Below are 115,343 nucleotides of genomic sequence, written 5' to 3' on the forward strand. Positions count from 1 at the left end.
GATGCTGGTTTTCCACCTGCGCAGCCCCTTCGCCTATCTCGGGGGGCTGGCGGCGCTGACCACGGCGGGAATCGGCATCTATCACTCGCTCGTCGAGCGTCATATCATCGCGGGCCCCACAAGCTGCACCTCCGGCGGGCCGGGGCTTGGCTCTGTCGATGACCTGCTGGACCAGATCAACCGCGCACCGCTGATCCAATGCGACCAGATCTCCTGGGAGATGTTCGGCGTCACAATGGCCAATTTGAACGTTGTTTTCTCCTTGGTGCTTTGGGTGCTCTGGATGCTGGCGGCAAGGTCCGGCGCGCGCAGCTGAACCGCGCCCAATCGCGCCCCTATCGAAAATGCATCGCCCCGAGCGCGGCCTTTCCCCGACAAGACGGGGAATGGAAGTTGCATACTAACCGTCGGGCGGGCTATAAGAAGCCCCAACAAGATCTAGAAGAATAGAGGCGCGCGTGAACGATACTCCCGATACGCCGGACACGGAAGATAAAGGGCCGGGACGCCCCTCTTCCGAGCAGTTTCCCATTGTCTCCATCGCGTCCGAGATGAAGACGGCCTATCTCGATTACGCGATGAGCGTGATCGTCTCGCGCGCGATCCCCGATCTGCGTGACGGCCTCAAGCCCGTGCACCGCCGCATTCTTTATGCGATGCATGAGACGGGCAATACGCATGACAAACCCTATCGCAAATCGGCACGTCCGGTGGGCGATGTTATGGGGAAATACCACCCTCATGGCGATGCCGCGATCTATGACGCTTTGGTTCGTATGGCCCAGCCGTTTTCCATGTCGCTGCCTCTCTTGGATGGTCAGGGCAACTTCGGGTCGATGGATGGCGATAGCGCGGCTGCCATGCGCTACACCGAGGTCCGGATGCAGAAGGCCGCCGCCTTCCTGCTCGCCGATATCGAAAAAGACACTGTCGATTTTCAGGACAACTACGATGGTAAGGACCGCGAGCCGGTCGTTCTGCCCGCGCGGTTCCCGAATATGCTGGTCAATGGTGCAGGCGGTATTGCCGTCGGTATGGCCACCAATATCCCGCCGCACAACTTGGGCGAAGTGGTCGATGCCACCCTTGCGCTGATCGACAACCCCGATATGTCGACCGAGGCGATCATGCAGATCATCCCCGGCCCCGATTTCCCGACGGGCGGTCTGATCCTTGGTCGTGGCGGTGCGCGCAAAGCCTATCTGGAGGGCCGCGGCTCTGTCGTGATCCGCGCCAAGACCCGTATCGAGGAGGTCCGCAAGGACCGTCATGCGATTGTGGTCGACGAGATCCCCTATCAGGTCAACAAGGCCGCGATGATCGAGAAGATTGCCGAGCTGGTGCGCGACAAGCGTCTGGAAGGCATCTCCAACATTGCCGATGAATCCGACCGTGTCGGCGTGCGCGTGGTGATCGAGCTCAAGCGCGATGCGACGCCGGATGTGGTGCTCAACCAGCTTTACCGCCTGACGCCTTTGCAGACCTCCTTCGGCTGCAACATGCTGGCGCTGAATGGCGGCCGCCCCGAGCAGCTGACCCTACGCGATTTCCTCACGCATTTCATCACCTTCCGCGAGGAAGTGGTGGCACGGCGCACCGCGTTCGAGCTGCGCAAGGCGCGTGAACGCAGCCATATCCTCTGTGGTCTGGCTGTGGCGGTGTCGAATGTGGATGAGGTCGTCGCCACGATCCGGTCCTCGGCAGATGCCGCCGAGGCCCGCGAGCGCCTGATGACCCGTCGCTGGCCCGCGCATGACATCGTCGAATATCTCAAGCTGATCGACGACCCGCTGCATCCGGTCAATGACGATGGCACCTATAACCTGTCGGAAGTGCAGGCCCGCGCGATCCTTGATCTGCGCCTGCAGCGCCTGACCCAGATCGGGGTGAAGGAAGTCACCGACGAGCTGGCGGAACTGGCCGAGAAGATCAAGGACTACCTTGCCATCCTTGCCTCGCGCGACCGGATCATGGCGATCATCTCGGACGAGCTGCGCGAGGTGCGCGAACTCTTCGCCGTGCCGCGCCGCACCGAGATTGCCGATTTTGTCGGCGATATCGACGACGAGGACCTGATCGAGCGCGAAGACATGGTCGTGACGGTCACCCAGTCGGGCTGGATCAAGCGCACGCCGCTGGCCGATTTCCGCGCGCAGAAACGCGGTGGCAAGGGGCTTTCGGGCGGCGGTCTGAAAGATGATGATGCGGTGACCACGATGTTCGTGGCCAATACCCACACGCAGCTTCTGTTCTTCACGACCGAAGGCATGGTCTACAAGATGAAGACGTGGCAGTTGCCTGCCGGTTCGCGTGCCTCCAAGGGCAAGGCGATCGTCAATATCCTGCCGATCCCCACGGGCGTTTCCATCGCCGCCATCACGCCGGTGGACCGCGACGAGGCCGAATGGGCCGATCTGCAGATGGTCTTTGCCACCTCGGCAGGCACCGTGCGCCGCAACCGCCTGTCGGATTTCACCAATGTCATGCGCAATGGCAAGATCGCGATGAAATTCGACGAAGAGAATGCGGGCATGCGTCTGATCAATGCGCGCATCTGTTCCGAGGAGGACGATGTGATGCTGGTCACCGCCAAGGGCCGCGCCATCCGCTTCCCCGTGCCGGAAGTGCGGGTGTTCAACTCGCGCAATTCGGTCGGTGTGCGCGGCGTGAAGCTTCTGGGCGATGACGAGGTCGTGTCGATGTCGGTCATCCGTCACTTCGATGCAACGTCGGAAGAGCGCACGGCTTACCTCAAGCAGCGCCGTCTGATGGCCGGTATCACCGAAGAGGACGAGGCCGACGAGGATGAGGACGCGGTAGAAGGCGGCCAGCTCTCGCCCGAGCGTTACGCCGAGATGTCTGCCGCCGAGGATCTGATCCTGACGATCACCGCCAAGGGCCTTGGCAAGACCTCGTCCAGCCATGACTACCCCGTGCGCGGGCGTGGCGGCCAAGGTGTGACCGCGTTTGACAAGAAGATGCGCGGCGGCGACCTTGTGGCCTCCTTCCCTGTCGAGATGGGCGACCAGATCATGCTGGCCACCTCGACCGGCCAGTCGATCCGCTGTCCGGTGGACGGGATCTCCTTCCGCTCGCGCGGTGCAGGCGGTGTGAGGGTCTTCAATACGGCCGAGGGCGAGACGGTGGTCTCTGTCGCGCGCATCGCGGATCAGGGCGACGAGGACGGCGAAGATCAGCCGATCACGCAAACGTCACAGACGGATGATACGCCACCCGCTGACGGCGCATCGGAACAAGAGTAAAATCACGGGCAGGCACATGTAGATGTGACCTGCCCTAAAAATTCTGTGGCGCAAGATCACAGACCAACGAGCAGAGTAGAGACAATGAAAAAGACAGCTATCCTCGCCCTTCTGGCCGGATTTGCGCCCTTGGCTGGCCATGCTGCCGATGTCGTCGGTGCCAATGTCGGCCTTTCGCATTACAACTTCCTTGATGCGGATTCGCGGGACAATTCGCGCACCAGCATCGGTGGCCAGATGGAAATCGGCTTTGCGCCGCAATTCTCGGTGCAGGGTGACATGGCACTGAACCGTTATTGGGACGATAGCTGGGACGGCGCATCCACCGCCCTGCATGCGATCTATAACATGAACGACACCATGAAATTCGGTGCACGTGCGGGGTATGAGCGCCTCGACAGCGATGACATCACCACGCTGGGCGTGGAATATGGTGCGGATTACGGGCTGTTCTCGGTTGAGGCGGCGTATAACCACATGAAGAACCACGATGCCGACCTGCAGGGCAATCTGTACAATGTGTCCGCCTCGATGCCGCTGAATTCGCAGGTCTCGGTAGGGGGCCGTGTGGATTATTACGACACCGATAATGTGACCGGCCGTCGTATCGCCGCAACCGGCGAATACAAGATGGGCAACGGCTATGCCATGACGGGCGAGCTGGGCTTCAATGATCCCAACCACGACGACGCGGAAAGCTATGTGGGGATCGGCCTGCGTGCCGATCTGGGCCAGGGTGGCGTCAGCTTCAGCGACCACAGCCTGTCGGATCTGATCGTCGGGCACTGATCTTTATCGACATGCGATGATGCGGCCATCCGGTAATCGGGTGGCCGTTTGCCTATCGACCGGTGCAAAAGGGTTTTAATCGAATATCAAATCCTTTGTGCTGAAATCCCGACCACGCGCCTGAGGGACAGCCCGCAAGAACGGGGTGGTAGATGGGCCGGGAGGTTGGATATGAATTTGTATCACTGTATGATTGAGCTGACATCGGGCACCAAAGCGCTGGCCTTCGCGGCAGCGGCTGAGATCTGGTATGGCGGGTTGCAAAAGCGCGGGCTGATCAGTTCGTGGCGGCTGATGCGGCGCAAGCTGGGCTTGGGCGCCGAGGGTCAGGCGGATTTTCTGTTAGAAATCGAGGTGGCCGACATGGCCATGCTGGAAAATGCGTTTCGGGCTGTAGGCCAGAGTGACGATGAACTGGCCCGCCATTACGACCAGATGCATGCGATGATCGCGACCTCCAGCGTCGGGCTTTACCGTGAATTTCCAGATCCCGAACGGCGCGAGCGTATCGCCCTGATCTGACGGCCCCGATTATGCCGCATCCTGCCGGCCAAGGGCCGCGCATCCTTATGCGCAGGGCCGCAGCCCTGCGGGGCATCGAGCCCCTTGGGCTGCGCGGGATCGGGCCTTACGGCCCGCCCCGTAGAGCAAGCGACCGAGCCGGTTTCTTGCACAAACCGCCGATTGTCCCTTGAGAATGGCTCTTTTCAAAACCACGGCTTTGGCCTAGACGAACGCCATGACAGATACACTCCATATCCTTGGCGGCGGCATGGCCGGTTCCGAAGCTGCGTGGCAGGCCGCGAATGCAGGCGTGCGCGTTGTGCTGCATGAGATGCGCCCGACTGTTGAGACCTTTGCCCATCGCACCGGCGATTTCGCCGAGATGGTGTGCTCGAATTCCTTCCGCTCGGATGATGACGAGCAGAATGCCGTGGGGCTTTTGCATTGGGAGATGCGGGCTGCAGACGGGCTAATCATGGCGATGGCCGATAAGCACAGCCTGCCTGCCGGTGGCGCTTTGGCGGTGGATCGCGATGCGTTTTCAGCCGGTGTGACCCGTGCGCTCAAGGATCATCCGCTGATCGAGACGCGCTATGGCGAGATCACCGAACTGCCGAAAGACGGGCATTGGATTGTGGCGACGGGGCCGCTGACCTCTGGCGCTTTGGCCGAGAGCATTCGCAGCGAGACGGGCGCCGATGCTTTGGCCTTCTTTGATGCCATTGCGCCCATCGTCTATTTCGAGTCGATCGACATGGATGTAGCCTGGCTGCAATCGCGCTATGACAAGGGCGAAACCGAAGAAGAGCGTAACGCCTATATCAACTGCCCGATGACCAAGCCCGAATATGAGGCCTTCATCGATGCGCTTCTGGCCGCCGATAAGACCGAGTTCCACGAGGGCGAGACGGCGAAATATTTCGATGGCTGTCTGCCGATCGAGGTGATGGCCGAACGCGGGCGCGAGACTCTGCGCCATGGTCCGATGAAGCCCATCGGCCTGACCAACCGCCATAAGCCCGAAGAGAAAGCCTATGCCGTGGTGCAGCTGCGCCGCGATAACGCTTTGGGGACGCTCTATAATATCGTGGGTTTCCAGACCAAGATGAAATATGGCGCGCAAACGGAAGTGCTGCGGATGATCCCGGGCCTTCAGAACGCGAGTTTCGCGCGTCTGGGCGGCATCCACCGCAATACGTTTATCAACTCGCCCACGCTTCTGGACAATCAGATGCGGTTGAAATCGCGCCCCAATATCCGTTTTGCGGGGCAGATCACCGGTGTCGAGGGCTACGTGGAATCCTCGGCGATGGGACTTCTAGCGGGCCGGATGGCTGCCGCCGAGATCCTTGGCCGTGATTTGCCTCCGCCCTCCTATGAGACCGCGATGGGCAGCCTTGTGAACCATATCACTGGCGGTGCCGAGGCGAAGACCTTCCAGCCGATGAACGTCAACTTCGGGCTATTCCCGCCGGTCGAGGCCCGTGGCGGGCGGCGCGGCCGCAAGGACCGTTACAAGCTGTATACCGACCGCGCGAAAGAGCAGTTCACCGCGTGGCTTGGCGCTCAGCCGAAATAAAGGCGGATGCGGACGCGCTTTGCTCCTTCGCCCACCGGCCCGCTGCATCTGGGCCATGCCTATTCCGCCTGTCTTGCGTGGGATATGGCGGCGGGCGGGGAGTTTCTGCTGCGGATCGAGGATAATGACAGCCAGCGGTGCCGCCCCGAATATGAGGCGGGCTGCTATGAGGACCTGCGCTGGCTGGGGCTGTCATGGCCCGAGCCGGTGATGCGCCTGTCGGACCGGCGTGAGGTCTATCTGGCGGTGATCCATGATCTTATCGACCGTGGCCTGGCCTACCCCTGTTCCTGCACGCGGCGCGATATTCAGGCGGCCATGTCAGCGCCGCAAGAGGGGGTCAGCGCGCCGCATCTTTATCCGGGCACCTGTCGTCACCGGAAGGGGCACTATCCGCAGGCGGGTGATGCGGTGCGGCTGGATATGGCGGCGGCTTTGGCCGGCCTGCCGGAGCAGGCTCTGACATGGGAAGAAACGGGGCTTGATGCGGGGCTGCACCATCTGGACCCTGCCCGCCTGTTGCAGGATCATGGCGACATTGTGCTGATGCGCAAGGATATCGGCACGGCGGCCTATCACCTGTCGGTCGTGGTCGATGATGCCGAACAGGGCATCACCGATGTCATTCGCGGGGCCGATCTGGCAGAGGCCACCATGCTGCACCGCCTTTTGCAGGCCGTGCTGGACCTGCCCACGCCGCGTTATCATCACCACCGGCTGATCCGTGACGAGAACGGCAAGCGGCTGGCCAAACGCAATGATGCGCGGGCGATCTCGCTTTACCGCAGCGAAGGTGCCTCGCCCGCCGATATCCGCGCGATGGTTGGCCTTAAGCCATAGGCTCTGCGGTGATCAGCTCTTTGCCATCCTCGACCAGCGTATAGAAACAGCTGCGGCGGTTGGTATGACAGGCCGGCCCCTTCTGCGTCACCTTCAGCAGCAGGCAGTCACGGTCGCAATCGATGCGCAATTCGACCAGATGCTGCATATGGCCCGAGGTCGCCCCCTTGGCCCAGAGGCTTTGACGCGAGCGTGACCAATAGGTGACATGGCCCGTCTCCAGCGTCTTTGCGAGGCTTTCGGCATTCATCCATGCCATCATCAGAACCTCGCCATTCTCGGCATCTTGGGCGATGGCGGGGATCAAACCGTTGGCATCATATTTCAGGCTGGAAAGATCGAAAGACATAGGGGTTTCCTCTGCAAGGTGAAGGCCCTATCTATCGCAAACCGAGATAGGGGAAAAGACCATGAGCGACGGCGATCTGTTCCGGCTTTATTCGCAACGCATTCTGGCGCTGGCGGCGGATATTCCGCATAGCGACCCCTTGCCCGCACCCGATGCCACCGCCAAGAAACGCGCGCCGCTTTGCGGCTCGACCGTCGAGGTGGCGCTGACTGTCGAAAACGGGCGCATCACCGGCTATAGCCAGACCGTGCGTGCCTGCGCGCTGGGGCAGGCCTCGGCTGCGATTTTCGGGCATAATATCATCGGTCGGTCGCGCGAGGAGGTGCAGGCGCTGCGCGATGCCCTGGCGCGGATGCTGGCGGGCCAAGGCCCCGTCCCCACGGCCCCTTTTGCGGAATATGAGATCCTGCAGGCCGCACAGGACTATCCCAATCGCCACGGATCTATCCTGCTGGCACCGGATGCGACCCTGCTGGCTTTCGACCAGATTTAACGGGATGTAAAACCTTCCATGCGAGCCTCCCAAAGTCTGAGGTGGAGGCTGCATGAACGATCTTTCTTTTCATCCCGGGGCCGGGACTAATGGAACCGGACTGGACCAGATCGCCAAACAGGCGATCACATTAGGTCGCGAAATCGTCGAAATTGCAGCCGCTCTGGATCTTCTGGCCCAGAACGCGACGGAACAGATGGGCCATCTGACCCATGCCGATCGTGCCGCAACCATTATCCAGAGTGCGAATGAACGGGTCATCACCGGCATCGAGGCCGTAGCCGGCGCCGCGCAGCGCACGCAGGATCATGTGGCCGAAACCACCACCCAGATGCGCGAAACGGCCCAGCACGCGCAGAAGATCGCCAGCTGGGTCACATCGGTCGCGCAGCGCATGTCGGATGTCGGCAAGACCCTGGCGCAGGTGCAATCGGAAAACAGCGAGATCCGGCAGATCGCCTCGCAGGTCAATATTCTTGCCATCAACGCCAAGATCGAGGCGGTACGGGCGGGAGATGCGGGGCGCGGCTTTGCGGTGGTCGCCGAGGCCATTAACGAGCTGTCGCGCAAAACGGCAAATGCGGCGGGCGGGATCAGTCAGGCCATTGAAGGTCTGGATAGCGGCATCCAGACCTTGCGCAAAGAGGCCGAGAACATCACGGATAACGCATCCCGCGTGCTCAGTGGCACCGTTGAAACGGATCAGGCCATGTCGCGCATGACGGCCTCTGTTGACGAGACCCGTCAAGCCGTGGGCGAGATTGCGCAGCGGGCGAATGAAGTGCGCGAAGCCAATAGCCGTTTCGCACCGGCTTTCGGAGCGATGACGCAGGCGATGAAGCAGACCGGAACACAGGTCACGCAGGCGCAAAAACGCACAACCGCCCTGATCACCGTCGGCGAGACCATCGTGCAAAACTCTGTCCAGCTTGGCGGCGCGCTGGAGGATGCGGCCCTTATCGACTTCGTGCAGCAGGAAGCCGCCAAGATCAGCGAGATTTTCACGCAGGCAGTTGCTTCGGGGCAGATCGAAACTGCGGCTCTTTTTGACCGGCGCTACGAACCGATCGAGGGCACGAACCCGCAACAGGTCATGGCGCGATTTACACTATTTACCGATAAGGTTCTGCCCTCCATTCAGGAAGCGGCATTGGAGCTGGACGGCAAAATCGTGTTCTGCGCAGCGGTGGATGAAAACGGATATCTGCCCACACATAACAGAAAGTTCTCGAAACCGCAGGGGGCCGACCCTGCATGGAATACCGCAAACTGCCGCAATCGGCGGATTTTCGACGATCGGGTCGGGTTGCGTGCAGGCCGCTCGACCGCGCCTTTTGTCCTGCAGATCTATCGTCGCGACATGGGAGACGGGCATTTCGTTCTGATGAAAGACCTCTCGGCCCCGATCACCGTGAACGGACGGCACTGGGGCGGGTTGCGCATTGCCTATGCCTTCTGATCGAAAAGCCTATATGGCCCTGCCTTTCCGGCGGGAACGGATCGTTCCAATGCATGCCAAGCCGATGATGAGGGCCTGAAACGGCGCTCCACAGCATCCTAGTAACGGGCCTTGAATGAAAAAACCGCCATCCCGAGGATGGCGGCGAGTAAGGCACTTTCTACGCGCCCGGTGTGATCAAGAGGCTCGTCCGGGCAGGACGATGAGCGCGCGCCGCGGGGACAGTGCGGCGCAGTGCGAGGCAGACCGGGCTTTAAAAAAGCCCCGGCAAACACAGAAGCCCCAAGCAGGTTACACAGATCGACGCGGCGCCAAGCACGTCGGACAAAAGGCTATCGCCTTCGATAACCGTTCCAATTTTTCGCAACATCAATGTAACCTCCTTGCTTCTGTTGCCCTTTTGTTCTCATTAAAAAGAGAACAAGTAAAGAACATTTTTACCAAGCTTAGGGTTACCCAACGGAAATCAGTTTGATTGCGCGATCCTGCTCCATCAACCAAAGCAGCGTTCTGGCTGCGCGTCCCCTCTCGCTTTCAAGCCCGGGGTCCCCTTCCAGAAGCGCGCGCGCATCGGTTTGCGCGGTCGCCATCAATCCCGCCTGACGTTCCAGATCGGCCACGCGAAACCGTGGAAGCCCCGATTGCGCGGTGCCGATCATATCGCCCGCACCACGCAACGCGAGATCTTCCTCGGCAATCCGGAAGCCATCCTCGCTATCGCGCAACACCTTCAGTCGCCGCTCGCCGGTCTCTGTCAGGGGGGCGCGATACATCAGAAGACAGGTTGAGGCCGCAGCCCCGCGCCCGACCCGTCCGCGCAACTGGTGCAACTGCGCAAGCCCGAAACTCTCGGCGCGCTCGATCACCATGATCGAGGCATTGGGCACATTGACCCCCACCTCAATCACAGTGGTCGCCACCAGAACACGTTTCGTCCCCGATAGAAATTCTGCCATCGCCGCGTCCTTTTCGGACGGAGACATCTGCCCGTGCACCAAGGTGACCACCTCATCCCCCAAGGCCGCCCGCAGATGTTTGAACCGTTCTTCAGCCGATTGCAGATCCGATTTCTCGCTTTCTTCGACCAACGGGCATACCCAATAGGCCTGACGCCCCTCGTCTACCGCACGCGTCAGATGCGCGACGACCTCTGCCAGACGCTCATCCGCGATCAACGCGGTCTTGACCGGCGTCCGACCGGGGGGCTTTTCGTCCAGAACCGAAACATCCATATCGCCATATTGGGTCAGTGCCAGAGAGCGCGGGATCGGCGTCGCCGTCATGACCAAAATATCGACCGCCTGCCCCTTAGCCCCCAATTCCATCCGCTGCGCCACGCCAAAGCGATGCTGCTCGTCTATGACCACAAAGCGAAGGTCATGAAAATGCACATCTTTCTGGAAAACGGCATGGGTGCCGAGTAAGATATCAATGCGCCCTGCGGCAAGATCTTCCAGCTTGGCCGCACGATCCGCACCCTTATCGCGCCCCGTCAAAAGCTCGACCCGCACCCCCGCATCGCGGGCAAGAGGCGCAATCCCCTCCATATGCTGGCGCGCCAGAATCTCGGTCGGGGCCATCATAACGGATTGGCCTCCCGCCTCGACCGCTGTGACCAAGGCCAGCAATGCCACCAGCGTTTTCCCCGCCCCGACATCCCCCTGAAGCAGACGGTTCATGCGGCGATCAGAGGCCATATCGCCCCGAATTTCGGCAACCGCACGGGTCTGCGCGCCAGTTGGCGCATAGGGCAGATTTTGCAAAATGCGCGCGGAGAAACGGCCATCACCGCGCGTCACCCGCCCCGGTTTGCGTTTGGCGTTACGTCGCGCCAAAGCCAAGGTCAGCTGATGCGCGAACAACTCGTCATACGCCAGCCGCATACGCGCCGGCGACTGCGGCATACAGTGCGCAAGATCTTCCGGATGATGCGCCGCCTGCATGGCCACGTGCCAATCCGGCCAGTCTTCACGCTTTTTCAGGTTGGGATCGATCCATTCGGGAAGCTCGGGCAACAAGGCCAGCGCTCCTTCGGCGGCCTTGCCCATGACCTTCTGCGTGATCCCCGCAGAGAGAGCGTAAATCGGCTCGAAGCGCGGAATCTCTTCAAGTTGCTCAGGCAGAAGGATAAAATCCGGATGTACGATTTGCGCGCGGCCCTCGTAGATTTCGACCTTCCCCGAAACGATCCGCCGCTCGCCCAAAGGAAGCTGCTTCTGGAACCATTGGTCATTGCCCCGAAAAAAGACCAGCGTGATCTCGGCCTGCGCATCTTCAACGATCACCCGCGAAGGTGCCCCCGCCCGCGCGGCCTTCACATGGCGCAGAACCGTTACCTCGGTCGTCACGACCTGCCCGTGCGGCACCCCCGCCACCGTGGGCACCGGACGGCGATCGACCAGACTGTAAGGCAGAGTGAGCAGCAGATCACGCGGCTTTTCGAGGCCAGCCTGTGTCAATGTCTGTGCCAGCTTCGGGCCGATACCGGGCAAGCTTTCAAGCTTACCGAATAGCGGGAAAAGACTCTCGGGCCGACCTGCCATCAGCCTTGCCCGGCCATAACCAGCCACGCATCCTCGTCAATCACCCGCACACCAAGATCTGCCGCTTTGGTTGCTTTGGATCCGGCCCCCGGACCGGCCACAAGGATATCGGTCTTCTTCGACACGGACCCCGCCACTTTTGCCCCCAGCGCCTCGGCCCGCGCCTTGGCTTCCGAACGTGTCATCTTTTCAAGCGTTCCGGTAAATACGATCGTCAACCCTGCGATTTCGCTATCATTTTTCGGCTTTTCGGCCTCTTGCACCCGAAGCTGCGCGATCAGACGGTCAATCGACCCGCGCTCGGCTTCCTGATGGAAGGTGCTCACCAGACTTTCGGCAAGAACCTTGCCAACACCGTCAATGCCAAGCAGATCCTCCCAGGCTGCATTGCCTCTCGGATCGGCCTGCGTCATTGCGGCTTCGAAAGACGGCCATGTGCCATAATGGCGCGCCAGCAACGTCGCGGTCTGTTCTCCCACATGACGGATCCCCAAAGCAAAGATCACACGCGCAAGCGCGATATCACGCCGCTGGTCAATCGCGTCAAACAGTTTGAGCGCGGATTTCTCCCCCCAACCATCGCGATTTTTCAATTGCCGCACCTGACCCGGCCCATATCTGTCCCGCAGAGTGAAAATGTCGACAGGCTCCCTGACCCAGCCATCTTCATAAAACGCCTCAACCTGTTTGGCGCCAAGCCCGTCAATATCGAACGCAGCGCGCGAGACAAAATGCTTGAGCTTTTCAACTTGCTGCGCCGGACAGATCAATCCGCCGGTACACCGACGCACCGCATCCCCTTCCTCGCGAATGGCGTCCGAACCACATTCAGGGCATTTCGAAGGAAATTCATAGGGTTGCAGACCTTCCGCGCGACGCGCAAGATCCACATCCGCAATTTTCGGGATCACATCGCCTGCGCGATAAACCTGCACCCAATCCCCCTCGCGGATGTCGCGCCCGCCACGGATCTCTTCGCCTTTCGAATCGCGCCCTGCAATATAGTCTTCGTTATGCAAGGTCGCGTTGGAGACAACCACACCTCCAACCGTGACCGGTGTCAGACGCGCCACGGGACTGAGCGCACCAGTCCGCCCCACCTGAATCTCGATCTTCTCAAGTTGGGTCCATGCCAGTTCGGCAGGGAATTTATGTGCGATCGCCCAACGCGGCGTTGTCGAACGAAAGCCCAGCCGAGCCTGCAACGCAAGGTCGTTGACCTTATAGACGACACCGTCGATATCATAGCCGAGCATCGCCCGATCTGCTTCGATCGCATGATACTGGGCAATCATCTGCGCCGATCCGGAACAGGTCTTGGTCAGCGGATTTGTCGAAAAACCAAGTTCGGCCAAACGCTTGATCGCTCCGCTTTGGGTATCTGCAAGAGGTGCCGACAGCACCCCCCAAGCATAGGCAAAAAACTTCAATGGTCTGCGCGCAGTGACCCGCGGATCCAGCTGGCGCAACGACCCTGCGGCGGCATTCCGCGGATTGGCAAAACGTTTCTCGCCCCGTTCATCTTGCGAGATATTGAGCGCCGCAAAATCGTCATGCGCCATATACACCTCGCCGCGCACCTCAAGCAGATCCGGCGCATCTTTCAAATGCTGCGGAATATCGGGGATCGTCCGCGCATTTTCTGTAACGTTTTCACCCGTTTCCCCATCGCCACGCGTTGCAGCGTAAACAAGCACACCTTTTTCATAACGCAACGAAAGCGATAGCCCGTCAATTTTTGGCTCTGCGGTAAAAGACAAGGGCGTATCCGCTGCCAATCCGAGATATTTCCGGATGCCGCGGACAAAATCCTCGACATCTTCATCCTCGAAGGCATTGCCCAAGCTCATCATCCGTTGTTCATGCCGGACCTTCGCAAACCCTTCCGCCGGAGCCGCACCCACTTTCTGGGACGGGCTGTCGCCACGTTGCAGATCCGGGAATTGCGCCTCCAATGCAAGAAGGCGGCGTTTAAACGCATCATATTCGGCGTCAGAAATCTCCGGCGCATCCTGCGTGTGATACGCCGTATTCGCCCGTTCAAGCCGCGCTGATAGGTCCGCAATCTCGCGCGCCGCCGTATCTTTTGTCATATCACCGGGGGGAATGGCGGAAGAATTCATGGCGGGCTCTCTATCTTGCTACATCGCGCGCGTCACAAATATGGCCTTCTCCGCCTCACGTCCAGCCACCGCACCCAAACAGCCGTGAAATACACAGATACGAACTTCATGTTACAGATTAAAAAATGCCGCTAAAAAAATGAAAAAGCCGCATTTTCATGCGGCTTCTCAGATCAAACAAGGAATACGCGACACTGAGTCGATTTTAGACGGCGACGCGGCGCTCCATCTCGCCCGGATCGGGATCGCGCAACACATAGCCACGGCCCCAGACGGTCTCGATGTAATTCTCCCCGCCAGTTGCATCCGCCAACTTCTTACGAAGCTTACAGATGAAAACGTCGATAATCTTCAATTCGGGCTCGTCCATGCCACCGTAGAGATGGTTCAGAAACATCTCTTTGGTCAGCGTCGTCCCCTTACGAAGGCTCAGAAGTTCGAGCATCTGATACTCTTTGCCAGTCAGATGGACCGGCTTATTCTCGACCTCCACGGTTTTGGCGTCGAGATTGACAGAGACCTTACCCGTGCGGATCACCGATTGCGAATGCCCTTTCGAGCGACGGATGATCGCATGGATGCGGGCGACCAACTCTTCGCGATGGAAGGGTTTGGTCATGTAGTCATCCGCACCGAACCCGAACCCCTTGATCTTGTTCTCGGTATCATCAGCACCGGTCAGGATCAGGATCGGGGTATCGACCTTCGACATGCGCAACTGCCGCAGAACCTCATGCCCGTTCATATCGGGCAGATTCAGGTCAAGCAGGATCAGGTCGTAGTCATACAGCTTGGCGAGATCGATCCCTTCTTCACCAAGATCAGTGCAATAGACGTTGAGATTGGCATGAGTCAGCATCAACTCAATGCTTCGCGACGTCGTGGGATCGTCCTCCACCAACAAAATCCGCATATTCGGTTCTCCGCATTAATTCCTTAGTTATTGGAACCCTCGCACCAAATGGTTAACACACTATTACCCTAGAACGTTAATTTATTCAATTCCTCCTAGGGTTGTCTGAATTTCTGGATAGCAGTCACCTTCAACCCCGCCAGACCGTGTTTTTGCACGGCATGGGTCCAGATATCGAGTTCCTCATCGGACAGATCATAGCGCTCCAACACTTCACTGCGCGTGATCAGACCATGAGAGACCGCATTAACAATAATAGCCTTACGCGACGCCACCCAACGGCGCGTTTCGGCAGGTGGCAGGTCCGCACGGGTCAAAATCGTACCATCAGGCAGTGTGATAGACCGCGGACCATCGACTTTTTTCAGATACATGGGCACACCCCTTCACTTCGATGCTCTAGAATGTGACGGATGGGTCTTAACGACGGGTGAAACTAACCCTTGAGAATAGGTAGGATTTTCCTATATTTCTGCGGACCTGGTTAAGGGACGTTTTCCATGAGCAAGGATATGCCACTCAATTCGCTTGGTTTTGCCAAGCGCCCCGAAGACACGCGAGTCGTTGTCGCCATGTCTGGCGGCGTCGATAGCTCTGTCGTGGCCGCGGAATTGGCACAACAGGGCTATGATGTCGTGGGGGTGACGTTGCAGCTATACGATCACGGGGCCGCGCTTGCCAAAAAGGGCGCCTGCTGTGCCGGACGTGATATCCATGACGCGCGGCGCGTGGCGGAAACGATGGGGTTCCCGCATTATGTGCTTGATTATGAAAACATCTTCCAAGAAGCGGTGATCGACGAATTTGCCGATGCCTATCTTGGCGGAGCAACCCCTGTCCCCTGTATCCGTTGTAACGAACGCGTCAAATTCAAGGATCTTCTGGAAACCGCGAAGGATCTGGATGCCGATTGTATGGCGACGGGGCATTATATCCAGCGCAAAGTGGGGCCGAATGGTCCCGAGCTGCATTCGGCAGCCGATTCGAATCGTGACCAGAGTTACTTCCTGTTCTCGACCACACCCGAACAGCTTTCTTTCCTGCGATTCCCGCTTGGACATTTGCATTCCAAGGCCGAAACCCGTGCTTTGGCTGCAAAACACGGCCTGCCGGTTGCCGACAAGCCCGACAGTCAGGACATTTGCTTCGTTCCGAACGGCAATTATGCAAGTGTAATCGAAAAACTGCGTCCGGGTGCCGCCGATCCGGGCGAGATTGTCGATATGGACGGCAATATTCTGGGCGAACATCGCGGCGTGATCCATTACACGATCGGCCAGCGACGCGGTCTTGGAATTGGTGGCATGGCCGACCCGCTCTACGTGGTCAAACTCGACCCCGATCATCGCCGTGTGATCGTGGGACCGAAAGAGGCCTTGGCCACCCGCACGATTCCGGTGCGCGAGATCAACTGGCTCGGCGACGAGCCCTTCACGTCGCGCAAGGAATGGCATGTTTCGGTCAAGGTCCGTTCGACCCGTCCACCGCGTGCTGCCATCATTCGCCCGATTTCAGCGACCGAAGCGGAGGTCGAGCTGATCGTACCGGAAGAAGGCGTCTCGCCCGGTCAGGCCTGCGTCTTCTACTCCAATGATGACAGCCGGATCTTCGGCGGCGGTTGGATCTGGAAGGGCCGGTAACGGGGCCCGAAATCGTCAAAGCACACCCTCCTGTGCGGCCCTGTCATGGACAGGAGGGGTTCGGGCGCTAGGATCGCGATGTTGACGAAAGCCCGATCATGCAAAAACTCCGCGAAAACATTCTCCCCCTGACCATCGCCTTCGCTCTTCTAATGGAGCTGATCGACGCGACAGTGCTCTCGACCGCCCTTCCGGTGATGGCGCGGGACCTCGATGTTGCGGTGCTATCGCTGAAAATGGCGATGACCACCTATCTCATTGCCTTTGCAGCATTGGTGCCGATTTCGGGCTGGATCGCCGATAAGTTCGGAGCGCGCCGCACCTTCATCCTTGCCATGCTTCTGTTTATCGGCGCCTCCGCACTCTGCGCAGATCAATCCACCTTACTTGGCCTGGTTCTGGCGCGCGCCTTGCAGGGCGCAGGGGCCGCGATGATGACCCCTGTCGGTCGCCTGATCGTACTGCGCAATACCGACAGGCAGGAACTGGTCAAAGCGATGGTCTATCTGACCGTCCCCGCGCTGATCGGTCCAGCCCTCGGACCGCTGGTTGGCGCGGTAGTAACCCAAACACTTGGCTGGCGCTGGATTTTCCTGATCAACATCCCGCTCGGGTCTTTCGCGCTGGCTCTGGCATTCCGCCACCTGCCGCATGACACCCCCGCCCCCCCGAAGCGGTTCGACATACTGGGTTTTTTCATCTCGGCCATCGGCTTGGGCTCCCTTATGGCAGGGCTAAGCGCCTTGGGCGAGCATATCATGCCCATGCCCGTCGCCCTTGGGCTGAGCCTGACCGGTTTGGGTTTAATGATGGCCTATGCCCTGCGCGCCCGTCACCGCAACGACGCTCTTCTCGACCCGAACCTCTTCCGGCACCGGACGTTCAGCATTGGCATCTGGGGCGGCACGGCCTTCCGCCTGAGCAACGGCGCCATTGCGCTTTTGCTGCCTCTGCTATTCCAGCTTGGCCTAGGAATGTCCATTCTCGCCTCGGGGGCGCTTGCCGGTTTGACCGCCGTCGGCGCACTCTCCATCAGGGGATTTTCCGGCAAGGTTGTCGACCGGTTCGGATTTCGCAGTATGCTGATCCTTGGCACCTGCGTCCGTGCCGCGAGCCTGTTGGGGTTTGGAACCGTCACCAGCCCCTATGACTGGTATCTTGTGCCATTGCTTTTAATCGGAGGCGTCGCGCAAGCACTGACCTTCACCGCGATCAATGCCATTACTTTTGCCGATCTGGATCCGCAAGAAATGAGCCGCGGCTCCTCGCTTGCAGCGGTCGCCCAACAGGTCTCGCTGACTTTGGGAATCGCGCTGGCCGGTGGTGCTTTGGAACTTTCTGCCTTCGCAACCGGTGCCGAAATTAGCAATAGTGCCATACCATTGCACGCCTTTACTCTAGGCTTCGCGATTGTGGCCACCACCGGGCCTTTGGCCATCCTGATTTTCAGCCGATTGAAAACAACCGACGGAGCATCTTTACGTCACCTCAAACGCACTGCATGACCATACGGGCGTCGCGCCTATGCGGCCCGATTGGCAACCAGATTAAGCGGCGCTTCCACTTCTTTCAGATAGACCGAGACATGGGTCCCGGCGGCAGAGCTGCGCAAACTCAACCCCCCGCCAGATTGACGCGCGAATCCCAACACCATCGGCAAGCCAAGCCCCGAACCTTTGCCCACGGGCTTTGTCGTGAAAAACGGCTCCAGCACATGATCCAGCACGGTTTCAGGAATGCCGGTCCCGGTGTCGGCAACGGTTAGCTCCACATAATTTCCCGCAGGCAGAACATAACCGTCTGCCATCAATTCGGGGCTCTCGAAACATCTATGATCGGCAGAAATCCGGATCCGACCACCTTTCGGCATAGCATCGCGGGCATTCACGATCAGGTTGATCAACGCCGTCATCAATAGGGTCTCATCGACCTTTACCCAGTTACGCCGAGGAGAATTGATCACCTCCAACGAGATGGACGCCGGTATAAGCCGCGCGCCCAGAACCCGCACACGCTCCAGCATGACTTCGATATCTCGCGGCTCCGATTGCAGGTTGGACTTGCGCGAATAAGCCAGCAGTTGCTGCACCAAGGTTGCAGCGCGTTGTGCCGCTTCTCGCGCATTGTGCACCATATCATCCCGCTCGGGGCGATCTTCGGTCAGCTCGTACAGATCGAGGTTCCCGATGATCGCAGTGAGGATATTGTTAAAATCATGTGCGACCCCCCCAGCCAACTGGCCGACAGCTTCCATCTTCTGAGCCTGTAAAGTCCGCTCGGATGCTCGCTCTGCGTCAAGGCGCATTTTCCGGCCTTCCAACAAAGCATTCGCAAAATAGACAATCAACGCAGCACAACAGACCAGCATGGCTGATTTGGCACTCAGCGACGGAACCTGCGGCAACACCAGAAACGCAACAGCCCCAAGAATCAGGGTGATCATAACGATTTCGCCATAGATCATCAGTTTCAGACGGTCGCTCCGCCGGATAAGAAACACCATCAGGCATCCCAGCCCTGCCGCCGCACTGATCCGCAAGGCCGTATCCTGCTCAAGCAGCATCAGCGCAGGAAGCCAGCTGAACCAGCCGAGCAAGACCAGAAACAAGATAGAAGCAATCGTTGTGTCTCTGGCCGTGCATACCGGCGCACGACTACGTAAGAAAACGTAATAAAGCGCCTGCAATGCGAAATAGACCGGCATCCATAGTAGGGCAGAGGTCCACTGCAAATAGAAGTGCAGTGTCAAACCACCATTAAACACAGCAAGATATCGCAAAACGAGTTCACTACGCGAGCCGAACTCCAAACGCATCAGACGATCAATTTCACGCCTGTAATCTATGGAATGTCCGGCTTCACGTGAACTCATAATGGGGCCATTTCGCTCAAAACAGTTCAACATCATTGCTCGGCGGCGGCGGCGGCGGCGTTTCGATCACCTGCGCCTCGCCCAGAAGGCGCTGGCGCGCGCGCCCACCATTCGGCCAGAATTCGACCCGGCGAGCCTGCGTGCCACCAAGACTTTGCCCAAGGCATTGAATCCCTTCCCGCCGCAGGAAGTCCAAAACGAAGCTACCATTTTTCGCGCCAACATCAGAAAGCCCCGCGATCATCCGCGCACCGCCAAAAACCTTCGCTTTCAAGGTGGTCCGTTGTCCGCCGTTCTTGATGATCTCGTTGATCAGCAATTCCATCGCATTCACGCCGAAACTGGCGGTAGAGCCAGTCCCTTCCGGCAAAAGAAAATGGTTCATGCCTCCAACACCGCTATGTTCATCATAGAGGCAGGTCGCAACGCAGGAGCCGAGAATTGTCGTGATAGACATGCCCTCGACCCGCCCAACAGCGAACTCGCCCTGAGAGATGTGCTTCGGGCGACCGATCCCCATCATCGTCATGCGAAACGCCCCCCTCTTTCGACGGCGGCCGTTTGTCGCCCGCATTGTGCTAGAACTGTCGACGCAATCCGCCCCAAGGGAACAGCCTTTTCTGCCGCACCATTTTCAACCGCAGCGCGCGGCATGCCATAGACCACGCTTGTTGCGGAATCCTGCGCAAAGCACCGTGCACCAGCCTGCCGCAGGCGCAGCATCGCGTCCGCACCATCGCGCCCCATGCCGGTCAGCATGACAGAAACGACCTTTGAGGCCATAGGCACAGCTGAATCGAACAGAACCTCGACCGAAGGACGATGACCATTCCGTTTCTCGCTTGCCTCAAGCCGGCAACGGGCCGGTTCACCGGGTTTTACCGCAAGATGATACTCCCCTCCTGGCGCAAGATAGACATTGCCCTGTGTCAAAGGCAGGCCATCTCGGGCCAAGCCCATATTCGGCGCGATACATCCCTGCAGACGACGGGCAAAACTTGCCAGAAAACTTTCCGGCATATGCTGCGTAATCAGGGTCGGTGGACAATTCGCAGGGAAACCCGACAGAACCGTTTCCAAAGCATCGACGCCGCCCGTCGACGAACCGATCAAGATGACCTTACCGTTCCAAGTAAATCCACTTGCAGGTTCGACTTTTTTGCGCGGGCCAGAACGCAGGCGCGCGTCTGCGGCCGCGACCAGCAGGTCCGGCAGGATGCCGAAAGCCTCGATAGGGTTGCCGTATTTCGGCTTGCCGATGCAATCGACAGCGCCCAAAGACAGAGCCTCCATCGCCTTTGTCGATCCACGTTGCGTCAGCGTTGATACCATAATGACAGGCATCGGACGCAGACGCATGATCTTCTCAAGAAACTCCAAACCGTTCATACGGGGCATTTCGACATCCAGTGTCAGCACGTCAGGCGCTAGAGCTTTGATCTTTTCTCTAGCATCATAGGGATCAGAGGCCTCACCCACCACCACCAGACGTGAATCTCCCTGCAGCTGAGCTCGAATCAGCTGTCGAATTGTGGGAGAATCATCGACAATCAAAACACGTTTGGCACTCATTTCTTGCCTTTCTTGCCGTCAAAAAGTGACGTTCTAAGTCTTTTTGAATAGGGTTTGGGCGATCCCCAAACCTGTTTTAAAAGTCTTCCCAATCATCGCTGCTCGGTGCCGGCGGCACCTGACGGGCGAGATTTCCTTCAACCACTGGCACCGAAGCTTTAGGCATAGCGGGTTTAGACGCAGGCTTAGCAGCCGTCCCAGGCGCTCCTGTCGCTTTGGACGCGACAGCCTTGGGTGCAGGCTTGGCTGAAGCCGCCGCCGGTTTTGCGTGATTGTCGATGGAGAAGCGTCGCGTTGTCTCGTTGAGAGCATTCGCACTTTGACTCAGGGATTGGCTTGCCGCCGTCGTTTCCTCAAACATTGCTGCGTTATGTTGAGTCACCTGATCGAGCTGGTTGACCGAAGTATTGATCTCGGACAAGCCGGAGGCCTGCTCTTTTGCCGATGTCGCGATACGTCCCACCCGCTCGGCGATATCCGTTACGGAATGAAGGATTGTCTCCAAAGCATTTCCGGCCTGCCCGACCAGCCCGACGCCGCGGCTGACCTGATCGGAAGATGCCGTGATCAGACCGTCGATCTCGCGCGCCGCTTCCGAAGATCGTTGCGCAAGCGCCCGCACTTCCGATGCCACCACAGCAAAACCGCGCCCCGCTTCTCCTGCCCGTGCCGCTTCGACACCCGCATTCAAGGCAAGGAGGTTGGTCTGGAAGGCGATATCGTCGATCACACTGATAATCTTGGAAATCTTTTGCGAGCTTTCCGAGATTTCACCCATTGCTTCAACAGCTTGCTGCACAACTTGGCCGGAGCTTTCCGCATCTTTGCGAGCCTGCATAACGATGCGATCGGCTTCATTGATCCCGTCGGACGCGCTGGCCACAGAAGAAGTCAACTCATCAAGCGCTGCTGCGGTCTCTTCAAGCGTAGCCGCCTGCTGCTCGGTGCGACGGCTCAGATCTTCTGCCGCATTCGAGATTTCGCGCGCTTCGTTATCAATGGCAACCGCATTGTCGATCACGACCCGCATTGCCTCTGCCAGACGGTCGACAGCCGTGTTGAAATCCGCCCGAAGCTCCTCGTATTCATCGCCCAGATGCTCGGCAATCTTGGCCGTGAGATTACCATCGGAGAGCGCACTTAGCCCCACGCGCAAGGTCTCGACAACCTTGGCCTGCCGGCGGGATGTCTCTTGCGTTTGTTCTGCTGCACGCGCGATTTCCTTACGGGACGTCGTTACGTCGCTGCCGATAAAGACAACCTTGACCACATCCCCCATCTCGTCGTGAACCGGTGCGATAATCCCCTCCGAGATCGCTTCGCGCCCGTCGCCCGCAGAAATTTTCCACGTACCGGTCACGGATACACCTTCGCTCATCACCCGTTGCGCAACATCCTCAATCGTGAATTCGCTGTCCACGGTGCTGGTGACATCCACAACGGGACGACCGATAAACTCTTCGGCGGAGATGCCGACAGCCTTACAATAATTCTCGTTCACGCTGCTGATACGACCGTTCAGATCGGCCTCGCCCAGCATCTGTGCGGAATCAAGCGCTTTCAGCATGGCACGCGACATACCGATTTCCGTAATATCGCGCCATTCCACCACATAACCGATGCGCCCCTCGCCCGGCATGACAACCTCGGAGATGCCAAGCGCAAACTGGGCCTGACCGATTTTGAGATTGGCCGAGTAAGGCAGGTTGGCGCTATCGGCAAGGAAATCACGGATACGCTGCGGATTTTTGTGGAACGTATCGATCGAGCGGCCAACCATGGTATCTGCTTCGATGGTCTGATCGAGCACCTGGAAATCTTCCAGACGATTTTCGATCAGATGCGTCATCGCGGGATTGACATAGCTGATATTGAAATTCGTATCGGCCATCATCATCGAGGACGATCCGGCATTGAAGGCCGCCCCTTTCAGCGCCACATCCTTCGACGCCGCCTCTGCCGTCGCCAGCGCAATCTGGAAGTCTTCGAGTGCCACAGCCATCCGCCCGACCTCGTCCTTGCGGCGGGTAAAGGGCACGACAAGATCGTAATCCTTAGCCGCCAGCCGATCCATCGTGTCTTTCAGCCGTACCAGCGGCTTAGAAATACTGCGCGCCATAAGGGTGGCCAGCAGGACCAAAGCGACCAGAACGATTGCTCCATGCAGGCTCATCGATTTCGCCAGCGCAATAATCGGCGAGAACAGTTCCTTGTCGGATTGTTCGACGATCAGCGCCGCCGGATGGTTCATGAAACTGATCGGCAGGAACGCAGCAGTCGCATCACTGCCATCCAGTACACCAGCGGCATCCACCGTGCCACTTTCTCCCGCCAGAGCACGCGTGATCGCCGGATTTTCGGGCGCAGCCTGCATGACCGTCGGCACTTGCGACAGGCGCAGATTATTCTGATATTTCATATTCTGGTCAACAAGATAGCTTTGACCGGTCTCCTGCAATCCGCGCCCGTCTGCCAGAATGGCATTCAACCCCGAAAGCGGAATTTCAAATGCAAGCGCACCTTTTGGGTTGCCGGCATGATCAAGGATCGGAGCGGCCATAAAATAGGACAGAACACCCGCATGATCCGTTTCATGGATCGTCGCTTCGGAGATCTGCGGATTTTCGGTGCTGGCCTTCAGCGCCTTTTGCACCAGTTGACCGAGTTTGCTATCGGCAAAGGGGCCCGTCACGAAATTCGTGCCGAAGTCATCCGCTTTCTCGATCGAATACAGGACATCCCCCTCCGCACTAATCAGATAGATGTCGGAAAAGCCCGCACGCTTCGCCTGCTGCAAAATCATCGGATGGTATTTTTCATGGCGCTTCGAATACAAGGACCCGTCCGCCGCCGCAGTCAGCTTCCAGCGATCCTCCGCCCGATAGGCATTGCCCTCGACATAGGCGCTCCGCACCTGATCTGCGGCGCCCTCCCCAAGACGCGTCCACGAATTCTGGAAATCCCGCAGCGTATCGCGCATGAAATCGGATGCGATGCTGTCTTTTACCTCGGTCCGGAAATCGGCTTCCCATTCATTCACACGGTCAGCCTGCACCTGTGCAACATGCATAAGACGTTCCGTCGCGGCCTGTTCCAGCAAATGCCGGGAATCCCGATAGGCGGTCAGGGCCATGACGGAAAGTGCAACCAAAGCAATCGTAAAAAGAATCAGGGGCAACTTCACCCCGATCTTCACATTATCCAGAACTCTCATACAGCAGCCTCCACTCGGACACGACGCGGTGTCCCAACCCAAAGCGGGATTCTGCCCCCGCGTTAGGTCATAAACATGCTGTGAAGTGCTGAAGATTCATTTAAGCCAAAAGCAGCTTACGCCGCGAGCGCATGCCTCAGAAAAGAAAATTGGCGTTTGAGGCCGTTTTTCCTAGGAATATCTTGGCTAACACAGGCAGGATTGCGCGATATTTCTGTCAAAATCGCACGACTTTCCCATCCCGGAAGTAACGCCCGCCGCGCCTGCCGCGACAGATTTCCATGCGCAAGCCGCGCCAGACCGGCCTGCGCCAGACCGGCGATAGCGGCGCTGCGGCCATCTGGCAAAGGGTGACGTCCGCGCCGCTCGATCTCGGGAACCGCACAAAGATAGGCCGCCAGACCGACCCCTTGTGCCTGCCCACGCAGCACGGACCATTCGCGCGCATCAACCCCCAGAAGCTGCGCCGCCGCCAGATAGAGCGCCCCGGCGGTGCCATCCAGATACCGCCAGAGCGCCTCGTGATCCTCGAAGCCATCGGGCCAGCAATCCTGTCGCCGTGTTTCGGCCAGTTCCAGCAAAAGCCCCGCCACAGGCCGCAGCCCCGCCAATGCCGGACCGATCTCGGATGGTGGCGCCGTGCCCTCTGCCCGCAAGGCCTCCAGCGCATCGACCCACCATTGCACGCGCATCTCGGCGATCATCGGCTCTTTCGAGGCCCAAGGCGCCCGCGCCAGTTCGAGGTTCACCGCATAAAGCGGCCAGAGTTTGCGGCGATCCGCCTCGGATGTCGCCATCAAGGCACGGAACCGCTCGGGATCGCTCTGCTCGACCATCTGCGCACAATGGGCCTCGGCCTCGGTCAGGGCACTCATAGCGGGCGCACCCCGTCACGCAGGAACTTCCACTGGATCGCCTCAAGCAGCGCCTCGAAGGAGGCATCGACAAGGTTGGCATTCACCCCGACCGTCGACCAGCGGTTGCCATTGCCATCCTCGGAATCAATGACAACCCGCGTCACCGCCGCCGTGCCGCCGCCGGTAATCCGCACGCGGAAATCGACCAGCTTCATATCCTCGATATGGCATTGATACGGCCCCAGATCCTTCGCCAGAGCCTGCCACAAAGCGTTCACCGGCCCCTGATCATAACCTTCGCTATCCCAGCTTTCCGACACCGACAGCATCCGCTCGCCGCCCACATCCAGAACCACGACCGCCTCGGAGGAATTGGCCATCTCGCGCCCGTTATGGCGACGCTCGATCACCACGCGATAGCGTTCTACCTTGAAATAACGCGGCAACTCGCCCAGCACCCGCCGCGCGACCAGCTCGAAACTCGCCTGCGCCCCGTCATAGGCATAGCCGTGATCCTCGCGGCGCTTGATCTCGTCAAGGATCCCGGACAGCCGCTCGTCGCCCTTGGCGATCTCGAGCCCCATATCCGCCAGACGCGCACGCAGGTTCGACTGCCCCGCCTGATTGGACATCGGGATCTGGCGCGTATTGCCCACCGTCTCGGGCGGGATATGCTCATAGGTCGCAGGGTCCTTCAGGATCGCGCTGGCATGCAGCCCCGCCTTATGGGTAAAGGCCGAGGCGCCCACGTAGGGCGCGCTGCGCAAGGGCACGCGGTTCAGAATATCGTCCAGCTTGCGCGATAGCCGCGTGATGCCTGCAAGCGCGCTCTCCGGCACGCCAGTGTCATAGTGGCTGCGATAGGGCTCTTTCAGCAAAAGCGTCGGGATCAGAGCCGTCAGATTGGCATTGCCACAGCGCTCGCCCAGCCCGTTCAGAGTGCCCTGAATCTGGCGCACCCCCGCATCCACCGCCGCCAGCGAACAGGCCACAGCCATGCCGGTATCATCATGGCAATGGATGCCCAGATGATCCCCCGGAATGCCCGCCGCAATCACATCGGCCACAATGGCGGAAATCTCGGCAGGCAGGGTGCCGCCATTGGTGTCACATAGCACCACCCAACGCGCCCCCGCCTCATAGGCCGCCCGCACACAAGACAGCGCATAATCGGGATTGGCCTTATAGCCGTCAAAGAAATGCTCGGCGTCAAACAAAGCCTCGCGCCCCTCGGAGACCATATGCGCGACACTCGCCCCGATATTCTCGAGGTTCTCCTCAAGCGAGATCCCCAGCGCCGCCGTCACATGGTAATCATGCGTCTTGCCCACCAGACAAACGGCAGGCGTTGCGGCATTCATCACCCCCGCCAGAACCTCGTCATTGGCCGCCGACCGCCCTGCCCGCTTGGTCATGCCAAAGGCGGTGAATGTCGCGCGCGTCTGGGGCCGCGCCTCAAAGAAATCGCTATCGGTCGGATTGGCGCCGGGCCAACCGCCCTCAATGTAATCCACCCCGATCCGGTCCAAAGCCTGCGCAATCTGCACCTTCTCGGAGACAGAAAACTGCACACCCTGCGTCTGCTGGCCATCCCGCAACGTCGTGTCGTATAGATAAAGACGTTCTTTCATCGCTTGCTCTCCCTCCTGCGCTGCGCCTTACAGCGCAGGCAGCTTCTCCGGTGCGAAACCCGCCGCAGGCAATAGCTCCACCCCCGCCTTCGACATCCGCACCTCAACACCCGCCGCCACCAGCGCCTGCTTCATCGCATCCACTGGGGCGAAATCCTTGGTCTCCATCGCCGTAGCACGCAAACCGGCAAGATGCTCTGCATAGGCCGAAAGATCCGCCGCAGGCGCCTCGGCCCACTCCCCCATATCCTCCAGCAACAGCCCCAGCATCTGCGCCGAAGCCTTCAACTCCGCCGGATCGCCCAACGCATGCAATGCCGCAATAGCGCCCGCCGTGTTCAAGTCATCCGCCAGCGCAGCGATTACCGAGGGCGCTGCGGCCGGCGCGGGTTCGATGCCCGCGACGGCCGCCCGCCACTTGCGCAACGTGGCCTCCGCCTGGCGCGCCTTCTCGGCAGTCCAATCCATCGGCTTCGAATAATGCGTCTGCAAAAACACAAAGCGGATCACCTCGCCCGGAATGCCCTCATCAAGCAAATCCCGAACGGTGAAGAAATTACCCAAGGATTTGGACATCTTCTTGCCCTCGACCTGCAGCATCTCGTTATGCAGCCAGAAGCGGGCAAACTCGCCATGCGGATGGGCGCAGCAGCTTTGCGCGACCTCATTCTCATGATGCGGGAATTGCAGATCGATACCGCCGCCATGGATATCGAAACTCTCGCCGAAAAGCTCGTAGCTCATGGCCGAGCATTCGATATGCCAGCCCGGACGCCCGCGGCCCCAAGGGCTATCCCAGCCGGGCAAACCGTCATCCGAGGGCTTCCACAGCACGAAATCCATCGGGTCTTCCTTATAGGGCGCCACCTCGACCCGCGCCCCCGCGATCATATCATCAACCGAGCGCCCAGAAAGGCGGCCATAGTCCTTATACGACCGCACCCGAAACAGCGCGTGCCCTTCGGCGGCATAGGCATGCCCGCCCTCGATCAGCCGCTCGATCATCGCGATCATCGCATTGATGTAATCGGTCGCGCGCGGCTCGTGGTCGGGGCGCGCCGCTCCCAGAGCATCCATATCCGCATGATACCACGCGATGGTTTCCTCGGTACGGGCGCGGATCAGATCCTCAAGCGTCCCTTCCGCTCCCTCTTCACGGCGCTTCACGGCGGTGGCGTTGATCTTATCATCCACATCCGTGAAGTTGCGCACATAGGTCACATGGCTCTCGCCATAGACATGGCGCAGCAGCCGTTGCAGCACATCAAACACCACCACAGGGCGGGCATTGCCCAGATGCGCACGGTCATAAACCGTCGGCCCACAGAGATAGATCCGCACATTCTTCGGATCAATCGGCGCGAAATCCTGCACCTGACGGGACATCGTGTTGCGCAAGCGAATCTGGGTCATCTGAAGTCTCTCCCCCACGGCATGGAACGGCCACCGCTCGGGCGGGTTCGGGATTTCAGCTTTGGGAAAGCAAGACCGGACCGCCCGACGAATGTCAGCCGATAATGCAGCAGATCGTGATGGTTGCGGTCTGGGTCATGGAGGTTCTCATATCCTGTCCGACAGAGCTTGTGAAGCACAAACTGCCCGCCGCACGAGACCGCCCGCCCCCATATCGCAGGGCGAAAAAACATGCCTTACCTTCCCGCCGTCTTGCGTTATCCTGAGGCCAACAGACAGGACCTGCCTATGAACGACGTCACGCCCATCCATCGCTCTTTCACCGATATCACCGCCGAAGCGGAACAGCAGGGCGGGTTCTGCCATGAGCTGGCCCATCACGCGCTGGCCTATCTGCCGCAATCAGGCGTCGAAGGTCAGCATCTGGTGGTCAGTTTTGGTAATCTCTCGACCAACCGAATTGAAGGCGAACAGCACCCCTGGGGCCATCACCTGCTGCGCAAACAGGGATGGTCGATCCTTGGCCTGATCAACAAACGCAACGACTGGTATCGCGATCCCGACCTGATCGCCGCGCTGGAAACGCTGCGCGCCGAGGGGCTTTTCCGCCGCTTCGAGCGCGTCACATTCTACGGGGCGTCGATGGGGGGCTTCGGGGCGTTTACCTTTTCGCGGCTCTCGCCCGGCGCGCATGTGGTGGCCTTTGCGCCGCAATCGACATTGGACACAAGCATTGCCCCTTTCGAGACCCGCTACCGTTACGCGCGCAAGATCACCGACTGGACCCTGCCCTATGGCGATGCGGCAGAAGCGGTCGGAGACCTGGCCTCCGCGCATCTTTTCTTCGATCCGTTCGAGCCGCAGGACAAAGCCCATGCCGCGCGCCTGTCCGGCCCCACTGTCCAGCTGCACCGCCTGCGCCATTTCGGCCATAAGGTGCCGCCGGTCCTGCTGAAATTGCGGCTTTTGACCGAGGTCTCCCTGCGCGCGCTGCGTGGCGATATCAGCGACCAATGGCTGGCACAGGCGCTACGGGTACGCCATAAATCCGTACTTTATAACGAGTTGATGCTGAAAAATGCGAAAGAGCGCGGACACTACCAGATGGGGTTATGGGCCGCCGATCTGGCCTTGCAGCACGAACAGCATTGGAAGCTGAAGCAGATGCGCAAAGCCCTGCGCATCGGGCGGCGTGACGCAAGACAGGCCACGCTTCCATAAAAAGCGCCCCTTAAAGGGGGGCACTTCGCGATGCAAGAGCGGGGTCTTACTCCATCGCCTCGACGACCAGCAACTCGCGCTCTGCAGCCCCTTTGGCATGCGCAAGCGCCGCCTGATAGGCAGGCCCGTTATAGCACGCGACGGCGGCCTCCAGACTCGGGAACCACGCCAGAACATTGCGCGGGCGTTCCCTGCCCTCAAGCTGCACGAACCGCGCCCCACGGGCCAGAAACTTGCCGCCCGCTGCGGCGATGGCAGGGCCTGCCAACTCGGCATATTTGCCATAGGCCTCGGCATCCGTCACCGTCACATGGGCAATCCAATACGCACCCGGCATCCGCTCTCTCCTGTTGAAAGGGGCCGCATTTTGACTGCGGCCCCGTTTTGCTTATTTGCTTTCGATCAATGCCTTGACGGCGGCAATCGCCTCATCCGATTTCGACGGATCGGCCCCACCGGCCTGCGCCATATCCGGACGGCCACCGCCGCCCTTGCCACCAAGAGCGCCAGCAGCCGCGCGGACCATATCCACCGCCGACAGACGCGCGGTCAGGTCTTCGGTGACGCCAGCGGCCACAGCGGCCTTACCACCGGCATCGGCCACCAGAAGCACGGCCCCCGAGCCAAGCTTGGCCTTATACTCATCGACGAGCGGCGGCAGATCCTTGCCGGTGACGCCGGTCAGGAACTGGGCCACAACCTTGATCCCGTTGATCTCTTCGGCTTCATTGCCGCCGGTCGCGCCGCCCGACATCGCCAATTCGCGGCGCAGCTGCGCCACCTCATTGGCCAGTGCCTTACGCTCGTCCGACAACGCCTTCACGCGATCTGCCAGATCGGCAGGTGCTGCCTTGAGAACATGGGCGGCCTCGACCAGATGCGCTTCCTGCGCCTTGAGGTAATCGATCGCGGCCTGACCGGTCAGCGCCTCGAAACGGCGCACACCTGCCGAGGACGCGCTATCACCCAAAGCCACAAAAGCGCCGATATCGCCGGTGCGGGTCACATGGGTGCCGCCGCAAAGTTCCAGCGAATAGACATCGCCCGCCGTGCCCTTGCCCGAGCCCGCCAGCTTGCCCATCGACACAACGCGCACCTCATCGCCGTATTTCTCGCCAAACAGCGCCTGAGCGCCAAGCGCGCGGGCATCATCGGGGGTCATGATACGGGTATCAACGGCGGCGTTCTGACGGATGAACTCATTCACCTCGGCCTCTACTTGGCGCATTTCCTCAGGCGAAAGCGCCTTGGCATGGCTGAAGTCAAACCGCAGACGGTCCTCAGCATTCAGCGAGCCCTTCTGCGCCACGTGATCGCCAAGCGCACGGCGCAGCGCCTCATGCAGCAGGTGCGTGGCCGAGTGGTTCGCACGGATCGCCGAACGACGGGCATGATCCACCACCAGACGCGCGCCCTGCCCACGGGCAATCTTGCCCTCGGTCACCTCAGCCATATGGATGAAGACGCCCGCCACCTTTTTGGTGTCGGTGATGCGCGCTTTGCCCGTTTCGGTCTCGATCACGCCGGTATCGCCGACCTGACCACCGGATTCACCGTAGAACGGCGTCTGGTTGACCACGATCATGCAGGTCGCATCGCTTTCGGCCACTTCCGCACCATCAGACACCAGCGCGGTGATCTGGCCTTCCGCCACTTCGGAGTCGTAGCCAAGGAATTCGGTCACGCCCAGCTTGTCGGCCAGTTCGAACCAGATCTTGCCATCGGCGGCCTCGCCCGAGCCTGCCCAAGCCGCACGCGCCTTGGCCTTCTGCTCGGCCATCGCGGCGTCAAAGCCGTCCACATCCACGGTCAGGTTCTTCTCGCGCAGCGCATCCTGCGTCAGATCCAGCGGGAAGCCATAGGTATCGTAAAGCTTGAAGGCCGCCTCGCCCGGAAGGGCCGCCCCCTCGGGCAGGCCCGAAAGCTCGTCATCCAGCAGCTTCAGACCACGGTCCAGCGTGACCTTGAAGCGGGTCTCTTCCAGCTTCAGCGTCTCTTCGATCAGCGCCTGCGCCTGACCAAGCTCGGGGTAAGCCGCGCCCATCTCGCGCACCAGCGCCGGCACCAGCTTGAACATCACCGGATCCTTCGCACCCAGCATATGTGCATGGCGGGCGGCACGGCGCAGGATGCGGCGCAGCACATAGCCGCGACCGTCATTCGAGGGCATCACCCCATCGGCAATCAGGAAGGAGGTCGAGCGCAGGTGGTCGGCAATCACGCGGTGATGCACATTGCCCGCCCCATCGGGGTCGGTCGAGGTGGCATGGGCCGAGGCCTCGATCAGATGGCGCATCAGATCGGTGTCGTAATTGTCATGCTTGCCTTGCAGAAGCGCGCCGATCCGTTCCAGCCCCATGCCGGTGTCGATCGACTGCATGTCGAGTTCGCGCATCGAGCCGTCCTCGAACTGCTCGTTCTGCATGAAGACGTTGTTCCAGATCTCGATGAAACGGTCGCCATCCTCATCAGGGCTGCCCGGAGGGCCACCGGCAATATGCTCGCCATGGTCAAAGAAGATCTCGGTGCAGGGACCACAGGGGCCGGTCGGGCCCATCTGCCAGAAGTTATCCTTCGTGGGGATGCGGATGATGCGGTCATCGGTAAAGCCCGTGACCTTTTTCCAGATATCGGCCGCCTCGTCATCGGTGTGATAGACAGTGACCAAGAGCTTGTCCTTCGGGATATCGAAATCCTTGGTCAGCAGCTCCCATGCGAAATTGATCGCGCCTTCCTTGAAGTAATCGCCGAAGGAGAAATTCCCCATCATTTCAAAGAAAGTATGGTGGCGCGCGGTATAGCCCACATTATCGAGGTCATTATGCTTGCCGCCTGCGCGCACACATTTCTGCGCGGTGGTCGCGCGGGTGTAATCACGCTTCTCGACACCGGTGAAGCAGTTCTTGAACTGCACCATGCCGGAGTTCGTGAACATCAGCGTGGGGTCGTTACGCGGCACCAGCGGCGAGCTGGGCACGATCCGGTGCCCGTTCCGCTCGAAGAAGTTGAGGTAGGTGGACCGGATTTCGTTCAGAGAGACCATATCTTGCGCCCTTCTTGGGGATTTGCTTCCGTTTAGCGCCGTGCGGGCTGGCTGTCCAGCAAAGCACGGGTGTTGTGACCAATCGAGGCTTATAATTCCTTGCCAAAGAAATGATCGGCATAGGGATTGTCGTTATACCGCGCGATTTCGCCCCAGCCCGTCTTGAGGTAAAAAGCCCGCGCCTCCGGCAATCTGGCCGAGGTATCCAGCACCAGCTCGCGGTGCCCCAGATCATAGGCGCGGGTTTCGGCCTCGCGCATCAGACGATGGGCCAGGCGCATGCCGCGCGCCGAAGGATCGACCCAAAGGCGTTTGATTTCAGCACGTTCCCCCATATCTTTCACCGCGACGCAACCCATCGCCACCCCTTCCGACAGCGCCAGAAGGAAGGTGCCGCGCGGCGGACGCATCGCATCGGCCTCGGGCTCCCCCGAGCGCGCGCGGTCGAAATCCTCGCCAAAACGGCGAGAGAGTTCGGCCACATAGGCATTCACGCAGGCAATCGCGCGCGCGTCATCGGGATCAACCTCGACAATCTCGATCCGCTCGCGCCCGATGACAGAGGCCACAAGATCCACGGCTTTGAGAAATTCCTCTTTGTCCTTCACGCGGTTTAACACGGTTTGGGCGGCCTGATCGGACAGCGCCTCATAGGCGTCAAATTCCCGTTCCCCTTTGCGGGTCCGCAGAATGCGCTTACGACGGCCATCCTTCGGATCGGGCGAGAGAACGATGAGTTCTTCGGCCTCAAGCTTGCGCAACAGGCGGCTCATCAGCCCGGAATCGAGGTTCAGCCGCTCACGCAGATCCCCCACATCCGAAACACCGGACCCGACCGCATGCAGCACGCGCGCCTCAAGCAGAGGACGCCCCCGCCCCAGAAAACTCTGATCAAGCGCTCCCAATTCGAGCGTCACAACCCGATTGAACCGCCTCAAACGCTTGACCGCCGGCTCTGCCTCACGTGCCATATACTGACTCCGATCCGATGTTTTCACTGACTTTAGTCAGACAAAAGCTCCAAGACAAGAAAAACCGGGCCACAACGGGCCCGGCCAGATTTCAGTGCATTCTGCACCTTATTGGCGCGTTCTGCGCCGCGCGCTTACTCGTCTTCGGTCAGCGCGTTATCCTCATCGTTCGAATCAAGGTTCAACCCATGACTCGACCGGATCTTCTCTTCGATCGCATTCGCGATATCGGGATGGTCACGCATGAATTGCTTCGCGTTTTCACGCCCTTGGCCAATGCGTTCATCCCCGTAGGAATACCAAGCCCCCGATTTCTCGACGACACCCGCCTTGACACCAAGATCGATCAATTCACCGACCTTCGAGATACCCTCGCCATACATGATGTCAAACTCGACCTGTTTGAAGGGCGGAGCCACCTTGTTTTTGACGACCTTCACACGGGTCGCGTTGCCCACCACCTCATCACGATCCTTGACCGCACCGGTGCGGCGGATATCCAGACGGACAGAGGCGTAGAATTTCAGCGCGTTGCCGCCCGACGTGGTTTCCGGATTGCCGAACATCACGCCGATTTTCATGCGGATCTGGTTAATGAAGATCACCATGCAATTCGACCGCCCGATTGACGCGGTCAGCTTGCGCATCGCCTGAGACATAAGCCGCGCCTGCGCCCCGACCGTCGCATCGCCCATATCGCCTTCGATCTCGGCCTTGGGGGTCAACGCAGCCACGGAGTCGACCACGACAAGGCTAACCGCCCCCGAACGCACCAGCGTATCGACAATCTCCAGAGCCTGCTCACCCGTGTCGGGTTGGGAAATCAGCAGTTCATCAAGATTAACGCCCAGCTTGCGTGCATAGGCCGGATCAAGGGCGTGCTCTGCATCGACAAAGGCACAGACGCCACCTTTTTTCTGCTCTTCAGCAACCGTATGCAGCGTCAGCGTGGTCTTCCCGGAGCTTTCCGGACCATAGATCTCGACAATCCGCCCTTTCGGCAGCCCACCGATACCCAAGGCAATATCAAGCCCCAAGGAACCGGTTGAGGTTGCTTCGATATCAATCTTGGCCCCTTCGCCAAGCTTCATGATCGAGCCTTTGCCAAATTGCCGCTCAATTTGCGAAAGCGCCGATTCCAACGCCTTCTGCTTATCTGCTTTCATCTTGTCCGCCATATCGAAAAGGCCCGCCGTTACCATTAGGATCATCTCCTTATTTCACAGTGCACGCCGGATCACAATTACCCGGACATGGTGAATGTTCTAGTAATGTTCGTTAAGCCGAAATTGAGACCAAAACAAGAACAATTCAACATATCGGCCTAACAAAGCTTGCGCCCGTATAGTTAATCAATAGTTTACAACAAAATCGGGCTCTGCGGCCTGACACCAAAATAATAGAATTCTGGGCGAATTATGCTGATTTTCTGGGATCAAAAACTGGTCTTTCTTGCAACACCGAAGGCGGGTTCGACCGCGATCGAAACGGCCCTCGAACCACTGGCCTCGGTCTCGATGCAACGACCGGATGTGCTCAAGCACATGACTGCAATGGATTTTCAGAAACACCTGAAGCCCTATCTTTGCGCCAATTCATCAAGCCCCTTCACCACGGTCGCTCTTATCCGGCATCCGGTAGAATGGCTGCGCTCGTGGTACCGATTCTTGTTGCGGGACGGGTTTGATCTGCCCGACCATCCGCTCCACAATCGCAGTTTCGAAGAATTTGCTTTGGACTATATGCAGGTGCCTTGTCCCCCGCATGCGAAGTTGCAGAAACAATCGGACTTCCTGACAGATACAGCCGGAAATCTACTGGTGGATCGACTGTACCGTTACGAGGATATCGGAAATTTTCTACAATTTCTGGAAGACCGGTTAAGATTCGAAATCTCTCTACCGCGCATAAATGTTCCCCCAACCGTGGACACAAAATTAAGCGCGCCCGTCGAGGCGCGCTTGGTCGCCTTTATGAAAGACGATTTCCGGCTTTATGATCAGGCTCTCTCTTCTCAGCCCAACTGATTTTGCACCGTAGCGGTCAGTTCGCTTAACGAGAAAGGTTTCGGCAAGAAAGCCGACCCTTTGATCGGCGGCTTGCCGTCAAGGAAGACATCTTCGGCATAGCCCGACATGAAGACCACCGCCGTCCCCGGTCGTTTCTTCAACGCTTCGACAACCCATGTCGGTCCATCCATGCCGGGCATGATCACATCTGTCACGAAAATATCGACAGCAAGCCCTTCATCTTCCAGTATTTCAAGGGCTTCCTCGGCATTCTCCGCCTCGAAAACAGTATAGCCACGCAGTTTCAACGCGCGGGAGGCAAAGGCACGCACCGGTGCCTCATCCTCGACCAGCAACACGGTTGCGGTCCGCTCGCTCTGGGCCAGTTCCTGAGTGACAATGGGCTTGGCCATCTCGTCGTCATCGCCCTGCGCCTTATCATGAGCCGGAAGGTAAATAGTGAAACAGGTGCCCGACCCCAAAACGGAATCACAGAAAATATAGCCGCCCGTCTGCTTGATGATCCCATAGGCCGTCGACAACCCCAGACCGGTGCCTTCCCCAGTGCGTTTGGTGGTGTAGAAAGGCTCGAAAATCTTCGTCAATTTGTCCGGCGCGATCCCTGTCCCCTCGTCAATCACCTTGACCGAGACATAATCGCCCTTCGGAACGGACACCCGATCACGCTTGAAGTCCTCTTTGAGATACAGATTTTCCGTCTCAATCCGGATCTCGCCCCCCTCCGGCATCGCATCGCGGGAATTCACGACCAGATTCATCAAGACCTGTTCAAGCTGGCGTTTGTCAGCACGGATCTGGCGCAGATCAAGCGGATGCTGGAGTGTCAGCAGGACCTTCTCACCGACCAGACGATTGAGCAGATGTGTCAGATCAGACAGCGTATCGCGCAGGTCCAGCACCTGCGGCTTGAGCGTTTGCTTGCGCGAAAAGGCCAGAAGCTGACCCACCAGCGAAGCGGCGCGATTGGCGTTTTGTGAGATCTGGTCAAGATCGGCAAAGTCGGGATCCCCCTTGTCGTGGCGCAGCATCAGCAAATCGCAATGCCCCGAGATCGCCGTCAACAAGTTGTTGAAATCATGCGCAACGCCGCCCGCCAACTGACCGATTGCCTGCATCTTCTGGCTTTGCACGAATTGCGCCTCAAGCGTTTTGAGTTGCGTGGCATCGGACAGCACCGCCACCAGTCCGGGGCGACCCTCCTCGACCACACGGCTCAGCGTGATTTGCAGATAGGTTTCCTTTTCGCCATGCCGTGTACGCAAAACCTCGGGACGATGCTCCGCACGCCCGGCCAATGCATCCACGACCCAGTCATTGACCGGACGTCCCAGACCTTCGAACATATCGACCATAGTGGGATGGGGCGGCAGCATGCCCAGCAAGGCACGGCTGGCGCGGTTGGACGCAATGATGCGCCCATGACCGTCAACCCGCAGCAAAGCCACAGGCAGCGCCTCGAACGAGGCCGGATCATGCTGCAGCGGACGCGTCTCGGCCACCGGCAACAGATAGATCTCCCGGCGACCGGCACGCGCCTCGATTTCGGACACCAGACAGCGGATCGGCCCGTTGGGCGTGCCGATCTCGTGTTCTTCGCCCGAACGCAGCGGCAGGTCATTGAAGATACGATCCAACGTGCGATAGCGCTCGCCGGTCAGGCGGCGCAATGCCTCGTTCATAAACAGGATCGTGCCGTTTTTCGACGCCGTCAGCATGGGCAGGCTGATCGTTTCGGCCCCACGACCGCCAGACGGGCGTTCGGCCATATCTTCGAGACGCCAGAGAAAATCGCCATCCCCGATCTGATGGACCGATAGGCGCACATGCCCGCGCCGCGTCACAAGATCCTCGCGCGCGGCCCCCAGAGCGGTTGCTTTGGCTTGCAGACGGTTCAGGACCGACCCGGGATTGGCAAAAAGCTCCCCGAGGGCGTGGGTCAAGCTTTGCTGGCCCCGCGCCCCGAACCGTTCCAGCGCCGCACGGTTCTGGTAGCCGATCTCACCCTCGGCATCCGTCGTAAAGGAGGGAGACGCATCCTGTGCAACGAAATTGGCAATCTGCAGATGCATCTGGCGCCGCTGGTGACGCGCCCAAAGCTGCGACAGTTTCATCCCTGCGGAGATCGCCACAAATGTCGCCGCCACGGCAAAGAGCACGATCATCATAAGCCGGTCCTGCACCACCAGCCCCGCGACAATCGCGCCAAGAGCCGCAAGCAGCAGATACATCGCGCCAGGGGTCATCACACCAACATTGCGGCCGATGCTGTGCACGGGCTGATCGGGATGGACCACCTTCTGGACCTCATTCTTGTCTTCGTTCTCAGGCATGAAGCATCAAATCAGTTAAGGGCGAATTAACAGGCATCAAAGCACAACCTCGAATTGAGACCATTACAGATAGTGTGGCAACCGGTATTCTGGCATCATTCCGCATTCATCCTTTTGAAAACAGAATAGAAAAACCCGTCCGATCCGTCTTGCGTCGTCAGTTGGCGATGTTCGACCCATTGCCATTCTGGGTTAACAGCAAATTGCTCCGCCTGCGCGATATTCTCGCAATGCAATAGCGAACAGGTCATATAGACCAGATAGCCCTCCGGCGCGACATACCGAGAGGCCGCCTGCAGAATCTCCGATTGCAGCGCCACAAGCGCGTCCAGCCGCTCCGGAAGCAGCTGCCATTTGGCATCCGGCGTCCGCCGCCACGTGCCCGAACCGGAACAGGGCGCATCTACAAGAACCATATTCCACTGCCCCGTCACGGCCCCCGGGGGGAGCAGGTCGATCCACGCGCCTGCCCGCTCGGCCCGCAGGGGCAAATCCTTCATACGTCCGGCATCTATGTCATGTGCACTGAGACGCAGCTTCGGGGCCCGTGCGGCCAAAGCCAGCGCCTTGCCTCCGCCACCCGCGCAGAAATCAAGCGCCGATGCCACCCCGTCAAGCGGCAAGGCCTCGATGGCAATCTGCGAGGCCAGGTCCTGCAACTCGACCGACCCGTCCAGATAGGCCTGCGCCAGACGCAGCTTGCGCGCGCCCTGCACGACCTTCAGCGCCGTTGAGGCGGCAGGATGCGGCTCGGCATCGATATCGTCGCGCCGGAGCATCGCCATCGCTTTCTCGCGCGTGGTCTTTGCCAGATTGACCCGCAGGAAAAGCGGCGCCCGCTCCCGCTGGGCCAGGCTCACCGCCACGAAATCCTCTCCCAGATCGGCCTTGAGCTGCGGCAAGAGCCAGTCCGGCCAGTCCAGAAGCTCCAGCCCCTCGGGCACAGGCGCCAGAAGCGCGGCCTCTTCCGTCGCGGTCAATGGCGCAGGCGCATGCCCCACCCCCGAGAACACCTCGCCAAGGGTGACATTCTGGCTCCGGCACGCACCGATCATCAGACCGCGCCCGCTTTTCGCCCCGCCCAGACGGGCAAAACTCTCGCGGCACCGCAAGGCATCATAGACATGATCGCGGATCGCCGCACGGTCCTTGGACCCTGCAAAGCGGTTATTGCGCGCCCATGTCGTCAGACACCGCTCTGCCGGTTCGCCCGACAGTACCAAATCCAAAATCTCGATCGCTGCCGCGACCCGCGCTGCCGGGGTCATAAGAACCTCTTCGTTTTTCCTAGTGCTACGCAAAGACCGCCACACTTGCCAGAGGTGTTGCCGCTTTCACCCGTTGGCGGGTGCAAACGGAGCACAGGCGTTGCGCCAGACCCACAACCCCGTGCCAGAGGCTCTCAGGACAGTTTTCCCACCAGACGCACATCGACTATGCACGAATCAACATGCTCTTGGGGTTGCCTTTCCCGAAAAGTAGTGAAATGAGGAAGCGTCAAACGAACCCTGCCACGGAGACCCGGTCATGCAGATTCGCGAGGCACTTACCTTCGACGATGTCCTATTAGTTCCAGCAGCATCCACGGTGCTGCCATCGACGGCCGATGTTTCGACCTTCGTCACGAAATCGATCCGTCTGAACATCCCCCTTCTTTCTTCGGCCATGGATACCGTGACCGAAAGCCGTATGGCGATTGCTATGGCGCAGGCTGGCGGGATGGGCGTGATCCACCGCAACCTCACCGTTGCCGAGCAAGCCGAGGAAGTCAGCCGTGTGAAGCGGTTCGAATCCGGCATCGTCTATAACCCGATCACCCTGCGCCCCGACCAGACATTGGCCGATGCACAGGATCTGGTGACGCGCTACAACGTCTCGGGCTTCCCCGTTGTGGATGCCGATAACCGTCTGGTCGGCATCGTGACCAACCGCGACATGCGGTTTGCCTCCGATGCGAAAACGCCGGTCTCGGCGATGATGACCAAAGACAATCTGGCCATTCTGCAAGAGCCTGCCGACCGCGACGAAGCACGCAAGCTGATGAAAGAGCGCCGGATCGAGAAACTGCTGGTGACCGATGCCAATGGCCATCTGACGGGTCTGCTGACCTTGAAAGACAGCGACAAGGCCGTGCTGAATCCGCTCGCGTGCAAAGACGACAAGGGGCGGTTGCGCGTGGCGGCGGCCTCCACCGTAGGTGACGCGGGCTATGAACGCTCGACCGCGCTTGTCGATGCAGGCTGCGATCTGATCGTGATCGACACCGCCCACGGCCATAGCGCCGGCGTGGCCAAAGCGGTCGAGGCCATCAAGGCCTATCGCTCCGACGTTCAGGTCGTGGCGGGGAACGTTGCGACAGCGGCAGCCACCCAAGCCCTGATCGCGGCGGGCGCGGATGCCATCAAGGTCGGGATCGGCCCGGGCTCGATCTGCACCACCCGTATCGTAGCAGGCGTCGGTGTTCCGCAGCTTTCGGCGATCATGGACTGCGTCTCGGGCGCGGGCGACACCCCGATCATCGCCGATGGCGGGATCAAGATGTCGGGCGATTTCGCAAAGGCGATTGCGGCGGGCGCAAGCTGCGCAATGGTCGGTTCGGCCATTGCTGGCACCGATGAATCGCCGGGCGAAGTGATCCTTTACCAAGGTCGCTCCTATAAGTCCTATCGCGGGATGGGGTCTCTGGGGGCAATGGCCCGCGGCTCGGCAGACCGTTACTTCCAGAAAGATGCCGCGTCCGACAAGCTGGTCCCCGAAGGGATCGAAGGTCAGGTGCCCTATAAAGGTGCCGCCGGTGCCGTGATCCACCAGATGGTTGGGGGCCTGCGCGCAGCTATGGGCTATACCGGCTCGGCCACGATCGCCGACATGCGCGGCGGTTGCGAATTTGTCCGCATCACCGGCGCGGGCCTCAAAGAAAGCCATGTCCACGACGTGCAGATCACGCGGGAGTCGCCGAACTATCGGATCGGCTGACCCCATATTTTACTAGGCTTTATGGGGCTGGGGCGAGAAATCGCCCCGGCCTTTTTTCATGACCACAAGGCGAACCGGACAGAGTATCAACCAGATGGCGGATACAGGAATGTTTGAACCATTCCGAAAAAGGGATGAACGCCAGCGGCGGGTCTGGGAGAAATCAACGACCCTGCAAAGGATGGCTGCTGGCCCGCTTCACATCACTGTCACGCTTGTTCGGCTCGCTCGCGCCCTTCGGCATCATGCGCAAGTCCCGAACGTCGATATCGGCATGCGCAGAACCAAGGGGGAACGCGCACCGCCTTTCTTGCCCCTCCCACTTGTCTGGACGAGGCGAGTGCGCCCCATGACCTCTCCGTCGCGCGGATCATCATGGCTCCAGCCCCTCTGTCCAAAGAAGAAACACCGCAAAGGCTGGCAGACATTCTCTAGATCGGCAGCACCCAGACTGTCGCGCCAAGCGATTGCAGCTGTGCCCCCGTTCCCATCTTGAAGCGCATGAGCCCCGCCCCCTCTTCCGAGTTCACATCCCCCAGATCGATCCATCGGATTCCCTGAGCGCGCAGCGCGATCGAGACCTGCCAGAGCAGGAAATTATGCGCCCCCGCCTTGCGACCTTCCTCACCGGACCAGCCAAGATGATAGGTCGCAACCCGCCCGTGACACATCAGCACCATCCCGGCCAAACGCGCGCCGCTCTCGGACTGCACCCCGAGAGAGATCACCGACCCGGGCATCGCCATCTCCCACGCCGTGATAAAATCACGTGGCAGTGCCTTGTAACCACGCTGTTTTCTTTGGGCATGCTCGGCCTCCAGAAGCCATGCCGGGTCTTCCTCCAGCGTGATCCGCATCCCCTTGCGCTCGGCAGAGGCCAGGCGATTGCGCCATTTCGGGTCCAGCGAGCTGCGCAGATTGGCAATCTCGGGGCCCAAGGCCCAAACCGCTTCATGTCGTGCCGTTACAATCGGAATAAGGCCACGCCCTGACAGCGGCGTTTCGGGCGTTACAAGCAGAAGACCCGGCGCAAATCTGCGCGCCAGTTTACGCAAGACCCGCGCCTGATCCGCATCAGACACGCCCTTGGCAAAGACAGGCCCCCGCCCCAGCCACCAAAGACCACGCCGGCCGATCACCTGCGCCAGCGCGATCCGTTCCCCTGCATGTGACAGCACAAGCCGCGCCACACGCCGCCCGCCAGCCCGCGCAATTTCGCCATAGGCCCCGAATTGCTGGAACGCCGGAGGGTAAGCCGCATTGAAGGCCAGCAGGGCAGCATCCCATCCCGCAGCGTCCAAGCGCGATTCTGTAACCGTTATTTTGTTCATGGTCTCTGTTAAGCACAAATTCACCTAACGCGTGCTTAATGGGGATCGAATTCACGGCTAAAGGATAATCCATGTCCGATCATTCATCTCTGCCCAGAATTGCCGCGCCGCGCTATACGCTCTGGGCCGCAGGATGCCTTGCATCCGGCCTGTCGATCCTCTGGCTTGGCCTGTTTGTCTGCGTCCGTCTGATCACCTGACAGCGACGGACTATCCGTAGCCTGCCTCCACTCATTGCGAAAACGGATCCTCTATGTGCGTTTCCTGCAAAGCCGTTATGGCCTGTGCCGTCACCCTCTGTCTCTGCGGTCCCGTCCATGCGGGCGGAATCGACCGTACCCCTTTCAGCACGGGGTTACTGTTTGAACCCGGTCGCATCGTCCAGTTCGAGCTGGGCGGCTTCCAGCCGGAGGTCTCGGGGAAATTGCGCTCCGGCACCGTCTTCCCGCCCGGACTGAAATCCGGCGATATGTCGACGGGCTTCGGCACTTGGACCTTGGGTGTCAAACTGCCGCTATCCGAGAAAACGGATCTTGTGCTGAGTGTCGACCATCCCTTCGGGGCAAATGTTGCCTATCCTTCCTCGACAGATGGCTATCCGCTTGCCGGATCGGTCGCCAAACTGGAAAGTCAGGCGCTGACCGGCCTGTTGCGGTACAGGCTCACTCCCTCGATCTCGGCGCTGGCGGGGATACGTATCGAGCAGATGACGGGCGATGCCGCATTGCAGCTGCATATGGGGCCGGCGGTGCTGACCTATGATCTGGCAGCCAGCCGGGAAGCCGATCCGGGCTATATCATCGGCGTGGCATGGGAGAAGCCAGAAATCGCGGCACGTGTAACACTCAGTTATCTTTCCTCGATTACCCATGACTTCAGCGGCAGGGAAACCACAATGGGCCTGCAGGCGCGCAGCCACTGGACCACCAAGACACCGCAATCCATTCTGCTGGAAGCCCAGACGGGGATCGCCCCCGACACGCTTCTCTTCGGCTCTATCCGCTGGACGGACTGGAGCAGTTTCTCCATCGGACCGGATCTCTACCGCCAGACGCCTTTCAGCGTAGAGGGCAGCGATCTTGTTGATCCGGTGGCCGATACGATGACCTACACGCTCGGTGTCGGGCATCGCTTCAACGCGATGTGGTCGGGAGCGGTGATTGCAACCTACGAGCCCTCCAGCGGCGATATCGTCGGCAATCTCGGTCCGACCGATGGCTACCGGAGCCTCGCGCTGGCCGCCACATGGACCGATGGCGCGCTTTCGGCCACATTAGGGCTGCGTTATATCGAGATCGGTGGCGCAAAAACACGGATTGCCGAATTTGACGACAATTCCGGCTGGGGCGTCGGGCTGCGGCTCGGCTATCGGTTTTAAAAACCGGTCCGGTTCTTCCCCACGGATCATATCGCTCAGATCGCCGCCATGCGATGAAACCCCGTGACCTTGGCCGCCCGACCCGCTAAAGCTGCGGCTGAAGACAGAGGGTTGAGGCGCGCCGATGAGCTACGGAACACCGATTTACAAGACACGGGCAGACTGGCTGGCGGCCAAAAACAGACATGTCCTACTTTTTGCAATGTCGGGTTTGGGCAAAACCTACCTTTCCTCCATGCTGCGCGCTGGGGGGAGATGGTTCCACTATTCCATCGATTACCGCATCGGCACCCGATACATGGGCGAATATATTGCCGATAACTTCAAAAGCGAGGCAATGAAGGTGCCCTTCCTGCGCGAGCTTTTGCTGCAAGATGCGGTCTATATCGCGTCCAACATCACCTTCGACAATCTCGCGCCGCTGTCCACCTATCTCGGCAAGCCCGGCTCCAGCCAGAAAGGCGGCCTGCCCTTCGAGGAATATATGCTGCGTCAGGACCAGCATCGTCGCGCCGAGACCGCAGCCCTTCTGGATACGACCCATTTCATCCGCCGCGCCCGCGCCATCTATGACATCCCGCATTTCATCTGTGACACCGGCGGGTCCATCTGCGAGGTCGTGGACCCCGAAGACCCGAAAGATCCGATCCTGTCGGAACTGGCCGCCCATAACCTGATGATCTGGATCGAGGGGTCGGATGCCCATACGGACGAGCTTGTCCGCCGCTTCGACCGTGCTCCCAAACCCATGTATTACCAGCCGCAATTCCTTGAACGGAAATGGGTGGAATATCGGGTGGCGCGGGGCCTCAAGGAGGAGGAGGTCGATCCCGATGATTTCGTGCGCTGGACCTACCGCCAAGCACTTGAACACCGTCAGCCGCGCTATGCGGCAATGGCACGGAACTGGGGCATCACGCTGAAGGCGGAGCAGCTTGTGACGGTGCGCGATGAACAGGACTTCATCCAGCTGGTGGCCTCTGCCCTTCCCAAATAAGCCTTTCCTCCCTATCTACTATCTTCCGCATAGACATTACCTTCAGGAACAGACCCATGCCCATCACCCTGCCCGAAACGCTCCCCGCCTTTGACATCCTGTCGAAGGAAGGCGTGATGGTGATGAGCCCCGGTCGCGCGGCGACACAGGATATCCGGCCTTTGCGGATCGGGCTGCTGAATCTGATGCCCAAGAAAATCCAGACCGAAAACCAGTTTGCCCGTCTGATCGGGGCAACACCCCTGCAGATCGACTTCCAGCTGATCCGCATGACCGAACATCAGACCAAGAACACCGCCGCCGAACATATGGAGGCTTTCTACCGCCCCTTTGCCGAGGTCGAGGCCGCGGGCGAGCGTTTCGACGGGCTGCTGATCACCGGCGCCCCGATCGAGCATCTGCCCTTCGAGGAGGTCACCTATTGGGACGAGCTCCGCCGCGTCTTCGACTGGACGCGGACCCATGTGTTTTCTACCTTTGGCGTGTGCTGGGGCGGGATGGCAATGGCCTATCACACCCACGGCATCCCCAAGCACCTGCTTCCCGAAAAACAGTTCGGCCTTTACCGGCACGAGAACTGCGACCCGACCTCGCATTATCTGCGCGGGTTTTCGGATGACTGCCTCGTGCCCGTCTCCCGCTGGACAGAGATGCGCCGTGCCGAGATGGAAGCGGCAGGGTTGAAGATGCTGCTTGACAGCGCCGAAACGGGCCCCTGCCTCGTCGAGGACAAAGCCGCGCGGGCGCTCTATGTCTTCAACCATTTCGAATATGACAGCGCGACGTTGAAAGACGAATATGATCGTGATGTGGCAGCGGGGAAACCCGTCACCCTTCCGGTGAATTACTATCCTGAGAATGACCCAACCCGGATGCCGAAGAACCGGTGGCGCAGCCATGCGCATCTTCTTTACGGCAACTGGATCAATCAGATCTATCAGGATACGCCCTATGACCTTCGCGATATCGGCGCTTGACTATACGGTTCTGGCTGCGGCCATCGCATCGGGGGGCACGCTCTGGCAGGCTGCGCGGCGCGAAGCCCGCGCCGAAACGCGATACCCCTCGACCGGCGAGATCGTGACGCTTGCGGCGGGCGAATTTGCCGGAGCCCGCGTCCATATCGACATACGCGGCCCCGAAGCGGCCCCGCAGATCGTGTTGATCCACGGGGCCTCGGGAAGCCTGCGTGACATGACCTTCCGGCTCGCCCCCGCTCTGGAGCGTAATTACCGCCTCTTTATCGTTGACCGCCCCGGCTTTGGCTGGTCGGACCCGCTCAAACACGACAGCATCTTCCGTCAGGCGCGTCTGCTACAGGCGGCCACCTCCCAGCTTGGGGCGCGACAGCCCTTGATTGTCGGGCACTCCTATGGTGGGGCCGTGGCGCTGGCATGGGCGAGCGAGGCTCCTGACAGCCTGTCGGGACTGGTGCTTCTGGCGGCCGCATCGCAGGAATGGCATACGCCTCTGCCGTGGCTCTACCGCCTGACCGCCCCTGCGCTGGGGCAGGCCCTGGCCGTGCCGGTGATTTCGGCTTGGGCACCCGACGGGGCTGTCAGCTCTGCCGTCGAAGAGGTGTTCGCGCCCGAGGCCATGCCCGAGGGCTATATCGCGCATTTCGGGCCGCAGATGACCCTGCGCCGCAAGACCATGCGCGCCAATGCCCGCCAGCGTGCCAATCTGGAGGCGGAAATCCGGCAGATGGTGCCGCGTTACCATCAGATCCACGTGCCGGTCGAATTGCTGCATGGCGATCGGGATACAATCGTCGATCTTGGCATCCATTCGCGCCCGACACAGGCCCTGCTGCCACAGGCGCAGCTAACGGTGCTACAGGGAGCGGGCCATATGATCAATCATACGCGGCTGGACGCGGTTCTTGCCGCCATCCGGCGGATTGCGCCCTAACGCTGGGACACCACCAGACGCACCCCCAAAACGATCAGGATCGACCCGAACATCCGGTCGAAGATCTTTCCGAGGCGGGGTGCGCGGCGCAAACCTGCACAAAGCCTGTCTGCGATAAAAACAAGCGGCAGCTCGAAAAGCGCCGCCACCACAATGATCAGCCCGCCATGCAGCGCCAGTTGCGCCCAGACGGGCCCTGCCCCGTCCACCACGAATTGCGGCAGAAACGCGAGGAAAAACAGGGCCACCTTGGGATTGAGGACAGACACCATAAGCCCCTGCCGGAGCGTTCTGCCAAACGACGCTGGCCGGACGGGGGTAATCTGCAACACGCCCGCTTTCGTGCGAAACGCCATGAGGCCCAGATAGAACAGATAGGCCGCGCCGATCCATTTCACGACGGAAAAGGCCACAGCCGACCCTGCCAGAAGCGCCGAAAGCCCGGTCGCTGCGGCACAGATATGCACAAGCGCCCCGCACCAGACCCCCGCCAGCGCCGCAAGCCCTGCCCGCTTTCCACGGCTGAGCGTCTGGCCGAGGATAAAGGCCATATCCGGACCGGGCGAGACATTCAGCACAACCGCCGCCGACAGGAATGTCAGCCAATGCAGCAAAGAATATTCAAACATCAACGGCTTCCTTGAAAAATTTCCGTAATCTTCGGGCATCGCACGGCATTCTACAAGCAGGATATCGCGCGGCATATGGCAGGGGCGACCCTTGCCCTGACGGTCGCAGTTTTGCATAGTAGAACGATCCAAAGGAGGGCCCATGAGCGAGACACCTCAACCCAGCACGCAGGCCGTACCCTTCATCGGGCAGATCACTGATTTTCTCGAACATACCGCGCCCGAAGACATCCGCGAGGCCATTCGCACCAAAGGCCCCAAAGAGATGCTCAGCCCCTCTTATCCCTATACGACAGCGATGAAGGGGAAGGACTATGACAAGCGGATGGAAGAGCTCCAGATCGAGCTTGTCAAAATGCATTACGGCCTGAAGGCGTCGGGCAAGCGGATGATGGTGCTGTTTGAGGGCCGCGATGCCGCCGGCAAGGGCAGCACGATCAAGCGGGTGCAGGAAAACCTCAATCCGCGTTCGGCCTATGTGGTTGCCTTGCCCAAGCCCAATGACCGCGAAGCCTCGCAATGGTATTTCCAGCGCTATGTCGAACGGATCCCCGCCGCCGGAGAGATCGCGCTGTTTGACCGGAGCTGGTATAATCGCGGCGTGGTCGAGAAAGTATTCGACTTCTGCACCCAGCGACAGCGCGAGCATTTCTTCTACCAGCTGCCGGAATTCGAGAAAATGCTGGTGGATGACAGTGTCATTCTGGTGAAGCTCTGGCTCAATGTCGACCGCGCCGAGCAGCTGCGGCGCTTTCTTGACCGCGAGAGGGACCCGCTCAAGCAATGGAAGCTGAGCTGGATCGATGTCGAGGGGCTGCGCAAATGGGACGCCTATAGTCAGGCGATCGTCGAAACACTGACACGCTCGGACAATCTGCATGCCCCTTGGACGGTCATCCGTTCGGATGACAAGAAACGCGCGCGGATCGCGGCCATCCAGACAATTCTCAATGCGATCAGCTATCCGGGCAAGGATCGGGATGTGATCGGCGAAATCGATGGCAGCATCTGTGGCGGGCTCGACATCCTGAATGTCTAAGCAAGGCTATCATCACGGGGATCTGCGCCGTGCGCTGGTCGAGGCGGCGCTGCATCTGATCGAAGAGAAAGGCCCCACGGGGTTTACCCTGTCGGAGGCGGCCAAAACCGCAGGTGTCACCCCCGCTGCCGTCTACCGCCATTTCGCCGGACGCGAAGACCTGATTGCCGAATGCGCACGTCAGGGCTTTGTGATTTTCGGTGACGTGCTGGAACATGCGTGGAACAAGGGCCAGCCTTCGGCCCTCTCGGCCTTCAGTGCGGTGGGACGGGCCTATCTGGCCTTCGCCAAACGCTATCCGGGCCATTATATGGCAATGTTCGAAAGCGGCCTTTCGCCCCAGAATTCGCCCGCCTTGGGACAGGTTGCGCTCAAGGCGCGCAATGTCATGGATCAGGCGACCGAGGCCCTGCTGGCCCATATCCCGCCCGACCGCCGCCCGCCTCTTGCGATGGTCTCCGCCCATATCGCCGCATTATCGCATGGCGTGATCGAACTTCATGCCCGCCCGCCCGCTGGCACCCGCAGCCCCTATAGTCCGGAAGACCTGCTGGAAAGCGGTGTCGGGATCTATCTGCGCGGCTTGGGTATTTTGCCGCCAGATCAGTAAAGCGTCACGCATTCGCCCGTATAGCTACGGGTCGTAGAACAGCAAAAAAGCGCGCCCGAGGGCGCGCTTTTCCGTAGAGGTTCCGACAAATCAGAATTTGTAGGAAGCTTTCAGAGCAACCGTGGTGTTGTTGAAGTCACGGTCGGTGCTGTCGAAATCATTGGTATCCGCATAGGAGACTTCGCCGCCCAGAACCCAGTTGTCGTTATACATGTAATCGACGCCTGCGCTGACGGACGGTGCCCAATCGGAGTTGTCTTTACCGTCGATATACGCGCCACCGAGCGAGCCGTAATACAGCCATTGGCCGTTTTTCACACCGGCGAGGGCTTTGATATGGCCCATGCCATCATAGTAGTCGGAATCGATTGCCGAGTAATCGACTTCACCACCAACGACGTATTTGCCGAGGTCGTATTTATAACCGGCTTGAACACCAAGCGAGCCACCACGGTCATCGCCGTAATCGCCTTCCATGTTGTTATAGCCGAGATTGGCACCAGCGTAGAAGCCTGTCCAGTTTGCAGCGGGGGTCACGACCGGAGCGGGAGCGATCGGGGCCGGAGCCACAACGGGTTGCGAATAGCCGCCAGCCATAGCAGCGCTTGCGCCAGCGATCAGAGCGGTAGAAACCAGAACCAGAGTTTTCATCTTAACTCTCCTTTTTTCGTTATCTTGAGGGCTGTCCCTCTCAAGCTCGTATTGCTCACATATACCTCTTATCGGAAATTGGGAGAGGCCAGATGATCACAAGAAACGGCGCAGCATGTGAGGCCCGCAAGTTCCCGCCGATGCCCCAAGGTAACACAAAAACCGGTGCCTTTTTCGCACATTAGCGACCGCTTCGCTTGACTTCCTCCCGCGCGCGGGCACGCTGCGACATTCACAAGACGCAATTTCGGGGCCATTTCGGGGCGTAGCGAAAAAAATCATGCAAAGCCGAAAAAAGCTGTTGCGCTCCCCTCGGGACTTGGGTACATCGCCGCTACCCGATCGAAAGATGATCCAGTGCGGAGAGGTGCCGGAGCGGTCGAACGGGGCGGTCTCGAAAACCGTTGTGGGTGAAAGCCTACCCAGGGTTCGAATCCCTGTCTCTCCGCCATTTTCTTTTTCATGAAAAACGCCTAAGCCACTGTTAACGCAGTGGATTTTGGCATTTTTAGAACTGAGCGCGCCATCAGTCCGCTTGATTTGCTGCACAATGCGCTGCACAATCTGCCGCACAACAGCGGGGAGTGCGACAGCATGGCAAAGGGTCTTGGAGTTACCAGGCGCGGCGATACATTCCATCTTCGCAAACGTGTCCCCGCCCGCTACCGCGACATTGAGGGACGCGATACAGTCTGGATCAGCCTGCACACCGACTCCGAGTCCGTCGCCAAGAGCAAGGCAGATCGGGCATGGAGTCAGATGATCGAGGCTTGGGAAGCTAAGCTGGCAGGTGATACCGAAGATGCAGAAGCACGGTTCGCCGCCGCTCAGGAATTGGCGCGCGTCCGGGGCTTCCGGTATCTGGACGTGGGCAAGGTTGCTAAGCTTCCCTTTGAAGCGCTGATAGAGCGTGTAGAAGCCGTCACAGCGCCCGCAGGACAGCCAGACAAGGCCGAAGTCGCCGCACTCATGGGCACCGTGCCCGAACCTCAGTTGACTGTCAGCAAGGCGCTGGAAACCTACTGGACCCTTGCCCGCGAAAAGACGTTCGGCAAGAGCGAAGATCAGCTTCGCCGCTGGAAGAACCCGCGCATCAAGGCGGTCACTAATTTCATCGCAGTCGTGGGCGACAAGGGAGTCGACAATATTACACGCGATGACATGTTGGACTTTCGCCAGTATTGGCTGGACCGGATCGAAGGTGGCGAAGTCACGGCCAATTCGGCGAACAAGGATTTGATCCATCTTGGCGACGTGTTGAAGACCGTAAACAAGATGAAGCGACTTGGGCTGGACCTGCCCATTTCTGACCTGTCCTTCAAGGAAGGCGAAAAGCGAACGCGCCCGCCGTTTTCGACAGACTGGATACGCGCCAAGTTGCTTGCACCGGGTGCGCTGGACGACTTGAACGCCGATGCGCGCGGGGTTTTTCTTGGGATGGTGAACACTGGCTATCGCCCCTCTGAGGGATGCGCGTTGACCGCTGACACGATCCGGCTGGATTGCGACGTACCGCATATTTCGATTGAGCCGGAAGGGCGGCAACTCAAGAGCCAGTATGCCCGTCGCTTGATCCCGTTGACCGGGGTTTCGCTTGAAGCGTTCAAACAGTTCCGAGAAGGCTTCCCCAGATACCGCGACAGCGCCACGCTGAGCGCAACCGTAAACAAGTTTCTGAGAGGGAAAGGACTCTTGGAGACGCCCGCGCATAGCATGTATTCCTTGCGGCATAGTTTCGAGGATCGAATGCTTGCTGCCGGTATTGATGATCGTATCAGACGGGACGTGTTCGGGCATCGGCTGGACCGGGAACGCTACGGCGCTGGCGCTTCGCTGGCCCATGTGCGTGATTTGCTGGCAGGCTTGGCCTTCTGAGCAAGCAGTGCCCGCGCCCGTCGCTGCACATCGGTTTCACCGCTCTCACACGCCCGCGCTTCGGCCAGTTCGGCTTCAAGGCGTTCAAAGATCGGGGCAACGCCCGCGTCGACTTCCAGCATCGCCGCCACCTTAAACAAGGCGCGTTCGATCCTGTCAGCCGACATGGGCGCTGCCACGGTCATTCCATTCGCCTCAGAAGCCGCTCAGACGGACGCGCACGGTGCCCGTCGATGCAGCTGCTGCCGCCACGGCAACACCCAGCTTGGCATTGTCGGTTGCCGTGACCGTGGCGAGGTCCGAACCTGCCGCCCAATAGATCGCGTCTCCAAGTGCCACGTCATCAGAGGCAACCTTGGAAAGTTCCCAGACGCCGCCGCAAGCCAGGTCAACGGCTGCGCCGGAAGCGGCGTCACCTTGCGCGATACCAACGATCTCGCCTGCGATGACAACGCCGCCCGAAACCACAGCCGCAGGCGCGGCAACGGTGATCACGTCACCCGATTGAATGAAATTCTTTGCCATGTTCAAATACCTTTCGAGGTTGCGAAGTGAACAGTTGCCGGGCGCGTGACGCCCGACTTTTTACGGATTTCCAGATCAAGGCTGGCGAGTGCTGCCGCGAGTTCGGTATGACTCCGGTAAGTGATTTCCTCACCATTGGAGTCTCTGACCGTCCGAATGCCGCTGAATTTGGCTTCTGCCAGCCGGTCACGCCATTCTTGGAGTTGATCGAAGGTTACGGCCATCACGATTCCTCGGAACGGAATGCGCCGCGCCAATCCAGCCAGCCGCACCCAAAATCGAGGAAGGCCCGGTATTTCAGCCCAAGCGTATCCCAGTTTTCTTGCCGCTGAATCTGGACGCCTTGCGCCGCGCTCATATAGGCATACTGGATCGAGGGCACGGAAGCCGGGTCTGCCAGCAGATACCAAGCATCGCCGGTCAGGCGGGGTTCCACGACAAGGCTCAACCGGATCGGCTGCACATCATCCGTGGTCGCGGCGTAGATCGTCGCCAGCAGCTTTTCCGCTTCCGTTTCCAGATCGGGTGAAACCACCAGGTACTTGGGCGCGGCGTTGATGATCGTCTTGCCGTCCAGCCCCTTCACCGCACCATCACGCAACTGCGACAGGTAGCCTTGCAGGGACGCCCGGACATTCCACCTGCCCCGGCCATCCTTCACAAGAATTCCGTCGCGGGTCTTGGTCCGCACCTGACTCGTGACAATGCCCAGGAACGCGGCGATTTCAGCCTCGGTCATGATTGCCGGTATCGCGTCAACGGTCTGCTCATTGATCGGCGGGACGGCTGCCGGATCGGGCAAGAAAAGGTCACTAAGGTCAGTCTTTGAATAGGTCATCATAGATTACCTTTCGGCTCCCACATTGAAAAAATTCTGTACAGCCCATTTTCTCGGGGTCTGCGTTCCCCGCGTGGGGTGCCCAGTGGGAAGGACCCGTGGAAATCGACTGGAAGCGATGATCGTTTTCAGCCCATGTGAAAGAGTCCCATGAGCAATTTGAAGAGTCCCATGAGAACGCCCCGCAACCCATTGAAAACATGCAAGAGTCCCATGAGTCCCATGAGAAGTGCCGTTTTCAATTCGGTGCTTACGCTTACCAGCCCGTGCCCGTCTGCGCTGCACCACGCCACCGCCCAGCGGCATACCGTCCCGAGCAACACGAAAACTCATGGGACTCATGGGACTCATGGGACTCCCCTTGAAATCATTAGGCTTTTTCGGGCGAAGTTCAAAATCTCTTGGGACTCCACATGGGACACATGGGACTCTTTTCGCGGCAAATGGGCTGCAATCAATCTTCGAAGATGGAACAGGGCGCATCATTGATCCCATTCCATTTCTCCGCCGATGAAGGCAGCAAATGCGGCGCGGCACTCTGCCAACGGCGGCACGGTATATTGCCACTGCCGCCCACCTGCGACATGTGCCCGGTAACGCTGCATCCCGCCGCACATATCCCGCATGTCCTTTCCGAATTGCCGTGCCGATACCGCGTTGCCGTGCCAGCGTTGCCCGGAAAGCCATTCCTCATAAACTCGCCGCAGAAGATCGCTGGAAACGGTGACTGCTTCACTTTCCCAAGAGGGACGATCTTCGCTGAATTCATCGGTCGACAAGCTGCCTTCGCTCAGCCGGTCATGCCACCAGGCGGCAACATTGCGCAGCCCCTCTAGTTTCTGCCGCGTCAGCGCTGCCGTCTCCGGCGGGTTGCGCACATCGAAGCCGCTCAGATCGAAGGATTGCAGGAAGTGCAGAAGCGCGCCCGCGCCGCCGTTCGCCTGTTCTTTCCAGATCGCGCTGAAATAGGCAGTGTCCTTCGCATGGGCTGGCGACACGTCCAGCACGAAAAACCGCCGTTCGCCCGGTGTAGCTGGTACGACCCAATCGGCATTGGACGTAATCAGCAACCGCCCGAAATGGTCGATCTTGTAAGGGTCAACGCCCTTCCGTTCGATTTCGAGGGATTGGCAGGTGATGAGGTTTTTCAGGACGCCTTCTGCCGCGTGGTTCCCGGCCCAATACCCTTCCTCAAGGTGAATGAGGATCGCCGTTTCCATGTGGGCGTTGAAGCGCCCGGTGAGGTGTTCAGGCTGCGACAGGGTGACGTGGTGGCGGGGGAACAGCGTCCCAAGGTAATGCCCCACGGTATCCTTGCCAGCGCCCTTCGCGCCGCGCAGCACAACCGCCGTGCCAGGCTTCTGTTCCGGGTGCTGCACAAGGTGCGCCATCCATCCCAAGAGCCACTTGAAATCCCGTTCGCTGCCATCGCAGATCACGTCTCGCACATGGGCAAGGAACAGGTCGCAGCTTGCGTCCGGGTTCGGCTGCACTGCCCATCCGCGCCAGATGTTATAGGCCCCGGCTGGTGTCTCTTTCGGGTTGAAGACAAGCCCGCCCGCAAAGGTGCGCCGCGACGGGTGACGCATCCAAGCTGAGGTGACAGGTTCGGTGCGCTTTTCGCCCGGTACTTTCACGCGGTTATTGGCATTCAGCTTGTGCAATTCCTCGGGCGCAAATACGTCATAGTCGCTGCCCTTTTCGCGGATAATCCGAAACTTGCCCCCGATCATCACGGCGGCATGGTCCCGGTTCAAAGCGGTCACGGGACTCCGCGCGCCCGTCTCGGTAAGTTCTGGCAGATCATCGAAATCGTCCGTTACGGTCGACAGGTCTTCGCCTGCGTTTCGATCCCACGCCCGTTGAACCTGCCGCGCATCCTTGGCCCATTTGGCAAGGTGCGGGTCTTTCGCCAGTTCCGCTTTGAATGCGTCCAGGTCCAGCCCCGCACGGCGGCACTCCCCTGCGATGCGGAAGGCCCGGCCCGAACGGGAGTCATCCTTGGGCGCGGTTGCCAGTTCTTCACCCTTGAAGCGCGGCCCTGCATCGGTGATGAGCCATTCCAGCGCAGATCGGTCGACCGTCTCAATAGTCGCGGGCGCGGAGTCGAGCCGCTGCCCAGTGACGGTGAAATACTTGTTGCCAAGGAACATGCCGATTTCGGTATGCTCGCCGCGCGAAAAATTGCAGCCCCATTTCGTGCCCATGATCGCCCGCATCAGTTCGAGGTCTTCGGCACGGTATCGGAAGAACACCTTCACGCCCGAACCGCTTGGGCTGACTTCGGCATAGGACGGGAAGCGCGTCAGCACTTCCTCAGCCCACGGAGTCAGATCGCCAAGCAATCCAAGGCAGCTATCGAGGTCGATACCGCCGAACCGCAGTTCACCTTCGCCGCCAAGGAAAAGCCCCACGCCGCCCTTGCGCCCGCCCGAAAGCAGATCGGCGGCAACCACCTCAGCCCGCGTCCGGGTCAACCAGGTCGCAGGGTTGTCCGCCGCCGCCTTGCGTTGAGGCGAGGCGTAGGGAACCTTCGTCAGTTTCTCTTTGGGCATTTCTTCGCGCCATGCGCACCACTGCGGCGCGGCATCCAGCGCAGCCCACGCTTGATTTTCACAGGTCTTTTTGCTATCTTTTGAATAGGCGATTTCTTGTGCCGCCGAATTATCAGCGCCGTTGCGGGGACCATCCGCAGCGGCGTTTTCTTTTTCGGGTGGTGCCCAATCCAGCAAATCGGACAGGTCCGTATTGAAGAAGTTCATAGCAGTGCCTTTGTATGTTGGTGAGGGTTGAGACAGAGGATTCGAACCTTACGTTTCGAAATGCAGTCAAAAATTTGCTGCACATTTTGCTGCACAAATCGCAGCGCGCGAATTTTTAAATTCGAGCAAATACAGTATTTTAGTCGGCATCTTTCAAGGCAAAGACGGACTGTCTCTCCGCCACTTATCCCTATAAAGGGTTTATTTTATTTGGAAATTTTTCCAGGTTAATCGCCTTTACATGTCGAATTGCATGTTTGGGGAAAGGCTAGATCAGGCCGATTTGCAGCCCGATGACAGCAGACGGCCTCACGCATTCGTGAACCACCTTCAGAGCGGAACAAGCGTCGTGATACGCGCTGCGGGCCAGTTATATGTTGCCTGACTGTAAGCATTGCGCGTCCTATTAGGATCAATGCGAAGTTCGTCGATGCTGTAAGGACCGACCAATGATAGTTCCCTAAACCTCTTCGACCACCGGGAGTAACCACCGGCAGATTGCTCCTCGCCCCATTCAGAATACCACGTCGTCGACGGAACGTGAATTTGATGACCCGCTAGCCGCCCTAACCAAAAGCGTTTATCTACCGGATCATACATCCACATGCCGCCCGAACCATTGAAACCGTGAACCCATTTTTCGAAGGGCCGCGGCGAATATTTTTCGACGAACCATTCTCCTGAACTTCTTTGACAACCATCTTTCCAGACCGACGACCGAAGGAAAGGCACCCAAATTTGGCTGATACCTGCACTGGCATACGAAAACGCTCGACGTTCAATTTCATCAGGCCCAATGGAAGTATGTTGCAGTTCAAAAGCGATTGGCTGTCCTTGGGGCGACCACACCATAACGTCGGCGCGACGGTCACCGGGCAGAGTGCTCACAACGAACTCAACTTCCGTCCGCAATCCCCGAGACTTCGCGGCGTGCGACACCAAGGTCTTCGCTTCCATGTGCTCACGGGTTTCGCCTCTCGCCCATGAACAAGTCGTCGGCGGCCTGTGGGCAAAGTGATGGACGACCTTTCGGCCTTTTTTCAGCATGACCTCCCGGCGGCATTGCGGGCAAATGTAGTCCAGCCCTTTCTCCGCGTTAAATGCGTCAATACGGCTTCCTTTGACTTCGGCGATAAGCATTTTCAAACACCACATCTAATTATCCTTCGAGGATACACCGCAAGCACGATGGAAAAAACCCCGACGCGTTGAAGCGCCGGGGCTGTCCCGTTCGCGAAGCCTCTAACGAACGGTATCGGGCAGGCAGACCAACGCCGCCCGAATTTCGAAGGTCAATCGACTGCGTTAACGATGGGGCCGGTTGCGAACGGGGCGTCGATTTGGACGCGCGTTCCCATTTGGTCGGCGACGCCTTGCGAGTAGAACGCGGGCCTCAGCCCCTCAATGCCGTGTTCCATCCGGTCGGCTTCGGCGCTGACACGATCCGCGACAAGCAAGCGTTCAGCGGCCTCGGGGGCGAAAGCCTGCATCGCAGAAACCGACAGGTCGCGTTGCCGTTCTTCGCTGATACCCGACAGGAAGCCCGGTGCCGACGAAATCGCTACCTGCCTCGACCCCTGCCTTGTGTATGCGACAATAGCGACCGCCGGCAAAGCCCTGCACAGCCAAGGACACGACCGCCAAAAGGAAACGCGCCAGCGGGGTATCGCTGGCGCGCTAGTTCGCTTTCCGGAGCGGCTAGATTAGCTTGCGAGATCCAGCACCATGCGGCCTTCGATCTGCCCCTTGCGCATACGGTCGAACACATCGTTGATCTGCTCGAGCGGCGCTTTGGAGATGGTCGCCTTGACACGGCCTGCAGCAGCGAAATCAAGCGACTCCTGCAGATCCAGACGGCTGCCCACGATCGAGCCGCGCACCGTCACACCGTTCAGCACCATACCGAAGATGTTGAGCGGGAAATCCCCCGGAGGCAGGCCGTTCAGCGACACGGTGCCACCGCGGCCAACCATACCAACAGCCTGCTCGAAGGCTTTCTCGCTGACCGCAGTCACCAGAACGCCATTGACGCCGCCATCGGTTTCTTTCTTCACGTAGGCTGCCGGATCCTGAATATCGCGGGCGTTCACGGTCAGTTTCGCACCAAGACGGCGCGCCAGATCGAGCTTGGCATCATCGATATCGACGGCCACGACATTCAGCCCCATCGCCACAGCGTATTGAACCGCCATGTGACCCAGACCACCGATACCGGAGATGGCAACAGTATCGCCCGGCTTGGTTTCGGTCATTTTCAGACCTTTGTAGACGGTCACACCGGCACACAGGACGGGCGCGATTTCGGCGAAGTCGCTGCCTGCGGGAAGGTGGCCGATATAGTTGGGATCCGCGATCACATAATCCGCGAAGCCACCATTGACCGAATAGCCGGTATTCTGCTGGCTCTCGCACAGGGTTTCCCAGCCACCAAGGCAGTGACGGCAGCAGCCGCATGCGGTGTAAAGCCACGGAACGCCCACACGGTCGCCTTCCTTGACATGCTTCACGCCCTTGCCGACCGCCGACACATAGCCCACACCTTCATGGCCCGGAATGAACGGCGGCTCGGGTTTGACCGGCCAGTCGCCCTCGGCTGCGTGCAGGTCGGTGTGACACACACCCGATGCCTGGATCGCGACCTGAATCATGCCATCCGAAACCTCCGGCACCGGCACTTCATCAATGGTCAGCGGTGCGCCGAATTTGCGAACGACGGCGGCTTTCATTGTTTTAGCCAAAATATTTCCTCCGATAGTCCCGGTTCCTCCGACCGGGTAAGGAAAGATGTGTCGTAAGTAGGCATAATGTCAGCCCCGTTTGGTGCTTTTACTGCGGCACGCTGTTTCGATATTGAGACAGCTTCACACAGAATATTAACAGCTTTGATGCGTGCCATTTTTCCCGCACCGCCCGCATTCCGCGCGCCCTGTCCCGTCCCGACAGGCAACCGGGAACCTCTTTCGGCGCGGACGCATTGTAGAACCGTGACGATCCATAGGTAAAAAAGGCGGCGAAATGGCTGGAAGCACTCACAATCCTGACGACTTCGCATGGGCCGTCCCCGTGATGCGCGCAGGCTATGCAGGGCGCGGGCTTGTATATCTGGCCGTCGGGGTGACGTCGATCTGGTCGCTTTTGCAAGGGGGCGAGGCCGAAGGCACGCAGGAGGCGTTGCGCCATCTGAAAGGCGCAGGCGGCAGTGTTGTCCTGATCCTGATTGCGCTCGGGATGCTGGCCTATGCCGTATGGCGGGTCACCGATGCGATCTGGGATCTGGAAGCCTATGGCGCTGAGGTCAAAGGTCTGGCGGCGCGGTGTGGACTGGCAATCAGCGGCGTGATCCATCTCGGGCTGGGCGGTGTTGCCGTGACCGCCCTGATGGCACGGCTGCAAAGCGACGGCTCTGCACAGCTGGTAACGCAGGTGATGCAGCTGCCTTTTGGCCGTCTTGCCGTCGGAGCGGTCGGCTTTGCTGTCATCGGCGCGGGGGGCTATTACGTCACGAAAGGCGCAAAAGCCAGCTACCGCCAGCGTCTGCGGGCGAATGCGGTAACCGAAAAAGCCAATGTGATCCTGCAACTCGGCCTGCTGGCACAGGCGGCCATTCTTAGCGTCGCGGGCGGGTTGATTGTCTATGCGGCCTATGCCTATGCGCCGGAGGCCGCAGGCGGGATGGATCGGGCCTTCGAATGGATGAGGGCCCACCCCTATGGCCGCATGATCTGCGGCGCGGTCAGTGCAGGACTTTTGGGCTTTGCCCTCTTCTGTTTCGTAAACGCGCTCTACCGCATCGTGCCCCGCGCGACAGAAACGGATGTCGAGACGCTGGCCCGCAAGCTGAAGGCAAAGGCAGCCGGGGACTGACCCTGCGGCCTTTGCCTTATCGTGACTGCCCAGCATGGGGCAACGCGCGCCCTAGTCCCCAACCATGCCTGACCGGTTTGCTGTCAGGCCCCATCATAAACTTCGGGTATTTTACGATCGGGACATTTCAGGCAATCCTGCTTCGGCTTTTCGGCGAAGGGGAGCCATGCCGATCTATCCGCGTCACGGGCACGGCCTGCACAAGGCGGCTCCGTTCAAGCCCAACCAGACCGGATCATCCAGCGTTCACGGCGACACCACTCACATTCGCAGCAAGCTTGGGTAGAGATCGCACCCTATCGCAGCCCCCTGCCAACATCTCGGACGTCTTGCCACTAGGGTCTGCGTTCCGCCTCTTTTAACGCGTCAAACTTTTCCCAGACACTCATACGGCCTTTTTGCCGTGCCTCGGCAAGCCAAAACTTCTTACGGACACCTTCAACCTCAAGATCACTGTATTTTCCGCCCGAAAACTTTGGCCAGTCGATAGCGAGTCCTTGCTTCACCAACTCCGCAGAAAGATCCCGACCATCGGGCAGAAAGCACGTTGCAACCGCGCGGCCATAGACGTCTTCCTCCGTCATCTCAGCACGTATAACCTGGCCTTTACACAGACGTATCATGGCCCATTTGGCTTTCTTGCCAAAGGGATGATGGAGTTCCGGTGCATCTATTCCAAAGAGGCGGATTTAGGTCTTTCGTATGGTTATCGTGTCACCATCCGTCATATAGGCTGGCCCCTCCAGCACCCGCGGCGGCGCAACCGGACGCGCATGTGCCTCATCAAATGTCCCCCCTGCTCTACCGCATCGGATTGTGACATATGAGGCTGAGCAGAAGACGGGGTCTCTTCAAGAGCCGCCTGACGGACACGCGTTTCCTCGACAGGTTTTCTATATACCCGAGGCTTGGGTCGATGGGTCGACTTAAAAAGAGCTTTTAAAAGAATTTTCCACATAGCAGGATTGTAAGAACGGCCCGCTTTCCGGGCAAGCGTATTACATTGAAAACAAAGGACAAGATCAGTAAATCTCTCGATAAATTATCTTCGATATTCCTGCCGACATTCCAATCACCCTGCAACGGTTAGCGCGTTATTAGGCGACATGCGCAGTGCCGGAACCCAAACACTGGCAGCCCCCCCGCACCGCGCGGACGCCATATGACTGCGTCAAGCGTTATACGCCGATCATTCCTCAAGCTCCGCATCCCAATAGAGAAAATCCATCCAGCTTTTATGCAGATGCCCCGGCGGGAAGCGGCGACCGATGCGCAGCATGTCTTCGGAGCTCGGGCGTTTCGGCATCCGGCGCAGTTTCAGCCCGCAGCGCGAGAGCGGCTTGTTGGCCTTTTTCAGATTGCAGGGCGAACAGGCCGCCACCACATTCTCCCAGCTTGTCACCCCGCCACGCGAACGCGGAATGACGTGATCGAAGGTCAGATGATCCTTGCAGCCGCAATATTGGCATTCGAACTCATCCCTCAGAAAAAGATTAAAGCGCGTGAAGGCCACGCGCTTTCTCGGTTGAACGAACTCTTTCAACACCACAACAGAGGGAAGACGTATCTCGGTCCGCTGACTTCGCACCACCTCTTCATATTCGGCCAGTATCGTCACCCGATCTAGACACACCGCCTTGATGGCTTCCTGCCACGGCCAGAGCGATAACGGATAATAGCTCAGAGGCCGGAAATCCGCGTTGAGCACCAGCGCCGGATGACGCCGCAGCGATGCCGCCTCGCGGGTGAAATGGTGCCTGAAATCCGTCCTGTCTGCGTGGTCCAGCATTGTGCACTCCCTGTTCGCGCGGCGGAACATGCCCCGAAGGCGGGATCATGTCCGGGGCGCGGGGAACGCCCCAGCCGATAAATCAACTATATATGGCGTCAGCCATCTGGCAAGCCTCTTGATCTGGGCGCTTTCCCACGGGGGGCGGGAAAGCGCGGCTTGCGGGATCAGGCTTAGCAATATTGCGCGACATTGCTGTGACAGCGGTCTCTCTGCCCGTTATTTCGGCAAATGCGCCTTGAGAAAGCCCAACGCCGCCGAAAGCCCGTCTGGCGCGATTCCATGCCCTGTGCCTTTTTCGACATGGGCATAGACCTCAAAGCCTGCGTCGATCAACGCCTGCCCCGCCTCGGCCATAGAGGCGAAGGGCACGACCTCGTCGGCATCACCATGACACAGCAGGACCGGCGGTCGCGAGACGACATCGGCGGCCAGAAGTTCGAGCCGCAAGAGCCTGCCCGAGAAGCCGACGACCGCCGCGACAGGCGCGGCGCGGCGCGGGGTCACCTGTAGGGTCATCATCGTGCCCTGACTGAACCCGATCACGGCCATCGCACTGGCCGGCAGACCGGTTTCCTCCAGAATACCGTCGAGAAAGGCGTTCAGGTCTTGGGCCGCAGCCTCCAGACCGGCGCTGGCCTGCGCCTCGGTCGATCCGTCAAAGCGCGGGATCGGAAACCACTGGCGGCCAAAGGGCGAGGCGGCACAGGTTTCGGGGGCATCGGGCGCGATGAAAAGCGTGTCCGGCAGGTGATCGCCCAGCGGATCGGCCAGCCCCAGAAGATCGGCGCCGTCCGCACCATAGCCGTGCAGCAGCACGACCACTGACTTCACCTGCCCCGATTTCGGCCCCTTGCGGCCAGCTTTCAATACACGCGTCATGGCGACACCCCTTCCCGTTTCTTGCTATAGGCATAATAGGCCCAGAGCCCGCGCGCCGCGACAGACCGCCACGGCGCCCAAGCGGCCGCCATCTCGCGGAAAGCGCGCGGCTTCGGGCGCTCGGGCAGATCAAACAGCATTCGGGCGGCCTCCGCCAGTGCCAGATCATCGGCGGCGAAGATATCGGCGCGGCCAAGCGCGAACATCAGATACATCTCCACTGTCCAGCGCCCGATCCCCGGAAGCGGTAGCAACTGATCGAAGATCGCGGCATCGGAACAGGACCGCAGTCGGGTGAAGTCGATATCCGACTGCGCCAGCGCCTGTATATAACGAATTTTCTGCCGCGAGAACCCGCAGGCGCGCAGATCCTCGGGGGCGGCTATGGCCAAGGCGCGGCGTCCCCCGAGCCCCGCCGCCTCCAGACGCAGACGGATCGCATTGGCCGACGCAACCGAGACCTGCTGCCCCAGAATGGCATCACGCAGCGCCCCGAAGCCGTCGGCACGGCGGCGCAAGGGCCAAGGGCCGGTCTGCGCCAGAACATCGCCAAAGCGCGGCTCGAGACGCGCCAGACAGGCGGCCCCTTCGGCAATATCCTCCTCGGTCTCGATGATCCTCATATGCATCGCGGCAGCTTGGCGCAAAGCGGGGCGCTGCGCAAGAATGGCCGCTTGCCAGCCGCGAAAACCCGCCTTACGCATAGGGTTATGAACAGCTCTCTTCTCCTCCCGCGCGACCGGCGCAATACTCTGGTTCTGGTCCTTGCCCAAGCGATCCTCGGGGCGCAGATGCCAATGATCTTCACCATCGGAGGCCTGGCGGGACAGATGCTCTCCCCCAATGCCTGTCTGGCCACCCTGCCCCTGTCGTTCATCATTCTGGGCTCGGTGCTGACGGCACAGCCGCTGTCACGTTTCATGGGGCGGCACGGACGCAGACGGGGCTTCATTCTTGCCAATCTTGCGGGCGCTCTGGGGGCGGCCATCTGCGCAGGCGGGCTTTACTGGGGCAGCTTCCCGCTATTTACCTTTGGCGCGCTATTCACCGGCGTCTATATGTCCTCGCAGGGGTTCTACCGCTTTGCCGCAACCGATACCGCCGCGCCCGAATTCGCCCCCAAAGCCATCAGCTATGTCATGGCAGGCGGGCTGGTGGCCGCCCTTCTGGGACCGCAACTGGTCAAGCTGACATCGGATGCCACCGTCGTGCCCTTCATGGCGACCTATCTGGTGATCATCGTGCTCAACCTTCTGGGACCGTTGCTCTTCAGCTTTCTCGACATTCCGCGTCCCGACCACCACGCGCAGGCCCGCGCGCCCAGAGGCCGCAGCAAAATGGAGCTGCTGCGCGACCCCGTGATCACCGTCTCGATCATCTGCGCGATGGTCTCCTATGCGCTGATGAACCTTGTGATGACCTCCTCGCCGCTGGCGGTGGTGGGCTGCGGCTTCACCCCCAATAATGCCGCCGATATCGTCTCGGCGCATGTGTTGGCGATGTATATCCCGTCCTTCTTCACCGGCCATCTGATCGCACGCTTCGGCGCGCGGGTGATCGTGGGGCTTGGGCTTTTCATCCTGATCTGCGCCGGAGCTGTGGCGCTTAGCGGGGTGGAGCTGATGCATTTCTTCGGTGCCTTGGTGCTGCTGGGGCTCGGCTGGAATTTCGGCTTTATCGGCGGCACGGCCATGCTGGCGCAAAGCTACGCCCCCGAGGAACGCGCCACCGTGCAGGGGGTGAATGATTTCATCGTCTTCAGCGGCGTCTTTCTGGCCTCACTCAGCTCGGGCGGATTGATGAACTGCCTTGAGGGAGGCGATGCGCAGGCCGGATGGCAGGCGGTCAATCTGGCGATGGTGCCCTTTGTCACACTGGCAGGTGGTGCGCTGATCTGGCTGGCGCTGCGCCCGAAAGACGGCCGATGAGGCTGGGATATGTCCAGTCCGCCAAGCGGGGCATGACCGACCGCCTTCTGACCGAACTGGCCCTGAGTCTGCGACCGGATGTGGCCGCGCTTGTCAGCCCTGACCCGCAGGACAATCTGTTGCTGCACCTTTGGCCCGCCGATCTGCGCTGGCCGATCCGGCAGGATCTGGGCCGCGGGGCGGCGGCCTGCACATTGGACAGCACCGCGCTGGAGGGCGCCGTGTTCCGCCTGTCGCAAGACCTTGCCCGCCTGCCCTGCAACGTGCCGGTGATCTTGAACAAATTCGGACGGCAGGAGGCCGAGGGCCACGGCCTGCGACCGCTGATCGCGCAGGCCCTCGAGGTGGGACATCCGATCATCCTCGGCGTCCCGACCCAGACCGAAGCCGCATTTCACGCATTTGCGGGGCCGCTTGCGGAGAAATTGGACCATGATATCCAAGGCCTTATCGATTTTTTGCGTGGCTAAGAGAAGATTCTTGCCCGCAGAATTTGCGCCTGCTCTCTTAGAGCACTAGACTTTCCTGTGCCGTTGTGGCCAATTGCGCCCCGTTAGCGCTATCACAGCTCAAGCGACGGTGTATTACGGAGGACCCCATGGTTTCGCGCATCATCCCGGTGGACGCATTCGATCTGGTAATTTTCGGTGCCACTGGCGACCTTGCCAATCGCAAGATCTTTCCGGGCCTGTTCCGCCGTTTTCTCGCGGGCCAGATGCCCGATGACGCCCGCCTGATCGGCGCGGCGCGCACCGAACAGAGCCGCGAGGAATTTCAGGCCCAGATCCGTGCGGCCATCAAGGAATTCGTGTCGCCCTCCAAACAGGATAGCGCGCAGATTGACGCCTTTATCAGCCGCCTGCACTATGTCCCGATCGATGCGCGTGGCGAGGCGGGCTGGCCCGAACTCAAGGCCCTGATCCGCCCCGAGGTGATCAATGCGTTCTACTTCTCGGTCGCGCCCGCACTTTTCGGGGATCTGGCAGAGCGCCTCAAAGCCTATGGCATTGCCGGTGACGACGCGCGCATTGTGGTGGAAAAGCCCTTTGGCCGCGATCTCGCCTCGGCAAGGGCGCTGAACAAATCGCTCGCCGAGCATTTCGAAGAACATCAGATCTACCGTATCGACCACTATCTGGGCAAAGAGACGGTGCAGAACCTGATGGCCGTGCGCTTTGCCAATATCCTCTTCGAGCCGATCTGGAATTCGCAATATATCGACCATGTGCAGATCACCGTGGCCGAAACCGTGGGCGTGGGGGGCCGCGGCAGCTATTACGACAAATCGGGGGCGATGCGCGATATGGTGCAGAACCACCTGATGCAACTTCTGTGCATGATCGCGATGGAGCCGCCCTATCACTTCGACCCCGATGCCGTGCGCGACGAAAAGCTGAAGGTGATCCGCGCGCTGCAACCGGTGCCGCCGCAGGATATCGTGCGCGGGCAATATCTGGGCTGGCATCGCGAAGATCAGGACACCCCGATGCCCGGCTATCTGGAAGATTGCGAAGACCCGAACTCGAAAACCGAATCCTATATCGCGATGAAGGTGCATATCGCAAACTGGCGCTGGAAGAACACGCCCTTCTACCTGCGCACCGGCAAACGTCTGCGTGCGCGCACTTCCGAGATCGCGATCACCTTCAAGGAACCGCCGCATTCGATCTTCGATGAGGCGGAAGGCTCGTGGCAGCCCAACCAGCTTGTCATACGCCTGCAACCTAACGAGGGCATGAACCTCAAAATGATGATCAAGGAACCCGGTCCGGGCGGCATGCGCCTGAAACAGGTGCCGCTGGATATGTCCTTTGCGCAGGCGCTTGGCGAGGAAGGCGCGGATATGCCCGATGCCTACGAGCGGCTGATCATGGATGTGATCCGTGGCAACCAGACGCTGTTCATGCGCGGCGACGAGGTTGAAGCGGCCTGGGCCTGGACCGATCCGATCATCCAAGGCTGGGAAGAGCGCGGGGATACGCCCCGCCCCTATGATAGCGGAACGACCGGCCCCGATGATGCGCTTATGCTGATGCATCGTGACGGGCGGCGCTGGAGACATATCAAATGATGGATTTCAAAACCTATCCCGACCGCGAATTGCTGATGGTCTCGCTGGCCGACAAGATCGCCAGCCAATTACGGGCCATTCTCGACCGCGAGGGCCGTGCGACGCTTTCGGTGCCCGGCGGCACAACGCCCGGCCCCGTCTTCGACATTCTCAGCGATATCGATCTGGATTGGGAACATGTGGCCGTTGTGCTGAATGACGAACGCTGGGTGCCGCTGTCGAGCCCGCGCTCGAACACTGCCCTGCTCTCGGAGCGGCTATTGAAAAACAAGGCCATCAAGGCCCGCCTCCTGCCGCTTTATGTCAATGCCCCCGTCCCCGAAGAGCGGCTGGATGCGCTGTCGGAAAACCTGCGCCCCAATCTGCCGATCTCGGTGCTGCTGCTGGGAATGGGGGCCGATATGCATACGGCCTCGCTCTTTCCCGGAGCGGACCGCCTGCAAGAGGCGCTCTCGGATGACGCGCCCGAACTGATGGCCCTGCGCGCCGAAGCCGCAGGCGAGCCGCGGATCACCATGACCGCGCGTGTGCTCAAGAATGCGATGCACACCCATGTGCTGATCACCGGCGAGGAAAAGAAGCGCGCGATAGAGGCGGCGCAGAATCTGCCCGTTGAACAAGCACCGATCAAGTGTATTCTGCACAACGCAACCGTGCATTGGGCGGCGTAAGCTCGCGCTCAGATACACCGACACAGGGTCACACATAAGGAATTTCCATGAGCATCTGGCAAACGCTACGCAGCCACGCATCCGACGTGCGTGAGCGCCGCATTCTCGACCTGTTCAACGACAGCCGTGCCGAGAAGTTTAGCGCATCCTTTGGCCCCTTCCTGTTCGACTATTCGAAGACCAATATCGACACTTCTACCCGCCATCTTCTGGTCCAGCTGGCCGAGCAGTCGGGTCTGGCCGAAAAACGCAACGCCATGTTCTCGGGCGAGAAAATCAACGACACCGAAGGCCGCGCCGTGCTGCACACCGCATTGCGACGGCTGGAAAACGATGTCGAGGTCGATGGCGAGAACATCATGGGCGAGGTCCGCGAGACCTATGACCGCATGGTCCGTTTTGCCGATGATGTGCGTTCGGGCAAATTCCACGGTCATGGGGGCCGCATCACCGATGTCGTCAATATCGGCATTGGCGGCTCGGATCTGGGTCCGGCGATGGCCTGTCTGGCGCTGGCCCCCTATCATGACGGGCCGCGCTGCCATTTCGTGTCCAATGTCGATGGCGCGCATATCCACGATACGCTGAAGGATCTCGACCCCGAAACCACGCTGGTGATCGTCGCATCGAAAACCTTCACCACCATCGAGACCATGACCAATGCGGAAACCGCGAAGGCATGGATGGCGAAAGACATCGAAGACCCTGCCGAACAGTTCGTCGCGCTTTCGACCTCGGCGGAAAAGACGGCGGCCTTCGGCATTTCTCCCGAACGCGTCTTCGGCTTTGCCGACTGGGTCGGCGGGCGCTATTCGATGTGGGGGCCGATCGGGCTGTCGCTGATGATCGCCATCGGGCCGAAACATTTCCGCGATTTCCTCGCCGGTGCGGCCGCGATGGACCAGCATTTCTGCGAGGCCGGTTTCGAGGAGAACCTGCCTGTCCTGCTGGCGCTTGTCGGCATGTGGCACAACCAGTTCTGCGATTTCGCAACCCGTGCCGTGCTGCCCTATGACCAGCGCCTCTCGCGCCTGCCCGCCTATCTCCAGCAGCTTGAGATGGAAAGCAACGGCAAGCGTGTATCGATGGATGGCGAGGTGCTGCCCTATCATTCCGGCCCTGTGGTCTGGGGCGAGCCGGGCACCAATGGCCAGCACGCCTTCTACCAGCTGATCCACCAAGGCACGCGGATCGTTCCCTGTGAATTCATGATCGCCGAAAAGGGCCATGAACCCGATCTGGCGCATCAGCATATCCTGCTGGCGGCGAATTGCCTCGCGCAATCCGAGGCGCTGATGCGGGGCCGTTCGATGGATGAGGCCCGCAAGCTGATGGAGGCCAAGGGCTTCGAGGGCGAAGAACTGGAACGTCAGGCCGCACATCGCGTCTTCCCCGGCTCGCGCCCTTCGACCACGCTGATCTACCCGATGCTGACCCCCGAGGTCTTCGGCGGCATCGTGGCACTTTACGAACATCGCGTTTTTGTCGAGGGCGTGATCCTTGGCATCAACAGCTTCGACCAATGGGGGGTCGAGCTGGGCAAGGAACTCGCGCTGGCATTGCAACCTGTTCTGACCGGCGAGGCTGACGGAGCAGGCAAGGACGGTTCGACCCTGCGGCTGGCGCAGATGATCCGCGACGCACAAGACTAGACGCGCGACAGAGTGCCAAGCCCCCATCGGCCCGCCTTTCGCAGACATGACACAGCCGCCGGAGCACCGGCGGCTGTTTTCATAGGTCGGACCGGTCGGGGGCGGATGCTACACGGCGACGTAGCCGCCACCGAGAAGCCTCGACACCGCCGTATCGTCATGTCTCATGACATGCCGCATATTGCAGAAGCATGCGTCGCACATTCCGGCGAAGAGATGCCGCCCCTATAGCGACAGCAAATCCGCCCTATGACCGCGACTTTGCCCGATCGAATGGATCATCGACATGATCCCATTCGATCGGGCAAAACCGAGACGCCCCAAGACCTGATGCCGCGCGTCTTCAACGCGGCTCTCATGGCCCCTGTAGCGCCCCCTCCGGATCGCCAGTTGTCCTTCGCCACAGGGCGCATGGAGATGACGGTCAGGTGCCGTGCACGGCAATCCGCGCACCGCGCCGGAGCCACAGCACCATGCCCAGCCCCGATGCCGCCGCAATCGCCCCAATCAGGAAGATCGGCCCGTAGCCCGCACGGTCTGCCAGCATCCCTGCGACAGGCCCCGTCAGACCATAGGCAAGGTCCTGAAAGGCCGCGAACCCGCCCAAGGCCATGCCGCGCTGCTGTGGCGAGACAAGTGCCACCACCTCGCGCCCCATGGACGGGTAGATCATCGAACATCCCAGCCCCGTCATGAATGCCCCCAGCAAGGCAAGGCCGGACATATCCCCGCCCCAGATCAGCAACTGCCCGATAACCTCGACCCCGAGAGAGACCATCGCCACCGGCAGCCCGCCAATACGGTCGGGCAGATGGCCAAACAGCACCCGCACCAGCACGAAGCCCGCCCCGAAAGCGGTCAGACCAAGCCCAGCGCCCTGCCAGCCCTGCGCAAGGAAATAAAGCGAGAAGAACGCCCCGATCGCGGCAAAGCCGATCCCCTGTGCCAGAATGACAAAGCCATGTTTCCAGATCGTGCCGATCATGCTGAGGAAGGACCGCCGCATCGTAGCAGCATGCGGTGCGACACCGGGCATCTTGATAATCGCCAGAAGGCCGATCAGCGGCAAGAGGGCGCTGAAGGACATGACCGCACTGAACCCGCCGATATGGTAAAGCAGCAGCCCCAGCGGTGCCCCCGCCCCCAGCGCGCCATACATCGCAGCCCCCATGAACGCCATGACCCGACCGGCGCGGTGCTGTCCGGCCAGACCGATGCCCCATGCCACCATACTGACCGACACATAGCTTTCACCGACACCGACAATCGCCCGCCCCAACAACAGAACAGCCAGCGCCAGCCAAGGTTGCGCGCCCAAGACACCGGCGAGAATGCAGATCACCGCGCCCATCAGATAGAACCACAGCCCGCGCGCCATTGCCGGTTTAGGGCCGAGCCTGTCCGATACCCCACCCGCCCAAGCGCGGCTGAAGATGGTCGAGACAAAGGCCATACCGGCGGCAAGGCCGCCCCAGCCATTGCTCAGCCCGAGCCCTTTTACCACATGCACAGAGACCACAGGCAGCGCCATCGCCACACAGATATAAGCGAAAAACAGGATCACGCTCAACGCCAGCAGCAGCCGCAGGCCCTGCGCCTCGCTGACCACGGGCTTGGCCTCGGATGCTCCGTTGTGGGCAGGCGGACCCGGGGGCGGATCGGCAATGGTTTCGGAAAGTCTGTCAGACATGTTCTCACTCCGGTGTCTGGTCACATCGGCGGGAGAGCGGCGCAAGCCATGCACACACCCTCCCCGACCGAGCGGAAAGAAGGTGCGTTGCTTGACGTTAGACGCTTACGACCGAAGACGTCCGACCAAGATTGATCGCTCCGGCGTTTATGAGCTACCTTACGAAATTTGCCCCGTCAACCTGTTTGCGCAAGCGGCGCCGGTCAGGAGGCCGCCTCAAGCGCACGGCCAAGGCGCGATAGGCGGATACGTTTGAGAAGCGCACGCACGGGTTGGGGCTTGCCCGACAGGCGTTCGGCTTCCTGACGGACGGTCTCGACCACCTCGGCCACGGTGTCAGGATGATCCGACCACAAAGCCCAGAGCACATTATCAGGGCTGCGACGATCCAGCCCTTCGGATTGCAGCACCCCACGCGGAAAATCCGCGGCATTCATCGTGACAATCGCATCGGCATTTCCGGCAATGGCCGTGGCCAGAACATGGATGTCGTTCTCATCCGGTAGATGCAGGCGGTTTTCCAACCCCTCGTGACGGGCAATCATTGCCTGCGGGAAGCGGGCCTTCAACATGGCAACCTCGCCCCGGGCGATAACCTCATCGGCCTCTCCACGACGGGCAGCGGCGCGGGCCCATTCCTCCAGCAGGCGCTCGGACCAAAGGGGCTGGTAAAGCCCCTTGGCCGCGACACCGATCAGGATCTCACGCAGGACCGTGGGATAGAGAACGCAGGCATCCAGAACCAGCTTCATCAGTCAAGCCGGAAGAAGAGCGATTTGAGGTAGCCGCTTTCGGCCAGCTGCGGCAGCATCGGGTGATCAGCCCCCGCGAAACCGGTATGCAAAAGCTGGCTCGACCGCCCCGCCTTCCCGATGCCCCGCGTCGAGGCCGCACGGAAGTTCGACAGATCCGCCGCATGGCTGCACGAACAGAGCACCAGATAGCCGCCCTTGGCCACCAGAGGGGCGGCCAGACGTGCCACACGCTCATAGGCGCGCAGACCAGCCTGAAGCGCGGGTTTTGCGGGCGCGAAGGCGGGCGGGTCACAGATGACCACGTCATATTCCGCCCCTTCCGCAGCCAAAGCCTCCAGCGTGACAAAAGCATCGCCCTTACGGGTCGAGAACTTCTCTGCCATGCCCATCGCCTTGGCGCCTTGTTCAGCCAGATCCAGCGCCGAGGCCGAGCCGTCCACCGACAGGGCCGAACGCGCACCACCCGCCAAAGCCGCCAAGGCAAAACCGCCCACATGTGAGAACACATCAAGAACACGCGCCTCTTTCGACAGCGCCGCCGCAAAGGCATGGTTCGGGCGCTGGTCATAGAACAGCCCCGTCTTCTGCCCGCCCATGACATCGGCCATATAGGTCGCGCCATTCATCTGCACCGCAACAGGCGCATCAACGCCCCCCTGAAGGGTGACCATCTCTTCAGACAGCCCCTCCAGCGTCCGCGCACGCCCAGAGCCGTTCTTGATGACCGTCTTCACCCCCGTCACCTCGACCAGAGCGCCCGACAGATCCTCGATCATCGCCTCGGCCCAAGCGGCATTGGGCTGGATCACCGCCACATCACCGAAACGATCGATAATCACCCCCGGAAGCCCGTCTGCCTCGGCATGGATCAAACGGTAGAAAGGCGCGCCAAACAGACGGTCACGCATCTGCGCGGCCCGAGCGATCTTTTCCACCAGCCAGGCACGGTCAATCACCGCCTCGGCGTTGCGGTCCATCACGCGGCAGATGATCTTGGAATTGGGGTTCACCGTCACCAGCGCCAGCGGGCGGCGCGCATCATCTTCCAGCACCGCCATCGTTCCCGGAGCAATCGCCTTGGTGCGACGGTCCAGAACCAGCTCGTCCACATAGACCCAAGGAAAACCGTGACGGATGGCGCGGGCCTCCCCCTTGGGACGCAGACGGACGACGGGCAGATCGGTGGACATGGGGACGACTCCTTGGACGGCATTTGGCCTCTCCTATCCCCAATACCGCAGCGTTGCAAAGCCAAGAACGCCCCGAGCGTCTTGCCAAGCCCTCTCAAGGGGCCAAATATCAAACATTGTTCGATTGGTTGCACCGTTAGCGCTAACCGAGTAAAGTCGCCGCAACCACATATGCCGAGTCCCTACCCGCAAGAGCCGCGGCCCGTGTCAAACGATCAGGAAAGCCCATCATGACTGATACAGCCACCCCCCTCAATTCCACGATTGCCCGTGTGACCGACAGGATTCGCACGCGGTCCAAGGCGATGCGCGACGACTATCTGGCCCGTATCAACGAGGCCGCCTCGAAAGGTGTCGCCCGTGCCCATCTGACCTGTGGCAATCAGGCCCATGCCTATGCCGCGATGGGTGATGCGAAAGACGCGCTTGTGGGAAGGCGTGCACCCAATATCGGGATCGTCACCGCCTATAACGATATGCTCTCGGCGCATCAGCCCTATGAGACCTTCCCGCAGCTGATCAAGAAGGCCGCCGCCGAGGCCGGTGCCACGGCTCAGGTCGCCGGTGGTGTGCCCGCCATGTGTGACGGGGTGACCCAAGGCCAGCCGGGGATGGAGCTGTCGCTGTTTTCCCGCGATGTGATCGCGCTGGCCTCTGCTGTCGCGCTGTCGCATAACACCTTTGACGCCGCGATCTATCTGGGGGTCTGCGACAAGATCGTGCCGGGCCTCATCATGGCCGCTGCAACCTTCGGCCATATTCCGGCGGTCTTCCTGCCTGCGGGTCCTATGACCTCGGGTCTGCCCAATGACGAGAAATCGCGCATCCGTAACCTCTATGCCACCGGCGAAGTGGGGCGCGAGGAACTGATGAAGGCCGAGATGGCCTCTTACCATGGTCCGGGCACCTGTACCTTCTATGGCACCGCCAATACCAACCAGATGCTGATGGAATTCATGGGGCTGCACCTGCCGGGCGCAAGCTTCGTCAACCCCAATACGCCCCTGCGCGAGGCGCTGACGGTTGCAGGCGCCAAACGTGCCGCCGAAATCACCGCTTTGGGCAATGACTACCGCCCCGCAGGCGAGATCCTTGACGAGCGCGCCTTCGTGAACGGGCTTGTCGGCCTGATGGCGACGGGTGGCTCGACCAACCTTGTGTTGCACCTGCCCGCAATGGCGAAGGCTGCGGGTATCGCGCTCGATCTGGAAGATTTTGACGATATCTCGGATGTGGTGCCGCTGATGGCCAAGGTCTATCCCAATGGTCTGGCCGATGTGAACCACTTCCACGCGGCGGGCGGGCTGCAATTCATGATCCGCGAGCTTCTGAAAGAGGGCCTGCTGAACGGCGATGCGAAAACCGTGGCGGGCGACGGCATGGCGCGTTACGCGCAAGAGCCCAAGCTGATCGACGGCCAGCTGACTTGGGAAGATGGCGCGGCAGAGACGCTGAACGACAAGATCCTGCGCCCCGCCTCTTCGGGCTTTGCCAAGACGGGCGGTCTGAAGCAGCTCAACGGCAATCTGGGCCGTGGCGTGATAAAGATCTCGGCCGTGGCCGAGGAACATCGCGTGGTCGAGGCCAAGGCGCGGGTCTTCAAGGATCAGGCCGAGGTGAAAGAAGCCTTCAACAAGGGCGAGTTTACCGAAGACACCATCGTCGTCGTGCGTTTCCAAGGCCCCAAGGCCAATGGCATGCCGGAACTGCACTCGTTGACGCCGGTTCTGTCGGTGTTGCAACAGCGCGGGCTGAAAGTGGCGCTGGTGACCGATGGCCGGATGTCGGGTGCCTCTGGCAAGGTGCCCGCGGCGATCCACGTCTCGCCCGAGGCGGCCAATGGCGGGCCTTTGTCGAAGCTGCGCGATGGCGATATTATCCGGCTGGATGCGCCCAAGGGCGAATTGACCTGCCTCTCGGCCGATCTGGACACGCGTGAGCCGGTCGTCGAAGATCTTTCGGCCAATCACGTCGGTCTGGGCCGCGAACTTTTCGAGGCTTTCCGCAATCAGGTCGGCCCCTCGACCAGCGGCGCCGCCGTTGTCGTCTGATCATCACGAAAGGAGTCTCGCATGACCCCCGCAGAACAATCCGCCGCCTCCCGCAAGATTTGCGAACTGGCCCCCATCGTTCCGGTGATCGTGGTCAAAGAGGTCGCCCATGCGGTGCCTCTGGCCACGGCCCTTGTGAAAGGCGGCCTGCCCGCGCTGGAAGTCACCCTGCGTTCGGATTGCGCGCTTGAGGCGATCCGCGCCATGGCCGATGTCGAAGGCGGCGTTGTGGGCGCTGGCACCCTGCTGACCCCCGCCGATGTCAAAGCCGCCAAGGCAGCGGGCGCGAAATTCGGCGTCAGCCCCGGCATTACCGACAATCTGATCAAGGCCTGCGCCGACGAGGGGCTGCCGCTGCTGCCCGGCACGGCAACGCCTTCGGATGTGATGAAGCTGCTGGAGCTTGGCTATGACATGGTCAAATTCTTCCCCGCAGAAACCAATGGCGGCGCGCCCGCGCTGAAGAACTTCGGTGGCCCCTTGCCGCAGATGAGCTTCTGCCCCACGGGTGGTATTAACATGGGCAATGCCCGCGACTACCTGTCGCTGAAAAACGTGGTCTGCTGTGGCGGGTCGTGGGTCGCGCCTGACAAGCTGGTGCAAACGGGCGACTGGGCCGCTATCGAGACGCTGGCCCGCGAGGCGGCAGCCCTTACCGCCTGACGGCGGCACGACGCATCCCCCGATAGCCTTGCAAGGTCGCGCATAACTTGCGCGGCCTTTTCATGTGCGACCGCAGCCCTTCGCCGCGTCCCCACACAGCCAAGCGCTAAAACGGAACCAAGCGCCGAAATGGCCTGTCCCATTTCGGCACAGTTTCTTCGGGCCCGAAACTACTGGTCCTGATGCAGCCCCGCCCGACCCTGCGGAGTGTTTTGTGCCGCCGGAACCGGATCGGCCAGAACCTTTCCCAGAAGCTGATACATCGGATGCGTGCTCTGGACGTGAAACTCTGCCAGAAGCACGCGGGCCGCTTCGGCGGGGCGGACATCCTGTGGCAGCTTCAACGCCCATTCCAGAATCAGAAATCGACAGGTCTCCGGCTCGATCAGCGCGCTTTCAAATGCCGTGCGGACATAGCCGCGCGGATCGGCACGGTGTAAGGGCAACATGGCGCGCCCCATCAGGGATCCACTATCTGGTTGATCATCGCGGCAGCCTCTTCCGTTAGCTGCGCAATCCTAGCCTGCAAAGTCTTAACATCCGGTTGGTCTGTTTCGCGCAAAAGGAAACTGCGCCCGCCCTCGCCGAGGGTGGCGATGTCCATACCGTTCTCGCTCAGCAGACGGTTGACCGATTGCAACCGCCACAGGAAGCGGTAAATCGAGGCCAGTCGCTCTTCCTGCGCATGGGGGATCAGCCCCGCCCGCCCGCCCGCGCGCAACTGCTGCTCGACCCTGCGCGCCGCCGAGCCTGCCCGCAAGGCAAGGCTTTGGGCCAACAGTTCGATATCCTGCAACCGCCCCGGCCCGACCTTGGCCTCCCAAGGCGTCTCGACAGGTTTCGTCGCAAAGATCCGCGCGCGCATCTCGGCCAGATCCGGCAGCACCCGCGCATCCCCGCCCCGCGCCCGCAGGATCTCGCGGCGCTGGTATTCCAGATCTGCCGCCAGCGACGGGTCACCGGCAATCGGGCGTGCGCGCGTCAGGGCCAGATGCTCCCAGACCCATGCTTCGGTCATCTGATAGGAGCGGAACGCATCCAGAGAGGTCGCCACAGGCCCCGAGCGCCCCGACGGGCGCAGGCGCATATCCACCTCGTAGAGGCGGCCTTGCGGCATCTGCGCGGACACCGCCGTAATCAGCGCCTGCGTCAGACGGGCAAAATACTGGCGCGATGCCAAGGGCTTCGGCCCGTCCGACATCTCCACACCCTGTGCATCGTAAATCACGATGAGATCGAGATCGGAGGCTGCTGTCAGCCGCTCGGAGCCAAAGGACCCCATCGCCATCACGCAGGCTCCCCGCCCCGGTTGCGGCCCGTATTTACCGGCGAATTCCGTGCAGACCACCGGCCAGAGCCGCTCCAGCGCCACCCCCGCGATATCCGCGAAATATTTCGCGGCCTCGGTGGCATCGATCAGCCCGCGCAGGTGATGCACCCCGACATGGAAGCGCCATTCCTTCGCCCAGCGGCGCGTCTGGTCCAGAGCGTTCTCGTAATCGCTGGCTTGGGCAAGGATCTGGTCCAGCTCGGTTTCCAGCGTCGCGATCCCCGGCCAGGATTCGAAGAAACTGCCGCCGATCACGGCATCCAGCACGCCGGGATTTTGCGAGAGATAATTGGCCAGCATCGGCGAGGTGCCGCAGATATCCACCAAGAGATCGATAAGCTGCGGGTTGGCCTCGAAGAGCGAAAATAGCTGCACCCCCGCCGGAAGCCCGTACAGGAACCTGTCAAACTGTTGCAAAGCCTCCTCGAAATCGGCGGCCCTTTGCAATTTGCGCAGGATATCCGGCTCCAGCCGCGCAAAAATCAGACGGGCGCGCGAGGATCGCAGGCAAGGATAGGACGTCCAGCGCGCCACAAGTGCAGCCGCCCGCTCCGACAACGCCGGACGGGGGGCCGCATCCTGCGTCGGAGCGAAGAAATCACTGGTCAGGGCCTCGACCTCTTCCAGCCGGTCTTTCAACTCTGCCATCCAGCGATCAGGGTCACTCTCGCCCATCATCGCGGCAATCCGTGCAATCCCCTCGGGCGCGTTCGGCAGCGTCTGGGTCTGGCTGTCATTGACCATCTGCAACCGGTGTTCGATCTCGCGATGGGCGCGGTAATGCGCGGTCAGCTTGGCCGCGACCTCGCGCGGGATCCAGCCCTTTTGCGCCAGCGCGGCCAGCCCGCCCACTGTGGTCGGATCGCGCAGATCGGGGTCCCGACCGCCCGCAATCAACTGGCGCGTCTGGGTGAAAAACTCGATCTCGCGAATACCGCCCGCCCCCAGCTTGAGATTATGCCCCTCGATCTTCAAGGGCCCGTTCAGCCCTTTGTGATCGCGGATCTTGGTGCGCATGTCATGGGTGTCCTGAATGGTCGCGAAGTCCAGATGCCTGCGCCAGACAAAGGGGCTCAGGCGGTCCAGATAGGCGGCTCCGGCCTCCAGATCCCCCGCCGAAGGACGGGCCTTGATATGCGCGGCCCGTTCCCATGTGCGGCCTTCCGCAGCGTAATACAGCTCTGCCGACGCCATAGAAAGGCAGACCGGCGTCGCGCCCGCATCCGGGCGCAACCGCAGGTCGGTGCGGAACACATAGCCTTCCGAGGTGATATCCGACAGCATCTGCGCCATTTTGCGCGTCACCCGCACAAACCCCGCACGGATTTCCAACAGATCATCGGGATCGAACTGCGTCTGGTCGAAGAGGCAGATCAGGTCGATATCGGAAGAATAATTCAGCTCCCCCGCCCCCATCTTGCCCATCGCCAGCGCCACGATGCCGCAGGCCCGTGCCAGCGTTTCCGCCCCGATCCCGGGGATCTTGCCGCGCCGGATCTCTTCGCTCAGCAAGGATTTCAACGCCAGATCGACCGCCAGATCGGCAAAGGCCGACAGCGTCCGCGTGACCTCTTCCAGCCCCCATATGCCCCCCAGATCGGCCAGGGCGATCACCAGCGCGACGCGGCGCTTGGCACGCCGCAACTCGACCGCCATATCCGGCGGCGCGACCTCTGGCAGGCGGGCGAACTCTGCCGTGATCGCCTCTTCGGGATTATCGCACAGATACGGGGCGATCCAGCCCTTCTCGCGTTCAAGGAGCGTGGCAAGGAAAGGACTCGTGCCTGCCACCCCCTCGATCAGGGCCAGAACCTCCGGCGGCTGGCCGGAATAGAGCGCAACGACCGTATCGGCGCGCTCCTGATCTACGACAATGGGCAGGCGGGATAATCTGGATGCAAAACTCATGGCTCAACAGTGGCTTGGCAAGAACAAGGCGTCAATCACAGCTTAGCCGAAATTTGACCTCGCAAGAATGCCGATTATGGTCTGGGTTAACAATGTTTGCGTGATGTCCCGATCCAACCGAAACCGCCTCCGATGACCGAAACCGACCCGATCTGCCCGCTTTGTCTGCGCCCGATCCCCCGCGAGGCGCGCCAGAGCCTGCACCATCTTGTGCCCAAGCTGCGCGGCGGCAAGAACGGCCCGACCGTCCTTTTGCACCAGATCTGCCATAACGAGATCCACAAGACCTTCCGCGAGACCGAACTGGCCCGCAACCTGAACACAGCCGACGCCCTGCGCGCCCATCCCGCGATGCAGCCCTTCCTGACATGGATCGCCAGCCGCCCGCCCACATTTCACGCAAGATCCAGCGGCGGACGACGCAAACGGCGCTAAGGCCTTTTCTTCCGGCCGCCGTGATGCCACGACAGGGACGACGGAAAGGATATCCCATGAGCAAATCCCTCAAGCGCGTCAAAGCGGCCCTTGAAACCGCAGGGCTGGAAATCGAGATTATCGAAACCGAAAATGCGCGCACCGCACAGGACGCCGCCGATGCGGTGGGGTGCGAGATCGACCAGATCGCCAAATCCATCCTCTTCGAAGGGGCCGATACCGGCGAGATCCTGTTGTTCCTGACGGCAGGCGGACATCGGGTCGACCAGCAGCGCGCCGCAGGTCTGGCAGGGCAGCCATTGACCCGCGCCGATGCCAGCAAAGTGCGCGAGGTCACGGGCTTTGCCATCGGCGGCGTTTCTCCGGTCGGCCATCTGACCCCCGTGCAGGCGTTTCTGGACCCGCGCCTGACGACGTTCGACACGGTCTGGGCGGCGGCAGGCACCCCTCGCCACCTGTTCCGCATCACACCGGCGCAACTGGCCCATGCTACACGGGCCAGAACCGGCAGCTTCACCGAATAGGTAGCCGCCCGCACCCCTATGACAGCGGCGTATCATGACAGCGGCATAGGCGGGACGGCCCTATGTAAAAAATATTTACATACACTCTTGAACCGCCCCGCAGAGTCCTTATCTCCGGTTATGTGAAAAGCATTCACATCCTCAAAACCGCTTTCAGGAGCCAATGACCCATGTCCTATCTCGATGCCTCTGCCGCCCCTCGCACCGGACCGATCCGCCGCGCTATCGCGTGGATGGATGAGAACGGGCCGCTCTCCTGGATCGCGCTGATGGTGGCGTCCTTCATCTTTGCCGGCCCGCTGGGCTTTCTGGTGCTGGGGTTCATCCTGTTCACCGGTCGCTTCGGCAAAGGCCGTCGGCGCCGGGCCGAAGCCCGCCAGTTCTGCGCCCAGCGCTTTGGCGGTTACGGCATGCATATGTCCCGCCCCTCGGGAAATGCCGCCTTCGACAATTACAAAGCCGAAACCATCGCCCGCCTCGAACGGGAACAAAATGACTTCGAAGCCTTCCTGAAACGTCTTCGCGACGCCCGCGACAAAGCCGAGTTCGACCAGTATATGGACGAGCGCGCCCGCACCGCCGCCGAAGAAAGCCCCGAACCCGAGGCGGCCTCGACCGGCACCACCCTCGACCATAAAGGCGATGCGAAGTAAAATCGCGCCTCATCCCGCCCAGCATTAAGGCAGTTTTAACCGCTCCCGGCTTCAAAAGGCCGGGAGTTTACCGTTTTGCCAGAACAACTCTTTCGTGAGGACTTGGCGCATGGGCGTGAACTTGCTACCTTATCGCCATAAACCTAAATCGCCGCGAGTTTCATGCGACATTCTCTCCCGCTTGCTCCGCAGTTTTACGTGACCGCCCCGCAGCCCTGTCCCTATCTGGACGGGCGCGCGGAACGTAAGCTGTTCACTGCCCTGCAAGGTGAGGGGGCGGAAAAGCTGAATAATGCGCTGTCACGGCAAGGCTTCCGGCGGTCGCAAAACGTGCTGTACCGGCCATCCTGTGCCGATTGCACCGCCTGTCTGTCGGCACGTATCCGCGTGGCGGATTTCGCCCCGACCCGCACGCAAAAGCGTATTCTCAAACGCAATGACTGGCTCAAGCGGACAGCGACCAGCCCTTGGGCCACCGAAGAGCAATTCGCCCTGTTCCGCCGTTATCTCGATAGCCGTCACGCCGATGGCGGCATGGCGGATATGGATATCTTCGAATTTGCCGCCATGATCGAGGAAACGCCGATCAAGTCGCGTGTGATCGAATACCGGGAATCCGCCGACCGTCCGGGCTCGACCCGCGACCTGATGGCCGTCTGCCTGACCGATGTGCTCGATGACGGGCTGTCGATGGTCTATTCCTTCTACGATCCCAGCCTGCAGAAAAACAGCCTCGGGACCTATCTGATCCTCGATCATGTGGATATCGCGCTCAAGGCAGGCCTTCCCTATGTCTATCTTGGCTATTGGGTGCCCGGTTCGCGCAAGATGGGCTATAAAGCGAATTTCGGGGCGCTCGAGATCTTCAAGGGCGGGCAGTGGATGGATATTGGCGATCCGCAGGAACACGAGAGCGAGACCCATCCGCTTTCGGTCGATCCGATTGCCGAACAGGTTGCCCAGATCAACCTTCCGGATGCCTCGAAAAAATAAGCCTGCACAGGGTTCTCCGGAGGAAATGCGCCATTTCCCGCAAGCGGCGGCCAAAACATGTCGATTGCCGCCAGAGCCCTTACATAAAGCCTTTACAGGGGTCGATTGTCCTGACAGGTATGCCGCCATTCGCATGACCCGATAAAACCTTCAGGAACGATCATCATGGACCGCCGCTCCTTCCTCTCTTCGGCCGCCATTGGCGCGACCGCCTCCGCCCTTGCTGCCCCTGCCATCGCGCAGGAAAAGCCGCAAATCACGTGGCGTCTTTCCTCTTCCTTCCCGAACTCGCTGCCCGCCCTTTACGGCAACAGCCAAGAGCTGGGCAAACGTGTGGCCGAAGCCACCGACGGCGCGTTCCAGATCCAGTCCTTCTCGGCAGGGGAAATCGTAGGCGGCCTGCAAGGGGCCGATGCGGCAGCAGCGGGCACTGTCGAGGTCGCGCATTTTCCGACCTATTATAACTGGGGCAAGGATCCGGTCTGGGCGATCCCCACGGCCCTGCCCTTCGGCCTGTCCGCACGTGGCATGAATGCCTGGATGCGCAATGGCGGCGGCAATGACATGTTCAATGCGTTCCTTTCGGATAAGGGGCTTATCGGCTTTCCGGGCGGCAATACCGGTGCCCAGATGGGCGGCTGGTTCCGTAAGGAAATCAACACTGTCGAGGATCTCAAAGGTCTGAAATTCCGCGTGGGCGGTTTTGCGGGGGCCATTCTCAAGCGTCTTGGCGTTGTGCCGCAGCAGATCTCGGGCGGCGATATCTATGCGGCGCTGGAAAAAGGCACCATCGATGCAACCGAGTTTGTCGGCCCCTATGACGACCAGAAGCTCGGCTTTGTGAAAGTTGCGCCCTATTACTACTATCCCGGCTGGTGGGAAGGTGGGGCGATGGTCCACTTCCTGTTCAACAAAGCCGCCTATGAGGGTCTGCCCGATCAGTATAAATCGCTTCTGCAAACCGTTTGCCAGAGCGTGAATGCCAATATGCTCGAAACCTATGATTACGAGAATTCCAAGGCCCTGCGCACGCTTCTGGCCGAAGGCGCCCAGCTGCGTCCGTTCAGCCAAGAAATCATGCAGGCCTGTTTCGAGACCTCCAAAGAAGTCTATGCCGAAATCTCGGCAGAAAACGAGACATTCAAGAAGATGTATGACTCGCTGCGCGCCTTCGAGAACGAATATTATCTCTGGACGCAGGTGGCCGAGTATAATTACGACACCTTCATGATGGTGCAGCAGCGTCAGGGCACGCTCTAAGCGCGCGACGCAGGCCCGAAAATACCGCAGTTCCGAACCCGAGCCACCGGCTCGGGTTTTTTCTTGCGCGAGAGAGATCAAAAGCGCAAGCTCGGGCCAAGGAAATGCTGGACAAGCGGAATTGGTAAGGCAATATAGCCAAACAGGGTGACAAGAGGAGCGTCGCCCAGAGATTTTCTGACGGTTGGGAGGTAATATGGATCGTCGTTCGTTTATTCGCAAAGGTGCGCTGGGTGGTGTTGCGGCAGCAGGTGCCTCACTTGCAGCCCCCGCGATCGCACAGGAAGCGCCCACTCTGAACTGGCGCCTCACCTCGTCTTTCCCGAAATCGCTCGACACGATCTATGGTGGCGGTGCCACGATGGCAAAATACGTCGAAGAGATCACGGATGGCAAATTCAAGATTCAGGTTTTTGCCGCAGGTGAAATCGTCGGTGGTCTGCAGGCGCTTGATGCGGTGTCCAATGGCACGGTCGAAGCCTGCCACACCTGCTCGTACTATTTCTGGGGCAAGGACCCGACCTTTGCGCTGGGGACGGCTGTGCCGTTCAACCTCAACTCGCGCCAGCAGAACGCGTGGATGTATTACGGCGGCGGCATCGACCTGATGAACGAGTTCTACGCGAACTACAATGTCGTGGGCCTGCCGACCGGCAATACCGGTGCCCAGATGGGCGGCTGGTTCCGCAAGGAAATCAAGACGGTTGCGGATCTGAATGGTCTGAAGATGCGTCTGGGTGGCTTTGCGGGTAAGGTCATGGAAAAGCTCGGCGTCGTGCCGCAGCAGATCGCGGGTGGCGATATCTATGCCGCGCTTGAAAAAGGCACCATCGACGCGACCGAATGGGTCGGCCCCTATGATGACGAGAAGCTCGGCTTCGTGAAAGTGGCCCCCTATTACTACTATCCGGGCTGGTGGGAAGGTGGCGCCGTGCTGCACTCCTTCTTCAACAAAGAGAAATATGACGCCCTGCCCGAGGCCTACAAAGACGCGATCAAGGTGGCCTGTCAGGCAGCGAATGCCGATGTTCTGGCCTCCTACGACCAGAAAAACCCGACGGCGCTGAAATCTCTGATCGGTCAGGGTGCGCAACTGCGTCCCTTCTCGGCAGAGGTTCTCAATGCCTGCTTCAACGCGGCCAAAGAGGTCTATACCGAGCTGAACGGCTCGAACGAGAACTTCAAGAAAGTCTATGAAAGCCAGGCGGCTTTCAAGAAAGACGCCTATCTCTGGGCGCAGCTGGCCGAATATAACTACGACACCTTCATGATGATCAAACAACGTGAAGGCGCGCTGTAATCGAGGCGCACAGATACACCGGAAGGCCCCGCAAATCTGCGGGGCCTTTTGCATTGGGATCAGCGCGCAGACGGCCTGACCGCACAGGACAGGGCAAAACGGGAGAGGGCAAAGGGCCTCAATAAAATCTAAACCACTCCGCTTCTATCGTGAAAGGAACTGCCATCGGGAGAAGGTGCAATGCAGCATAGGCGCGGCTCATTACGGGGGCTTGCATGATCCCCCCGCGCCTCACGGCGGACGGGCTGGCCGGACTGCTGCGGCTGGCGGCACAGGCCGGTGTGCAGGCGGGCAAGCAAAGCGCGCAATTCGGCACCCTTTTGCAGGAACTCGGCAAAAGCACGGCGGCCGCGCAGACGGGCTCCGGCACACAGTCTCCGTCGCAGCCCTCCACCGACCCCGCAACCGCCACCGCCACCGCAGCAAAACTTGCCGGAAGCGCCGCAGCTGTGACAAGTGGCAGCAATAGCGCCGCCTCGCAGACGGCGGCCCAGCCAGCACCGCCCCCCGTGACGCCGCAAATGCCCTCGCAGGCTTTGCCGAATGCGCAGACCGCCGCCCAGACAAGCACCGCGCAGGCCGCCAGCCAGAACGCCGCCGCATTGCCCGCGCGGATGATGACAGACAGCCTGCAACCGGCGCTGATACAGGCCGCCCTACTGGCCACGCGCAATGCCACAACCAGCGCGGCAGAGCGACGGGCACAGGACCGCCTGCCGCTTTCCTCGCAACTTGGCTATGTCTCGCAGGAACGCCCCTTTCTGGGCGAACTCGGACTGCCTTTGAACACGGTCAAGCAGGTCTATGGCCGCGATAGCGAATTCATCCGCCCCCTGACCGGCGATCCGCTTTTTGACGAGCCGGAGGCGCAGCCCAAACTGCCGCTCTGGATCGGGGCGATCCCGTCTTTCGCGGGCTGGCTTCTGCCCGAACTTCTGCGCGGGTTGCATGAGGTCTCGCCCCGATTGCTGCGCGGTGATCAGGGGCGCCTCCTGCACGCGCTGGACGAAGGACGCATAGAGGTGGCGCTGGTCCATGAGGCCAATCTGCCCGACACGCTGGCACAGATCCCGCTGGTCCCTTTCCAGCCTTGGGTTCTGCTGCCGCAAACCCACCCGCTTGCCACGCAGGACAGTCTCAAACCGCAGGATCTGGAGGGCGAGGCAATGATCGGCCTGTCGCTGCCCCCTGCACGCGACCTGTTCCCCAATATCCTGCGGGCCGAAGGCGTCGAGCCGCGGCTGGTGGAAGAATATCCCGACGACATCCAGATCCTGACCGCTGTGGCGCAGGAAAAGGGGTTTTCGCTGCGCGCCGCAAGCCCGCTCAGCCCGCCCGATCTCGCCGGTCACAAGATCGTCGCGCGGCGGCTGGAATTGCGCGCGGGGGCGGTCGATCAGGCGATACTGGTCTATCCGCTGGCCAGCGGACATTCCGTTGCGGCCGAACATTTCATCCAGCGCGCAAAAGCTCTGGCCGAAGCGCGATAAAAATCTAATCTTTCCCCCGAGATTGCCTTTTCTCCGAAAGAGGCTAATGTCCGCGCATCATTTGCGCAGACTTGCCACAGCATCGAAAGACCATCGGGCAAGCCATTGACAGGCCTGCACATTAGGGCCAGCACATTGAGGGCCAGCCATTACCAGACAGCATCATCATGACGCTGGACCATCTATTGGAAAGGATCGGCGATGATCCGTCCTCGTTTCGGGGCCGCGCAAGGGCGCAAAACAACATATCTGTGGCTCGCAGCACTGCTATGCCTGACCACCCTACCGGCGCGGCCGCTTCAGGCGCAGCCGCCCGTCGCCGTTGAAATCACCCAGCCCCAGACCGTGCCAGCCCAGCATGATGTGCGTTTTATCGGCACGATCGAGGCCCCCGAAACCTATCCCGCCAGCTTCCGCTCGGGCGGGCGGATCACCCAGATGGCGGTGGATACCGGCGACCATGTCGCAAAAGGCGATATCATCGCCACGCTTGACCAGACAGCGGCGCAGGCCTCTCTGGATGCGGCCAAGGCCAGCCTGACCTCGGCGCAGGCCCAGCTGGACCAGACGCGACAGGCCCGCGACCGTGCACAAGGCCTGCTTGCCCGTGGCACCGGCACACAGGACGCGCTGGACGAGGCCACGCAGAATTTCCTGCAGGCGAAAGCCGGTTTCGATCAGGCCCAGGCCCAGCTTGAAACCGCACAGCAGGGCATGGACGATACCGTTTTACGCGCCATCGACAATGCCGTGATCACCGAACGCGCCGCCGAAATCGACGAGGTCGTCAGCGCCGGTCAGGAGGTGGTGATGCTGGCCAATGAAACGGCCCGCGAGGCGGTATTTCAGGCCCCCGACATCGCCGGACTGGCCGGTTTGGCAGGCCGCAGCATCACCGTTGAAAGCCCCGCCCAGACCACTCCGCTGAATGCCAAGATCAACGAAGTCTCGCCACAACTCAGCGATACCGGCACTGTGACCATCAAGGCCCGCATCGATGATGCCAGCGCCCAGCCGCCACGGATCGGCACGCTGATCACCGGCCAGATCTCGCTGCCGCAACCGCAGCGCCTTGCCCTGCCGTGGGATGCGCTGGTGAGCGGCCCCGAGGGCGATGCCGTCTGGGTGGTGGACCCGCAGAGCATGCAGATCCGCCTGACCCCCGTCGAGATCGCCGCCTATAGTACGACTCAGATCGAACTGGTGCCGTCTTCCGCGATCACTGCCGATATGAAGATCGTCGCAACCGGAGCCGATGGCCTGTTCGACGGCCAGACCGTGACAGAGACCCGCGGAGACAGCCAATGAGATATGCCGCTATCCTTCTGGGCTACTGCCTTGCCCTGCCCGCCTTCGCACAGGACGCCTCAACACAGAGCGGGCCAACACAGAGCGGGCCGGACACGGCCACACCACGCCCTGTCATCACCGAAATTCTGGGCGAGGTGCCCACCGGCCAGCGTGTCTTTTCGGGCATGGTCGACGCGCGCTACGAGACCTCGCTGGCCTTTCGCACGGGCGGGCGGGTGTCGCGCATCCATGTCGAGGCGGGCGATCGTGTCAAACAGGGCGATGTTATTGCCGAACTGGACCAGATCACGCTAGAACAGGACCTGCGCGAGGCCAGGGCCGCGGTCGGGCAGGCGCAGGCCGCGCTTGATTATGCGCAGGCAAGCTATGATCGCGCCGCCACCTTGCGCAAACGCGGCGTGCTGGCGCAATCGGATTTCGAAACCGCCGAGGCAAGCCTTGCCGCAGCCAAGGCCCAGTTTGACAGCGCCCAGGCGCAGGAACGCCAGAGCACGCAGGCCGCAGGCTATGGCAAGCTGACGGCCCCTGCCGATGGCATCGTGCTCTCGCGCGCGATCGAGCCGGGGACATTGGTTTCGGCAGGCACCGAGGTGGTGACTTTTGCGCGCGGCGATGACCGTGAGGCGGTGATCGACATGCCGCAGGTTCTGGCCAGCACGCTGGAGCGCGACCAGAGCTTTACCGTCAGCCATCATTCCACCGATGTGCCCCAGATCAAGGCCAAGCTGCGACTGGTCGAGCCGGTCACCAATTCCAGCCTTGATACGATGCGCGCCCATCTGACCCTGATCGCGCCCAGCGAGGATTACCGTATCGGCTCGCTGGTATCGGCACGGCTGGATACCGGCAATGGCGAAATGCTGAGCATCCCCAAGGCGGCTCTTGTCGCGGGCACCCCGCCCAGCGTCTGGGTGGTGAGCGGCACCCCCCGCGTGCTGCACCGCACCACCATCACCACCGGCACCGATTACGGCAGCCGCATCGTGGTGACCCAAGGCCTGAAAAGCGGCGACGAGGTCGTGCTGCGCGGGCTTGACGCCTTGCAGGAAGGCGCGCGGGCCGGTCAGGGCCTGACCCTTGCGGGCGCGCCGCGCACCACCACGCCAACGGCACAGGAAAGCACGACAAAATGAGGTCCGCAGATATGAAGTTCAATCTTTCGGACTGGGCGCTGCGCAACCGCTCTGTCATCTGGTTCCTGATGGTCATGTCGCTGGTGGCAGGCATCTTGGCCTTCAACTCGATGGGGCGCGAGGAAGACCCCAGCTTCACCATCCGCACGATGGTCGTGTCGGGCAGCATGCCCGGTGCCACCGCCGAAGAGACGATGGAACAGGTCACCGACCGGATCGAACGCAAGCTGGCCGAGATCGACGCGCTCGATGTCACCCGCTCGATCACCTATCCCGGTCAGGCGGTGATCTATGTCGATCTGCGCGACAGTATTCCCGATGACCAGATCCAGCCGACCTGGACCCGCGTGCGCGAACTGATGTCGGATATCCGCGGCGATTTCCCCAGCGCGTTCCAGGGGTTTTCCTTCAATGACGATTTCGGGGATGTCTATGGCAATGTCTATGCCTTTACCGCCCCCGATTACAGCCCAGACGAGCTGAAGTCATGGGTGCGCAAGATCCGCGACGATGTCGAGCGGCTGGATCAGGCCGGTAAGGTCGACCTGATCGGCACCCGCGACCGTGTGGTGACCGTCGAATTCTCGACCCGCCGTCTGGCGGCACTGGGGCTGGATGCGCAGACCGTGCTCAACACGCTTTCCACCCAGAACCAGATCACCCCCACCGGCACGATCCAGACCCCGCAAGAGCAGATCGGATTGCGGCTTACCGGCGCATTCCCCGATGCCACGGCGCTGGCCCATGCGCCGCTGCGGGTGGATGACACCTTCTTCACCCTCTCCGATGTGGCCGAGGTAAAGGACGGCTATGACGACCCGCCCGCCTCGCTGATCCGCTACGAGGGGCAGCCTGCGGTGGGCCTGATCATCGGCATGCGCGAGGGCGGCAATATCCTGAATTTCGGCAAGAGCCTCGATGCGCTGATGGCGCAGGAAGTCGCCAAGCTGCCGATGGGGATCACCCTGCACAAGATCGCCGACCAGCCGACGGTGGTGCAGGATTCGGTGGGCCATTTCGTGCGGGCACTGGCCGAGGCGCTGGTGATCGTGCTGGCCGTCAGCTTCGTCTCGCTGGGCGTGCGGGCGGGGTTTGTGGTGTCGCTGACCATTCCGCTGGTGCTGGCCGTGACCTTCCTGATCCTCGATCTGATGGGGATCACCCTGCAGCGGATCTCGCTCGGGGCGCTGATCATCGCGCTGGGGCTTCTGGTCGATGATGCGATGATCGCGATCGAAACCATGATCTCGCGGCTTGAGCGGGGCGAAAGCCGCACCAAGGCCGCCTCTTACGCGTGGACCGCCATTGCATGGCCCATGCTGACGGGCACGCTTGTCACGGTTGCGGGCTTCATTCCGATTGGCCTCAATGCCTCGCAGGCGGGCGAATATACCCGCTCGCTCTTCTATGTGATCGCCATATCCCTGCTGATCAGCTGGATCGTGGCCGTGCTTTTCGCGCCGGTTCTGGGCAAGACATTCCTGCCCGCCAAATGGAAGCACCAGACCCATGAGGCGGGCCGCCTGCGCCGCAGCTTCCACCGCGTTCTGGAAAAGGCGATGGTCCATCGCTGGGTCACCATTCTCGCCACCGTGGGGCTGTTTGCCCTTTCGGTGCTGGGGCTTGGCCATGTCGAACAGCAGTTCTTCCCCTCTTCCGAACGCACCGAGCTGATAACCGATGTGACGCTGCGCGATGATGCGGGCTTCGAGGCAACCGATGCCGAGATCTCCCGCTTCGAGACATGGCTGAAAGCCCAGCCGGAGGTGGCATTCTGGACCGCCTATGTCGGCACCCCCGCTCCGCGCTTCGTGCTGACACTGGATGTGAAGCCCGCCGTTCCCAATGAGGGGCAGGTGGTGATCGAGACCAAAAGCCTGACCGACCGCGATAGCCTGCGGGCCAAAATCCGCAGCTATTCGGACAGCCGCGCGGGGGTGGAGTTCTACCCCAAACCGATCGAACTTGGCCCCCCCGTGGGCAAGCCCGTGCAATACCGGATTTCGGGCAGCGATTACACCACCCTGCTGGGCGAGGCCCGCAAACTGGCCGCGTTGATGGCCAAGGATGACCGCCTTTACGCCATCGACATGGATTGGGGGGCCCCTGCCCGTGTCGTGCGGCTGGACCTTGATCAGGCGCGGATGCGCCAGCTTGGCCTGACCCAGTCGGATGTGGCGCAGGTGCTGACCACGCTCTATTCCGGCACCACCATCACCAATCTGCGGCAGGGGATCGACCTGATCGAGGTGGAACTGCGGGGCCGCAAATCCGACCGAGACACGCTGGACGGGCTGAAAAGCCTGCAATTTGCCAATACCAGCGGCAATCCCATCCCGCTGACCTCGATCGCACATTTCGAATATGTCACCGAACCTCCGGTGATCCACTCGCGCGACCGTGTGCCCACAATCACCGTGCGCGGCGCGATTGACGGCACAGCCCAGCCCGCCACAATCGTCAATGACCTCGCGCCGCAGATCGCGCGGTTTACCGCCGCTCTGCCCTTGGGCTACAGCTTGGAAATGGGCGGTTCGGTCGAGGAAAGCGGCAAATCGCAAGCTCCGATCATCGCGATCGTGCCCTTCATGGTGCTGATCATGCTGTCGCTGATCATGTTCCAGTTGCGCAGCTTCCGCCTGATGGTGGTCGTGCTGGCGGCGGCGCCTCTGGGGCTGATCGGGGTGGTGGCCTCGATGCTGCCGCTCCGCGCGCCGATGGGCTTTGTGGCGCTTCTGGGGGTGCTGGCGCTGATCGGCATCCTGATCCGCAATTCGGTCATCCTGATTCAGGCCACCGAGGATCTGCGCGCCGAGGGCCATGACCGCTGGAGCGCGATCTGGCATGCCTCCGACCAGCGCGCCCGCCCGATCCTGCTGACCGCGGCGGCGGCCTCGCTGGCACTGATCCCGATTGCACGGCAGATCTTCTGGGGGCCGATGGCGATTGCCATGATGGGCGGGATTATCGCCGGTACGTTGATCACGCTGCTGTTCGTGCCCGCCCTCTACTGCGCGATCTTCCGCGTCAAGGCGCCTGCGCCCGAGCAAGGGGCGCGCTAGGTCCGCCTCCGCCGATCACGGCAGGGCTTGGCGAAACCGGCCCTGCCGCGCTATAGCGGGAAGACCAAAGAGGAGGAATCCGATGGCTGGCCCCGCGCTGGTGATCTTTGATTGCGATGGCGTCCTGATCGATTCCGAGGCGCTTTCGGCCTCTGTCTTCATGGAAGAGCTGGCCCTGCTGGGAATGGGGATCGACCTCGACTATTTCGCCCGCAACTGTCTGGGGCGCGCCTTTCCAAGCGTCCGCGCAAGGCTGGAACGCGATTTCGGACAAGCCCTCCCCGAGGGGTTCGAGGCACATTACCGCACCAAGCTGATGACCCGCTTCTCGCGCGATCTGAAGGTCATGCCCGAAGTTGTCGAGGCCATCCGTCGGCTGGACAGGCCCTATCATCTGGCCACCTCCTCGGCACCGGCACGGCTGGCGCAATCTCTGGCCATTACCGGCCTGAACACGCTCTTCGAGGGCCGCTGCTCTACGGCCTCCGAGGTCAGACGCGGCAAACCCGCCCCCGATCTGTTCCTGCATGTGGCCGCCCTTTACGATGTCGCACCGCAGGATTGTCTGGTAATCGAGGATTCGGAGGTGGGCATTGCGGGGGCCCGTGCAGCGGGCATGCGGGTCTGGCGCTTTCTGGGCGGGGCTCATCTTGCCCCTCTGGCCGCAGCCCTTCCCCAAACACCGCAGGACCCCGCTCTGCTGGGCGGGGCCGATCTGGCCTTTCACAGTTTCGCGCAGTTCACCGCATTGCTCTCGGCATGGCCCCTGCGGCCGCTTATCCAGTCCAGCCCCTTTTCCGGAGCCTCCAAATGATCCCGTCCGACCGCGCCAATGAAGCCGAAGCCAACCTTCTTGATCTTGCCGCCCGCGCGGCATGGCTTTCCTTTGTGGGCGGCATGACGCAGGACCAGATCGCGCTTGAACTGGGCATTTCGCGCCAGCGCGTCCAGCGGCTGGTGGCGCGGGCATCTGCCGAAGGGCTGATCCGCGTCAGGATCGATCACCCGATTGCCGAATGTCTGGAACTGGAACAAAGGCTGCGCGACCGCTACGGGCTGTTCTCCGCCCGCGTTGCGCCCTCGCTTTCGGCCACCGGCGACCCGAATGACGCGCTGGCCCCTTTTGCCGCCCCTCTGCTCGAGCGGTTTTTCACCGACCCCGCCCCCAAGCTGATCGCGCTTGGCACGGGCCGGACCCTGCGCATGATTGTCGAGCAGATGCAAAGCCTTGCGGGCGGCCATCACAAGCTGGTCTCGCTGATCGGCAACGTCGCCCCCGACGGCTCGGCCTCGCATTACGAAGTGATCGTGCGTCTGGCCGAAAAGGTCTCGGCACCGCATTTCCCGATGTCGATCCCTGTGGTTGCCGCCTCCGAGGCGGAACGCGATCTCTACCGCTCGCTGCCGCATGTCAAAGCCTCTATCGATCTGGCACTGCGCGCCGATTTCGCGATTGTCGGCATGGGGCAGATGGGGGCCGATGCGCCGCTTCTGATGGACGGGTTCATCACCCCCGAAGAGCATGCGGACTGGGTTCGCGCCGGAGCCATCGGCGAGATCGGCGGCCACGCTTTCAACGCCGAAGGGCAATTTCTCGACCACCCGATGTCGCGGCGCATCGTGGGGGCACGGGTGCCTCATGGCGATATGCAGGTCCATTGCTTTGCCGCAGGCCAGAAGAAGCTTCCGGCCCTGACGGCGGCCCTCAAAGGCCGCCTGCTGAGCCATCTGGTGACAGATGAGCGCACCGCGAAAGCACTTCTTAACGATTGATTCCCATTCTACTCTGGCGCGAACCAGCCATTGCGTCCCCCTGACAAGGGCCGCATTCCTGCGCGGAAGGAGAGGATATGTTACCGCTATCACCAATTTGCGCACATCCAAGCGGCGTTTTGCGCATATCACCTTTCTCCCCAGCGCAATTCACACTTGACTCACAGCCCCGTTCATGAGCATTTGCCCATAGAGCGGATAATTGCTCGTTTGAATTTTGGGAGGAATTCATGACCATGACAATCCGTGCCCTTCTGGGTGCTTGCGCCCTTGGCGCGCTTGCCACAGCTGCTGCAGCCGAAACCACCATTACCGTCGCCACCGTGAACAACGGCGACATGGTGCGGATGCAAGGGCTGATGGACGACTTTTACGCCAAACATCCCGACATCAAGGTTGAGTGGGTGACGCTCGAGGAGAACATTCTCCGCCAGCGTGTCACGCAGGACATCGCCACCAATGGCGGCCAGTTCGACGTGATGACCATCGGCAATTACGAGGTTCCGATCTGGGCCCAACGTGATTGGCTGGTGCCGCTCAACGATCTTCCGGCAGATTATGATGCCGATGACCTGCTGCCCGCCATGCGCTCGGCGCTGTCGGTGGATGGTACGCTTTACGCGGTGCCGTTCTATGGCGAATCTGCGATGGTGATGTATCGCAAGGATCTGGCCGAGAAGGCCGGTGTGAGCATCCCTGACCAGCCGACCTGGAGCCAGATCAAGGACGCCGCCGCGAAGATGACCGATAAAGACAACGGCATCTATGGCATCTGTCTGCGCGGCAAGCCCGGCTGGGGCGAGAACATGGCCTTCATCTCGGCTATGGCAAACTCCTATGGTGGCCGCTGGTTCGATATGAACTGGGAGCCGGAATTCGATAGCGAGCCGTGGAAAGCCACGCTCACCGACTATCTCGACCTGATGACCAAATACGGCCCGCCCGGTGCGTCGTCCAACGGCTTCAACGAAAACCTGTCGCTCTTCCAGCAAGGCAAGTGTGGCATGTGGATCGATGCGACCGTCGCGGCAGGCTTCGTGACCGACCCTGAAGAGTCCACCGTGGCTGACAAGGTCGGCTATGCGGTCTTCCCGAACAAGGAAGGCGTCGACAATCACGGCAACTGGCTGTGGTCGTGGAACCTCGCCATTCCGGAAAGCTCGGCACATAAAGACGCGGCGAAAGCCTTCGTCGAATGGGCAACCTCGAAAGAGTACACCCAGATTGTGGCCGACAAGCAAGGCTGGCGCGCAGCCCCTCCCGGTACCCGGACCTCGCTCTACGAGAACCCCGATTATCTGGCTGCCGCGCCCTTCGCACAGCTGACCATCGACACGATTTCGAAGGCCACGCCCGAGAAACCGTCGGTGCAGGATGTGCCCTATGTCGGCGCACAATTCGTTTCGATCCCCGAATTCCAAGGGATCGGCACGGCTGTGGGCCAGATCTTCTCCGCCGCTCTGGCAGGCCAGATGGGGGCAGATCAGGCACTTCAATCCGCGCAGGCCTTGACCGAGCGTGAAATGAAGAAAGCCGGTTACGTAAAGTAATCCACCAACCGCAATTATAGCTGCGGGCAGGTCCCCCTGCCCGCATTGCGCTATACACCACGGCCCCGCAGCGCGGGACCGTGGACCTTCGACCCAAAATCCAACCAAGCGTGCCGAGGTAGCCCATGGCCACGAAGCATTCCCGCGCCGCTGCGAGGTTGATGATTTCTCCTGCCGTTATTCTTCTTCTCGGCTGGATGATCGTCCCTCTGGCGATGACGCTCTACTTCTCCTTCCTGCGATACAACCTTCTCATGCCCGGCATGGAAGAATGGACAGGCTTCCTCAATTACGAGTTCTTTGTCACGGATCCTGCCTTTATCACGGCGCTGCTTAACACCGTGTTACTGGTGGTGGGGGTTCTGGCGATCACCATCGTGGGGGGCATTCTTCTGGCGCTGCTGCTGGACCAGCCCTTCTTCGGGCAGGGGATCGTGCGCATTCTGGTGATCGCGCCGTTCTTCGTGATGCCCACCGTCTCGGCGCTGGTGTGGAAGAACATGTTCCTCAATCCGGTCAACGGGCTGTTTGCGCATATCGCGCATCTCTTCGGGCTTCCGGCCTATGATTTTCTGGCCCAGGCGCCGCTGGCCTCGATCATCGGGATCGTCTCGTGGCAATGGCTGCCCTTTGCGACGCTGATCCTGCTGACGGCCCTGCAATCGCTTGATCAGGAACAGCTGGAAGCGGCCGAGATGGACGGGGCCTCGAAACTGGCGCGGTTTTTCTACATCATGCTGCCGCACCTGTCGCGGGCGATCACCGTGGTGATCCTGATCCAAACCATCTTCCTGCTGTCGATCTTTGCCGAGATCCTGGTGACCACCAATGGCGGTCCGGGCGTGGCCTCGACCAACCTGACCTATATGATCTATGTGCAGTCGCTGCTGCAATTCGATGTCGGCGGCGGCTCGGCGGGCGGTGTCATCGCGATCATTCTGGCCAATATCGTTGCGATCTTCCTGATGCGGATGATCGGCAAGAATCTGGAGGCCTGAGATGTCCCGTATCGTCACTCCCCGCCGCAAGGCGCTGACCACCGTGCTTGCCTGGGCTGTGGGCATTGCGATCTTCTTCCCGATCCTGTGGATCTTCATCCTGTCGTTCAAGACGGAAGGGAATGCGATCGCCTCGCCGCTCAAGGTGCTCTTCTCGGGCTGGACGCTGGAAAGCTACCATACCGTGCTCGAACGCTCGAACTACCCGCTATTCTTCATGAATTCGGTCATCATCTCGGTCGGTTCGACCCTGCTGGCGCTGATCATCGCGGTGCCCGCCGCCTGGGCGATGGCCTTTGTGCCGGGCCGTCGGACCAAGGATATCCTGATGTGGATGCTGTCCACCAAGATGCTGCCGCCGGTGGGGGTTCTGGTGCCGATCTACCTGATCTTCCGCGATCTGGGGCTGCTGGACAGCCGCATCGGTCTGGTCGTCGTGCTGACGCTGATCAACCTGCCGATCATCGTCTGGATGCTGTTCACCTATTTCAAGGAGATCCCCGGCGAGATCCTGGAGGCGGCGCGCATGGATGGCGCGGGGCTGAAGGAAGAGGTGCTTTACGTGCTGACGCCGATGGCGGTCCCGGGCATGGCCTCGACGGTGCTGCTCAACATCATCCTCGCCTGGAACGAGGCGTTCTGGACGCTCAACCTCACGGCTTCCAAAGCCGCGCCGTTGACGCAGTTCATCGCCTCCTATTCCTCGCCCGAGGGGCTTTTCTACGCAAAACTCTCTGCCGCCTCGATCATGGCCATCGCGCCGATCCTGATCATGGGCTGGTTCAGCCAGAAACAACTTGTCCGCGGCCTGACCTTCGGCGCGGTGAAATAAGGACATAAGTCATGGGACAAATCACTCTGAAGGGCGTGCGCAAGACCTTTGGCGAAGTCGAAGTCATTCCGCCGCTGGATCTGGATATCAAGGACGGCGAATTCGTGGTCTTCGTGGGCCCGTCGGGCTGCGGCAAATCCACCCTGCTGCGTCTGATCGCGGGGCTCGAGGATCTTTCGGGCGGGCAGATCATGATCGACGGCACGGATGCCACCGAGGCCCCCCCCGCCAAGCGCGGCCTCGCGATGGTGTTCCAGAGCTACGCGCTCTATCCGCATATGTCGGTCAAGAAAAACATCGCCTTCCCGATGAAGATGGCCGGTGTGCCCACCGTCGAGCAAGAGCGCCGCATCGCCTCGGCGGCCGAGGCGCTCAACCTCACCGATTACCTGCACCGCAAGCCCGGCCAGCTTTCGGGCGGCCAGCGCCAGCGGGTGGCCATCGGGCGAGCCATTGTGCGCGAACCGGCCGCCTTCCTGTTTGACGAGCCGCTCTCGAACCTTGACGCGGCGTTGCGGGTGAACATGCGCCTCGAGATCTCGGAGCTGCATCAGAAGCTCAAGACCACCATGATCTATGTGACCCATGATCAGGTCGAGGCGATGACCATGGCCGACAAGATCGTGGTGCTGCGCGCAGGCCGCATCGAGCAGGTGGGCAGCCCGCTCGATCTCTACCGCAACCCCGATAACCGCTTTGTCGCGGGCTTCATCGGCAGCCCCAAGATGAACTTCATCGAAGGCGAGCGCGCCGCGGCCCGCGGGGCCCATGCCATCGGCATCCGCCCCGAGCATATCGACCTCTCGAGCACGCCGGTCGACGGCGCGATCGAGGGTCTGGTTGGCGTCTCCGAGCACCTTGGTTCGGACACCTATGCCCATGTGCAGGTCGAAGGCATCGGCCAGTTCAACGTCCGCGTCTCGGGCGAGGTCGATGTCCATGCCGGCGACACCGTCTGGCTCACCCCTCAAGAGCATAACATCCACCGCTTCGACGAAAACGGTAAAGCGATCCGGTAAACCACTCTGGCAGGGGCTGGCGCCCCTGCCCCTTGCGGCCCCTTCCAGGTGGCCCCCACTCCATTTCAGATAGGTGCCACCATGGTACAGCTTTCCAACGCCACTCTGTCGCAACTGCCCGAGGCCGTTAAGCGCCCCAGCTACGACCGCAGCAAACTGACCCCCGGCATTGTGCATATCGGTCTGGGCAATTTCCACCGCGCCCACCAGTCGTGGTATCTGCACCGGCTGATGGAAGCGGGCCTTGCCCATGACTGGGCGATCATCGGCGCGGGCGTGCGTGCCCCCGATGCGGCCATGCGCGACCGTTTGCTGGCGCAGGATTGTCTGACCACGCTGATCGAGCTGGACCCCAAAGGCCAGTCGGCCGAGGTCGTGGGCTCGATGATCGACTATATTCCGATCGAGGACGGCAATGGCGCGCTGATCAAGGCGATGACCGATCCGCAGATCCGCATCGTAGCGCTGACCGTCACCGAGGGCGGGTATTTCATCGACCCCGCCACCAAAGGCTTTGACGCCAAGCACCCCGATATTCTGCATGACGCCGCCAATCCCGAGACGCCGAAGACCGCCTTCGGGGCCATCGTGGCCGCGCTGAAAATCCGCCGTGACACGGGCGTCGGCCCCTTTACCGGCCAGTGCTGCGACAACCTTCAGGGCAATGGCGCGATCCTGCGTCAGACCGTGGTGTCGCTGGCGCGTCTGTCGGACCCCGATCTGGCCGACTGGATCGATGCCAACTGCACCTTCCCCAATGCAATGGTCGATTGCATCGTCCCCGCCACCGGTCCGAAAGAGCTGGAACTGGTGCGCTCGATCGGCATCGAGGATAACTGCCCCGTCACCCACGAGAATTTCCGCCAATGGGTGATCGAGGACAACTTCTGCGCGGGCCGCCCCGATTGGGACAAAGCGGGCGCGACCTTCTCGGATGATGTGCACAGCTTCGAGACCATGAAGATCCGCATTCTCAATGGTGGCCATCAGGTCATTTCGGATGTGGGCGAAGTGCTTTCGGTTGCACATATTTCCGAATGTATGGACCATCCCAAGATCCACGCGTTCTACCGCAAGGTGGAGACCGAAGAGATCATGCCGCATGTGCATGCCGTGCCCGGCATGACGCCCGAAGGCTATGTCGCCCTGATCGAGGCGCGTTTCTCGAACCCGATGATTGTCGACACCACCCGTCGTGTGGCCTTTGACGGGTCGTCACGCCATCCGGGCTTCATCCTGCCTTCGGTGCGCGAATGCCTCGAGAAAGGCCTGACCGTCGAGGGTCTGGCGCTCGTCTCGGCGGCTTGGGCGCGCTACTGCACCGGCATCCGTGAGGATGGCACGGTCGTCGAACCCAATGACCCCTTCTGGGCGGACCTGCAGATCCGCGCCTTGGCTGCCAAAGAGAACCCGCAGGAATGGCTGGAAAACCGCCTTCTATATGGCGAACTGGCCGATGATGCGCGTTTTGCCGAGCCCTTCGCGAAATGGCTGACGATGATCCATGCGCAGGGCCTTGAAGCCGCGCTTGACGCCTATCTGGCCTGATCCGATGTATCTGGGCATCGATCTTGGCACATCGGGCCTGCGCGCGCTTCTGATTGATGATCAGGGGCGCGCCATTGGTTCGTCGGAGGCGCATTATAGCGCCGTGCATCCCCATGCCGGCTGGTCCGAACAGGACCCCGCCGAATGGATTGCGGCGTTGGAAAAGGCCGTTGCGCACCTGCGCGCCAGCCATCCGGAATGTGCAGCCCTCAAGGGTATCGGTGTTGCGGGCCATATGCATGGTGCGACGCTGCTGGATGCCGAGAACAACGTTCTGCGGCCCTGTATTCTTTGGAACGACACCCGCAGCCATACCGAGGCCGCGGCGCTGGATCACCTACCGGTTTTCCGCGAGATTTCCGCCAATATCGTCTTTCCGGGCTTTACCGCGCCCAAGTTGATGTGGGTGGCCAAAAATGAACCCGAGGTCTTCGCCAAGGTTGCAAAGGTCCTGCTGCCTGCGGCCTATCTCAACTGGTATCTGACGGGCGCGCATGTGGCCGATATGTCCGATAGCGCGGGCACCAGCTGGCTGGATGTGGGCGCGCGTGACTGGTCAAGCCGCCTGCTCAGCGCAAGCCATATGCGCAAGGACCAGATGCCGCATCTGGTCGAGGGCTCCGCCCCCGCCGGACAGTTGCGCGCCGATCTGGCGCAGGCATGGGGCGTGGGCGATGTCACCGTGGCAGGCGGCGCGGGCGATAATGCCGCCGCCGCGTGCGGGATCGGTGCATTGACCGAAGGCCAGGGCTTTGTGTCGCTGGGCACATCGGGCGTTCTGCTGGCCGCGCGTGACGGCTTTGCCCCCGCCCCCGCGACGGCGCTGCACACGTTCTGCCATGCGGTGCCTGACCGCTGGTACCAGATGGGCGTGATGCTTTCGGCCACCGACAGCCTCAACTGGCTGGCCTCGATCACCGGCAAATCCCCGCGCGAGCTGGTGGAGCCGCTGGGCGAGACCTTGCCCCCTCCGGGGCGAGTGCGTTTCCTGCCCTATCTCTCGGGCGAGCGCACCCCGCATAATGACGCCGCCATCCGTGGCAGTTTCACGGGGCTGGGCACCGATACGACCGTCAATGACATGGTGCTGGCCGTGCTGACCGGCGTGGCCTTCGGGCTGCGCGACAGCGCCGAGGCATTACGCGCCACAGGTGCCGAACTGGGCCAGCTTTTCGCCATCGGCGGCGGCTCGGCCTCGGCGCTCTGGCTCAAACTGATTGCGACGGTGCTGGCTCTGCCTTTGGCCAAACCCGAAGCCGGTGAATTCGGGGCGGCCCTCGGGGCTGCGCGCCTTGGTCAGGTTGCGGCGACAGGCGCGGACCCTGCACGGATCATGACGCCGCCGCCCATTGGCGCGGTCATCGCACCGCAGGCCGATCTGGTCGCCGCCTATGACGATGCCTATCGCGCCTTCCGCGCGGCCTATCCGGCCATCCGTGCCATCCAGTAACGTTCTCACTAAGGACAAAGCGATGATTTTATGTGCTGGTGAAGCCCTCATTGATATGATCCCCACCCCGACCGTCTCGGGCGGCGAGGGGTTTGTTCCCCATAATGGCGGGGCGGTGTTCAACACCGCGATCGCCTTGGGGCGGCTTGGACAGACGGCAGGGATGCTGACCGGACTGTCGAGCGATCTTTTCGGGCAGCAGCTTGATCAGGGGCTGCGCGACAGTCAGGTGGACACCCAGCTCTGCATCCGCAGCGACAGGCCGACCACGCTGGCCTTCGTCAAGCTGGTCGACGGACATGCAAGCTATGTCTTTTACGACGAGAATTCGGCGGGACGCATGCTGACCGAAGCCGATCTGCCGCCCCTGCCCGACAGCGTGAACGCGCTCTATTTTGGCGGGATCTCTCTGGCTTGCGAACCGGGGGCCGATGCCTATGCCGCCCTTCTGGCCCGCAACCATACCAACCGCGCGGTGATGATCGACCCCAATATCCGCCCCGGTTTCATCCGTGACGCAGCGCGCTATCGGGCACGGCTTGGCGCGATGCTGGCCCAATCCGATATCGTGAAAGTCTCCGACGAGGATCTCGACTGGATCATCCCCGGCGCGCAGACATTGCCCCAGAAGGCACAGGCGCTGCAGGCCAGCGGCCCTGCCGTGGTGATCGTGACACGCGGGGCGCAAGGGGCCAGCGCGTGGCTTGCAGATGGCACCGAGGTCAGCATTGCCGCCGAGCGGGTCACCGTGATCGATACGGTCGGTGCGGGAGATACGTTCAACGCGGGCATTCTGGCGAAGCTGTCGGAACTGGGCCTGCTGGAGAAACCCCAGCTGCGCCGTCTTGCGCCGGACGATATGCGCCGCGTTCTGGCCTTCGGGGCGAAAGTCGCGGCCGTCACCGTCTCGCGCGCGGGGGCCAACCCGCCTTGGGCTGTGGAACTGGCCTGACAGGGTGTGACCACATCAGGCAGCCCGCAACGGGACAGCCACAAAGAGGCGGCCGCCGTCTTTTGAACCAAATGCCGATGACGCGAAGTAGTTTTACTATTTCGCGTCATTCTTTTTGGACAGATCAGATAATTGCTTCTATATCACAAATATAAGGATTTATTCTTTCAAGCTTTTCGCCTTACGGTGCACTGCCCATCGGGCACCATTCTCGGGAGAACATGACGTGACAAGCGATGCGAAAACCCCCGCTTACATCGTGGGGATCGCCGCGTCCGCAGGCGGGCTTGAAGCCACATCCCTGCTGGCACAGAACCTGCCCAAATCGCTTGATGTGGCCTATGTGCTGGCCCAGCATATGTCGCCCAGCCATAAATCCATGCTGGTGCAGCTTCTGGCGCGTGAAACCAGCCTTGCCGTGGTCGAGATCGAAGAACGTGTGGTGCCTGCGGCCAATACCATCCACATCCCGCCGCCCGGCCATGACGTCGTTCTGGAAGATGGCGAGTTTGTGCTGCGCAACCCCGAAGGGCATCCGGCGGCCCCCAAACCCTCGGCGGACCGGCTGTTCAAATCGATTGCCGGCGAGGTGGGAGAGCGCGCCGTGGGCGTGGTGCTTTCGGGCACCGGATCGGATGGAAGCTACGGGGTGCAGGCCATCCGCGAGGCGGGCGGGATCACCATCGCGCAGGAACCCTCGAGCTGCAAATACGTGTCCATGCCGGTGTCGGCCATCCGCACCGGCTGTGTGGACCTGACGCTGACGCCGCAGCAGATGGGCCAGCATCTGGCAATGATCCTTGCCCAGCCGCGCGATCTGGCAAGCCTCAAGGATATCAACGAGCAGACTGGAAAGAATTCGGATCTGTTCCAGATCCTGCTGGGCCATACACTGGTCGATTTCCGCCAGTATAAGGAAAGCACGATCAACCGCCGCATCCATCGCCGGATGATCGCCAAGGGGATCGAGAGCTACAACGATTACATCGAACTCTGCCGCCGGTCGGTAGACGAGGTCGAGGCGCTGTATCGCGACCTGCTGATCTCGGTCACCAATTTCTTCCGCGATCCCGACCAGTTTCTGGCGCTGCGCGATGCGATTACCAAGAAGGTCTCCGATGGCGCGCAAGAGCCGCTGCGGGTCTGGATTGCGGGCTGCGCGACCGGCGAGGAGGCCTATTCGATTGCCATCCTCATCGTCGAGGCCTTGGGCGGGCTGGCAAAGGTCGAAAAGGACAAGCTGCAGATCTTTGCCACCGATATCGATGATCGCGCCTTGGCCATCGGTCGGCGCGGGCAATATCCGGCCTCTGCCGTCACCGATATTCCGCAGGAATATCTGGCGCGCTATTTCGATCTGGCCGAAGATCATGTCGTGGTGAAATCGAAGCTGCGCAGCTTCGTCATGTTCTCGCGCCATAACGTCTTTCAGGATGCGCCCTTCATGTCGATCGACCTCGTGTCGATCCGTAACGTGCTGATCTATTTCGAACCCAAACTGCAGGAACGGGTGCTGACGCGGATCCAGTATGCGCTCAAACAGGACGGTCTGCTGTTTCTGGGCACATCCGAGACGACCGGCGCGCTGGAAAGCTTCTTCGTGCCGCTCAGCCAGCATGGAAAGATCCTGCGCAAACGCTCCACAAGGCTGAATTCGGCAGCCCCTGCCCTGAACGGCTCGCTACCGCCTGCCAATCATCTGCGCGCCGCGTCGCCTGCAAGCTACCGCAATGCACCGACGCCTCCCAATGACTGGTGGCGTTTCGATGCGCTGGCGAAATCCGTGGTGCGCAATGGCTTCCTGACCAATCGCGACCGCGCCGTGCTGAAAATCTATGGCGATATCGCCCCCTTCGTGGAAATGCGCACCCCCATTCATGGCGGCATGACGCTGGATGTGCTGCAAAAGGCGCTGGCCTATGAGGCCAATTCCATGGTGCTGGTCGCGCTCAAGCAGCGTGAGGCACGGTCGGGCCAATGGCATCAGGTGGACGGGCGCGACTTCAATACCGTGCGGATGACCGCGTGGCCGATCATCGACGACAAGGCCGAGGAGCCGGTGGTGCTGATCGGTTTCGAGACCGAGATGCGCTCGGAGCCCGACCCCGAGAATATCGAGCGTTCGGATTACCTGAACTATCTCGAAACAGAGCTGTCGCGCACCCGCGACACGCTACAGATCACGATAGAGCAGCTCCAGACCTCGAACGAGGAACTGCAATCGCTGAACGAAGAGCTGCAATCCTCGAACGAGGAGCTGCAATCCACGAATGAGGAGCTGGAGACCTCGAACGAGGAGCTGCAATCCACGAATGAGGAACTGATCACCGTCAACGAGGAGCTGCTGGTCAATACCGGCCAGCTCGAACGCACCTCGGCCGAGCTGAACGGGCTGATCAAGGGGCTGCCCACGGTGATGATGATGCTTGATCAGGGGCTATTGATCCGCCATGCCAGCCAGTCGGCCACACGGACCTTCGAGATCCGCGAGCGTGGCCATTCGCTGGGCCATCTGTCGCAATGCTACATCCCCAACGGCTACCCGCCGCTTGTCGATATCTGTTCGCAGGCGCTTCTGGACCGCCGCCCGCATTACCGGCAGTTCGAGATTGACGATTACTGCCATTCGCTGACCGTTTCGCCGCTGGTCACCGAAAGTGACGGATTGATCGGGCTGATCGTGCTGATCACCTCGGTCGATATGACGGTGGATTCCCTGCTGAACCAGACCTTGCGCAAATTCTCGAATATCGGGACATGGCGCGTCAATCTGGCAACCGAAGAGGTCAGCTGGTCGGAAGAGACCTATGCCATCCACGGCATGATGCCCGATAAGGCCAAGCGGAAAATGGATGAGGCGGTCAATTACTACCATCCCGACGACCGCGATATCGTCAAATCCGCCATCGAGAGCGCACTCAACCGCAATGAACCCTTCCATTTCTTCGCCCGCCTCAAACGCAGGGACGGCGCGACGGTTGTGGTGGAAAGCTCTGGCTCGGCGGTGCGGAACGAGGTGGGCGAACCCATCGCGCTGATCGGGGTCTGCCGTGATTTCTCGCGCATCCAGAACGAGAACCTTCTGGTGCGCCATTATGACGAGATCACCACCGAACAGCATATGGGCTTCTTCTCGATCGATATCATCAACAACCTGCATTACTGGAATCCGGTGCTGATCGAGATGATGGATGTCGCCTCCGAGGGCGACCAGTCTCTGGACCGGCTGATTTCGCATCTGCCGTCGGACCGCCAGACCCTGCTGCGCAAGACGCTTCAGGACGCGATCCAGCAGCGCCGGCCCTTCTGCCTCGAAGAGACACTGATCCTGCGGCATGGTGCATCCCGCAAATGCCAGATCCGCGGCAATGTCGAGTGCAATGCCAGCAATCAGGTCACGCATCTTTACGGGTCGATCAGGGTCATCGACTAGGCGGTTTTTTGCGCGGGCTGGCGGTTTTCAGGAAATTGAAACCAACGTGACCAAAAGCCCGCTCACAATTAAGACCTTATTAACGATTACAACCAGATGATGTTTCCAAGAACAAATACTCCATTGACCGAAAGGATACCCGAAAATGGGTGCGGACGGGCAGCACAGCCATCATGAGTATGGAATAGTTACACTCCACCTCCTCCGTGACGATGCCACCGGCGCATGGTTTGCCGAGCGGATCGAAATGAATCTGGACAACATGCGCAACCAGATCACGTTCCGCCAGCCTGAACCGCTGGCGGGTGCGTTTACCTCCCCTTTTGCAGAGGCTTTGATCCATTATCTTCCCCAGAATGGTGATTTCTCTGTCTCGACCAATTCCCACAACCTGATCGAGATCCCCGGTCTTGTGCTGGGCGGGATGCGGATTATCGCGCAGCGCAATGTCAACGGTTTGCAGCGCGTGGCGGTGCGATTCCGCAATGTCATTGGCGAGTTTCAGGCGGTCTTGTCGATCAAGTATCGCAGCGAAGGCCAGACACTGACCACGCTGGAAAAAGGCGCGACCGATGCGTTGTTGTCGCTGCTGATCCCCTGCCTTGATCTTGCGCATGTCGAGCTTGACACATTCGCCGATGCTGACCTGCCGTTCAAAGTGGCGCTGCGGTTGCAGACCCTGACGCAGAAAAAGGAGGATCTGGCCTTTTTTACCCATATGCTGCGGCGCTATGTGGAAAATACTCCGCAGATGCTGGCGGTGGATTATCTCTCGCAGCTTCCCGCCCATCAGGAAGACCCCGCCATCAAGCTTGTCGCCAATAGCTAAGTCCTCCCGATCCGGGCCACGTTTTCCAGTATCCCTGTTTCCAGTATCCGGCCCGTGATCTTTGATCGCAGGGCTTTTTGTGTTTCGATGCAAGGCATTAACCTTAAATGCATCCGGCACAGCACGGCATATCCCCGCCGGCCGCCTGTGGGGGCTTCCCTTCCCGCCCGTTCGGCGCGACAGTAAGAGACCAACAAGGCGGAGGGACATCATGAGCGGCACCACGACTATCCTGATCGGCGCGCCCGTCGATTGCGGCAAACGCGGCAAGGGCTGCCTGATGGGGCCCGACGCCTATCGCGTGGCAGGGATCAAGGAGATCCTAACCGAACTGGGGCGCGACATACGCGATCTGGGCAATCTCGCCCCCGGCCCCCTGCCCGAGGTCACCCCCGATAATGACCGCATCCATGCTATGGCGGAAACCGTCGCATGGACCCGCACCCTGATGCAGGCCGGACGCGATGCGGCCAAGCTGGGCTTTCCGATTTTCATGGGCGGCGATCACGCGCTGGCTATGGGCTCTGTCGCGGGGATGATCCAGCATGCGGCCGATCTGGGGCGGCCCTTCTATCTGCTCTGGCTCGATGCCCATTCCGATTTCCATACGCCGCAGAGTTCGGGATCGGGCAATCTGCATGGCACGCCGGTCGCCTATCTGACGGGGCGCGACGGGTTCGCGGGGTTTCCCACGCTCGACCACTATCTCGAACCGTCGCATACCTGCATGCTCGGTCTGCGCTCTGTCGATCCGGCAGAACGGGTCGCGCTGAAGAAAAGCCCCGTGCGCCGCTATGACATGCGTGCCATCGACGAAACCGGCATCGCCCGACCGCTGGGCGATTTTCTGGCCGAGGTGGAGGCGGCGAACGGCATGCTGCATGTCTCGCTGGATGTCGATTTTCTCGACCCCTCGATCGCTCCCGCTGTGGGCACCACCGTGCCGGGGGGCGCGACATTCCGCGAGGCGCATCTGGTGATGGAAATGCTGCATGACAGCGGGCTGGTCACCTCGCTCGATCTGGTCGAGCTGAACCCGTTCATGGACGAACGCGGCAAGACGGCGCAGCTCATGGTGGATCTGACCGCCTCGCTCTTCGGGCGTTCGGTCTTTGACCGGCCCACGCTCAACCACGCGCGCCGATTCTAATGCAAAAGCCCCGGCCTGACGACCGGGGCCCTGTCCCTGAGGCGCGCAAGGGTCAGCGCCCGTTTGCGTCCGTCATGGCCTCCGACCCGGCAGGGGTCTCGGTGAACCGTGCCATGATATTGGCCACCAGCGCCCCCGAGATATTGTGCCAGACCGAAAACATCGCCGAAGGCACCGCCGCCAGCGGCGAGAAATAGGCGGTGGCCAATGCGGCCCCGAGCCCCGAATTCTGCATACCGACCTCGATGGCAATCGCTTTGCGGCGGGCAAGGCTGAGCCCTGTCAGACGGCCCGCCAGATAGCCGATCAGATAGCCCAGCAGGTTATGTACGACAACCACGCCGAAAATCATCACACCCGACTGGACGATGGCCCCTTTCGAGGCCGCAACCACGGCCGCCACAATCAGCACGATCCCCGTGACCGAAACCAGCGGCAGCGCGGGAATGGCGGCCTTGACCAGCTTGGGCAGGAATTTCTGCGCGATAATCCCCAGCACCAGCGGCAAGATCACCATTTTCAGGATCGAGACAAACATCGCCATCCCGTCCACCGGCAGATGGGTCGATGCGAAGGTCCATACGAGGAACGGCGTCACCACCGGCGCCAGCAGGGTCGTGACCGAGGTACAGGCCACAGAAAGCGCCAGATCACCTTTGGCAAGATAGGTCATCACATTCGAGGAGGTGCCGCCCGGGCAGCACCCGACCAGAATGACCCCCGCCGCCACTTCGGGGGCCATCGGCACGATCATCGTCAGTGCCACGGCGATCAGCGGCATAATAACGAATTGCGAGACCACCCCGATGGCCACCTGCACGGGGCGTTTGGCGACCTCGGCAAAATCCTGTGCCGAGATGGTCAGCCCCATTCCGAACATGATAAGCCCCAGCAGCGGGACGATCAGCCCTTTGAGCTGTACGAAAATATCGGGAAAGGCAAAGCCAAGACCTGCAAAAAGCACGGTCCAGAACGCGAATGTCCGCCCGACAAATTGCGAAAATGCGGCGATTGATTTCATTTTTTCCCTCAAAATCGTAACATGATTTCTTCTGCATGATCGCGCGGATACTCACCCCGCTTATGAAATACAAGACATTCTCCCCGAAAAACACAATTTGCCGAATATCCTCGGGAAAACTCCGATGACATTCTCGCGCAAGACGGGCAAAACAGAGACATACATAAAGGAGATTTCCATGCTCATCCTCCCCGATGACAGCACGCATGATTACCCGCTTCTGGAGACGCTGGTTGAAGATGATGATCTGGGCCAGATCGTGCTCCGACTTGCCCGTGCAATGGTGCCACTGGCGGGGCGCTTGGCGGCAGGCAAGCTGCCCGGTGATCCTGCGGCGCTGGTCGGCCAGAATGACAGCGGGGATGCGCAAAAAGCACTGGATGTCGGGGCGCATGAGCATGTGCTGGCGGCGCTCGAGGGCAGCAATATCCGCCATGTCCTGTCAGAAGAGGCCGCAGCCCCCGTCTGTCTGGACCCCGAGGGCGATTGGGATCTGGTGATTGACCCGATTGACGGTTCCGGCTCCATCGGTATCGGGGCGCCCTTGGGGATGCTGTTTGCGCTTTATCCCGCAGGCACGGGTGATTTTCTGCGGGCAGGCAATGAAGCCGTCGCGGCGGGCTATGCGTCTTTCGGCCATTCGCTGGATTTCGGCTACTCCTTGGGCGATGGCGTGCATATCGCCACCTATGATGCGCAATCGCAGGCCTTCCATGTGACACTCGCCAAGGTGATGCTGCCCGAACAGGCCAAGATCATCGCCTATAACGCCTCCAACGAACGTCACTGGTCGGCGGGGTTGCAGGCCTATATCCACGATCTGCGCTTGGGGAAGACCGGCCCGCGCGCGCGGGATTTCAACATGCGCTGGCTGGCGGCGGCTGTGGGCGAGCTACATCGCATCCTCTTGAAAGGCGGTGCTTTTCTTTATCCGCAGGATGCGCGCAAGGGCTATGAGAATGGCCGCTTGCGCCTGACCTACGAGGCCGTGCCAATCGCCTTTTTGATCGAACAGGCCGGAGGTCGGGCCAGCACGGGCCAGAAGCGCATTCTGGATCTCGTTCCGACAGAGCTGCATGAATTTGTCCCGCTGATCTTCGGAGCGGCGGAAGAGGTCGGGGTGATCGAAGACTATATCGCCCGAAATAGCTGACCTTTGTCAGGTAACGCATTTCTTGCGATCCGAGGATAATCGCCGCATGATCTCCCGTATATTATGGGGGATCATATGGATCTGATCGATGAATTGCGCGCCTTTGTTGCCACCGCACAGACACGCTCTTTCACGGCGGCGGCAGATCAGCTCGGGTTGTCGAACCGCCTGACCTCGAAATATGTGGCGGCGCTGGAAGCCCGTCTCGGGACGCGGCTGTTCCAGCGCACTACGCGCAAGGTCGGGCTGACGCCTGCAGGCGAGGAGCTGATGGCGCGTGCGCCCGCCCTGCTCGATGATCTGGACCTGATGATCGGCGATATTGCCGAGGGCTCGCGGGGGCTCGCGGGGCTGATCCGCATCTCGGCCCCCGTCACCTTCGGGGAAGCCTATCTGGCCGAGATGCTGGGACGTTTCGGGCAGACCCATCCCGATCTGACCATTGATCTGCGACTGAGCGACCGGTTTACCGATCTGGCCGGCGACGGGATCGATCTGGCGTTCCGCATCGGTCAGCTTGACATGATGGCGCTGAAATCCCGCAAGATCGGCGCTTTTCGGGTAAAACTGGCCGCCAGCCCCGCCTATCTGGCTGCACATGGCAGACCGCAAAAACTTGCGGATCTGGAACATCATAGCTGCATCATCGACACCAACCGCCGCAATGCCCGCCGCTGGTCGTTCCACAAGGACAGGCATGTCACGGTCACGGGGCGGTTTCATGTCAACTCGGCCCGCGCCGCCTGCCGCTTTGCCGAAATGGGTCTGGGGATCACCTATTGCCCCGATTTCGCCCTGCGCGCGGCCTTGGAAAGCGGACGGCTGGTTGCCCTTCTACCGGAGGAGACAGGGGAAACCTATCCGGTGAATATCGTCTATCTCGAAGGGCAGCGCCTGCCCCGCAAGCTGCGCGCACTCATCGATTTCGCCCAAGAGGATATGAAACAGTCAGGCATTCTGGGCGAGTGTTGAAAGCGGGGCCGCAACCGGACCGGCCCCGTTTCCGGCCCTATTGCGCGGCCTCCACTGCGCCCGCCTCTGTCAATGCGTTCATCTCGTCCTCGGCCAGATGCAGCTCTGCCGCCTTCACAAAGCTTGCAAGCTGGCTTTCGCTGGTGGCCGAGGCGATAGGGGCGCTGACCCCTTCCCGCGCGATCAGCCATGCCAGTGCCACCTCGGCGGGTTTGGCATTATGGGCCAGGGCCACCTCGTCCAGCGCCTGAAGCACCGCCAGCCCCCGATCATTCAGATATTTCCGGACCATATCCCCGCGTTTGGACCCTTCGAGGTCTTCGGGCCTGCGGTATTTCCCGCTCAGGAACCCGGCGGCAAGGCTGAAATAGGTGACCACACCGATATTCTGCGCGATACAGAACGCGCGCAGATCGCCCTCGAACCCGTCACGGTCATAGAGGTTATATTCGGGCTGGAGCACCTGATAGGCCGGAAGCCCGTGGTCTTTCGCAACGCGCTGCGCCGAGGACAGCAACGCGTAATCATAGTTTGACGCCCCGATCGCACGGATTTTCCCCGCTGCCAACAGGTCACGATAGGCCCCCAGCGTCTCTTCATGGCGCACGCTGTCATCGGGCCAATGCGAGAAATAAAGATCGACATGGTCGGTTTTCAGCCGCTCCAGCGACAGGTCGATCGCCTTGGAAATCCACGCTTGCGACAGGCCTTTTTCACCCGGACCGCCCATATCGGAACCGACCTTGGTAAACAGCGTCACTTTCTCGCGCAGGCCGGGCCGCGCGGCGAACCACTTGCCAAGGATCGTCTCGGACTCGCCGCCGCTATTGCCTTCCCCCCATGCGGAATAGACATCCGCCGTGTCAATCGTGGTAAAGCCGTGATCGATCAGCGCATCCAGCATGCGAAAACTCGCCGCCTCATCCAGTGTCCAGCCGAAAACATTGCCGCCGAACACAATCGGGGAAATCTCCAGACCGGTCGTGCCAAGTGTGTTGGTTTTCATGAAAGGCCTCCTTTCTCAAACGGTTTCAAGGGTCGAAGCCGCCCTTGGTCCTCATAGAAATGTATCTGCACCCAAAGATAGTGCGCCCGATCCCGCCGCACATGCGCAAGGCCGTCTAAGGTGATGAAAGAACCGTGAGCTTCAGCAGGTGGCAGGCGCGTCGCCCGCCAGATGGGCGCGATGGATCTCGACCAGATCGCGCAGGAAATCGGCCACCGCCCGCACCCGCGGCGATTGCACAAGATCGGTCTGGGTCACCAGCCAGACCGGCTGATCAATCCCCAGATCGCGGCGCAGGCAGACCAGCCCGCGCGGTTGCGCCAGAAAATGTGGCAGGACCGCCAGCCCCAGCCCTGCCCGACAGCCCGCCACCTGTGTGGCAAGCGAAGTGGTCGACAGAACCGGTGGACGGCCTTGCAGCATCTGCTCGACCCAGATGGCCGCAGCCAGATGCGACTGCCCCTCGCCCCACATGATGAAGGCGTCATGATCGAAGGCCGCGCCCTCACCACCGGTTGTCCGCTGCGCCAGATAGGACGGCGCGGCATAAAGCCCCAAGCCCAGCCGCCCCAGACGCTGCAACGTGACATGGCCGCGCTCCGGTTTGACCATCCTGAGCGCCAGATCGGCGTCGCGACGATGCAGATTGACCGTGCGCACATCTGTCACCAGATCAAGGCAAAGCTTGGGATGTCGGGCCTGCAAACGCGGCAAAGCGGGCAGGATCAGATCGGTGGCAAGATTTTCAGCCGTGGCCAGCCGCACCGTGCCCGACACCTCGCGCGAGGGCTGCGCATGGCCCGCAAGGCTATTGGCCGCCGCCTCCATATCCTCGGCCCGTTCCACCAGCGCCGCACCATCCTCGGTCACGCGATAGCCGGTCTGGGTGCGCAAGAACAATGGCGTGCCCATCGCGGCCTCCAGCCTCTCGATCCGGCGCGACACCGTGGCCAGCCCCAGCCGCAACTGCCCCGCCGCCCCCGACAACGTGCCCATCCGCACCACCGCCAGAAACACTTTCAGATCATCCCAGACGATTGCCATGGCCTCACCTTCCATTTCCGGAAAGCGGTATACCGATTACGTGGATACTCTCCGTATCTGAAAAATGGCAAGACCGGCAGCACAAGACAAGCGGAAAGGACCGATCATGCAAAAACGTTCGCTGACGAAAGAACTCCACGTTTCGGCCTTGGGGCTCGGCTGTATGGGCATGAGCGAATTCTACGGCCCCCGCGATGATGCGCAATCGCTGGAGGTGCTGCATCAGGCGACAGAGGCGGGGCTGGATTTTCTGGATACTGCCGACATGTATGGCCCCTTCCACAACGAGGAACTGATCGGGCGTTTTCTGAAAGAGACCCGCGCGAAGGTCAAAATCGCCACGAAATTCGGGATTGTGCGCAAGCCCGGAGCCTATGAACGCGACATCGATACCAGCCCCGCCTATGCACGGCAGGCACTGGAAGGGTCGCTCAGGCGGCTGGGCGTGGAACGGGTGGATCTGTATTATGTGCACCGCGTCGCTCCCGACCAACCGATCGAAGAGACCATGCAGGCGCTGGCCCGACTGGTGGCCGAGGGCAAGATCGGCCATATCGGTCTTTGCGAGGTCAGCGCCGCGACCCTGCGCCGCGCACATGCCGTGCATCCGGTCAGCGCGCTACAGACCGAATATTCGCTCTGGACCCGTGGCGTAGAGACCGAGATCCTGCCTGTCTGCCGCGAGTTGGGCATCGGCTTCGTGCCCTATTCGCCCTTGGGGCGCGGGTTCCTGACCGGCGCCTATAGCGACCCGAGCAAGCTGGCCAGCGGCGATTTCCGCGCGATGCTGCCACGGTTCAAGGATCAGGCGCTGGCCAGCAATCTGCGCATCGCCGATCTGGTGCGCGACTGGGCCCTGCGCAAAGGCTGCAGCCCCGCGCAACTGGCGCTGGCATGGCTGCTGGCACAAGGGGACGATATCGTGCCCATTCCCGGCACCAAGCGTCCGGCCTATCTTGCGGACAATCTTGGCGCGCTGGATGTGGTCCTGACCCCCGAAGATCTGGCCGCACTGGACCGCGCATTGGCGCAGATGCCGGTTGCGGGCGCGCGCTACACGGCAGAGGGCATGAAAGGGGTTGATGCCTGAGAGTCGAGGCCTGAGTGTTGAGGCCTGAGATCGGTCTGGCCGTTTGCCACAGGCGCGGTTTTTCCTCGCCTCGGCGCAAGGCCCGCGCTATCCAGAAAGCATGAGAGTGCTGCTGATTGAAGACACCCCCGATCTGGCCCGCAATGTCGCGCAATTCCTGCGCCTGCAAGGCCATGCGGTGGATATTGCCGCCTCGGTCGATGAGGCCGAGGCCGCTTGGGATGTGACCGATTATGCAGGGGTGATCCTCGATCTGGGGCTGCCCGACGGGTCGGGGCTGACGCTTCTACGCGCCCGCAGACGCGCCGGTGACCGCACGCCGGTGATCATTGCCACCGCGCTCGACCAGATTTCGGACCGGATCGCGGGGCTGGATGCCGGTGCCGATGACTATGTGACCAAACCTTTCGATCTGGGCGAGCTGGCCGCGAGGCTGCGCGCCCATGCGCGGCGTTCGGAAGGCAACCCGACCGCCCAGACCGCCCTTGGCGATCTGCGGATCGACCGTGCCGCGGCACGGCTCTGGCGCGAAGGCACAACTGGCGAAGGCAAGGAAATCCGTCTGACATCGCGGGAATGGTCGCTTTTCGAGGCGCTTCTGGCGGCGCGCGGGCGCATTCTGTCGCGGGCCGCACTGGAAGAGACCCTGTTCGCCTATGATGACAGCGTGGAAAGCAATGCGGTCGAGGTCTATATCTCGCGGCTACGGGGGAAGCTCGGCGCGGAGGTCATCGTGACGCGGCGCGGTTTGGGATATCTGATCCCGTGACGCCGTGGTCGCTGAAAAAGCGCCTGCTGCGCAATGTGCTTCTGGCGGTGGGCTTTGGCTGGATCGCGACCCTGAGCGTGGGCATTTATGCGCTGAACCATGAAATGGGCGAAGTTCTGGATGGCGCGTTGAAGGACGACGCCGCGTTGGTGGCGCAGCTTCTGGCGCATGACCAGACCCAAGCCATTGCCACTTGGGCCAACAGCCATGCGCAAAACACGGATTGGCAGATGCGCATCCTGCTGCCGGAGGGGCCGACCACCGCTGCCCCCTGGCCTGCGCTCGGGCGTGATGGGATCAGCCAGACCGAAGACTGGCAGGTGGTGCGGCAAACAACCCCCGACGGCGTGATCGAGATCGGCCAGAGCCTCAAGCGCCGCAGCCATGAATTGATGGAAGCCGCCCGCGCCTTCCTGTTCCTGATCATCCCGCTTTTGCTGATTGTCACCGCCGCCGTCATCCTGACCCTGCGCAAGAGCCTGTCCTCGACCATCGCCTTCTCGCACAGGATGCGCCGCCGCAGCGCCGAGGATCTCTCGCCCCTCTCGGCGGATATGCTGCCGCAGGAAATGGCCCCTGTCACCGATGCCTTCAATATCTACCTTGACCGGATCAAGGATCTGCGCGCCGCCGAGCGCCATTTCATCGCCAATGCCGCACATGAGTTGCGCACGCCCTTGGCGGTGCTGCGCAGCCGGATCGAGGTCATGGCCGCCACGCCCCAAGCCGCGCAGGCCGACGCGCGCAGGGATCTGATCGACACGATCGACCGGCTGTCGCTGCGCGTCGAGCGCCTGCTACAGCTTGAACGCGCCGAGGCGGGGCTGGGCCTTGCGCGGGAGCGGATCGATATTGTGGCGCTGATCCGGCTGCTTTGCCACGAGCTGCGCCCGCACAGCAACGGGCAGCCCCCGATCCTGTTTGACGACAGCGATCTGGACCGGCTCGATATTTCCAGTGACCGCGATGCGCTGGCGATCATCTTGCGCAATCTCTTGGGCAATGCCCGCGATCACGGCACCGGCACAGTCCGGCTGCAACTGTCACCGCAAGGGCGTCTGCGGGTCACCAACCCCGCCCCACCCGAGGCCAGCTTCCATCTGGAACGTTTCGGCAAGTCCGGCGGCTCTGCCGGATCGGGACTGGGGCTGGACATCGTGATGCGGCTGGCGCGCGATCTGGGCATCCCGACCCGCTTCGAGATCCTCCCGCGCGAGGCCGGACCTCTGGCGCAGGTCACGCTTGACCTGCCGGTCTGCACCAAAGACCAGTAACCTGCTTTACGGCAAAAGAAAAACCCCTATGGCCAGCGGCCATAGGGGGAGTTTCGTCAGTCGGGCTCGTTCTCGTTCACTGCCCTCGTCGGATCATTTTTTGCCTGGGCCCTCTCGACGTCTGGGGCAAGCGCACCTGCCCCCGAACTCGTTAACCACCACCCAAAATCACGGGTCCCCACCCCGGGGATACATCGCCTGTGCTCAGTGCAGGCCGTAAGCCGAGCCCGACTGCATGAGCGTCACGGTCGAAGATGCACCATGCATCTCGATCTCGGCCACGCTCATCGGGCAGGCGCCAAGCCCCGCGCCCCAGACCTCGACCGAGGCCTGTCCGCCGAATGTCGCATTCAGCACCGATTTCAGCGCATCTCCCGAAAGCTTGGCAACCATGCCACCCTCGATCAGTTCAAGCTCTGCCGCCTGAACGCGCGTATTTCCGATAATCAGTTCCAACGTTTTCTCCATGAAGACGTTCAAGAGGTGGTCAGGTCCGGCTGCGGGCCGGACCGCTCGACATCAGCTACAGCCCGAGGTGCCGCCGCAGGTATTGCATTTCATGCAGGTCCCATTGCGCACGAGCGTGTAATTGCCGCATTCGCCACAGGCCTCGCCCTCATAGCCCTGCATCTTGGCTTTGGTGCGGGCATCCATCGACACCGTGCCCGAGGACACAGCCGTAGAGGTCTTGGCCGTAAAGCCGGTCTGTGTTTCCGAGAACCCGACCGCCGCCTGACCGCCCTGAAACACCATCAGCTCTTGCGGCAAACGTTTGCGCAGATAGCCCGAAGACGAAATCTGGCGCAGGACTTCCAGCGATTTCGATGCCTGCTCGTCCTCTTCCAGCGAGCTTTCCGAACCATGCCCGATATCGTCGAATGTATGGCCTTTGGGCTTCACATGCGCCAGATCGGTGCGGTCAAGATAGGAAATCGCCAGTTCGCGGAACACGTAATCAAGGATCGAGGTCGCATTCTTGACCGAGTCATTGCCCTGCACCATGCCCGCAGGCTCGAATTTGGTGAAGGTGAAGGCATCGACAAACTCTTCCAGCGGCACGCCATATTGCAGCCCCACCGACACGGCGATGGCGAAGTTGTTCATCATCGCACGGAAGCCCGCGCCTTCCTTGTGCATGTCGATGAAGATCTCGCCCAGCGAGCCGTCATCATATTCGCCAGTGCGCAGATACACCTTATGCCCGCCGACAATCGCTTTCTGGGTATAGCCCTTGCGACGCGTCGGCAGCTTTTCACGATTGCTACGCACCAGTTCCTTGACGATCACCTTCTCGACGATCTTCTCGGCCAGCACTTGCGCCTTCTCCTGCGGGCTGCCGGTGGCAAGGATCTCTTCGGCCTCCTCGTCATCCTCGATCAGCGCCGAGGCCAGGGGCTGGCTGAGTTTGGACCCGTCGCGGTAAAGCGCATTGGCCTTGATGCCCAGCGACCAGGACAGCTCATAGGCCGCTTTCACATCCTCGATGGACGCCGAATTGGGCATATTGATCGTCTTGGAAATCGCGCCCGAGATAAAGCTCTGCGCCGCCGCCATCATGGTGATATGGCTTTCGACCGACAGATAGCGCTTGCCCTTCTTGCCGCAGGCATTGGCGCAATCGAAGACGTTCAGGTGTTCGGGGCGAAGATGCGGCGCGCCCTCAAGGGTCATCGTGCCGCAGACATGGTCATTGGCGGCCTCGAT

99 protein-coding genes and 1 tRNA gene (2 of these 100 only partly in view) are annotated in these 115,343 nt (G+C 60.7%); 57 read left to right on the top strand and 43 right to left on the bottom strand.

All coding sequences use genetic code 11. The features are described from left to right. The 6 genes from WDB86_RS04440 to gluQRS form a co-directional block, all read left to right on the top strand. Positions 1-316: the 3' portion of a disulfide bond formation protein B gene (locus WDB86_RS04440; protein WP_339107118.1), read on the top strand. Its footprint begins 155 nt before the window's first position; the window shows 316 of its 471 coding nt (coding positions 156-471); its start codon lies beyond the left edge, outside the window; the stop codon is at positions 314-316. Positions 317-551: 235 nt separating this feature from the next. Further along, positions 552-3,263 (top strand): DNA gyrase subunit A, encoded by a 2,712-nt coding sequence (gene gyrA / locus WDB86_RS04445; protein WP_406737015.1) that lies wholly within the window; start codon positions 552-554, stop codon positions 3,261-3,263. 84 nt (positions 3,264-3,347) lie between these two features. Beyond that, on the top strand, positions 3,348-4,052 hold the full coding sequence (locus tag WDB86_RS04450) for a porin (protein WP_339107116.1): 705 nt from the start codon (positions 3,348-3,350) through the stop codon (positions 4,050-4,052). A 171-nt stretch (positions 4,053-4,223) separates the two neighbouring features. Continuing rightward, complete coding sequence (locus WDB86_RS04455) at positions 4,224-4,574, top strand: DUF6614 family protein (protein ID WP_339107115.1); 351 nt, start codon at positions 4,224-4,226, stop codon at positions 4,572-4,574. Positions 4,575-4,791: 217 nt separating this feature from the next. After that, positions 4,792-6,135, top strand: a complete 1,344-nt coding sequence (gene trmFO, locus WDB86_RS04460) for a methylenetetrahydrofolate--tRNA-(uracil(54)-C(5))-methyltransferase (FADH(2)-oxidizing) TrmFO (RefSeq protein ID WP_406736727.1) — start codon at positions 4,792-4,794, stop codon at positions 6,133-6,135. 6 nt (positions 6,136-6,141) lie between these two features. After that, positions 6,142-6,975 carry a tRNA glutamyl-Q(34) synthetase GluQRS gene (gene gluQRS, locus WDB86_RS04465; RefSeq protein WP_406736728.1) on the top strand — a complete coding sequence of 278 codons (834 nt, stop codon included), beginning with the start codon at positions 6,142-6,144 and terminating at the stop codon, positions 6,973-6,975. Here gluQRS and hisI read toward each other — a convergent pair. Beyond that, a complete protein-coding gene (gene hisI / locus WDB86_RS04470) occupies positions 6,965-7,324 on the bottom strand; it encodes a phosphoribosyl-AMP cyclohydrolase (protein WP_406736729.1) in 360 nt (119 codons plus the stop codon). The two genes, gluQRS and hisI, sit on opposite strands and share 11 nt — an antisense overlap. A gap of 61 nt (positions 7,325-7,385) precedes the next feature. On the opposite strand from hisI, the gene WDB86_RS04475 reads away from it, so the two are divergent. Then, on the top strand, positions 7,386-7,817 hold the full coding sequence (locus tag WDB86_RS04475) for an iron-sulfur cluster assembly scaffold protein (protein ID WP_406720636.1): 432 nt from the start codon (positions 7,386-7,388) through the stop codon (positions 7,815-7,817). A gap of 52 nt (positions 7,818-7,869) precedes the next feature. Then, positions 7,870-9,276 carry a methyl-accepting chemotaxis protein gene (locus WDB86_RS04480; RefSeq protein ID WP_406736730.1) on the top strand — a complete coding sequence of 469 codons (1,407 nt, stop codon included), beginning with the start codon at positions 7,870-7,872 and terminating at the stop codon, positions 9,274-9,276. Positions 9,277-9,728: 452 nt separating this feature from the next. Here WDB86_RS04480 and recG read toward each other — a convergent pair whose 3' ends face one another. From recG to WDB86_RS04500, 4 genes are all read right to left on the bottom strand, one after another. After that, complete coding sequence (recG, locus tag WDB86_RS04485; protein WP_406736731.1) at positions 9,729-11,819, bottom strand: ATP-dependent DNA helicase RecG; 2,091 nt, start codon at positions 11,817-11,819, stop codon at positions 9,729-9,731. Further along, positions 11,819-13,942 carry an NAD-dependent DNA ligase LigA gene (ligA, locus tag WDB86_RS04490; protein WP_406736732.1) on the bottom strand — a complete coding sequence of 708 codons (2,124 nt, stop codon included), beginning with the start codon at positions 13,940-13,942 and terminating at the stop codon, positions 11,819-11,821. The genes recG and ligA overlap by 1 nt, the downstream gene beginning before the upstream one ends. A gap of 205 nt (positions 13,943-14,147) precedes the next feature. Then, on the bottom strand, positions 14,148-14,855 hold the full coding sequence (gene ctrA, locus WDB86_RS04495) for a response regulator transcription factor CtrA (RefSeq protein ID WP_339107107.1): 708 nt from the start codon (positions 14,853-14,855) through the stop codon (positions 14,148-14,150). 95 nt (positions 14,856-14,950) lie between these two features. Next, complete coding sequence (locus WDB86_RS04500; protein WP_339107106.1) at positions 14,951-15,229, bottom strand: DUF1153 domain-containing protein; 279 nt, start codon at positions 15,227-15,229, stop codon at positions 14,951-14,953. 126 nt (positions 15,230-15,355) lie between these two features. Between WDB86_RS04500 and mnmA the strand changes: the two genes are divergently transcribed. Further along, on the top strand, positions 15,356-16,495 hold the full coding sequence (gene mnmA / locus WDB86_RS04505) for a tRNA 2-thiouridine(34) synthase MnmA (RefSeq protein WP_406736733.1): 1,140 nt from the start codon (positions 15,356-15,358) through the stop codon (positions 16,493-16,495). A 98-nt stretch (positions 16,496-16,593) separates the two neighbouring features. Further along, complete coding sequence (locus tag WDB86_RS04510) at positions 16,594-18,000, top strand: MFS transporter (protein ID WP_406736734.1); 1,407 nt, start codon at positions 16,594-16,596, stop codon at positions 17,998-18,000. A 17-nt stretch (positions 18,001-18,017) separates the two neighbouring features. Here the strand turns inward: WDB86_RS04510 and WDB86_RS04515 are convergent, their stop codons facing one another. From WDB86_RS04515 to cysS, 7 genes are all read right to left on the bottom strand, one after another. Then, positions 18,018-19,367, bottom strand: a complete 1,350-nt coding sequence (locus WDB86_RS04515; RefSeq protein WP_339107103.1) for an ATP-binding protein — start codon at positions 19,365-19,367, stop codon at positions 18,018-18,020. A 16-nt stretch (positions 19,368-19,383) separates the two neighbouring features. Further along, positions 19,384-19,896 carry a chemotaxis protein CheD gene (locus tag WDB86_RS04520; protein WP_339107102.1) on the bottom strand — a complete coding sequence of 171 codons (513 nt, stop codon included), beginning with the start codon at positions 19,894-19,896 and terminating at the stop codon, positions 19,384-19,386. Next, a complete protein-coding gene (locus WDB86_RS04525) occupies positions 19,893-20,939 on the bottom strand; it encodes a chemotaxis response regulator protein-glutamate methylesterase (protein WP_339107101.1) in 1,047 nt (348 codons plus the stop codon). Before WDB86_RS04525 ends, WDB86_RS04520 begins: the two co-directional genes overlap by 4 nt. Before the next feature lie 76 nt (positions 20,940-21,015). Beyond that, positions 21,016-24,153 carry a methyl-accepting chemotaxis protein gene (locus WDB86_RS04530; protein WP_406720629.1) on the bottom strand — a complete coding sequence of 1,046 codons (3,138 nt, stop codon included), beginning with the start codon at positions 24,151-24,153 and terminating at the stop codon, positions 21,016-21,018. Between the two features lie 116 nt (positions 24,154-24,269). Further along, on the bottom strand, positions 24,270-25,028 hold the full coding sequence (locus WDB86_RS04535; protein WP_406736735.1) for a squalene/phytoene synthase family protein: 759 nt from the start codon (positions 25,026-25,028) through the stop codon (positions 24,270-24,272). Then, on the bottom strand, positions 25,025-26,641 hold the full coding sequence (cimA, locus tag WDB86_RS04540) for a citramalate synthase (protein ID WP_406736736.1): 1,617 nt from the start codon (positions 26,639-26,641) through the stop codon (positions 25,025-25,027). The genes WDB86_RS04535 and cimA overlap by 4 nt, the downstream gene beginning before the upstream one ends. Before the next feature lie 27 nt (positions 26,642-26,668). Further along, on the bottom strand, positions 26,669-28,054 hold the full coding sequence (cysS, locus tag WDB86_RS04545; protein WP_406736737.1) for a cysteine--tRNA ligase: 1,386 nt from the start codon (positions 28,052-28,054) through the stop codon (positions 26,669-26,671). A 288-nt stretch (positions 28,055-28,342) separates the two neighbouring features. On the opposite strand from cysS, the gene WDB86_RS04550 reads away from it, so the two are divergent. After that, positions 28,343-29,275 carry a hypothetical protein gene (locus WDB86_RS04550; RefSeq protein WP_339107096.1) on the top strand — a complete coding sequence of 311 codons (933 nt, stop codon included), beginning with the start codon at positions 28,343-28,345 and terminating at the stop codon, positions 29,273-29,275. 46 nt (positions 29,276-29,321) lie between these two features. Here WDB86_RS04550 and WDB86_RS04555 read toward each other — a convergent pair whose 3' ends face one another. From WDB86_RS04555 to recA, 4 genes are all read right to left on the bottom strand, one after another. After that, entirely contained in the window at positions 29,322-29,612 is a 291-nt protein-coding gene (locus WDB86_RS04555; RefSeq protein WP_339107095.1) for a DUF1330 domain-containing protein, read from the bottom strand. 51 nt (positions 29,613-29,663) lie between these two features. Then, complete coding sequence (alaS, locus tag WDB86_RS04560; protein WP_406736738.1) at positions 29,664-32,318, bottom strand: alanine--tRNA ligase; 2,655 nt, start codon at positions 32,316-32,318, stop codon at positions 29,664-29,666. An 89-nt stretch (positions 32,319-32,407) separates the two neighbouring features. Then, complete coding sequence (locus WDB86_RS04565) at positions 32,408-33,289, bottom strand: GNAT family N-acetyltransferase (RefSeq protein ID WP_406736739.1); 882 nt, start codon at positions 33,287-33,289, stop codon at positions 32,408-32,410. 134 nt (positions 33,290-33,423) lie between these two features. Beyond that, positions 33,424-34,491, bottom strand: a complete 1,068-nt coding sequence (recA, locus tag WDB86_RS04570; RefSeq protein WP_339109499.1) for a recombinase RecA — start codon at positions 34,489-34,491, stop codon at positions 33,424-33,426. 216 nt (positions 34,492-34,707) lie between these two features. Here recA and WDB86_RS04575 point away from each other — a divergent pair, with 216 nt between their 5' ends. Beyond that, entirely contained in the window at positions 34,708-35,316 is a 609-nt protein-coding gene (locus tag WDB86_RS04575; protein WP_406736740.1) for a hypothetical protein, read from the top strand. Here the strand turns inward: WDB86_RS04575 and WDB86_RS04580 are convergent. After that, on the bottom strand, positions 35,304-37,562 hold the full coding sequence (locus WDB86_RS04580; RefSeq protein WP_406737016.1) for an ATP-binding protein: 2,259 nt from the start codon (positions 37,560-37,562) through the stop codon (positions 35,304-35,306). The genes WDB86_RS04575 and WDB86_RS04580 overlap by 13 nt on opposite strands. A 182-nt stretch (positions 37,563-37,744) precedes the next feature. Beyond that, positions 37,745-38,917, bottom strand: a complete 1,173-nt coding sequence (locus WDB86_RS04585) for an RsmB/NOP family class I SAM-dependent RNA methyltransferase (protein WP_406736741.1) — start codon at positions 38,915-38,917, stop codon at positions 37,745-37,747. A gap of 259 nt (positions 38,918-39,176) precedes the next feature. Here WDB86_RS04585 and guaB point away from each other — a divergent pair, with 259 nt between their 5' ends. Continuing rightward, on the top strand, positions 39,177-40,625 hold the full coding sequence (gene guaB, locus WDB86_RS04590) for an IMP dehydrogenase (protein WP_339107089.1): 1,449 nt from the start codon (positions 39,177-39,179) through the stop codon (positions 40,623-40,625). A 431-nt stretch (positions 40,626-41,056) separates the two neighbouring features. Here guaB and WDB86_RS04595 read toward each other — a convergent pair whose 3' ends face one another. Next, positions 41,057-41,926, bottom strand: a complete 870-nt coding sequence (locus tag WDB86_RS04595; protein WP_339107088.1) for a GNAT family N-acetyltransferase — start codon at positions 41,924-41,926, stop codon at positions 41,057-41,059. Positions 41,927-42,027: 101 nt separating this feature from the next. Between WDB86_RS04595 and WDB86_RS04600 the strand changes: the two genes are divergently transcribed. The 5 genes from WDB86_RS04600 to WDB86_RS04620 all read left to right on the top strand — a co-directional run bounded on the left by WDB86_RS04600 (position 42,028) and on the right by WDB86_RS04620 (position 46,242). After that, complete coding sequence (locus WDB86_RS04600; protein ID WP_339107087.1) at positions 42,028-42,156, top strand: hypothetical protein; 129 nt, start codon at positions 42,028-42,030, stop codon at positions 42,154-42,156. 53 nt (positions 42,157-42,209) lie between these two features. Then, positions 42,210-43,334 (top strand): hypothetical protein, encoded by a 1,125-nt coding sequence (locus WDB86_RS04605; protein ID WP_406720620.1) that lies wholly within the window; start codon positions 42,210-42,212, stop codon positions 43,332-43,334. Positions 43,335-43,458: 124 nt separating this feature from the next. Next, on the top strand, positions 43,459-44,331 hold the full coding sequence (locus tag WDB86_RS04610) for an ATPase (protein ID WP_339107085.1): 873 nt from the start codon (positions 43,459-43,461) through the stop codon (positions 44,329-44,331). 56 nt (positions 44,332-44,387) lie between these two features. Next, a complete protein-coding gene (gene metA / locus WDB86_RS04615; RefSeq protein ID WP_406720619.1) occupies positions 44,388-45,308 on the top strand; it encodes a homoserine O-succinyltransferase in 921 nt (306 codons plus the stop codon). Further along, positions 45,283-46,242 carry an alpha/beta fold hydrolase gene (locus WDB86_RS04620; protein WP_406736742.1) on the top strand — a complete coding sequence of 320 codons (960 nt, stop codon included), beginning with the start codon at positions 45,283-45,285 and terminating at the stop codon, positions 46,240-46,242. Before metA ends, WDB86_RS04620 begins: the two co-directional genes overlap by 26 nt. On the opposite strand, the gene WDB86_RS04625 is transcribed toward WDB86_RS04620, so the two are convergent. Continuing rightward, positions 46,239-46,871 carry a LysE family translocator gene (locus WDB86_RS04625; protein ID WP_406736743.1) on the bottom strand — a complete coding sequence of 211 codons (633 nt, stop codon included), beginning with the start codon at positions 46,869-46,871 and terminating at the stop codon, positions 46,239-46,241. The genes WDB86_RS04620 and WDB86_RS04625 overlap by 4 nt on opposite strands. Positions 46,872-47,013: 142 nt before the next feature. Here WDB86_RS04625 and ppk2 point away from each other — a divergent pair, with 142 nt between their 5' ends. Together ppk2 and WDB86_RS04635 are read left to right on the top strand one after the other, a co-directional pair. Continuing rightward, on the top strand, positions 47,014-47,910 hold the full coding sequence (gene ppk2, locus WDB86_RS04630; protein WP_406736744.1) for a polyphosphate kinase 2: 897 nt from the start codon (positions 47,014-47,016) through the stop codon (positions 47,908-47,910). Continuing rightward, entirely contained in the window at positions 47,903-48,520 is a 618-nt protein-coding gene (locus WDB86_RS04635) for a TetR/AcrR family transcriptional regulator (RefSeq protein WP_406736745.1), read from the top strand. The genes ppk2 and WDB86_RS04635 overlap by 8 nt, the downstream gene beginning before the upstream one ends. Positions 48,521-48,610: 90 nt before the next feature. Here WDB86_RS04635 and WDB86_RS04640 read toward each other — a convergent pair whose 3' ends face one another. Next, positions 48,611-49,171: an outer membrane beta-barrel protein gene (locus WDB86_RS04640; protein WP_339107079.1), complete on the bottom strand. Its 561-nt coding sequence runs from the start codon at positions 49,169-49,171 to the stop codon at positions 48,611-48,613. A gap of 361 nt (positions 49,172-49,532) precedes the next feature. Here WDB86_RS04640 and WDB86_RS04645 point away from each other — a divergent pair. Both WDB86_RS04645 and WDB86_RS04650 read left to right on the top strand, forming a co-directional pair. Continuing rightward, positions 49,533-49,622 (top strand) — tRNA-Ser (locus tag WDB86_RS04645). A gap of 143 nt (positions 49,623-49,765) precedes the next feature. Then, complete coding sequence (locus tag WDB86_RS04650; RefSeq protein WP_406737017.1) at positions 49,766-51,046, top strand: DUF6538 domain-containing protein; 1,281 nt, start codon at positions 49,766-49,768, stop codon at positions 51,044-51,046. Here the strand turns inward: WDB86_RS04650 and WDB86_RS04655 are convergent. The 8 genes from WDB86_RS04655 to adhP all read right to left on the bottom strand — a co-directional run bounded on the left by WDB86_RS04655 (position 50,986) and on the right by adhP (position 57,909). Further along, positions 50,986-51,231: a hypothetical protein gene (locus tag WDB86_RS04655; RefSeq protein WP_406736746.1), complete on the bottom strand. Its 246-nt coding sequence runs from the start codon at positions 51,229-51,231 to the stop codon at positions 50,986-50,988. The genes WDB86_RS04650 and WDB86_RS04655 overlap by 61 nt on opposite strands. 10 nt (positions 51,232-51,241) lie before the next feature. Beyond that, on the bottom strand, positions 51,242-51,571 hold the full coding sequence (locus tag WDB86_RS04660) for a DUF2190 family protein (RefSeq protein ID WP_406736747.1): 330 nt from the start codon (positions 51,569-51,571) through the stop codon (positions 51,242-51,244). Between the two features lie 2 nt (positions 51,572-51,573). Continuing rightward, the gene (locus tag WDB86_RS04665; protein ID WP_406736748.1) at positions 51,574-51,795 is read right to left on the bottom strand and encodes a phage head-tail joining protein; all 222 of its coding nucleotides are present in this window, start codon (positions 51,793-51,795) and stop codon (positions 51,574-51,576) included. Beyond that, positions 51,795-52,412: a hypothetical protein gene (locus tag WDB86_RS04670; RefSeq protein WP_406736749.1), complete on the bottom strand. Its 618-nt coding sequence runs from the start codon at positions 52,410-52,412 to the stop codon at positions 51,795-51,797. Before WDB86_RS04670 ends, WDB86_RS04665 begins: the two co-directional genes overlap by 1 nt. A 479-nt stretch (positions 52,413-52,891) precedes the next feature. Next, complete coding sequence (locus WDB86_RS04675) at positions 52,892-55,171, bottom strand: DUF5906 domain-containing protein (protein ID WP_406736750.1); 2,280 nt, start codon at positions 55,169-55,171, stop codon at positions 52,892-52,894. A gap of 330 nt (positions 55,172-55,501) precedes the next feature. Continuing rightward, the gene (locus tag WDB86_RS04680) at positions 55,502-56,326 is read right to left on the bottom strand and encodes a competence protein CoiA (RefSeq protein WP_406736751.1); all 825 of its coding nucleotides are present in this window, start codon (positions 56,324-56,326) and stop codon (positions 55,502-55,504) included. Positions 56,327-56,463: 137 nt separating this feature from the next. Then, on the bottom strand, positions 56,464-56,784 hold the full coding sequence (locus WDB86_RS04685) for a hypothetical protein (protein WP_406736752.1): 321 nt from the start codon (positions 56,782-56,784) through the stop codon (positions 56,464-56,466). A 90-nt stretch (positions 56,785-56,874) separates the two neighbouring features. After that, positions 56,875-57,909 (bottom strand): alcohol dehydrogenase AdhP, encoded by a 1,035-nt coding sequence (gene adhP / locus WDB86_RS04690; RefSeq protein WP_339107078.1) that lies wholly within the window; start codon positions 57,907-57,909, stop codon positions 56,875-56,877. Positions 57,910-58,186: 277 nt separating this feature from the next. Between adhP and WDB86_RS04695 the strand changes: the two genes are divergently transcribed. Then, positions 58,187-59,035, top strand: coding sequence for a DUF1206 domain-containing protein (locus WDB86_RS04695; protein ID WP_406736753.1), 849 nt, complete (start codon positions 58,187-58,189; stop codon positions 59,033-59,035). Positions 59,036-59,370: 335 nt separating this feature from the next. Here WDB86_RS04695 and WDB86_RS04700 read toward each other — a convergent pair whose 3' ends face one another. From WDB86_RS04700 to WDB86_RS04715, 4 genes are all read right to left on the bottom strand, one after another. After that, on the bottom strand, positions 59,371-59,724 hold the full coding sequence (locus WDB86_RS04700) for a thermonuclease family protein (RefSeq protein ID WP_406737018.1): 354 nt from the start codon (positions 59,722-59,724) through the stop codon (positions 59,371-59,373). A gap of 500 nt (positions 59,725-60,224) precedes the next feature. Next, positions 60,225-60,824 (bottom strand): HNH endonuclease, encoded by a 600-nt coding sequence (locus WDB86_RS04705; protein ID WP_339107075.1) that lies wholly within the window; start codon positions 60,822-60,824, stop codon positions 60,225-60,227. Between the two features lie 219 nt (positions 60,825-61,043). Further along, entirely contained in the window at positions 61,044-61,706 is a 663-nt protein-coding gene (locus tag WDB86_RS04710; RefSeq protein WP_406736754.1) for an alpha/beta hydrolase, read from the bottom strand. Further along, on the bottom strand, positions 61,703-62,335 hold the full coding sequence (locus tag WDB86_RS04715) for a DNA-3-methyladenine glycosylase 2 family protein (protein ID WP_339109497.1): 633 nt from the start codon (positions 62,333-62,335) through the stop codon (positions 61,703-61,705). Before WDB86_RS04715 ends, WDB86_RS04710 begins: the two co-directional genes overlap by 4 nt. A gap of 81 nt (positions 62,336-62,416) precedes the next feature. On the opposite strand from WDB86_RS04715, the gene WDB86_RS04720 reads away from it, so the two are divergent. The 5 genes from WDB86_RS04720 (at position 62,417) to pgi (ending at position 68,028) form a co-directional block, all read left to right on the top strand. After that, a complete protein-coding gene (locus tag WDB86_RS04720; RefSeq protein ID WP_406736755.1) occupies positions 62,417-63,634 on the top strand; it encodes an MFS transporter in 1,218 nt (405 codons plus the stop codon). Next, positions 63,631-64,104, top strand: a complete 474-nt coding sequence (locus WDB86_RS04725; protein ID WP_406736756.1) for a DUF2478 domain-containing protein — start codon at positions 63,631-63,633, stop codon at positions 64,102-64,104. Before WDB86_RS04720 ends, WDB86_RS04725 begins: the two co-directional genes overlap by 4 nt. 128 nt (positions 64,105-64,232) lie before the next feature. Beyond that, entirely contained in the window at positions 64,233-65,705 is a 1,473-nt protein-coding gene (gene zwf, locus WDB86_RS04730; RefSeq protein ID WP_406736757.1) for a glucose-6-phosphate dehydrogenase, read from the top strand. Next, positions 65,705-66,376 (top strand): 6-phosphogluconolactonase, encoded by a 672-nt coding sequence (gene pgl / locus WDB86_RS04735; RefSeq protein ID WP_339109496.1) that lies wholly within the window; start codon positions 65,705-65,707, stop codon positions 66,374-66,376. Before zwf ends, pgl begins: the two co-directional genes overlap by 1 nt. A 47-nt stretch (positions 66,377-66,423) precedes the next feature. After that, positions 66,424-68,028 carry a glucose-6-phosphate isomerase gene (gene pgi, locus WDB86_RS04740; protein ID WP_339107070.1) on the top strand — a complete coding sequence of 535 codons (1,605 nt, stop codon included), beginning with the start codon at positions 66,424-66,426 and terminating at the stop codon, positions 68,026-68,028. A 424-nt stretch (positions 68,029-68,452) separates the two neighbouring features. On the opposite strand, the gene WDB86_RS04745 is transcribed toward pgi, so the two are convergent. From WDB86_RS04745 to WDB86_RS04755, 3 genes are all read right to left on the bottom strand, one after another. Further along, the gene (locus WDB86_RS04745; protein ID WP_406736758.1) at positions 68,453-69,718 is read right to left on the bottom strand and encodes an arabinose transporter; all 1,266 of its coding nucleotides are present in this window, start codon (positions 69,716-69,718) and stop codon (positions 68,453-68,455) included. 203 nt (positions 69,719-69,921) lie between these two features. Next, positions 69,922-70,470 (bottom strand): RSP_2648 family PIN domain-containing protein, encoded by a 549-nt coding sequence (locus tag WDB86_RS04750; RefSeq protein WP_406736759.1) that lies wholly within the window; start codon positions 70,468-70,470, stop codon positions 69,922-69,924. Further along, complete coding sequence (locus WDB86_RS04755; protein ID WP_406736760.1) at positions 70,470-71,663, bottom strand: RSP_2647 family RNA methyltransferase; 1,194 nt, start codon at positions 71,661-71,663, stop codon at positions 70,470-70,472. The genes WDB86_RS04750 and WDB86_RS04755 overlap by 1 nt, the downstream gene beginning before the upstream one ends. Positions 71,664-71,893: 230 nt before the next feature. Here WDB86_RS04755 and edd point away from each other — a divergent pair, with 230 nt between their 5' ends. Then, complete coding sequence (gene edd / locus WDB86_RS04760; RefSeq protein ID WP_406736761.1) at positions 71,894-73,714, top strand: phosphogluconate dehydratase; 1,821 nt, start codon at positions 71,894-71,896, stop codon at positions 73,712-73,714. Between the two features lie 21 nt (positions 73,715-73,735). Next, positions 73,736-74,377, top strand: coding sequence for a bifunctional 4-hydroxy-2-oxoglutarate aldolase/2-dehydro-3-deoxy-phosphogluconate aldolase (gene eda, locus WDB86_RS04765; RefSeq protein WP_406736762.1), 642 nt, complete (start codon positions 73,736-73,738; stop codon positions 74,375-74,377). A 170-nt stretch (positions 74,378-74,547) separates the two neighbouring features. Here the strand turns inward: eda and WDB86_RS04770 are convergent, their stop codons facing one another. Then, positions 74,548-74,826 carry a hypothetical protein gene (locus tag WDB86_RS04770; RefSeq protein ID WP_406736763.1) on the bottom strand — a complete coding sequence of 93 codons (279 nt, stop codon included), beginning with the start codon at positions 74,824-74,826 and terminating at the stop codon, positions 74,548-74,550. 11 nt (positions 74,827-74,837) lie between these two features. Next, positions 74,838-77,615 (bottom strand): glutamine-synthetase adenylyltransferase, encoded by a 2,778-nt coding sequence (locus WDB86_RS04775; RefSeq protein WP_406736764.1) that lies wholly within the window; start codon positions 77,613-77,615, stop codon positions 74,838-74,840. Between the two features lie 132 nt (positions 77,616-77,747). Here WDB86_RS04775 and WDB86_RS04780 point away from each other — a divergent pair, with 132 nt between their 5' ends. The 22 genes from WDB86_RS04780 (at position 77,748) to rocF (ending at position 105,310) form a co-directional block, all read left to right on the top strand. Then, complete coding sequence (locus WDB86_RS04780; protein WP_339107062.1) at positions 77,748-78,050, top strand: HNH endonuclease; 303 nt, start codon at positions 77,748-77,750, stop codon at positions 78,048-78,050. Positions 78,051-78,106: 56 nt separating this feature from the next. Continuing rightward, entirely contained in the window at positions 78,107-78,574 is a 468-nt protein-coding gene (locus WDB86_RS04785) for a YbaK/EbsC family protein (RefSeq protein ID WP_406736765.1), read from the top strand. Positions 78,575-78,744: 170 nt separating this feature from the next. Continuing rightward, the gene (locus WDB86_RS04790) at positions 78,745-79,227 is read left to right on the top strand and encodes a DUF2852 domain-containing protein (RefSeq protein WP_406736766.1); all 483 of its coding nucleotides are present in this window, start codon (positions 78,745-78,747) and stop codon (positions 79,225-79,227) included. A 162-nt stretch (positions 79,228-79,389) separates the two neighbouring features. Continuing rightward, positions 79,390-80,220 (top strand): arginyltransferase, encoded by an 831-nt coding sequence (locus tag WDB86_RS04795; protein ID WP_339107059.1) that lies wholly within the window; start codon positions 79,390-79,392, stop codon positions 80,218-80,220. A 165-nt stretch (positions 80,221-80,385) separates the two neighbouring features. Then, complete coding sequence (locus tag WDB86_RS04800; protein WP_339107058.1) at positions 80,386-81,480, top strand: TRAP transporter substrate-binding protein; 1,095 nt, start codon at positions 80,386-80,388, stop codon at positions 81,478-81,480. Positions 81,481-81,676: 196 nt separating this feature from the next. Further along, positions 81,677-82,780, top strand: a complete 1,104-nt coding sequence (locus WDB86_RS04805; RefSeq protein ID WP_339107057.1) for a TRAP transporter substrate-binding protein — start codon at positions 81,677-81,679, stop codon at positions 82,778-82,780. Between the two features lie 215 nt (positions 82,781-82,995). Beyond that, the gene (locus tag WDB86_RS04810; protein ID WP_406736767.1) at positions 82,996-84,270 is read left to right on the top strand and encodes a LysR substrate-binding domain-containing protein; all 1,275 of its coding nucleotides are present in this window, start codon (positions 82,996-82,998) and stop codon (positions 84,268-84,270) included. Between the two features lie 201 nt (positions 84,271-84,471). Beyond that, a complete protein-coding gene (locus WDB86_RS04815) occupies positions 84,472-85,578 on the top strand; it encodes an efflux RND transporter periplasmic adaptor subunit (RefSeq protein WP_406736768.1) in 1,107 nt (368 codons plus the stop codon). Beyond that, positions 85,575-86,714 carry an efflux RND transporter periplasmic adaptor subunit gene (locus tag WDB86_RS04820; protein WP_406736769.1) on the top strand — a complete coding sequence of 380 codons (1,140 nt, stop codon included), beginning with the start codon at positions 85,575-85,577 and terminating at the stop codon, positions 86,712-86,714. The genes WDB86_RS04815 and WDB86_RS04820 overlap by 4 nt, the downstream gene beginning before the upstream one ends. A gap of 11 nt (positions 86,715-86,725) precedes the next feature. Continuing rightward, positions 86,726-89,776, top strand: a complete 3,051-nt coding sequence (locus tag WDB86_RS04825; protein WP_406736770.1) for an efflux RND transporter permease subunit — start codon at positions 86,726-86,728, stop codon at positions 89,774-89,776. Positions 89,777-89,858: 82 nt separating this feature from the next. After that, on the top strand, positions 89,859-90,590 hold the full coding sequence (locus WDB86_RS04830; RefSeq protein WP_406736771.1) for an HAD family hydrolase: 732 nt from the start codon (positions 89,859-89,861) through the stop codon (positions 90,588-90,590). Next, a complete protein-coding gene (locus tag WDB86_RS04835; protein ID WP_406736772.1) occupies positions 90,587-91,549 on the top strand; it encodes a sugar-binding transcriptional regulator in 963 nt (320 codons plus the stop codon). Before WDB86_RS04830 ends, WDB86_RS04835 begins: the two co-directional genes overlap by 4 nt. A 230-nt stretch (positions 91,550-91,779) precedes the next feature. Beyond that, on the top strand, positions 91,780-93,099 hold the full coding sequence (locus tag WDB86_RS04840; protein ID WP_339107050.1) for a sugar ABC transporter substrate-binding protein: 1,320 nt from the start codon (positions 91,780-91,782) through the stop codon (positions 93,097-93,099). 125 nt (positions 93,100-93,224) lie between these two features. Further along, positions 93,225-94,097 carry a sugar ABC transporter permease gene (locus tag WDB86_RS04845; RefSeq protein ID WP_330629630.1) on the top strand — a complete coding sequence of 291 codons (873 nt, stop codon included), beginning with the start codon at positions 93,225-93,227 and terminating at the stop codon, positions 94,095-94,097. Position 94,098: 1 nt separating this feature from the next. After that, positions 94,099-94,929 (top strand): carbohydrate ABC transporter permease, encoded by an 831-nt coding sequence (locus WDB86_RS04850; RefSeq protein ID WP_330629631.1) that lies wholly within the window; start codon positions 94,099-94,101, stop codon positions 94,927-94,929. Between the two features lie 11 nt (positions 94,930-94,940). Further along, on the top strand, positions 94,941-95,948 hold the full coding sequence (locus tag WDB86_RS04855) for an ABC transporter ATP-binding protein (protein ID WP_406736773.1): 1,008 nt from the start codon (positions 94,941-94,943) through the stop codon (positions 95,946-95,948). Between the two features lie 81 nt (positions 95,949-96,029). Next, positions 96,030-97,496 carry a mannitol dehydrogenase family protein gene (locus tag WDB86_RS04860; RefSeq protein WP_406736774.1) on the top strand — a complete coding sequence of 489 codons (1,467 nt, stop codon included), beginning with the start codon at positions 96,030-96,032 and terminating at the stop codon, positions 97,494-97,496. 4 nt (positions 97,497-97,500) lie between these two features. Then, positions 97,501-98,946, top strand: a complete 1,446-nt coding sequence (gene xylB / locus WDB86_RS04865; RefSeq protein WP_406737019.1) for a xylulokinase — start codon at positions 97,501-97,503, stop codon at positions 98,944-98,946. 22 nt (positions 98,947-98,968) lie between these two features. After that, complete coding sequence (locus tag WDB86_RS04870; protein ID WP_406736775.1) at positions 98,969-99,898, top strand: carbohydrate kinase family protein; 930 nt, start codon at positions 98,969-98,971, stop codon at positions 99,896-99,898. Between the two features lie 226 nt (positions 99,899-100,124). Then, the gene (locus tag WDB86_RS04875) at positions 100,125-103,331 is read left to right on the top strand and encodes a chemotaxis protein CheB (protein ID WP_406736776.1); all 3,207 of its coding nucleotides are present in this window, start codon (positions 100,125-100,127) and stop codon (positions 103,329-103,331) included. Between the two features lie 145 nt (positions 103,332-103,476). Continuing rightward, complete coding sequence (locus WDB86_RS04880) at positions 103,477-104,160, top strand: hypothetical protein (RefSeq protein ID WP_339107046.1); 684 nt, start codon at positions 103,477-103,479, stop codon at positions 104,158-104,160. A gap of 211 nt (positions 104,161-104,371) precedes the next feature. After that, a complete protein-coding gene (rocF, locus tag WDB86_RS04885; protein WP_406736777.1) occupies positions 104,372-105,310 on the top strand; it encodes an arginase in 939 nt (312 codons plus the stop codon). A gap of 52 nt (positions 105,311-105,362) precedes the next feature. Here the strand turns inward: rocF and WDB86_RS04890 are convergent, their stop codons facing one another. Then, positions 105,363-106,331, bottom strand: coding sequence for a bile acid:sodium symporter family protein (locus WDB86_RS04890; protein WP_406736778.1), 969 nt, complete (start codon positions 106,329-106,331; stop codon positions 105,363-105,365). Between the two features lie 178 nt (positions 106,332-106,509). Between WDB86_RS04890 and WDB86_RS04895 the strand changes: the two genes are divergently transcribed. Next, positions 106,510-107,484: a class 1 fructose-bisphosphatase gene (locus tag WDB86_RS04895; protein WP_406736779.1), complete on the top strand. Its 975-nt coding sequence runs from the start codon at positions 106,510-106,512 to the stop codon at positions 107,482-107,484. Positions 107,485-107,559: 75 nt separating this feature from the next. Beyond that, positions 107,560-108,456: a LysR family transcriptional regulator gene (locus WDB86_RS04900; protein WP_406736780.1), complete on the top strand. Its 897-nt coding sequence runs from the start codon at positions 107,560-107,562 to the stop codon at positions 108,454-108,456. A 37-nt stretch (positions 108,457-108,493) separates the two neighbouring features. Here the strand turns inward: WDB86_RS04900 and WDB86_RS04905 are convergent, their stop codons facing one another. Beyond that, on the bottom strand, positions 108,494-109,462 hold the full coding sequence (locus tag WDB86_RS04905) for an aldo/keto reductase (RefSeq protein WP_339107041.1): 969 nt from the start codon (positions 109,460-109,462) through the stop codon (positions 108,494-108,496). Positions 109,463-109,603: 141 nt separating this feature from the next. After that, positions 109,604-110,506 (bottom strand): LysR family transcriptional regulator, encoded by a 903-nt coding sequence (locus WDB86_RS04910; protein ID WP_406736781.1) that lies wholly within the window; start codon positions 110,504-110,506, stop codon positions 109,604-109,606. A 106-nt stretch (positions 110,507-110,612) separates the two neighbouring features. Between WDB86_RS04910 and WDB86_RS04915 the strand changes: the two genes are divergently transcribed. The 3 genes from WDB86_RS04915 to WDB86_RS04925 all read left to right on the top strand — a co-directional run bounded on the left by WDB86_RS04915 (position 110,613) and on the right by WDB86_RS04925 (position 113,639). Then, positions 110,613-111,596 carry an aldo/keto reductase gene (locus WDB86_RS04915; protein ID WP_406736782.1) on the top strand — a complete coding sequence of 328 codons (984 nt, stop codon included), beginning with the start codon at positions 110,613-110,615 and terminating at the stop codon, positions 111,594-111,596. 100 nt (positions 111,597-111,696) lie between these two features. After that, positions 111,697-112,365: a response regulator transcription factor gene (locus WDB86_RS04920; protein ID WP_339107038.1), complete on the top strand. Its 669-nt coding sequence runs from the start codon at positions 111,697-111,699 to the stop codon at positions 112,363-112,365. Then, positions 112,362-113,639: a histidine kinase dimerization/phospho-acceptor domain-containing protein gene (locus tag WDB86_RS04925; protein ID WP_339107037.1), complete on the top strand. Its 1,278-nt coding sequence runs from the start codon at positions 112,362-112,364 to the stop codon at positions 113,637-113,639. Before WDB86_RS04920 ends, WDB86_RS04925 begins: the two co-directional genes overlap by 4 nt. A 204-nt stretch (positions 113,640-113,843) precedes the next feature. On the opposite strand, the gene WDB86_RS04930 is transcribed toward WDB86_RS04925, so the two are convergent. Both WDB86_RS04930 and WDB86_RS04935 read right to left on the bottom strand, forming a co-directional pair. After that, entirely contained in the window at positions 113,844-114,095 is a 252-nt protein-coding gene (locus WDB86_RS04930; protein WP_339107036.1) for a hypothetical protein, read from the bottom strand. A gap of 63 nt (positions 114,096-114,158) precedes the next feature. Next, a protein-coding gene (locus WDB86_RS04935; protein WP_406736783.1) for a vitamin B12-dependent ribonucleotide reductase crosses the window boundary here: on the bottom strand, positions 114,159-115,343 show its end. Its footprint extends 2,445 nt past the window's final position; 1,185 of the gene's 3,630 nt are visible here — the last part of the coding sequence; its start codon lies off the right edge, out of view — the gene reads right to left on this strand; it ends in the stop codon at positions 114,159-114,161.

Source organism: Thioclava sp. GXIMD4215 (assembly GCF_045291555.1).
Lineage (GTDB): Bacteria > Pseudomonadota > Alphaproteobacteria > Rhodobacterales > Rhodobacteraceae > Thioclava > Thioclava litoralis.

Excerpts from the sequence above, each read along its gene's own strand:
- WDB86_RS04715 (WP_339109497.1), bottom strand. The coding sequence starts at position 62,335 with ATGCATATGAGGATCATCGAGACCGAGGAGGATATTGCCGAAGGGGCC.
- metA (WP_406720619.1), top strand. The coding sequence starts at position 44,388 with ATGCCCATCACCCTGCCCGAAACGCTCCCCGCCTTTGACATCCTGTCG.
- WDB86_RS04665 (WP_406736748.1), bottom strand. The coding sequence starts at position 51,795 with ATGGCCGTAACCTTCGATCAACTCCAAGAATGGCGTGACCGGCTGGCA.
- WDB86_RS04550 (WP_339107096.1), top strand. The coding sequence starts at position 28,343 with ATGAACGACGTCACGCCCATCCATCGCTCTTTCACCGATATCACCGCC.
- WDB86_RS04640 (WP_339107079.1), bottom strand. The coding sequence starts at position 49,171 with ATGAAAACTCTGGTTCTGGTTTCTACCGCTCTGATCGCTGGCGCAAGC.
- WDB86_RS04515 (WP_339107103.1), bottom strand. The coding sequence starts at position 19,367 with ATGAGTTCACGTGAAGCCGGACATTCCATAGATTACAGGCGTGAAATT.
- WDB86_RS04890 (WP_406736778.1), bottom strand. The coding sequence starts at position 106,331 with ATGAAATCAATCGCCGCATTTTCGCAATTTGTCGGGCGGACATTCGCG.
- WDB86_RS04625 (WP_406736743.1), bottom strand. The coding sequence starts at position 46,871 with ATGTTTGAATATTCTTTGCTGCATTGGCTGACATTCCTGTCGGCGGCG.
- WDB86_RS04860 (WP_406736774.1), top strand. The coding sequence starts at position 96,030 with ATGGTACAGCTTTCCAACGCCACTCTGTCGCAACTGCCCGAGGCCGTT.
- edd (WP_406736761.1), top strand. The coding sequence starts at position 71,894 with ATGACTGATACAGCCACCCCCCTCAATTCCACGATTGCCCGTGTGACC.
- alaS (WP_406736738.1), bottom strand. The coding sequence starts at position 32,318 with ATGGTCTCTCTGAACGAAATCCGGTCCACCTACCTCAACTTCTTCGAG.
- WDB86_RS04705 (WP_339107075.1), bottom strand. The coding sequence starts at position 60,824 with ATGCTGGACCACGCAGACAGGACGGATTTCAGGCACCATTTCACCCGC.
- WDB86_RS04815 (WP_406736768.1), top strand. The coding sequence starts at position 84,472 with ATGATCCGTCCTCGTTTCGGGGCCGCGCAAGGGCGCAAAACAACATAT.
- WDB86_RS04820 (WP_406736769.1), top strand. The coding sequence starts at position 85,575 with ATGAGATATGCCGCTATCCTTCTGGGCTACTGCCTTGCCCTGCCCGCC.
- ligA (WP_406736732.1), bottom strand. The coding sequence starts at position 13,942 with ATGAATTCTTCCGCCATTCCCCCCGGTGATATGACAAAAGATACGGCG.
- recG (WP_406736731.1), bottom strand. The coding sequence starts at position 11,819 with ATGGCAGGTCGGCCCGAGAGTCTTTTCCCGCTATTCGGTAAGCTTGAA.
- rocF (WP_406736777.1), top strand. The coding sequence starts at position 104,372 with ATGAGCGGCACCACGACTATCCTGATCGGCGCGCCCGTCGATTGCGGC.
- WDB86_RS04780 (WP_339107062.1), top strand. The coding sequence starts at position 77,748 with ATGACCGAAACCGACCCGATCTGCCCGCTTTGTCTGCGCCCGATCCCC.
- hisI (WP_406736729.1), bottom strand. The coding sequence starts at position 7,324 with ATGTCTTTCGATCTTTCCAGCCTGAAATATGATGCCAACGGTTTGATC.
- recA (WP_339109499.1), bottom strand. The coding sequence starts at position 34,491 with ATGGTAACGGCGGGCCTTTTCGATATGGCGGACAAGATGAAAGCAGAT.
- WDB86_RS04575 (WP_406736740.1), top strand. The coding sequence starts at position 34,708 with ATGCTGATTTTCTGGGATCAAAAACTGGTCTTTCTTGCAACACCGAAG.
- pgl (WP_339109496.1), top strand. The coding sequence starts at position 65,705 with ATGGATTTCAAAACCTATCCCGACCGCGAATTGCTGATGGTCTCGCTG.
- WDB86_RS04795 (WP_339107059.1), top strand. The coding sequence starts at position 79,390 with ATGCGACATTCTCTCCCGCTTGCTCCGCAGTTTTACGTGACCGCCCCG.
- WDB86_RS04500 (WP_339107106.1), bottom strand. The coding sequence starts at position 15,229 with ATGTATCTGAAAAAAGTCGATGGTCCGCGGTCTATCACACTGCCTGAT.
- WDB86_RS04800 (WP_339107058.1), top strand. The coding sequence starts at position 80,386 with ATGGACCGCCGCTCCTTCCTCTCTTCGGCCGCCATTGGCGCGACCGCC.
- WDB86_RS04825 (WP_406736770.1), top strand. The coding sequence starts at position 86,726 with ATGAAGTTCAATCTTTCGGACTGGGCGCTGCGCAACCGCTCTGTCATC.
- WDB86_RS04745 (WP_406736758.1), bottom strand. The coding sequence starts at position 69,718 with ATGTCTGACAGACTTTCCGAAACCATTGCCGATCCGCCCCCGGGTCCG.
- WDB86_RS04660 (WP_406736747.1), bottom strand. The coding sequence starts at position 51,571 with ATGGCAAAGAATTTCATTCAATCGGGTGACGTGATCACCGTTGCCGCG.
- cimA (WP_406736736.1), bottom strand. The coding sequence starts at position 26,641 with ATGAAAGAACGTCTTTATCTATACGACACGACGTTGCGGGATGGCCAG.
- WDB86_RS04695 (WP_406736753.1), top strand. The coding sequence starts at position 58,187 with ATGGCTGGAAGCACTCACAATCCTGACGACTTCGCATGGGCCGTCCCC.
- WDB86_RS04455 (WP_339107115.1), top strand. The coding sequence starts at position 4,224 with ATGAATTTGTATCACTGTATGATTGAGCTGACATCGGGCACCAAAGCG.
- WDB86_RS04525 (WP_339107101.1), bottom strand. The coding sequence starts at position 20,939 with ATGAGTGCCAAACGTGTTTTGATTGTCGATGATTCTCCCACAATTCGA.
- WDB86_RS04620 (WP_406736742.1), top strand. The coding sequence starts at position 45,283 with ATGACCTTCGCGATATCGGCGCTTGACTATACGGTTCTGGCTGCGGCC.
- WDB86_RS04600 (WP_339107087.1), top strand. The coding sequence starts at position 42,028 with ATGTCCGATCATTCATCTCTGCCCAGAATTGCCGCGCCGCGCTATACG.
- WDB86_RS04835 (WP_406736772.1), top strand. The coding sequence starts at position 90,587 with ATGATCCCGTCCGACCGCGCCAATGAAGCCGAAGCCAACCTTCTTGAT.
- WDB86_RS04905 (WP_339107041.1), bottom strand. The coding sequence starts at position 109,462 with ATGAAAACCAACACACTTGGCACGACCGGTCTGGAGATTTCCCCGATT.
- WDB86_RS04680 (WP_406736751.1), bottom strand. The coding sequence starts at position 56,326 with ATGTGGTGTTTGAAAATGCTTATCGCCGAAGTCAAAGGAAGCCGTATT.
- WDB86_RS04805 (WP_339107057.1), top strand. The coding sequence starts at position 81,677 with ATGGATCGTCGTTCGTTTATTCGCAAAGGTGCGCTGGGTGGTGTTGCG.
- WDB86_RS04585 (WP_406736741.1), bottom strand. The coding sequence starts at position 38,917 with ATGACCCCGGCAGCGCGGGTCGCGGCAGCGATCGAGATTTTGGATTTG.
- WDB86_RS04895 (WP_406736779.1), top strand. The coding sequence starts at position 106,510 with ATGCTCATCCTCCCCGATGACAGCACGCATGATTACCCGCTTCTGGAG.
- WDB86_RS04750 (WP_406736759.1), bottom strand. The coding sequence starts at position 70,470 with ATGAAGCTGGTTCTGGATGCCTGCGTTCTCTATCCCACGGTCCTGCGT.
- WDB86_RS04650 (WP_406737017.1), top strand. The coding sequence starts at position 49,766 with ATGGCAAAGGGTCTTGGAGTTACCAGGCGCGGCGATACATTCCATCTT.
- ppk2 (WP_406736744.1), top strand. The coding sequence starts at position 47,014 with ATGAGCGAGACACCTCAACCCAGCACGCAGGCCGTACCCTTCATCGGG.
- mnmA (WP_406736733.1), top strand. The coding sequence starts at position 15,356 with ATGAGCAAGGATATGCCACTCAATTCGCTTGGTTTTGCCAAGCGCCCC.
- WDB86_RS04770 (WP_406736763.1), bottom strand. The coding sequence starts at position 74,826 with ATGTTGCCCTTACACCGTGCCGATCCGCGCGGCTATGTCCGCACGGCA.
- WDB86_RS04675 (WP_406736750.1), bottom strand. The coding sequence starts at position 55,171 with ATGAACTTCTTCAATACGGACCTGTCCGATTTGCTGGATTGGGCACCA.
- WDB86_RS04855 (WP_406736773.1), top strand. The coding sequence starts at position 94,941 with ATGGGACAAATCACTCTGAAGGGCGTGCGCAAGACCTTTGGCGAAGTC.
- guaB (WP_339107089.1), top strand. The coding sequence starts at position 39,177 with ATGCAGATTCGCGAGGCACTTACCTTCGACGATGTCCTATTAGTTCCA.
- WDB86_RS04605 (WP_406720620.1), top strand. The coding sequence starts at position 42,210 with ATGTGCGTTTCCTGCAAAGCCGTTATGGCCTGTGCCGTCACCCTCTGT.
- WDB86_RS04830 (WP_406736771.1), top strand. The coding sequence starts at position 89,859 with ATGGCTGGCCCCGCGCTGGTGATCTTTGATTGCGATGGCGTCCTGATC.
- WDB86_RS04450 (WP_339107116.1), top strand. The coding sequence starts at position 3,348 with ATGAAAAAGACAGCTATCCTCGCCCTTCTGGCCGGATTTGCGCCCTTG.
- WDB86_RS04535 (WP_406736735.1), bottom strand. The coding sequence starts at position 25,028 with ATGAGTGCCCTGACCGAGGCCGAGGCCCATTGTGCGCAGATGGTCGAG.
- WDB86_RS04920 (WP_339107038.1), top strand. The coding sequence starts at position 111,697 with ATGAGAGTGCTGCTGATTGAAGACACCCCCGATCTGGCCCGCAATGTC.
- zwf (WP_406736757.1), top strand. The coding sequence starts at position 64,233 with ATGGTTTCGCGCATCATCCCGGTGGACGCATTCGATCTGGTAATTTTC.
- WDB86_RS04480 (WP_406736730.1), top strand. The coding sequence starts at position 7,870 with ATGAACGATCTTTCTTTTCATCCCGGGGCCGGGACTAATGGAACCGGA.
- WDB86_RS04580 (WP_406737016.1), bottom strand. The coding sequence starts at position 37,562 with ATGACCCCTGGCGCGATGTATCTGCTGCTTGCGGCTCTTGGCGCGATT.
- WDB86_RS04810 (WP_406736767.1), top strand. The coding sequence starts at position 82,996 with ATGATCCCCCCGCGCCTCACGGCGGACGGGCTGGCCGGACTGCTGCGG.
- WDB86_RS04775 (WP_406736764.1), bottom strand. The coding sequence starts at position 77,615 with ATGAGTTTTGCATCCAGATTATCCCGCCTGCCCATTGTCGTAGATCAG.
- WDB86_RS04840 (WP_339107050.1), top strand. The coding sequence starts at position 91,780 with ATGACCATGACAATCCGTGCCCTTCTGGGTGCTTGCGCCCTTGGCGCG.
- WDB86_RS04710 (WP_406736754.1), bottom strand. The coding sequence starts at position 61,706 with ATGACGCGTGTATTGAAAGCTGGCCGCAAGGGGCCGAAATCGGGGCAG.
- WDB86_RS04850 (WP_330629631.1), top strand. The coding sequence starts at position 94,099 with ATGTCCCGTATCGTCACTCCCCGCCGCAAGGCGCTGACCACCGTGCTT.
- WDB86_RS04720 (WP_406736755.1), top strand. The coding sequence starts at position 62,417 with ATGAACAGCTCTCTTCTCCTCCCGCGCGACCGGCGCAATACTCTGGTT.
- WDB86_RS04790 (WP_406736766.1), top strand. The coding sequence starts at position 78,745 with ATGTCCTATCTCGATGCCTCTGCCGCCCCTCGCACCGGACCGATCCGC.
- WDB86_RS04755 (WP_406736760.1), bottom strand. The coding sequence starts at position 71,663 with ATGTCCACCGATCTGCCCGTCGTCCGTCTGCGTCCCAAGGGGGAGGCC.
- WDB86_RS04565 (WP_406736739.1), bottom strand. The coding sequence starts at position 33,289 with ATGGCACGTGAGGCAGAGCCGGCGGTCAAGCGTTTGAGGCGGTTCAAT.
- WDB86_RS04610 (WP_339107085.1), top strand. The coding sequence starts at position 43,459 with ATGAGCTACGGAACACCGATTTACAAGACACGGGCAGACTGGCTGGCG.
- WDB86_RS04870 (WP_406736775.1), top strand. The coding sequence starts at position 98,969 with ATGATTTTATGTGCTGGTGAAGCCCTCATTGATATGATCCCCACCCCG.
- trmFO (WP_406736727.1), top strand. The coding sequence starts at position 4,792 with ATGACAGATACACTCCATATCCTTGGCGGCGGCATGGCCGGTTCCGAA.
- gyrA (WP_406737015.1), top strand. The coding sequence starts at position 552 with ATGAAGACGGCCTATCTCGATTACGCGATGAGCGTGATCGTCTCGCGC.
- ctrA (WP_339107107.1), bottom strand. The coding sequence starts at position 14,855 with ATGCGGATTTTGTTGGTGGAGGACGATCCCACGACGTCGCGAAGCATT.
- xylB (WP_406737019.1), top strand. The coding sequence starts at position 97,501 with ATGTATCTGGGCATCGATCTTGGCACATCGGGCCTGCGCGCGCTTCTG.
- WDB86_RS04475 (WP_406720636.1), top strand. The coding sequence starts at position 7,386 with ATGAGCGACGGCGATCTGTTCCGGCTTTATTCGCAACGCATTCTGGCG.
- WDB86_RS04880 (WP_339107046.1), top strand. The coding sequence starts at position 103,477 with ATGGGTGCGGACGGGCAGCACAGCCATCATGAGTATGGAATAGTTACA.
- WDB86_RS04530 (WP_406720629.1), bottom strand. The coding sequence starts at position 24,153 with ATGAGAGTTCTGGATAATGTGAAGATCGGGGTGAAGTTGCCCCTGATT.
- WDB86_RS04785 (WP_406736765.1), top strand. The coding sequence starts at position 78,107 with ATGAGCAAATCCCTCAAGCGCGTCAAAGCGGCCCTTGAAACCGCAGGG.
- WDB86_RS04655 (WP_406736746.1), bottom strand. The coding sequence starts at position 51,231 with ATGACCGTGGCAGCGCCCATGTCGGCTGACAGGATCGAACGCGCCTTG.
- WDB86_RS04910 (WP_406736781.1), bottom strand. The coding sequence starts at position 110,506 with ATGGCAATCGTCTGGGATGATCTGAAAGTGTTTCTGGCGGTGGTGCGG.
- WDB86_RS04900 (WP_406736780.1), top strand. The coding sequence starts at position 107,560 with ATGGATCTGATCGATGAATTGCGCGCCTTTGTTGCCACCGCACAGACA.
- WDB86_RS04845 (WP_330629630.1), top strand. The coding sequence starts at position 93,225 with ATGGCCACGAAGCATTCCCGCGCCGCTGCGAGGTTGATGATTTCTCCT.
- WDB86_RS04670 (WP_406736749.1), bottom strand. The coding sequence starts at position 52,412 with ATGATGACCTATTCAAAGACTGACCTTAGTGACCTTTTCTTGCCCGAT.
- eda (WP_406736762.1), top strand. The coding sequence starts at position 73,736 with ATGACCCCCGCAGAACAATCCGCCGCCTCCCGCAAGATTTGCGAACTG.
- gluQRS (WP_406736728.1), top strand. The coding sequence starts at position 6,142 with ATGCGGACGCGCTTTGCTCCTTCGCCCACCGGCCCGCTGCATCTGGGC.
- WDB86_RS04915 (WP_406736782.1), top strand. The coding sequence starts at position 110,613 with ATGCAAAAACGTTCGCTGACGAAAGAACTCCACGTTTCGGCCTTGGGG.
- WDB86_RS04555 (WP_339107095.1), bottom strand. The coding sequence starts at position 29,612 with ATGCCGGGTGCGTATTGGATTGCCCATGTGACGGTGACGGATGCCGAG.
- WDB86_RS04520 (WP_339107102.1), bottom strand. The coding sequence starts at position 19,896 with ATGACGATGATGGGGATCGGTCGCCCGAAGCACATCTCTCAGGGCGAG.
- WDB86_RS04635 (WP_406736745.1), top strand. The coding sequence starts at position 47,903 with ATGTCTAAGCAAGGCTATCATCACGGGGATCTGCGCCGTGCGCTGGTC.
- cysS (WP_406736737.1), bottom strand. The coding sequence starts at position 28,054 with ATGACCCAGATTCGCTTGCGCAACACGATGTCCCGTCAGGTGCAGGAT.
- WDB86_RS04725 (WP_406736756.1), top strand. The coding sequence starts at position 63,631 with ATGAGGCTGGGATATGTCCAGTCCGCCAAGCGGGGCATGACCGACCGC.
- pgi (WP_339107070.1), top strand. The coding sequence starts at position 66,424 with ATGAGCATCTGGCAAACGCTACGCAGCCACGCATCCGACGTGCGTGAG.
- WDB86_RS04510 (WP_406736734.1), top strand. The coding sequence starts at position 16,594 with ATGCAAAAACTCCGCGAAAACATTCTCCCCCTGACCATCGCCTTCGCT.